The sequence below is a fragment of the Streptococcus suis genome, from assembly GCA_002831545.1.
Classification (GTDB): Bacteria; Bacillota; Bacilli; order Lactobacillales; family Streptococcaceae; genus Streptococcus; species Streptococcus suis_P.
This window is the reverse complement of the sequence record CP025095.1, coordinates 576,714-692,056: the sequence shown is the minus strand read 5'-3', so window position 1 is coordinate 692,056 and position 115,343 is coordinate 576,714. Positions and strand designations below refer to the sequence as shown.

Genomic DNA, 115,343 nt, shown 5'->3' with positions numbered 1-115,343 from the left:
TTACAAATACTGAATCAGTTGCTAATTTATTCCCCATTCGAACGATAGTGTGGCGATCATAGAATGGCAAGAGTTTAGACATATTTTCATAAGCAACCTTCCTATCTTCTCTACCATTGCGTAAGAGGTGATAAGCCACTTGCTGATGACTTGCTTGGTCCGAATTACCTGAAGCATCCTGAATCGGTTGCATAACCCTATCCAAGCCCCATGTAGAAAGAATCTGCTTAAGCTCTTCTGTTGATTTCTGCTGCGCCTTGTGACCATTATCCTCAACTCCTGTCGATACATTTTCTTGCACCAATACAGTAAGAGGTAGTGGTGTTCTGGTTCCGACCAAAAGCCCTGTTTCTGGCAATTTTAATGCGGAGGCAACATTGGAAATACTTGGCATATAACCAACTGCAACAAGCCCAGCTAGAGTATTGGTCTGCTCAGTATTAGTCACTTGTCCCTCTACAAAGACTGAATCAATAGTAGATAAAATAGCAGTTCCAACTAGTCCTCCCAACCTATCTTGCATAGAGATACGTGGTGTAAAGGTAGACGTCAAGTTCACATAGGCCTTGCGCAAGCTACTACCAGACATCAACCTACCAACCAAGCCACCAGAAGTAATTTGATTGCTAGTTCGGTGCTCATTCAAGACCAATTCTCCCTTGAAGGAAACCGAATCAAATTGACTACTATTCGACTCATAGACCAGACCTGCTGCACCTACATAAGATTGAATACGACCAGTCACATGAACATTTTGTATCTGACTAGTATTTGCAGTGATAGCTAAAGCAGCTGCTCGAGCATCCCCACTCTCCAATGCTACATTTTCAAGTAGGATATTTTCAACCCTTGCTCCTGTCATTGTTTGGAACAATGGCTTATTCAAATTGAGAATACGATAGACCTTACCATCCAAGCCTTCCAAACGACCACGGAAGTTTTCCACGTAAACCGTATCAGTAGTTGGACTAGCTACCAAATCAGCCGCTAATTTGAAGGTGCCGTCTGGTCGTGCCTTCATGGCTTGAATCAATTGCTGGAAGTCTACATAACTATCTTGAGCCAAAACAATCTTCGAAACTTGGAATTTATCCAGGCTCTCTAGTTGATTGGAATCTGCCTGATCTCTAGCCTGAACTAATTTTGGCAAACGAACCGCTATATCAAACTGATTGCCGTTTTCCGTAATCGTATCAACTGCCCATAAAAATTCCTTAGAATCTGGACTTATGTAACGAACAAAATAGTTGGATAGGTCACTCGGTGCCTGTAAAAGTCCAGTCACCTGCTGGAATTCTCCTGCTTGGTCACGATAGAACAATTCTCTCTTGCTAACTCTGTTAAATTCAATCGACTTAGGACTAATTTCAAATGGCAAAGTAGCAACCGTTTCATCTGCCTGACCGTCTTGGGTCCTATAACGATAGGACAGACGAGCCTGATAAGCTGCATAGTGCTGCAAATCTGTGACTTGAAGCGAACCATCTACCCCACCATCATAATTTTTTTCAACAGTTTTAACGAGTTCTTGGCCATTATAGATTTCTAGGCGAATGCTTTGCAAAGTATTGTCAGGATCAGTGACATGATAGTATAAATCAGCCTGTGATGTTTCTTCATTTACCACCAAGGCACCACCAGCACGTTCGCTAGCCAAACGGACCGTTGGTTTTTCGAGTGGTTTCGGTGGCACTTCTTCAACTTTTTTACCAACTCGAATAACTTGATTTTGAGCAGCAACCTCCACAATTTGTACCGACAATGTCTCTAGCTCTCCCGTCGCTTCATTCAAGCGATACGATGTCGTTCTGGTTATGCTACCATCTCGACCGGCTGGGCCTTCAACTTCCTCACCTTCTGGCAAGGTGAAATCATCCTGACGTATAACTTGATGAGGGACTTTTTCACTCACAACTGTCGATTTTGTACCAACCTCGATGATAGCTGCACGACCTTCAGATATCACAAAGGATTCTTCGGCTTGTGGAAGACGCTCCCCTGTCTGAGGATTAACCACATAGTTTGTACGATACCCAAGTCGGCGTTCTTGAGCAGTGACCACTTCTTTTCGATAAGGCGGTTCCATATCTTCTCTCGCCCTATATACGGTTGGAAGAGTCTGACTAACTTCACGAACTGTTGGTTGTGTACCAACTGTGATAACTGTTGATTGACCCTCATCTGTCACCTTACGAACTGATTCACTTGCAGTAACCTCTCCTGTGTTTGGATTAACGCTATAGGTGGTGGTAAGAGTTATCACCTTATCTCGACCTGCTTGGCGAACTGGATCACTAGTCGTCGGACGGGTTGTATCTGCCTGATAAACGACCGGCAAAGGCTCGCGAAGAGTTTCCACTTTCGGCTGGGTACCGACTCGAATGATTGGTGATTCACCTACTTCTCGGAGAGTGCCTTGGTCACGTTGACTGCTTACCTGACCAGTTTCTTCGTCTAATACATAAGTAGTCCGATATACGGTCACCTTCTCTCTTCCAGCGAAGAATGGGGTTTGTTGTCCGAGTGGAATGGTATCATCAGCCTCATAGATTGCTGGCAAGGCTTCTCTGACTTCTTCTTCGGTAGCCTGTGTACCGACTGTAATAACTGTTGATTGACCCTCATCTGTCACCTTACGAACTGGTTCACTTGCAGTAACCTCTCCTGTGTTTGGATTAACGCTATAGCTAGTAGTGATAATCGTTACTTTATCACGTCCTGCTTGGCGAACTGGCTCACTAGTCGTCGGACGGGTTGTATCTGCCTGATAAACGATCGGTAAAGGCTCGCGAAGAGTTTCCACTTTCGGCTGGGTACCGACTCGAATGACTGGTGATTCACCTGCTTCTCGTAGAGTACCTTGGTCACATTGACTGCTTACCTGACCAGTTTCTTCGTCTAATACATAAGTAGTCCGATATACGGTCACCTTCTCTCTTCCATCAGAGAACGGAGTTTTCTGACCGAGTGGAATGGTATCATCAGCCTCATAGATTGCTGGCAAGGCTTCTCTGACCTCTTCTTCGGTAGCCTGTGTACCTACTGTAATAACTGTTGATTGACCCTCATCTGTCACCTTACGAACTGGTTCACTTGCAGTAACCTCTCCTGTGTTTGGATTAACGCTATAGCTAGTAGTGATAGTCGTTACTTTATCACGTCCTGCTTGGCGAACTGGCTCACTAGTCGTCGGACGGGTTGTATCTGCCTGATAAACGACCGGTAAAGGCTCGCGAAGAGTTTCCACTTTCGGCTGGGTACCGACTCGAATGATTGGTGATTCACCTGCTTCTCGTAGAGTACCTTGGTCACGTTGACTGCTTACCTGACCAGTTTCTTCGTCTAATACATAAGTAGTCCGATATACGGTCACCTTCTCTCTTCCATCAGAGAACGGAGTTTTCTGACCGAGTGGAATGGTATCATCAGCCTCATAGATTGCTAGCAAGGCTTCTCTGACCTCTTCTTCGGTAGCCTGTGTACCAACTGTGATAACTTTATCAACGGGAGTTGTGTAAGAAATTCGTTTTCTTCTAATTTCTTCTGTTTTTTGACCTTTGATGGTACGATAGGTCACTTCAAAAACTTCTTGACCTGCCTGGCCCTCTGTTTCCTGCCTAACACCAAAAGCTAAGTTTGGATTAGCTTGATAGACAGTTCCGTAGTCTAATGTCTGAGAAAGATTTTCAACAACAGTTCCCTCAATCGGCTTGATGCCTATGTGAACAATTTTTTCTTGCCCTTCTTCAGTCTCTACTCGGATGACTTCCCCGTTGCGAGAAATAGTTTTTCTACGACCAGGATATCCTGCCTGCACTTCCAAAATATAATCTGTATATTGGTCTGCAAGTTCAACGATACGTTCAACAAGTGGAAGTTCCTCTTCAGTAACTTCATCCACAGCACTTCCTACATAGGTTATCTCTGGTTGAGCAGGTGTGATTTCCTCACTTTTCAAATGGGTGCGTACTCCATTCAACTCAGCATAAATTTCCCTAGAAAGACCTTCTTTCCCAGCCTCAACACGACTAGTACCTACTGCCATAGTTGGATCTGAACGTTGTTCTCTCTCAAATGGAATAGGCACTTCTTCACTAACAATAATTGCTTCTGGTATACTGTGGGTCAATGGTTCCACTTCTTTAGAGTCCACACGTGTGCCAACGTAAACCTTGCGGTTGATAGCTGGAGTTCCCGTACGACTGACTTCGTTACTTGCTATGACCTTACCGTCTACAATCACATCCTGATAGGTGATTTCCAAAAGACCTGTTTGACCTTCGACAGTCTCTGTCTCTCCTTGGGCTAAGCGATCTGTTTCAATACGCTCTTCTTGGATTGGCAAAACTTGTCGGTCCACTCGATCTTGCAATTCATACTCCAAGCGAACTGGAGGTTGAGCGGTGGGGGCATGGTCAGGAACCTGGGTTTCGATAGGTTGCTCGGGAAGCTCTTCAACCACACGTGTACCAACGTAAACCTTGCGGTTGATAGCTGGGGTTTCTGTACGGCTGACTTCGTTACTTGCTATGACCTTACCGTCTACAATCACATCCTGATAGGTGATTTCCAAAAGACCTGTTTGACCTTCGACAGTCTCTGTCTCTCCTTGGGCTAAGCGATCTGTTTCAATACGCTCTTCTAAAATAGGCAAGACTTGTTGGTCCACTCGCTCTTGCAATTCATACTCCAAGCGAACTGGAGGTTGAGCGGTGGGGGCGTGGTCGGGAACTTGAGTTTCAATTGGTTGCTCGGGAAGCTCTTCAACTTTTGTTCCACGATAGAGGATTTCGGGCTTACCTACCTCTTCAATGACTTCTATTAAGCGACTAGACTGGAGATTGTCGCCCAACCAACTTTCTTCATATCGGTGAAGATAGTAGCCAGCAACCCCAGCCTCTAGACGCTCCTGCCCAACAGCTAGTTCAGGATCATCTACTACCACTCTCTTCATTTCCATCGGAATCTGTTCTTCACGGTATTTGATAAGAATTTGTGGTAATGATGGTTCAGTAGAATTTGGAATTTCCTTATCAGTTAAGTTTGGCTCATCCAAACCAGTTGATTTTTGTGAGTTATCAAGATTTGGAAGAGTAATATTCGCATCACTGGTCTTCCCTTCTTCAACAATATAACCCACAAAATCATAGGAATCTAGTTTTAATTTACCATCAGGCAAGACATCCCCAGCTTTGACCGTCACCATCTGATTAAAACGAGCTAAGGCATGACTCTGCAGTGCCTCAATCTGTAAAACAGGTAGGACTGTCCCAGAAATAGTAATATAGAGCAAACTTGTAACTCTGGCTTTCTTTGAGCTAATTGCCCGTATTCCAATAAGCAAAAAACCTGCCGCTAACCAACCTGCTACCTGAGAGACAACCTCTCCTGTCACAGGTAGGACTTTGGAAGGATGCGGACGATAAACCACAAAATAGGTCGCCTCTTGACGCAATTCCTCTGGTAGATTCTGAACAATTCTGTTTTTCTCTTCTGGACTTAACTCCTCTTCTAAGAGGTACTGGAAATGAATTTCTTGATTGGACTTGGCAATCCTCTCACTCGCTTCTACCTGTAATCCAGATAGGCTTGATAAGAGAAGTCCACTACCAATGCAGAGTGAAACCACTCCGATAGATAATTTCCTTATTGAAAAGATGGAGTGTCGATATTGTTTCATTTTCTAAACCTTCTCCTTTATACAATATAGAATTAAGATATCGCTTTTATTATATCACGAATTCGCAAATTAACATTCATCAATCATGCAATCACACTAGCTCCGCTAAAAATTTCCTTTCTATATTTCTGTAAGATTTAATAGAATACCTTTCTGACAAAAAAGACAAGCAGTGAACATCCTGTCCACTGCTCATCTATCTGTGCATACCCCACTCTTTATGGAGTATCCTTGTAGATAGAGTCTCTAAAGTCATTTGTTGCACGGAGGTATCCGTTTAAGACGGCTGCTTTTAGGCTATAGACACGGGATTGTGTCCCTACGTTCTGACCATTCTGTGAGTAGTATTTGTGATGAGTAGCATCATACTCTACTGCCGCTTGCATCAATTGACGCAATTCTGCTACAGAATTTACCGTACGTGTGGAATCGTAGAAATAACCATCACCATTCAAAGGATTCTTAGTAATCAACTCTACTGGTTTCAAGTTTTCTAAATGCTGCTGCCGTTTCGCAAACATGGCTTTTCGGAATGTCGCACTATTTTCATACTCATTTTTCGAAATGAGCGAAATGAGTTCACTATCCTTCATACGACCATAGGCTTCTCGCTTGCCTAATGTATTCTTATATTGGTCAGACAGGTAAGGAACCATACCATTTTCGTAACCGTATTCTGCTAAGAGTTCAAAGGCAATCTTACGCACCTCATACTCGTTACGACTGGTTCCATCATTATTTAAAGAACCATATATCGGATCAAATGCTCTAACCTCCAAGTATGCATTCGAATGGCTATTTGAACCATAATTGCCATAGTTGTAATAGCTATCCTCATATGGACGTCTCGAAATCATCCCATTTTCAATCAGCTGGTCAAGACTTGTAAAGGTATTGGTAAACTGGTTGGCTACAGAGGTGTTTCCATTTTCCGTTACCATCTGATTAAACCAATTCTGTTTTGCTTGAGGATTAGACAATCCCAAAACAGCCTCAGCTTCCAAAAGATCCAAGGTATAGATAACATCTAAGTAGCCCTTCATATAGTCTTGTAAATCTTTAGTTGATTGGAAACGATCTGGAGTCTTATTGGTCAAGCGTCTTCCGTAATTATTTTTATCATACTTACTAAAATCATAGACATTATTGAAACCAAATCTATCTTGATTTCCCCAAGTAATAGACTCAAACAAACCACGCGCATAGACTTCAAAATCTAGACCTGTTCGCTTGCCATGACCTAAAAGAAGCGTATTGTCATCTCCGATATGGGTCATTTCATGGGTGTAAACTCGTGCCCCATCTTCCGTTATGGCATCATGATTGAAGAAATAAATCCCATCCATTCGGGTATCCGCATGAGCACCTTTCGATTCATTTGGATAGACATAGCCTAGTGGCAGGTAGAAGTGCTTCATACCAGAATAATTCATACTAGTCAACTTATCTAGTGCCTTCCAATCGTTACCAATACGTTTCGTATCCCAAGTAATGGTTCTACGGAACATTTTTTCTTTATGATTTTCTGGAAGAATGTTGTAGAGATAGTCTGCATGACCTGCCCACATCTTGGCAATTTCCTGCAAACGTTCTTCACTGACCCCTTTATTGTTATCATACATTCCAATCAAGGTATTGGCCATATCGGTCAAGATAAAGATATCCTTACTTGGCATGACTAGAAGAATCAAGGCCATTTCTTTGAACTTCCAATTTTCCCCTGCCAGTTTTTCGTAAAAACCATTGTGGTGAATATCCTTGGTCGGATTTGTTTGTTTTTCTAGCACTTCCTTGATGGTAGACGGAGTTTCAATGATGGTAGCCTTGGTAGAAGACTTAAACCAGTCATTATTGGTCATCTTCGGTACAAAAGCCTTCCGGTAGCCCTCTAGGTAATCAAACAAATCGCCACCGATTGACTCCTTGGCAATCACTTGACTTGCAAGAGCATAGTTGTTCTTCGGTTTCAACATCTCTGCTCCCATGCTACCGATACGGATGAGTTGGTCCAGAGAATTGACATTCTTACCAAAGAAATCTGCTTTCTTCATCATCAAATTCTTGGCATTGACATCGCCAAACTGAATATTGTACCAACGATTCATGTAGGCTAAACCAAGTAGAAGCTGCGCCTTGTTTTTACTGATATAGGATTTTAGGAAATGATTGGCAGTCGAACTATCCAATCCCACTAAATTGTAGTTTGAAATCAATTCGGACAAATGTGCCTGCAAGTTCGATTTGACATCCTCAAACGATTCCTGGAGGAAGAGCCATTCTTTGTCTCTTGAATTACCATTGAGACCGAGTGCTTCTTGTACAGCCGAAGAGGTAAAAGTAATCCCTTCAAATTCCGAAATCAAGCTACCTAGTAGTTTCCTATATTCAAAGTCATTTGCCATGACTTCAGGAGTGTAGCTGATATTTTTGTCTAATATCAGGTATTCCGTAACAGCGCCTCTACTCAAGTCTTTTTTCTTCACCAAGTATTGGTATTTGACTGTTCCGTCTGCAAAGTGTAGAAGCAATCCGTTTATCTTATCACGATTTGATATCTCTTGATTATTTTTTCCGACGCTAGTACCTAGTACATCCAAATATGGTACTTTATCCACCAATGGTACGACGTCTAGTAATTTCTTGGTCACCAATTCGTCATCTTTTTCCAGTCGATTTCCGTACTGGATAATCACATCTCTTGTGAAGAACGGAAGCAGTCTTTCCATGTTTTCATAGGCTTGCTTGCGCTCTGCCAAAGCAAATTGAGCCGTAGCATAATCAATGTCAAAGGCATTCTTCTGGCGTAATTTCCGCTCTGCTTCTTTTTCAGACGGACGGATAGCCCATAGGTTGAGTTCTTGAACAGCTCCTGCTACATCTATTTCTATGATAGATTCAGATGAATTGTTTTCACCAACTGCTTTACCCGTCACAATCCGTATATTACTAAATGGTCGTAAGGTTTCATCTAGCCTGCCATACACTTTATTTCCATTTACAACATTGACTGCTACAATATTATCTGTAAGCTGTATGCTATTATTAGTATCATTTCCTTTCAATATTGTACCAACAAGTCCGCCAACTTCCGTATCTTTTGTCTTCGTTGTAGTAATCCTACCTGTCACATAACTTGAAGTAATCCGAGCATTAGCATGTTCCAACTGACCAACCAAGCCACCAGCCTTCACATTCGAAGAGGCAGATGAAATGGTCGCATCTACATAGCCTTTTGTAATACTACCGCCACCGAGCCAGCCAGCAATACCGCCAACTTTATTATCGTCCTTACCAAGACTGATTAAAGAACCTGTAAAGCTAACTTTTGAGAGCGACGTTCTGTCCACTTCTCCTATCAGACCACCTAAGAAATTGTCTGCAACAACTCTTCCTTCAACATGGACATTGCTAACACTACCATTAGTAGACTGTTTGGCTAAAGCTCCTACCTCTTTTTCTTTCGGCAGATGAATATCTACTGCTTTCAGGTTCAAATCAGATACAGTTCCTCGTAAATCATCAAATAATGGTGCTTTCAAGTCATGAATAGTGAAACCATTACCTTTGAGGGTTCCATGGAATTGATTTTTCAGATAAGATTTGTCTGTATCCGACAGCACGACTTCTGATGCCGTCAAATCTTGTTGAAGTTCAAAAGTACCCGAAGAATTAGTCTTCATAGCATTTAATAGACTAGTGAATGTGCTGTACTTATTCCTTGTTTCATGATTTTCACGAACCTCTCTCGGTAAGTATACTATCACAGTATCATGATACTTATCTAGTTTTTGTCGTCTTTCCTCTGGATTGGTGAATTTAGCCTGCAATTTGAAATGACGTTTACCACTCAATGATTCTTCGTCAATGCTCACAACTGGTAAGAAAATATCCTTATGCTCATCTGATTGGAGCTTGATGAAATAATTATGGTCATCATTTGGTTCTACTTTAATTGCAACTTTTCTCACTAATCTACCGTTTTCATTCTTCCAAACCTCTGCCTCATCAATATTCTTGATTTCAAAATGACGTTCTTCAAAATCAATGTAGACTTCATCCATAAGACGCTCTGTGCGTTCAACATTCTTACTATCCATGTACACCAAATCCGTCTTAACGAAATAGTCAACGTTTGGTAGTAGGTTTCTAAAGCGAACTTCTAGCTTATTTTTATCTGTTAATTCTTCTTGGTGAATCTCAGTATCATTAACAAACAATCGAGCAATGGCTTTCCTAAAAGTATTATATTGGTCATCAAGCTTGTAAGTCACTTTAGAAGAACGAACATGCTTCATCAGATGATAGTGCGGTTCATTCTTCAAAACACGTAACAAAGGCTTATTCACATCCTCAACCGTTTCTTCAGTTGTTTCCTCTGGTTTTTTCGGAGAAACTGGTTCCGTCTCCATCTCTGTTGGATCCGGCGTGTCTGGAACAGTTGGTTGTGGTTGTTCTGGTACAGGTGTTGGTGTCACTGACGGTGTGTCTGGAACAGCTGGTTTTGGTTGCTCCGGCTCAGGAAGCGGAGTTGCTGGTTGCTCAGGTTTTGTAGTTTCTTCTGGCTGAGTTGTATCAGTAGAACCAGTCGAGTCAATCACTTCTGGCTGAACTGGCTCCTTGGTGCCTACTTCTTCTTCCCGAGCTTGTCCAGCTATTTCCTCTAGTAAAACTTCTGGCTGGGCTATAGTCGCTCCTGTATTCACATCTACAATATAGCTCTTTTGGAAACGCTTAATTGTCGGTCTACCTTCATGAATGACCTTCACTGTGCCTTTTTCCAGTTCGGAATTATCTCGTCTAATAGTCTCTAAGACAATCTCCTCAGTTCGTTCCGTCGGACGAGTACCGACTTGAATAATTTTATTTTGCCCTTGTCTTGTAAGTCGACCAGTTTCTGGCTGAGCCGTGACTTGACCTGTTTCAGAATTCATACTGTAGGTCTTAGTGTAGGTTATTTGCTGATTGACTCCTTCTTGTCTTGTATGACGAGTATCTAATTGACGACTACTGTCTGCTTCATACACTGTTTGGAACGGTGTCTCAACAATACGACTTTCAGGTTTAATACCGACCTTAACCCGTCTATTTTGTACTGGAGTGATAGTTAGTTTCTCTTGACTAGGTTGACCAACCTCCTGTCCTCGAATATAACGACTGGTAATAATCGTCCGATTCAAGCCATCTTTTCCTGGCGTGATTTCTTGAGTCTCTGGATAAGAAAGGTTTACATCACTCTCAAATTCAGTAGTAAACTTCACAACGGTATCTTGGATTACTTGCCGTGTTTCATCAACTGGCTTAGTACCAATACGGACTTTTTGTTCTTTAGCAGCCACCTCAGTAACAACTGGTTGTTCTGGTTGCGTTTCTCCTGTTTGCGTATTTAGTCGATAGCTAGTAGTTACAGTTCGTTCTCCGTCCACTCCATGAACTTCAATCACACGATCTCCAACATAAAGATTTCCATCAGCTATCTCTTTTTCGGTAAAGCGAATTGGTGTCTTAGTAACAGTTGGTTTGGTACCTACTTCGATTATTTCTTCGCGAGCTTGTCGAACATTCTCAGTCCGAATTGATAACCGCTCTCTTCTCTCACCATTGACAAGACGATAAGTTTCTATCACCTTCTCCTGCCCCACCTGACCAATTTGTTTGGTTCGTGTTTCCCCAAACTCTAATTGGTCGTTCGATTCATATCGTCTAATAAAGCTCACATCTTTTGTGCTCTCTACTTCTACTTGACTAACGATTTCTTTCTGTGGCTCTGATTCTACTCCACAGTTTTCCTCTGATTTTGGATCTATCGGACAGAACTCTTCTTCGGTTTCTGTTGATGGAGCCGTTGTAGAATCCGATGGTTTCGGAGTTGTTGAACCAGAAGAGTCTGGGATAGTCGATGTAGACGGATTAGTTTCTGAAGAATTAGTTTCTCCAGAAGAACCGCTAGTTGACGAGCCTTCACCTGATGGAGTTTCTTCTGTTGGAGAGGTTTCTGGACCACATGTATCCTCTGGTTTTGGATCTATCGGACAGAACCCTTCTTCGGTTTCTATTGATGGGGCGGTTGTAGAATCCGATGGTTTCGGAGTTGTTGAACCAGAAGAGTCTGGGGTAGTTGGAGTAAGCGGAGGTGTTACTGTCTCACTGGTGGATGTTGGAAGTTCGAAAATCAATTCCCCTTCTGTTTTCTGGCTTGCTCCGCTATTGGCATCTGTTTCAACAAGAAGGAAACGGAGGTCATCCTCTATCAAACTTGTCTGAATGAGCATATCAGCTAAATCTCTTGCTTCCAAAATGGCTCTGGAAGCCTCATAGACAGTATTGATATAGTCTGTCCATTCTTTACCTTTAAAGCGGGACTTATAAGTCTGAAGCTCTTCCATTTTTTCTCTGAGTTTTGCTGCTGCTTCCTCTATTTGTTGAGCTTGAACTTTAGGATCCACTTTCTCCTCTTTTTCTGGCCAGCAGGTTGACGAAGGGTCCAGAATACACTGGATTTCTGCCTCGGTTAGCTCCTGCGAAGTTGGATTCTCATTCGATTCACCATGCTGACTTGCACCACTAGTGGCATCTGTAGAACCTGTATTTGGAGTTGTTGGTACCTCTGTTTCTGGAACCATTTCTGGTTGTGGAGATACGGGCTCCTCTGTTTCTAGAACTACTTCTGGTTGTGGAGATACGGGCTCCTCTGTTTCTGGAGCTACTTCTGGTTGTGGAGATACGGGCTCCTCTGTTTCTGGAGCCACTTCTGGTTGTGGGGATACAGGCTCCTCTGTTTCTGGAACTACTTCTGGTTGTGGAGCCACGGACACCTCTGTTTCTGGAGCTACTTCTGGTTGTGGGGATACGGGCTCCTCTATTTCTGGAGCTAATTCTGGTTGTGGGGATACGGGTACCTCTGTTTCTGGAGTTGTTTCAGGCTGAGGTGGGGCTGGAACGTCGACCTCAGGCCTTACTTCTGGTTGAGGCGGAACAGGAAGGTCGACTGCTGAATCTGGGGTTGATGGTTTGGGTTGCTCTGTATGCTGACTTGCACTGCTATTCGCATCCGTTGAACCTGCATCTGAGATTTCCGATTCCACTTTTGGAGAAGAAGGAACTTCTGGCAGTGGAATAACTGGTGCTTCTACCTGCTTAGTACCTACATACATTATAGGTGCTACTGCGTTCTTCGTTATCTGTTCAGAAATCTTTTCACTCCGAAGAATCTTCTCTCCTTGAACAAAATCAGCATAAGTAATCTCTTTCTCTCCCTCTTGACCAGGAACAAGGCGAGACTTGCCAATTTCAAGTTGCGGATCCTCTTGTTTTACCAACTCCAAAGCAAACGTTTCTTTTTCCTTACGAAAGGCCACAAAAGGTAATGCTTGACCAACAGGTGCCACTTCTGTTACTGCATCTGTTCTATCCTTACGATTCAAGATAAGTAAGCCTGGAATCTGCAAAGTAGAATCAAGTCCGCTATTTTGGCTTTCTTCTGTATTAGGAGAGTCCTCTTTCCTATCAGCAACAGTTGATGTATTTGATGGAGAAGCTAAACCATCGCCTGTCTGCGAATTTGTTGTTTCTGAAGAGACTGTATTCTCCGTTTTTTCAACCGATGACTCCTTAAGAGGCAATTGTAGACTATCATCTCTGTTGGAAAGTTGGCTTTCAGAATTTTCCTGAAGAACACTTGGTTTCGCAAGTTCTTCTAAATCAGATTTCTTACCTTCTGATTGTACTGAACTAGCTTGTGTTTCCTTAGCTGTATCATTTTTTTCCGTTTCTGATGGAGGAAGACTGATCTTGACTGATGACTCCTGAACATAATAGCCCACAAACTCATAACCATCCAATCGCAACTTCCCATCCGGCAAGGAATCCCCTGGACGAATGGTGAGGGTCTGATTGTAAGCAGCCAGTGCTGAACTTTGAACTGCTCCTACTTCCAAAACAGGTAGAGCCAGACCACTAGTTGTCACATAAAGCATGGTCAAGACACGCGCCTTCTTAGACTTGGTCGCAGAAACAGCTAAAACCAAGAAACCTAGTCCTAGGACAGCCAAACCTGAACCAGCTAGCTCACCCGTTGCAGGAAGAACTTTCTTAGAGGGACGATAAACCACAAAATAGGTCGCTTCTTCCTTCAATTCAGCTGGTAGGCTAGACTGAATCAACTGTCGCTCCTCTGCCGATAATTCCGCCTCTAAAACATATTCGAAACGAATCTGGCTAGGACTTACTGTCGAAGCTGAAACTTCTTGGGACTGGATGCCAAATAGTAGGCTAGTACCCACACACAGGGAAACAAGACCGATGGTCAGCTTTCTAAAAGAAAACGCTTTCCTCTGTTCGTAAAAAAATTTGTGCATATGATCTCCTTTCATTTCTCTTGCATCAAATGCTACCTTCTCCTGTCATTATATCAAAAAACGAACAATTCTTCCATCATTTATCGGCGCTATTCATACAAATAAAAAAAAAGCAAAATACAAATATGTATTTGCTTTATCTTCTTTTGTCATCAATGTCCCAAATAATCTTCCCAAATCGCATCAAAATCAGACATGGAAAAGGCAAAACTGGCCGATTCCTCCAAAAAACGACTGACTTCATCGAAATTATCTGATTGCTTAGGAAAATCAACTTCCTCAAAAGCATAATCTGCCAAGATAGCTACTGGTTCATTACTTTTCGGGTTGCGCTGGGTCATCAACCAAGAATAAAAACTTCTTCTCACTACATCTACTTTCTATGATTTTTTTCGTAGAGCTCTATATAGCGCTCCATAGACATCTTACTAACCAATTCCCCAATCAATTCATAAGGAATATTCTTGGGATTTTTCATACGAACACAGGACTTGCCCATATCCAGTTTGGTAGGTACCTGTGCTTGATAAGCAGCAACGAACCAATCATTCAACTCTTGGTCCATATAAATTCCCATGTGGTAGAGGGCGATGTGTGCCTTTTGTGATGCCAAGGCAAGGAAAGGCAAGGGCTCTCCCGGTGTGCAATGATAACCATCAGGGTAGGCAGCAAGCGGCACATAATAGTTAATCATACCTCCCAAGATGCCTACTTCAAAACCAGCTGGTAACTGTTCCACAATCACTTGATGGAGTCGTTCAACTGCTTCCTTCCGATTCTCAGGCAAGGCAGCCATATATTCTTCAATCGTTTCCACTTCAATCAGCATGACTTTCTCCTATCTCAACCCCAGCATACTCTCTTTGGCATGAACCATGTCCGTTATCATTTGGCAATAGGGTGTAGGGATACCTGCACGTTTGCCCTTAAAAACAACCGCTCCATTCAGATAATCAATTTCTGTCTTTCGACCATGTTGGACCAAATCCTGGTGCATAGATGGATAGTGATTGGAAGCCTTCTTCGAAGCATCAATAACATATTTCCAAATAGCTTCTTCGTCAATTCCATCTGCCTCAGACTTAGCAACAGCAATAAATTCTTTGAAAATCCCCTGTACTAGATTCAGCCCAGCCTCCGTACCGAATAATTCACCAATTGTACAGTCTAAAATGGTACAAGTTGGATTCATCACACCATTGACACAGGCTTTCTGCCAAATAGCACTAACAACATGATTGTCATAGGTCACATTTAGCCCAGCTTCATTCAGCATTTCAATAATATCCGCAACTGATTGCTCATCACCAAGAATATGCTGAACGGACATAGAACCCGGACCTTCTAAGTGAGCATGTCCAGGACCCTTTAGTCCTGCCAACCACATGGTCACTCCAACCATAATACTTTCATCTGGCACGTACCGACGCATGGTCGTCGCATGCCCCAAACCATTCAAGAGACTCAAAACCTTGGTAGTTGGACCGATAATCGGTTTAATATCCCGCAACATCTTTGGCAACTGATCAGCCTTTGTCAGTAGAATGATAAAATCTGCTTCTCTCGTTGCTTCGGTCGGTTTCATGATGGGTAAGTATACAGTTTCCTCTACGTCTCCAGTCACTTTCAAGCCGTTTTCTCGAATTACCTCGATATGCTCTTCCCAATTATCCAGCAAAATCACTTCATGATTTGTCTTAGACAATTGATAACCAAAACGACACCCCATTGCCCCACTACCAGCAATATATACTAGCATAGACGCCCCCTAGACCAATTCTGTTCCAAAAGAATCCTGTTTAATTTTTCCAGCCTTCATCAAACCACCAAGAGCTTTTTTGAATTGCCCTTTGGAAATACCAAAGGTGGCCTTGATGTCTTCCGGAGCAGACTTATCGTTCAAGGTCATGAAACCTCCATTGCTTTCCAGATAAGTCAATATCATCTGGGCATCATTTTCCAGCATCTCAAATGAACGTGGCTTGAGAGACAAGTTCAAGGTACGATCAACTGCACGGTAGCCGATGACACGCGCCTCCAAAACCTGACCCAGACGCGGTTCCGCAAAGCGTTCGCTCGGGTGGATAAAACCAAGCATGTTGTTGTCTGGCAAATAAACAAAAGTACCATTCATTTTCAAACGATAGACAATCGCTCGCAGATTTTGGTTTTGCATATTGTCATAAGCAGGTCCAGCCATTTTCTGAAAATCTTCCTGAAAAGCTGGCAGAGCCCAAATGCGGTCCTTCTTATCGACGTCTAATTTGACGTACAACTGATCCCCTTTTTTCGGCCAGAGTTCCTTGATTTCAGGCAAAATGTCCAAGGAAACAACCACTTGCTTGTCTGGCAGACCTGTATCCACAAAGACACCCAAATCCTTACGTACCTCTGTGACAGCTCCCCAACCAAATCTGGTACGACTCGCCCCAACTTCCTTAGTTGTCAAACGGAGTTTCTGTTTCATATCGGTATAGGTAAATCCCTTAACAGATTGACCTAGACTATGTTCTCCTTCATCCTTAGAAAGAGCAAAGGTTCTACCCTCTTTTTGGACAAAGTAAAACTGATCGTTTTCGTCAGTCACTAAACCAACGATATACTGTGCTAATAAATCATTCATGATTTTCTACTTTCTGATTAAAAAAGGGGGAGTGGGAAAGAACTCGACTAGTCAAAAAATGAGTTCGTCTTCCCACCCCCGCAAAGTTGATTAGGTCAGATTTGGAGTGTAAAATACGAACAAATCTGCCAATCAACCACTGCGCTGAGATGTTGACACGAACTCCGAGAAGTGGCTATGGATTTGAGAATAGTTCCCCTCCATTAGATTTCTTATTGGTTCACCACTGGAAGTTAGACAGCCCAGTGATGATCTGTTTTTGTAGCCTAAAAACGTGTTGATTAAACTTCCAACAATTCTTTTTCTTTGTCGGCAGTCATTTTATCAATTGTCTTGATAGCATCATCTGTTACTTTTTGAATATCTTTTTCAAGCGTCTTCAACTCGTCTTCTGTGATTTCTTTTGCTTTTTCAGCTTTTTTAGCTTCATCCATGGCATCACGACGGATATTACGGATGGCAACTTTCGAATTTTCACCGACTTTTTTCACATCCTTCGCCAAGTTCTTACGAGTTTCCTCTGTAAGGGCAGGAATAACCAAACGGATAACAGTACCGTCAGATTGCGGTGTCAAACCAAGATCTGAAGCGTTCAAAGCACGCTCAATATCCTTCAAGATTGACTTATCAAACGGAGTAATCAATAGAACACGCGCTTCTGGCACTGTAATACCAGCCAACTGGTTCAATGGCGTTGGAGAACCGTAGTACTCAACTGAAATACGGTCCAACAAACTAGCATTGGCACGGCCAGCACGAATGTGGCTGAATTCACGTGCCAAACTCTGATGAGATTGGTTCATGCGCTCTTGCGCTTTAGCAATAATTTCTTTAGACATAAGACTTCCTTCTTTATATTTTTTTATAGTCTTTTAGTTTACTTTTAGCACTAGGCAACGAGCCACAGGTATAACCGAAGTTAGGCAAGGCGAATTAACGAAGTAATAAAAGAAAAACTAAATGACGATATGATTTATTTTTCTTCTGAAGAATTTGAAACGGTAGTACCGATTGGCTCACCGAAGACAACACGTTTAATATTTCCTGGTTCATTCATATTGAACACGACCAAATCAATATCATTGTCCATTGAGAGAGTTGATGCTGTCGCATCCATGATTTTCAAACCTCGACTAATCACTTCACGGTGGGTCAATTCATTGAATTTAACTGCATTAGCATCTTTCTTCGGATCAGCATTGTAGACGCCATCCACACCATTTTTAGCCATCAAAATCGCATCTGCTTCAATTTCTGCAGCACGAAGAGCTGCTGTCGTATCCGTTGAGAAGTACGGAGAACCAATACCAGCTCCAAAAATAACAATGCGACCTTTTTCAAGATGACGAAGAGCACGACCACGAATATAAGGCTCTGCAACTGACTGCATCGCAATCGCTGTCTGCACACGTGTATCCACACCAAGCTGTTTAAGGGAATCAGCCATTACAAGAGCATTCATAACAGTCCCCAACATGCCTGTATAGTCTGCTTGAACTCGATCCATACCCGCTTCAGCAGCAGGTTCTCCACGCCAAAGGTTACCACCACCAATAACAAGGGCAATCTGAATACCTGATTCTGCGACTTCCTGAATTTCCTTTGCCATTTCCTGAACAGTTTTAAGGTCAATACCGACACCACGTTCACCAGCCAAGGCTTCACCAGATAGTTTGATTAGAATACGTTCGTATTTAGGTTTCATCATCTCTCTCCTCTTTTTTATCCCTACTATTCTACCACAAAAACCGTTTTTTTTATACTGAAATCTCCAAGAAAAAAGGAAAATCCTCAACGAACTTTCCTTCTCACATTCTAAAACGCCTCTTTTTCCCAGCTTTTCAATAGTAGAAAATAGAGATTTTTAAAACAAACTAGCCTAGGCGCAATTTCCTCCGTAAACTCTGAGCCCGACTTCCAATTAAACGATCTAGCTGACGAGTCTTCAATGTCAGGATGACAAAGACAAGTATACCTGCTCCACCTGCAACAGCCAAGTGGATAAAGCTAGATACATAGCCATTTGCTGGAAGGATAAGATTCAGGACAAATTCAATCCCCCATACAACGAGTCCCATTACGATAGAAATCCAACTAATGGTCGCAATATCTTTTATCACTAGTCTTTCATCAATATGCAGAACCTTGTCAATTCGTCTATAGAAGAGATACAGCATAAGTCCCAACCCAAATATCGTTGAGATAAAGCTACCATATACCTTAAAGACATAGATCATTGGTACTTGTAAAACGATTTTCACTAGCATCCCAATCAAGAAATAATAAATGGCTCTTCTATTTTCAAATATCGCTTGAATGACCACACTAATGACAGAATATAGGCCCAGAGGTAAAATTAAAAATAAGTTCCAAATAAATAGAGTAATGGCGATAGGCTCTGACGGTCCGTAAAAAATCGTATAGAGTGGCCCAGCTAACAGGACTGTTCCAACAATTGCCGGTATAGTGAATATAAAGAGTAATTGTAGATTATCCGCCACTAAATGAGACGCCGCCTTCAAATCTTTCTTGACAAATTTCTCTGTAATCAATGGAATAGCAACACTTCCCAAACTCAGTGAAATCCCGATAATCATCATCGTAATCTTACTTGGATTGGCAGCCATATATGAATAAAGTTCCAAAAGTTCCGAATTACTGTAATCCGTAATTCTTTCCATAACACGAATAAACGTGACTTGGTCAATAAACTGCAATAATTGAATCGTTAGACCTAAAATGATAATTGGAATCGCATCTCGAACAGTTTCCTTAATAAGTTGACCTGTATCCAAAGAAATCTTTTGTTTCTTAGCATGAAGTAACTTACCAAGGTAACCTTGTTTCCATAAAGTATAAACTAAAATCCCAACACTAGCAATCATCCCGACAAAAGCTGCAAAGGTAGATTGGACAACTGCTTCAAGATAGTCACCGCTACCCAACTTCATAATCATAAATGTTGCCGCCAGTATCCAGATAACCCGTACCAGCTGCTCTGCAAGCTGGCTGATAGCATAGGGCTTCATATCGTGCCGACCTTGAAAAAAACCACGCAAGATACTCATGGCTGGGAAGATAAAGAGAGGCGGGACTAGACTATACATGACTGGAAGTAACTTTTCCTTCGACCCCGATGCGTCGGCCAACCACGGAGCACTTAGATACATGACCCCTGCAAAGACAGCTCCAAAGACCAACATGAGCTTGAAGAACTCTCTGACCAAGTAAAGCGACACCTCTTCTTTACCCAAGACATTGTATTTAGCTACTTGTTTGGCAATAGCTGTCGGAAGACCAGCTGTTGAAATCAATAAGAAGTTAGCATAGATTTGATACCCCATACTAAAGAGGGCATTGGCTTCAGCTCGATATTCCCCTAACCAAATATACCAGGGAATAACATAGGCAACACCAAGCAGGCGACTAAGAATATTTCCAGCAGTCAACCAAGCCAAGCCTCTAGCCATTGTCGCCTGTTCTTTGGACTGCTGCATTTCAACTTTTTCGGACATTTTTCTATTACTTTCTATGTAAATATAAGATAGGAAAAACTCATACTCTTCGAAAATCAAAATCAGACGTTGTTGACTTGATTTGATGAGTGAAAGGCTCCAGTGGAGCCTTTCAGCCTGTTACCTTGAAACAAAATAGTAACAGGGTTCTATCTGCGTAAGTAGTAACGAACTACGTTCGCCCTATCTCCAACCTCCAAAGGTTCCCCAAACCTTTGGAGCTAGTCTGATTTTGATTTTCATTGAGTATTAATTTCTATTTTTGGATTTTCACAAAGTCTAACTCTTTCATTATAAACTTTTATCATACCAAAGTAAAAGAAAAACCCACCCATAAGGTGGGCAAGTCAATCAATTATCAATTGAATGATATTTCACTGTCAACCCTCGTTGTACAGCTGGGCGCTGAGCTATTTTCTCTACCCAGGTCTTTAGATGCTTGTAAGAATCAACATCTAAAAATTCTGCCGAACCTGGATATAGTTCTCCTTGCACCAATCGTCCATACCAAGACCAGATAGCAATATCTGCGATGGTATAGGTATTTCCAGCTATATACTCTCTTGTCATCAATAGTTGATCCAAGAGATCCAGCTGACGCTTAGTTTCCATTGTATAGCGATTAATCGGATATTCTTGCGCTGTCGGAGCGTAATGGAAGAAATGTCCAAATCCTCCACCAACAAATGGAGCGGCGCCAGTTTGCCAGAAGAGCCAGTTAAGAACCTCCGTCCGCTCCGCCCAAGCTTTCGGTAGGAAGGCCTCAAACTTTTCTGCCAAGTAGTAGAGAATGTTGGCAGATTCAAAGACGCGAACTGGCTCCTTCTCCGAATAATCAACCATAGCTGGTATTTTGGAGTTAGGGTTGATGGCAACAAAATCGGAGCCAAATTGTCTCCTTGACCGATATTGATGAGAAAGAGGTCATAATCAGCTTCCGAAATACCTAACTCTTTCAACTCCTCCAACATAATAGCAACTTTAATACCGTTAGGTGTTCCCAAGGAATAAACTTGGAGGGGCTTGTCACCTTTTGGTAATTTATGTTCAAAGCGACTCCCTGCTGTTGGACGATTACCTGATCGGTTGTCATTTTCATCTTCCCACTTCCAAACGAGTGGTTTCGTGTATTCTGTCATTATTTTTCCTCTAAATCATCTATTCCTAGTACATAACGTCGATAGGTCACTTGTAATTCCTGGATATAGCGCCCCAATTCTACCAACTCCTTTGGCGCTCTCCAGGTCAAGCCGGTCAATTCAGCATTGACAAATACCGATAACTGATCGGCCAACAAGTAGAGATTGTCTGAATGGTCGAGTTTCTGGGCGAATTCAACAAGTTTCTCACGCAAAACGGGTGAAATAGTTTCTGGTGACAACTGATAAAGGGCTGATAAATGGGAATAAAATTCTTCACGATTGGCTTTTTTCATACGAAACTCCTATAAATTATCTAATCGGGCCATATACCGACTATGGCTAACCTGCAGTTCCTGGATATAAGAAGCTAAATCAAGCAACTCCTTTGGTGCTTTTCCAGCCTGCTCAAGTAATTCCCTATTCACATATGCAGAAAGCTGACTCGCCAACATATAGAGATTGTCTGAATGGTCAAGTTTCTGGGCAAATTCAACAAGTTTCTCACGCAAAACGGGCGAAATAACTTCTGGTGATAACTGATAAAGGGCTGATAAATGGGAGTAAAATTCTTTACGATTAGCTTTTTTCATAAAAAAACTCCTATATCCTTATTTTTAATATCAGTATATGGTATTTTCACAAGTCTGTCAATATATAGTGGTTTGAATTCACGCCGTACGCCTGAAGAAAATGCATGTAACTGTTTTCTAGCTACATGCATTTTTTCAAAAATACTTTGAAAAGTAAGCGCCCAATAACAAGTATATTGAAAAAGGGGCGGTTACCATAAAGAAAGAGAGGACGAATTTCGTCCTCTCTAGGTGTTAGCTGACATCAACCCACTACGGTTGACAAAGAGCCGGAAAGTATTGCCAAATTGCGGCTATACTTTCCTTGAGGTATTTTACCCTATTCTTATTTCAGTCGAGTCTCACCAGTATTTCAATTTGCATCGGAGAGATGAGAATTAGTTCTCATCTTCTCTTTTTGCTTTTCTAAACATAGCTACGCCCGCTAACAGAGCTAGACCAGATAGAACTAAGATAGGAGAACCATTTTCACCTGTTGCTGGCAATGGTTTCTTAGCTGCTCTTGTCGAAGAAGCAGATCCTGGCAATACTTTTGTAGTACCACTTGACTGACTTACGCCAGAGTCTGGATTAACTGTAGAATCTGTAGCAACTACTTTCGTAGCATCAATCTGATCCACGGAACCATCTGGGTAAGTAATGGTCACTGAACCATCATTGGCTACCTCAATCTGAGTACCTTCTGGAAGAATGTTATTCTTACGGATAGCAGTTTCTACCGCTTTCTTCTCAGCATCTGTCAATTTCGTCAAGTCTTTAACCTTAACTGCCAAGTCATTTGTTGGAGTGAGGCGTTCTGCAGAAGACTTGCCTGCAGGTACAGATTTAGCATCTGCTACATTTGAACCTTGCTTCAATTCTTCTTCGTTTGTAAAGCCGTCTTTATCCTCATCTGCTGTCAAGTCGTAAGCTGGCAAGCTATGGCTTACACCTTCACCATGTGTCGCATGAAGAACTGTCTGATCAGCAGGGAGTCGACCAATAGAACCATCTGGGTAGGTGATAGTCACTGAACCATCATTGGCTACCTCAATCTGAGTACCTTCTGGAAGATCCTTATCCTTACGGATAGCAGTTTCTACCGCTTTCTTCTCAGCATCTGACAATTTCGTCAAGTCTTTAACCTTAACTGCCAAGTCATTTGTTGGAGTGAGGCGTTCTGCAGAAGACTTGCCTGCAGGTACAGATTTAGCATCTGCTACATTTGAACCTTGCTTCAATTCTTCTTCGTTTGTAAAGCCATCTTTATCCTCATCTGCTGTCAAGTCGTAAGCTGGTAAGCTATGGCTTGTGCCTTTACCATTTTGAGCATCCATAACAGTCTTAGTTGGCAAGATTGTATCTGTTGACTTGTCTGGGTAGGTAACAGTAACTGTACCATCATCTGCTACGCTTACTTCTGTACCTTCTGGAAGAACATTGTCCTTACGAACAACATCTTCCAATTCTTTCTTCTCAGCATCTGTCAACTTAGATGCATCCTCAACAGCAATTGGTTTCTTCACTGTTGGAGCCAACTCTTCTGCAGTTTGTTTTGGTTGAACAAGTAATGTAGCCGCTTGACTAGATGGTACTCCCTCGTTCTTAGCAACAACTGATACTGCAGTGCCACCTTCCATTTCTGATGTAGAAATGCTGATTGTGCCATCTGGGTTAACAACAGCAATTGAAGTTTCTGGAAGAATCCAATTACCAGTTGCATCCTTGTTAGCTGTTACAGTGATTGGGGTTTCGCTACCAGCTGGTGTGAAGGTAATATCAAGGCTTGTAGCATTTTCCGCAGGAGGAGTTATAAGGACATTTCCGCTACCATCAAGGGCTAGTGATGGAGTCGCTGGAACTTCAACTACTGGTGTATCAGTGCTTGCTGGTTTAGCTGGTACATAAGTTGCAGAAGCTTCATCAGATGGAACTTGACCATTCTTAGTAACTACTGAAACTGCTGTGCCATCTGCTACCTTATCAGCTGGGATGGTAATAGTGCCATCTGGGTTGACAACAAGGCCTGAATCAGCTGGTGCTGTCCATGCGCCAGTTGCATCCTTACTTACAACTACAGTAACTGGTTGGCTTGCGCCTTCTGGAGTAAAGGTAATGTCAATGCCTGTAACATTTTCCACTGGTGGAACAATTGTTACGCTACCATTTTCATTGGTCTCTACGCTTGACTTAGCTGGAGTTTCCGGTACTTGAGGAGCTGGATCATTTGATGTCAAGTCGCCATTCTTAGCTACAAGACCTACTTGTCCTTCAGTACCATCTGCTAGCCTATCAGCTGGGATGGTAATAGTGCCATCTGGATTGACAACAAGACCTGAATCAGCTGGTGCTGTCCATGCGCCAGTTGCGTCCTTACCAAGCGTCACAGTAACTGGTTCTGTCGCACCTTCTGGTGTGAAGGTAATGTCAAGACCTGTAACATTTTCAACTGGTGGAACAATTGTTACGCTACCGTCTGCATTAGTAACTGATGTTGGCTTAGCTGGGATAGCTGGAAGTTCTGGAGTTGGAACAGGAACAACTGCTGAGCCTACTTCTGGTGAAGATACTGAACCATTCTCAGCCACTACCGTCACGGCTGTACCATCGGCTACGTTTTCAGCTGGGATGGTAATAGTGCCATCTGGATTGACAACAAGACCTGAATCAGCTGGTGCTGTCCATGTACCAGTTGCATCCTTACTTACAACTACAGTAACTGGTTGACTTGAACCTTCTGGTGTGAAGGTAATGTCAAGGTTGGTTACATTGTCAGTTGGTGGTGTAACAACTACAGCACCTGAATCTGTTGCTGTAACTTCTGGCTTGCTTGGTGCAACTGGTGTTTCTGGAGTTACTGCTGGAACAGGAACAACTGTTGAACCTACTTCTGGTGAAGATATTGAACCATTCTCAGCAACTACCGTCACGGCTGTGCCATCTGCTACTTTTTCAGCTGGGATGGTAATGGTGCCATCTGAGTTAATGACAAGGCCTGAATCAGCTGGGGCTGTCCATATGCCATTTTCATCCTTACTTACAACTACAGTAACTGGTTGGCTTGCGCCTTCTGGAGTGAAGGTAATGTCAAGGTTAGTTACATTGTCAGTTGGTGGTGTAACAACTACAGCACCTGAAGCTGTTGATGTAACTTCTGGCTTGCTTGGTGCAACTGGTGTTTCTGAAACAGGTTTAGCAGCTTTGACTGTGTCTGTTGGCTGGATAGTATCCGCTGACTTGTCTGGGTAGGTAACTGTAACTGTACCATTGTCTGAGACTGTAACCTCTGTTCCCTCTGGCAAGTCGTTTGAATCCTCAACAGCTTTCTTAACAGCTTCTTTCTCTGCATCAGTAAGCTTGTCTGGGTTCTTCACTTCTACTGGCTCAGTTAGACTTGGGGTTAATTGACCTGCGCTATCTTGACCTGCTGGAGTTGAAGATGGATCTGTGGCATTTGTACCTGCTTTCTCCTCTTCCGTATCAGTGAAGCCATCCTTGTCTGTGTCCTTAGCGACTTTGACTGTCTCTGCTGGCTGGATAGTATCTGTGGACTTGTCTGGGTAAGTAACTGTAACTGTACCATTGTCTGAGACTGAAACCTCTGTTCCCTCTGGCAAGTCGTTTGAATCCTCAACAGCTTTCTTAACAGATTCTTTCTCTGCATCAGTAAGCTTGTCTGGATTCTTCACTTCTACTGGCTCAGCTAGGCTTGGTGTTAATTGACCGGCGCTATCTTGACCTGCTGGAGTTGAAGCTGGGTTAGTTGCGTCTGTACCTGCCGTTGCCTCTTCTGTATCAGTGAAGCCATCCTTGTCTGTGTCCTTAGCGACTTTAACTGTCTCTGCTGGCTGGATAGTGTCTGTGGACTTGTCTGGGTAAGTAACTGTAACTGTACCATTGTCTGAGACTGTAACCTCTGTTCCCTCTGGCAAGTCGTTTGAATCCTCAACAGCTTTCTTAACAGCGTCTTTCTCTGCATCAGTAAGCTTGTCTGGGTTCTTCACTTCTACTGGCTCAGTTAGACCTGGGGTTAATTGACCTGCACTATCTTGACCTGCTGGAGTTGAAGATGGATCTGTGGCATTTGTACCTGCTTTCTCCTCTTCCGTATCAGTGAAGCCGTCCTTGTCTGTGTCCTTAGCGACTTTGACTGTCTCTGCTGGCTGGATAGTGTCTGTGGACTTGTCTGGGTAGGTTACTGTAACTGTACCATTGTCTGAGACTGAAACCTCTGTTCCCTCTGGCAAGTCGTTTGAATCCTCAACAGCTTTCTTAACAGATTCTTTCTCTGCATCAGTAAGCTTGTCTGGATTCTTCACTTCTACTGGCTCAGCTAGGCTTGGTGTTAATTGACCGGCGCTATCTTGACCTGCTGGAGTTGAAGATGGGTTAGTTGCGTCTGTACCTGCCGTTGCCTCTTCTGTATCAGTGAAGCCATCCTTGTCTGTGTCCTTAGCGACTTTAACTGTCTCTGCTGGCTGGATAGTGTCTGTGGACTTGTCTGGGTAGGTTACTGTAACCGTACCACTGTCTGAGACTGAAACTTCTGTTCCAGCTGGTAAGTCGTTAGTTTCCTCAACAGCTCTCTTAACAGATTCTTTCTCTGCATCAGTAAGCTTGTCTGGGTTCTTCACTTCTACTGGTTCAGTTAGACCTGGATTTAGACGATCTGCACTATCTTGACCTGCTGGAGTTGAAGATGGGTCTGTTGCGCTTGTACCTGCCGTTGCCTCTTCTGTATCAGTGAAGCCATCCTTGTCTGTGTCCTTAGCGACTTTAACTGTCTCTGCTGGTTGGATAGTGTCTGTGGACTTGTCTGGGTAGGTTACTGTAACTGTACCATTGTCTGAGACCGTAACCTCAGTTCCCTCTGGCAAGTCGTTTGAATCCTCAACAGCTTTCTTAACAGATTCTTTCTCTGCATCAGTAAGCTTGTCTGGATTCTTCACTTCTACTGGTTCAGCTAGGCTTGGTGTTAATTGACCGGCGCTATCTTGACCTGCTGGAGTTGAAGATGGGTCTGTTGCGCTTGTACCTGCCGTTGCCTCTTCTGTATCAGTGAAGCCATCCTTGTCTGTGTCCTTAGCGACTTTAACTGTCTCTGCTGGTTGGATAGTGTCTGTGGACTTGTCTGGGTAGGTTACTGTAACCGTACCATCGTTTGCAACTGAAACAGTCGTTCCAGCTGGCAAGTCGTTTGAATCCTCAACGGCTTTCTTAACAGCTTCTTTCTCTGCATCAGTAAGCTTGTCTGAATTCTTCACTTCTACTGGCTCAGTTAGACCTGGATTTAGACGTTCTGCACTATCTTGACCTTCTGGAGTTGAAGATGGGTTATTTGCATCTGTACCCGCCGCTGCTTCTTCTGTATCAGTGAAGCCATCGCCGTCTTTATCCACATTAGCTGGGGTTGAATCAGCCTTAGTTGGGTTGCTGCCGGCTGTGATTTCTTCCTGATCTGAGAAGCCATCGCCATCTGTGTCAGATTTGTTTGGATCTGTGCCACGTGTAGCTTCATCTTCATTGCTGATGCCGTCGCCGTCCGTGTCTGTCTCGCTTGAAGCTGGTTTAGAATCTGCCTTAGTAGGGTCTGTGCCACGTTCGACCTCTTCCTTGTCTGAGAAGCCGTCGTTGTCACTGTCAACCTTGCTTGGATCTGTACCATTTTCAGTTTCCTGGCGATCGCTGATACCATCACCATCTGTATCTACAAACTGAGTAACTGCATCTTTTGGCTGGATAGTGTCTGTTGAATTATCTGGGTAAGTAACTGTAACCGTACCATCGTTTGCAACTGAAACAGTCGTTCCAGCTGGCAAGTCGTTTGAAGCCTCAACGGCTTTCTTAACAGCTTCTTTCTCTGCATCAGTAAGCTTGTCTGGGTTCTTAACTTCTACTGGCTCAGTTAGACCTGGATTTAGACGTTCTGCACTATCTTGACCATCTGGAGTTGAAGCTGGATCGGTTGCGCTTGTACCTGCTTTTTCTTCTTCCTTGTTGCTGAAGCCATCCTTGTCTGTATCAGTGTCCACTGGAACGAAAATCTTATCTTTCGAACCATCTGGGTAGGTCACTGTTACTTCGACACCTGCTTGGCCATTCTTCTGAAGAACAACTGGATTTTCAATTGAAAGATCCACAGCTGGCTTGTCACCATCTGCTGTCAAGGCAGGAACGTCAACATTTGCCAAGATCTTAGCCTGATCAGCTTCTGGAACTGCTGTACCATTGTCAGTCGCTACAGAAACCAGAACAGGATCAGTAGACTTCAAGACAGGAGTGTAGGTCACATTGTCCGCTGTCTTAATCGGAACAAGAATAGTATCTGCCGTACCATCTGGGTAGGTTACTTTAACCGCAACAGCTGGCTGGTTGTTTGGACCTTCTACAATCGTAGGATCCTCAATGCTTGCTGTACCACCCTTGGTATCTACATTGTTCTTGATCGCTTCAAGATCTGCTGGCTCTTCTACTTGAGCACCTACCGCCGGAGCATCCATAACGCCAACTGGAGTTTGGCTCTTCAAGCTTGGCTCTTTGGCCACATTGTCCGCTTGTTTCACAGGAACCTTGATGATATCTTTCGAACCATCTGTATAGGTCACTGTCACAGGAAGAACTGGTTGGTCACCATCCATTTCCACTACAGCGTCATCAGCGATGCTTGCCTTGCCACCTTCTGGAACGACAACCTTGTCAAGGATAACATTCTGATCTGCTGGATCAGTGATGCTTGCACCTGCTGTAGGATTTTCTGTAATAACAGCTTGAGCTGGTTTGCCCGCTTCAGCTTCTTTCAGACTTGGTTCCTTGGTTGCACTTACTTTTTGTACAATCGGAACATCCACTGTATCTGTCGTACCATCTGCATAGGTCACAATAGCCTTGACAACTGGCTGACCGTTAACTTCTTCTACCCGTGGATTTTCTGGAAGGCTGACAACAGGAGCTTTCTCACCAGCAGCCACTTTCGGTACTGGTACCGCTGCAATAATCGCATCCTTGTCATCCTGGCTAGTAATAGCTGTACCTGGAGCCGTCGCAGCATCAACCTGAACAGGATCTGTCACTGGACTTGGTGTGTACTTGCTATTGTCTGCACGTTTGACTGGAACAGAAATTGTATCAGTCGTACCGTCTGGGTAGGTCACCGTTACTGGAACAACTGCCTGACCATCTTCACGGACAACAGTAGCGTCATCTGCGATTGTAGCTTCTGCACCTGCTGGAAGGTCAACCTTAGCAAGAATAGCTGGCTTGTCATCCGCAGGAACTGGCGTACCAGTTGTTGCAGCTGCCTGGATTGGTACTGGAATCTGGTCTGTCAAGCTTGGCTCATTCACAACGTTGTCTGCCTGCTTAACTGGCACTTCAATCGTATCTTGAGTACCGTCTGGGTAGGTCACAAGAACATTGACAACTGGTTGACCAGCATGTGGACCATCTTCCTTACCAGCAACAATGGTGTTATTCACCACTTCAGCCTTACCTGTCTTCGGATCTACCTTAGCAGCAATAGCATCCAAGTTTGCCTTATCTGACACCGTCAAACCAACAGTCGCTTCTGTCAGAATTGGAACTGGATTGGTGTCTTTCAGACTTGGATCCAGAGCCAAATTATCAGCCTGTTTCACAGGAACATTGATGATTTCAGAAGTACCATCTGGGTAAGTCACTGTCACAGGAACAACTGGTTTGTTGGTCAATGGATCGTTGGCAACAACTGCACCATCCGCAACCGCTGCTGTCGTGCCTACTGGCAACTTGCTCAAGTCAACCTTAGCCACTGCCGCATCCTTGTCCGCTTGGTTGGTGATTGCTACACCTGGAGTTGGATCGATAGCCACCAAAGCTTCAGCTGGCTTGCCAAGTTCTGGTTCTTTCAGGCTTGGAGTGTTTGTTTGGTTATCCGCTTGTTTAACAGGAACAGGGACAATATCCTTAGTGCCATCTGGATAGGTCACTTCTACATTGACCACAGGATTACCAGCTTGATCCATAACCACCTTAGCAGGTTCTGCTACTTTGACAGATTGAGGAGGGTTTGGAAGACCGGCTACATTGACCTTGTCTGTAATCAATTTCTTATCTGCATCTGACTCTACTGGAGTATTTTCAGCAACTGGAACACTGATTGGAGCTGGTTTTTCAGGAGCTGTAACCGTTGGGTTGTTGGCTTCATTGTCCTTCTGGTTGACTGGAACAGAGATCACTTCGCTGGTCTTATCTGGGTAAGTCACCGTTACTTCAACGAATGCCTTGCCATCAACCACCTTAACTGGTGATGTGATTTCCTTAGTAACCTCAGGAGCCTGACCACCATCTACAGCTGGAACCGTCACACTATTTAAGATAGCTGGCTTATCAGCTTCCGCAATCGGTGCATCTGGCGCATCTGAACCAGTAATGGCTACCGGTGCTTCTGCAGCTGGTGCTGTTGGTGTGTAGGTCTCGCTATCTTTCTGGTCAACTGGAACCTTGATGATTTCAGAAGTACCATCTGGGTAGCTTACAAGAACTGGAACAACTGGTTTGTCATCCACAAGCTCAACCTTAGCTCCATCTGGAACCTTAGCTGTGGTATTTTCTGGCAACTTGTTCAAGTCAACCTTCGCAGCAATAGCTTCCTTGTCTGCATCTTGTACAGGTGTTTCAGCCTTAGCTGGTGTATTGGTCAAGACAGGTTGATCCGCATCCGTCAAGCTTGGCGTGTGCTTCACGCTGTCTTTTTGAACTACAGGAACATAGACTGTATCTGTCGTATTGTCTGGATAAGTCACGGTCACTGGAACAACTGGCTTGCCATCCACAAGCTCAACCTTAGCATCTGGTGCAAGACTTACCTCACCACCTGAACCATCTGGGATTACTACAGCATCCTTGATGGCTTTCTTATCATCTTCTGACAAGGTGCCGTCTTGAACAGCTGGTGCATCCACTTGAACAGCCGTTTCTGGTGCTGTTGGGTTGTGGGTTTCGTTATCTTTCTGGTTAACAGGGACATTGACGGTTTCAGAAGTGCCGTCTGGGTAGCTTACTTTCACTGTCACATACGGACCATCTGGACCTTCTGTCACTGGTGAAGTGATTTCCTTAGTAACCTTAGGAGCCTGACCACCATCTACAGCAGGAACTATCACGCTATCAAGGATCGCTGCTTTATCAGTAGGATCAGTGATTTCTGTACCTGGAGTTTGTGGAGAAGTAATCGCTACAGCATTGTCCTTGTTCGGTGCTTCTGGGTTGTAAGTCAAGTCATCCTTCTGGTCAACCGGAACCTTGATGGTTTCAGAAGTACCGTCTGGGTAGCTTACAAGAACTGGAACAACTGGCTTGCCATTTTCAAGCTCAACCACAGCATCATCTGGCACCTTAGTCTCTGTACCTTGAGGAAGATTTGTCTTATCAACCTTGGCTGCAATAGCTGCCTTATCAGTCTCTTGAACTGGCTCATTTGCCTTAGCAGGTGTGTCGGTCAAGACTGGGCTGTTCGCCTCTGTCAAGACTGGGGTATGCTTGGTGCTGTCTTTTTGGACAACAGGGACATCCACTGTTTCAGTCGTGCCGTCTGGGTAGGTCACTGTCACTGGAACAACTGGTGTACCATTTCGGTCAACAACCTTGGCATCCTCTGGAAGACTTGCTACACCGCCTGAACCTTGTGGAATCGTCACAGCATCCTTGACAGCTTGCTTATCAGCATCGGACAAGCTAGTGTCGGTCGTTGCTGCTACGTCCAATTGAACTGGCCTAGTAGGAGCTTCTGGGTTGTGGACTTGGTTGTCAGCGTGTTTGACAGGAACTTCAATCTTCTCTTTAGACTTATCTGGGTAAGTAATTTCTACTTCGACAACTTTCTTACCTTGATTTGTACCTGTACCGTCTTTGACTGGCGAAGCAATCGTCTTAGTCACTTCTGGCTTAGTGCCATCTGGAGTAGCTGCTGGGACATCTACATTGGCAAGAATAGCTGCGTCATCTGGGCTGGCAATCTGAGTGTCATTTGTTGGCTCTACAGAGATAGGAACCTCTTTAGGATTTACCAAGTTTGGTGTGTAAACAGCTCTGTCATACTGGCGAACTGGTACCTGAACCTTATCAACTGTGCCATCTGGGTAGCGAACTTCTGCCTCAACGACAGGCTTATCGCCAACCAATTTAACAGCTGCATTGTCAGGGACATGAATCTCACCATTTGAACCTACTGGTACATTGACACCAAACTTCAAGGCTTCTTTTTCTTCAGCAGAAAGGGTTTGACCTGGCGTCACTGGACTATCCAATGGTACCGGTGTTTCTTTAGCAGTCGCATCGTACTTGGTACTATCTTTTTGGACAACTGGGACATCGACAAAATCATTAGTGCCATCTGGATAGGTCACCGTTGCTTTGACAACTGGATTGCCATTCACAAGCTCAACCTTAGCATCCTCTGGAAGACTTACTTGACCACCAGAGTTTGCTGGCACAGTCACTGCTGCCTTGATGGCATTCTTATCATCGTCTGATAGGGTGCTGTTGGCAGTAGCTGGTGCATCCAATTTGACAGCTTCAGCTGGTGCTGTTGGGTTGTGGGCTTCATTATCCTTCTGATCTACTGGGACATAGACAGTGTCTGTTGTCTGGTCTGGGTAGGTCACGGTTACCTTGACAACTTGCTTGCCACCTTGTTCCTCAACCACAGGATTTTGATCCAGACTTGGTGTGCCATTAGAACCTGTCGGAACAGAAACCTTGGCAAGGATAGCATCCTTATCAGCCTGGTCTGTGATTTGTGTACCGGTCTCATGGCTAGCCTTGATAGCTGCTGGAGCTTCTGGATTTGTCACAGTGGCTTCATACTTGGCATTATCTCTCTGGCGAACTGGTACTTCAACGTTTTCACTTGAACCGTCTGGGTACTCAACTGTCGCTACAACAACTGGCTTGCCTGTATTTCCTTCTGTACCATTTGTCACACGAGCGTCCGCTGGAACTGTGACGGTTGGCTGTCTGTCGCCAGTGAAGGTCGGAACAGTTACCGCTGCCTTGACTGCATTGCGCTCATCTTCTGTCAATTCTGTACCTGCCGTTGCAGCAGAGTTGATCGGTGTTTCAGCTACTACTGGTGTGTGCTGAGCACTGTCTTTCTGCTTGAATGGTACGTTCACTGTTTCAGATGAGTTGTCTGGGTAAGTGATAGTCACAGCACCATTTTCAGCAACATCAAATCTAGTATTTTCAGGGAATTTAGATGCGCCTTCTGGAGTTTTGTTGGCCTCTTTGAGGGCATCGATCAGAGCAGTCTTATCTGCCTCTGAAGTTGATCTTGCACCATCGATGAGAACTGGAGTTGTGTCAGCCGGTGCTGTCACCTCGATGTTATCAGCCTGAGTTGGCCATGTAGCACGAACCGTTACTGTCTTGTCTTGAGATACAAATGTTCGTTTGAACTCTTCTGACGCGCTTGCATGTGCTTTTGTGCGAATGATTACTGGAACTTCCACATTCTTACCGCTTGTCGGAGCATCTGCTGGAATAACCACATCAAAATCAATCAAATTATTTTGACCTGAACCAACATTGAAGTTGATCTTAGGTCTAACATCCTCAGGAGTCAGTGCTTGATCAAAGGCTTTTTCAATAGCTGTCTCTGGCTGGTTAACAGTGGCATCAACAATACGAACATAGAAGTCATTTGTCGCCGCACTTGCTTGGTCTAAGTTATCCAAGGCACGAAGCTTACGGGTATGTTTGCCGATAGCAGAATCTGTTTTACCAGAAATCAAGGCTGCCTTCGTATTGCTTCCCTTGTCTTTTTCACCAACCGTCAAGCCCATCTCATCCTTAGTGCTTCCATTGGTAGAGACAATTTGGACATCCTTAATTGATTCGTTGTCCGTAAAGCCTCCCAACTCCACTGGAGTGGTCATATCTGTATTCTTGAAGACTACCAAATCATTCGGCTGGGTAGTTACTGTTGGAAGACCTGATTTAAGCGGTACATTTACGTCTTCACGAGAGCCATCATTGTAGATAACCGTCACTACACCATTAGAAGCAACCTCGTAGCGTGTGTCATCAGACAATTTACCTGGGTTGGCTGCTTTAAGTGCATCGATGATGGTTTGTTTTTCATCCTCTGCTACAGTTGTCCCCTTGATTTGAACAGCCTCAGGCACTACCAATTCAGTACTATCCGCAAGGGTATCTCTCTGGCGAACTGGTACTTCCACCTGTTCAGTCGTACCATCTGGGTACTCGACGGTCGCAACAACAACTGGCTTGCCTGTGTTTCCATTTGTACCATTCGTCACACTAGCATTGTCTGGAACTGTGATAGTAGGCTGTTTGTCACCAGCTGGGAAGTTCGGAACAGTTACCGCTGCCTTAACGGCATTGCGCTCATCCTCTGTCAATGGTGTGCCAGTTGTAGCAGCAGAATTAATCGGTGTTTCAGTCACGCTTGGAGTGTGCTGAGCACTGTCTTTCTGCTTGAATGGTACTGTTACTTGCTCTGATGAGCGGTCTGGATAAGTGATGGTTACTGTACCATCCTCAGCAACATCAAATGTAGTATTTTCTGGGAATTTAGATGTGCCTTCTGGAGTTTTGTTGGCCTCTTTGAGGGCATTGATCAGAGCAGTCTTATCTGCGTCTGTCGTTGGAGCCGCACCATCAATGAGGGCCTGCTGAGTTGGAGCAATTGGTTCGATCACATCTTTTTGCTCATTGTAATCCACTGCAATGTTATTGACGATGGTTTGACCGTAAACGTTGGTTGTTTCCATCTTCACAGTGTAGTTGCCACTTGTTGGAAGTTCAGAAATATTTGTGATTGCTGTGAACTGGCCATTTTCAGGTGTGTAACCTGCTACCTTGTGGCTATGGTTATCCGCTGGGACAGTCATGCCTGAGCTTACAGCAACACGGAGTTTGTTGGTCAATTCATCCTGAGTGAGAGCTGTGCCATATACTTTTGCGATGGCTGTCTCATCTGTCTTCTCAACACGGTAAGCTTTGATACGGATAGTTGAGGTGATGGCTGACTTGGCAGGGTTGCCATTGTCTGTCGCCTTGATTCTATGGTGCCATACGCTGTTGATACCATTACGAACCAGGTTAGTAGACTGGTTTCTGTCAAATTCACCAAGCAACTTACCCTCTGGTGTAAAGGCAATACCTGTATTCGTTACCTTGTTTTCATTGTCAATACCAATCAATTCAACCTTGGCAATGCCAGTATTGTCTTGGACTGGGATACCGCCTGTTGCATTGTCAGGTACAAAGTCTGGAGCATATTCTACAACTTCGCTACCGTTAGTCTTAGCACCAAAGACAAAGATTGTCTTGTATGTTGAGCTTCCAACGGTTGTATTGACACCAAAGTCTCCGAAGGTTGGAGCTGGGTTGGTTTTTGATACTTGCTGAGCTGTAAGCGTATCTGTCTTGCCACCGTGTGGGTAGGTGACGGTTACTCGACCGTTTTCTGCAACATCAATCCGTACCTGCTTGTTTGTGTCACCGTTTGCTGCATTGTCAATCTCTGCGATGTGTGGGTTAGCAGTTCTGACAGCCTGCTTGATGGCATTCTTCTCATCTTCTGTCAAACGACTTGGGTTGTTGACAGAGACTTTGGCACTTTCTTCTGGAGCTGCCAAACGATCCACAACAGTGAAGGTGATGTCGGTGAAAGTCACTTTTTCACTAGTTCCACGTGGTGTGTTACCGTCTGCAACACGGAATTTATAAGTCGTGCGTTCCAAGGTTTGACTTGGGTTGGCAGTCAAGCTTACCGTTCCTGTACGTGACCGTTTGCCATAATTATGATTCTCGAATACAAATTCTGGAGAACTGTCTGGTATAGAAATTGTAAAGGCTTGAGGGGTATTTCCGTTTGTAAAGTTGAGGATAGCTGGCGTGAGTGGATCAGAAGTGTTGTTTTCTGGACGAATACTCATCGTTCCTGTTGACACACCGCCCTCAGTACCAAACATAGAGTTATCCTGAATCGGAATCGTAATGGTCGCTTCTTGACCTCTGATAAGGACATGCTCTGTTGGAGTCGCTGTTGGGGCAATGTCATCTTTCAGGATATAGCGGTACTCTAGTCTTGGCGAAACCACACCATGAGTATTGGCAACTGTGAAGTAGAATTTGGCAATGCCTGTACCAGTAAAGTTGACAACACCGTTTTCTTCGATGGTGGTGAAGTAACCTACTGCTCCATTATCCTGCTGTCTGTCATACTTGACAAACTTAAGACCAAGCAGTTGAAGGTGTCTTTGTGTTGCTTCATCGAATGTGACAGAGTCAATATTGATACCAGATTCTTGATCTGTCACGATTAACTCATTCAGTCGTGTAGAATTTTCACCATATTCTTCTACTGGTGTTGGTTGATTTGGTCTTGGTACCTTACGACCTACTGTACTGATTGCATGAGCAGCTACATCGCTATAGATTTCCATTCTATCACCACCCAAAACTGGCGGCGTTGTATCACGATCTGGTGCATGTCCATCTAGGGCGATTCTAGCTTCTTGGAGTTTAGCAAGGGCAGCGTCAACTTCAGCCTGAGTTGCGACTGGGTTAGCCTTGTCACGAACTGCTATTGCCTGTGTAAGGGCTGCTTCATAGGCCTGTTTCTTGTCGTCACTAGCATAGGTATATTCTGCATTGGCTGGGTCTTTCACCTGACTAGAGCGATCAATCTCAGCCCTGAGGTTGCCCTTGTCTACATCCTTGGTGACTGGTTGAGTTGTACCACCCAAGCCACGGATCGCATCGGTCAAGTTTGAAATCAACTGACCTACGGATGTTGTTGGCAATTCACCTGTTTGTGGTGATACTCTCTTGGCAGCATCCAAGGCAGTATTAAAGGTATTTTGCTTAGCTCTATCTGCTCTTGAATAATCACTTGACTGCTTGATCGTTTCTGCTTGCGCCACCAAATCCTTCAAGTGTTTCATTTCACCGTCCAAGGCACGGGCACTTGTCAGCATGTCTGCCACACCTTGTTGAGACTTATCTCTTTCCAAGCCTGCCAACAATTCTTCTTTTTGCTTATTGTTGATATTTGTCAGCTGGTTGATGGCATCCTTGGCCTGGATATAGTCGCTGTAAGCTCGTGCCTGGTCGACTGCATTGGTAATCTCTGATGGGGTTTGGGCACGGTCTACAATTCCAAGGAACTCATTTTTCTTCTCTTCTGGTAGGCCTGAGATGGCATTGATGTCACGTCTGGCCTGGTCTCTGAGAACTTCTGCCTTGGCTCTTTCTAGGATGGCTTCTATCCGTTCAGCTGGTTTTTTGCCATCTGAGCTGACAGTATTGAAATTAGTCTCTGTGATTTGAGCACGCAATTCATCCTTGTTGCTTGGAGCTGGATTCATGTTATCGAGCTGTTCCAAGGCACTGCGTTTCAGGTCTTCAAAGGCTGCTTCTTCGATGATGGCGTTGATTTGATCCTGTGTGGTTGCATTATCAATTCGGTTTCTGTAAGGTGTTTTTTCACCATCATTTAGTTTGCTGAGGGCGTTGATAGCCTCCTTGCCCTTGTTCCTCATATTGGTGGTGTTGAGGGCTTTGGCATCATTGAGTTTCTGGTCAACTACAGTAGTCGTCGTTGCGCTATTGATGGCATTGATGGCTGCCGTCTTCTCATTTTGAGAAAGGTGCGGAAGGGCATTGATTTCCTGGATAGCCGCTGCTTTCTTCTTATCGAGGGCATTCTTCTCATTGCGTGCTTCAGTGATGATCGCTTCAATAGCCTGCTGGTTTTGGGCCGCATCGATTCTGCTCTTCCAATCAGCAGCCTTACCATTGATGTTACCGATGCTATCGATGGTAGCCTTGGCTTCATCCTTGGTAGTCTTCAATGGATCTTCTTGGTAGAAGAGCATAGCAGGTGTCAAGAGACCGTAGACTTGGGTGTTTACTGGGCCACCAAAACGGCTATCTTTTGTAACCCCTTTAACTTCAATACCCTGAATTTGAGTTTGTCTACTATCTGTATACTTAATTGAAGCTGTAAGATGTTGAGCCTTCCAGTTATCTGGTCCAAATGTACGCGCCGAATTCTTGAATCCCCATTGATTATTCCAAGATTGAAGCTGTTTATTCAACTCAAGAAACTTATTCAACTGTTCTTGCCACTGGGTCAGATAGGTAGCTTTATTTCCAATAGTAGCGATGTTGGCAACTGCTTTTTTAGCTGGCAAGTTTAATTGATGGTCTTCACCTTGCAAACCAACCATATCGTTTCCAACTACTCCTCGTCCCTTAAGGACAAAATTAGTCGAAGTAGATGGAGCTGTTGGTGCAGCACCTGATGCAGTGTTGATTTTATAAACCAACTGCTTCATCGGGATGGTCTTTTCTGAACCATCCTTGAATCGGAGGACTGCATTGCCACCGATACCATCAGATGATACCGTCACATTTGTAACCAGTGGACCTGCACCATTGAAGAGGTCTGGGTTAGCTTCACGGATTTTTTGTGCGATGTTATTGCGTGTCTGTTGACTTAGGTCTTGCAGACTGTTAACTCCTATACGAGCAGGTGGGTTAATGGTAGACTTTTCAGCCAGCGTGCGGGTATCTGGCGTTGTGCCATACTGAGCCAAGAAGTTAGCATGACTTCCAGACTCTTCATTAAGACCTACGACGAAGTTCATCGGAGCATTGCCGTCTTTCACACGAGCACGGAACTTATAGACATGCTTATCGGTAGAGCCACTAAATCTGTTGATGTAGACAGTTCGGGAAGTGGCTTTAAAGTCACTAGCAGCTTTTGTTAGAGCTTCTTTACCACTACCAGCATTGTTAGGAACTGAGAACATCAGACGATCCCAGTCACCGTTCCATCTGCCTTCGCTTTGACCACCGATGGTATCTCCACCAGGATCAGTTGGAGATGTTACTTTTTTATGTCTTTCGCCCTGTAAAGAATCTGGACTACCTATGATATAGCGATGGTCCCAAAGGCGGTACCATGGCTCATCCGCAAATCTGTAATCACCCTGCCATGTTCTATACTCTGTGGTTTCACGAGGGGTTCTCTCACCTTGCCAGTAGAGTTCCCGAGTGATCTTTTCTGGCTCGTAAAGGGATTTCGGCATATTGAAATACAGAAAACGTCTCGCATAGCCGTCATGATCTTGGTTGAAGGTCAGTGTGACATCCACATACTGGACTCCATTTACCTCTACAAATGACTTTTCAATTTTGAAGTCCCCGTCACTGGCTAGAGCTTTTGGCGAACCGTTACGAACATAGCGAATTTCTACACCTGGATCATAGTCTGTACCAGCTTGAACTTGCTCGACGCCACTCAAGACCATTCCACTACCGATAACCAGTGAAACAACACCGATTGTCAACTTACGAATACCAAATTGACTGCGCTTTTCAAAGTTAAAGGCTTCTTGACGATTCAACTTATTTCGTTTAATTTTAAACAAATTCATTTCCTCCTATTTTTGGCATTGACGGAACAGGAACTAGACTGTAGACAATTAAATCTAGAACTAGTTCAGTTTACATATCTTACTAGGTATCCTCCTCTCTTTTCCAACTGACGCAACGACAAAAGGCGGAAACTTCTGTCCGAAGTCCGCCACAAAAAAACTATAGAAAATCAAAGAGACAGTCTACACCCGTCTGTCTGTCTGTCTGTCTGTCTGTCTGTCTGTCTGTCTGTCTGTCTGTCTGTCTGTCTGTCTGTCTGTCTGTCTAATGGTAAGACATTTCATAAGAACTGTCAACTCCTTATATCAATGCGTTGTAAGTAGTTTACCATACATTTTAAATTTTTTCAAGTATTTTTGCAATCGATTATAAGGTCGCAGACAAAACTTTCGAGCAAGCGTATGGTTTATAATGGTTTGAATTAGGAAATGGACATGTTTGAGTTATAGTATCAGTAGCCCACTTCCAAAATAACTTTAGAGTTCTCAAATTGATAAACTCAGATGTATACTGTTTCTAATTCATATTCCTTATAGAAAAAAAGATTGCCCTAAGACAATCTTTCTATTTATTAAAGTGAGTTAGGATCAACTTTGATACCAACACCTTGTGTTGTTGTAATTGATACTGAAGTCATGTAAGTACCTTTAGCTGTAGCTGGTTTAGCTTTAGCCATTACATCGTGGAAAGCTTTGAAGTTTTCAACGAGTTTGTCAGCGTCAAATGATACTTTACCGATAAGAGCTTGTACGATACCTGCTTTGTCAGCACGGTAAGTGATTTTACCACCTTTAGACTCTTCAACTGCTTTAGCAACATCCATTGTTACTGTACCAGTTTTAGGGTTTGGCATCAAGTTACGTGGACCAAGTACACGACCAAGACGTCCAACAACAGCCATCATATCTGGAGTTGCGATAACAACGTCGAAGTCCAACCAACCACCGTTGATTTTAGCAACGAGGTCATCTTCACCAACAAAGTCTGCACCAGCAGCTTTTGCTTCTTCTGCTTTAGCACCACGTGCGAAAACAAGAACGCGTGAAGTTTTACCAGTACCGTTTGGCAATACCATTGCACCACGGATTTGTTGGTCTGCTTTACGTACGTCGATGTTCAAGTTGTAAGCAACTTCAACTGACGCATCAAATTTAGCGAAGTTAGTTTCTTTTGCAAGAGCAACAGCTTCTTCTACGCTGTAAAGTTTTGTGCTGTCGATTTTTTCAAGAGCAGCACGCAAGTTTTTGCTTTTTTTAGCCATGTTATATGTCTCCTTGTAATCAGATAATCTTGGGTGCTACTTAGTCAGTAACAGTGAATCCCATAGAACGAGCAGTACCTTCGATCATACGCATTGCAGCTTCAAGAGATGCAGCGTTCAAGTCAGGCATTTTAGTTTCAGCAATTTCTTGTACTTGTGCACGAGTAACTGTTGCAACTTTAGTTTTGTTTGGTGTACCTGAACCTTTTTCAACACCTGCAGCTTTTTTCAAAAGAACAGCAGCTGGTGGTGTTTTAGTGATGAAAGTGAATGATTTATCTTCATACACAGAGATAACTACTGGGATGATCATACCAGCTTGGTCAGCTGTACGAGCGTTAAACTCTTTTGTGAATCCCATGATGTTGATACCTGCTTGACCAAGTGCTGGACCGACTGGTGGAGCTGGAGTAGCTTTACCTGCAGGAATTTGAAGTTTTACGAGTTTTTCGACTTTTTTAGCCATGATATAAAATCCTCCTATTGTGGTTTTGGCGGTAATTACAGATTTTTACCTCCCACAAATATGTGTTTTGCACATACCTTTTCATTATACATGATTTTCAAATAAATGCAAGCTTTATGTTTACTTTTTTTCACATTTTTTATAGAATGAAAGTATGAATGAAAGTATGTTTGAATCAATTCTTTTTACAAAAATTATTGCAGTCCTTTTTATCTTTCTAACCTTGGCAATTTCTATCATTGCGGTCAAGTTTTTTAGGTTGCAAAAATATGGTAGAAACTTTGCTGATATTGCCTTTCCGCTCTATGCCCTTGAATTTTATCTCATCTCAGACAGGATTTACTACAGTAGTTTGCTGCCTCATTTACTTCTAGCCCTCTCCCTTCTATCTATGGGATTATGTGCCTTCTTCCTCTTTAAGAAAAAGGAACTCTCCTATAAGCGTTTTTTCAAGGTCTTCTGGAGAGCTAGTTTTATCCTAACCTTCTTTATGTATTTAGCCCTAGTCATCGCTGTATTAACACTCAAATCCTAGAACAAAGCCCCTGTAGCCTCAAGGCTACAAGGGGCTTATTTTATTCATGAATTTCAAGTGGCAGACCATCTGGATCAAAGAAGAAAGCCATCTTCTTCCCATCAAAATCATCTGTACGCAGGGGCTCATGTCGAATGCCCAAACGGTCAAACTCTTCCAGGCAAGCCTCCACATCTGCAACCTGAAAGGCGAGATGACGTAGACCTGTATGTTCTGGATTGGGCATGGCTGGACGAATAGGCGCATCCGGCTTGATAAAAATTTCCAAGACCATATTTCCCTTTTTGACGTTGAAAAGAATGTCATTTTTTTCTGGTCGGATGTGTTCGTCCAACTGCTCAAAACCCAATTTGTCGACATAAAATTCTCTGGTTTGCTCATAATTGCTACCGATAATAGCAATATGGTGGACTGTTTCAAATTTCATTATTGTGTTTCCAATACCTTTCTGGGTTTGGTGCCTTCTGCGGGACCAATAACTCCTGCTGCTTCCAATTCTTCCATCAGTCTGGTTGCTCGGTTAAAACCGACAGATAGGCGGCGTTGAATCATGGATGCGCTAGCTTTTTGCGTTTCTACAACCAAGGCTCGTACTTCTTCAAAGAGTGGGTCGCCGCCCGCGTCTCCGAAACCAGTATCACTATCGCCTTCTGCCACTTCTCCAGGGTCAAAGGTTTCGTCATATTCTGCCTCGGCTTGCTCCTTGACAAAGTTAACAATTCGTTCAACATCGTCATCAGAAATAAAGGAGCCTTGTAGACGAACAGGGGCAGACTCTCCAATTGGATGGAAGAGCATGTCTCCACGACCCAGCAATTTCTCCGCACCATTTTCTCCCAAGATGGTCCTTGAATCGGTGCCAGACGCCACCGCAAAGGCAACACGAGACGGTACGTTGGCTTTGATCAGACCAGAGATAACATCAACAGACGGACGCTGAGTGGCAAGAATCATGTGAATACCTGCTGCACGAGCCTTCTGCCCCAATCGAATAATGGCATCTTCCACTTCCTTGCTGGCCACCATCATCAAGTCTGCCAACTCGTCCACAATGACAACAATGAGGGGAAGTGGAATTTGTTTTTCTTCTGAACGGCTATTAAATTCCTCGACCTTCGCATTATAACCTTCCAAGTTTCGGACACCAATTTGGCTAAACAACTCATAGCGTTTCTCCATTTCATCCACTACTTTTTGAAGAGCTCGAGCAGCCTTGCGTGGGTTGGTCACAACGGGAATCAATAGGTGGGGAATATCATTATAGACCGATAATTCGACCATTTTGGGGTCAATCATCATGAACTTAACTTGGTCTGGACCAGCTTTCATTAGAATTGAAGAGATGATACCGTTGACAGCAACAGACTTCCCTGAACCAGTTGAACCAGCCACCAATAGATGGGGCATACGTGCTAGGTTAAAGGAACGGACGGAACCATTGACAGCCTTACCGAGAGGAATTTCCAGAAGTTTGTCTGGGTCTGTTTTAGATTGTTCCCAGAGCTCACGGAAAGGTACTGTAGCCACTTCGGAGTTTGGAACTTCAATACCGACCAGTGATTTTCCCGGGATAGGAGCTTCAATACGGACATCTTTAGCCGCAAGGGCTAGAGCCAAATCATCAGCTAGGTTAGAAATCCGATTGACACGGACGCCGACTGCTGGTTTGACTTCATACTTGGTTACCGATGGTCCAATCTCAGCACGCTCAACTACTACCTTGATTCCAAAACTAGCAAAGGTGTCTTCTAAAACTTTAATATTCTGACGAACAATTCGTTTTTCATTGGACTGACTCTTAGCTTTTATAGGAGCAAATAAGTCTATGGACGGAAGTTTATATGCTAGTCTCTGCTTAGGCTTGAAATCAATCTCCACATCTGTCTCGTCCTTTTCAAACTCATTTGGTTCAGAAGCCTGGCTTGCCGAGTTTGATTGTGCTGGTTGGTCATCTTCTGCCAACATAATAGGAAATTCATCTTCTATGTCTAAGTGGTCATATTCTGAAATAATCGGTATTTGAACAGGCTCTTCTTCGAGGATTTCACCCGTTTCTAAATCGACATGTCTATCTACCAGTGCCAAAGCCCGAGCTGACTCTTCCTCTTCCTCTAGACGAAGGCGTTCCTCTTCTAGACGAGCTAATTCTTGCTGACGTTTTTCTTCTCGTTCTGCTTTTTTCTGTGTTCGAAGCTCTGCTCTTTTTACCTGCGTCTCCACCAACTTATCTTTGGCAACCGCCAAGCCATCGGCAACATCATAAACAGACCATGGGCTTACAAAAAAGATACCAAATACTATCACTAGAAGACCGATGAAGAAGGAACCGACATTTGCAAAGAGGAAGGAGACTGGCAGATAGAAGATACTTCCAATCATCCCTCCGCCTAGAAATGCTGTTACCTGAAACTTAGCTAGGTCTGACAAGGCCAATTTTAGAGTATGACCGAATAAGTCACTCCCTTGGTAGGTCCAATCTAAGTAAGCCTGAAATTCAATTAATAACCCGATAACAATCAGCCAGAAGCCCGATATGGCCCCTTCTCTTTCGCGTAAGACTTTGGGAATAAGAAGGTAGATAAATGCACCCGCCAATAATAGATAGGCCAGACTACCAAATAATAGCCGGAAAATATTGTAGCTGGTCACTCCAAACACACCTAGGCGACTGGCTGCAAAGGCAATGAATAAAAGCCCCAATACTCGAAGGGTGATATTTTTAACACGTTCTTGCTGTGCTAATTCTGCCTTGGTTGGTCGCCTCGTAGCCTTTCCTTTTTTACTCGTTTTTGCCATAAAATCCTCAACTTTCTCAATCTCTTTATTTTATCATAATTGAGAATATTTTTCATATCAGAAAAAGCCCTGCATTATACACAGGACTTCTCTTGGAGTGAAAGAATAATTTAGGGGGGCAATGTTATTTAATAGTACGCTCACCTTCTACGTAGAAAGTTGAGGTCAAGCTTTCTTGACCGTCGTTGACAAGGATTTCCACACAATTGGTGTCAACCAAGACCAGCAAGTCTGTCGCTTGAACAGTAACTGCTCGGCGAACCGTTGACCACTCCTCTTCACCAGCTTGCTGAATCTTAAGAGAACTACGGTCAATATAGACTTCTTGGCTTTCCTTATCGTAACCAAATTGCAGGTAATCTTGGTCGTTTCCAAGTTTTAGTTCCAAACTGTCTTCCAGTTTAAGAATGAGCTTGCTTGGACCTTGGATACTTTGTCCAATTTCAATATCCTTGAAGGCTTCCAAGACACTTGTTGGCAGCACTTGGTGCAATCCGTTTTCAGTCTTCTTGAGAATGCGTGGAAGGGTCATCTGACCGTACCACTTATGGCCTAGGTCATTGGTCACCAACTTGCGACCCCAGGTGTGCATCCAGGCTACCATGACACGTTCTCCTTCTGGACCTTGGGTTGTTTGAGCTGCGTAGAAGTCATGTCCGTGGTCAATTTCCTTAAATGAATCTGCCACAAAGACCTTTTTATCCCAGTCCACATGACCTGTCACAAAGATGTTGGAGTTGATATTGATAAAGTCATTTCCGTCTTTTTGGTAACGCATGGGAGAGATAATCAGGTACTCTTGACCGTCCACTTCAAAGTAGTCAGGACATTCCCAGACAAAGCCTTGATTGGCCTCACCTTTCAAGAAGATAGACTCAAATGTCCAATCTGTCAGGTTGGGGGAGCTGAGTAAGACGATACAGCCGACATTGTCCTTGTGCTTGGTTGCGACAACAGAGTAGTAGTGACCATCTTTCTCAAAAATCTTCGGATCGCGGAAGTCATTGGCAATCACTTCTTCTGGCAGTCCATCTGCTGTTGCGACTGGATTCTGCTCGATTTTTTCAAAGTGAATACCGTCAGTCGAGAAAGCCATGTTCTGAACTTGACTAACCGTCCCGTCTTCATTGACGATGTGACCTGTGTACATGAGCCAGAGGACATCATCTTTGACAATGGCAGAGCCCGAGAAACAGCCGTCTTTATCGTAAGCTTTATCAGGAGCTAGGGCAACTGGAAGTTGTTCCCAGTTGACCAAGTCCTTACTTTTCGCATGCCCCCAGTGCATCGGTCCCCAAACACTTTCGTAAGGGTTGAATTGGTAGAACAAATGGTATTCTCCACGGAAGTAGATAAATCCATTGGGGTCGTTCATCCAGCCTGTTTCTGGTGTCAGATGGGCTTGCGGTTTGAAAATCGGATTGACATTTCCTTTTTCTGTTTGAATAAATTGATTGGCTTCTACTACTGTTTTCACAGGCAGCCTCCTTTTAAATTACTGATTTTCTTTGTACTGATCGTAGTATTTTTGCTTGATAGCTAACCAGTCAGAAAGACCATAGTTTTCCAATTCTTTCAAGTAGCTATCCCACTCTTCTTCGATACCACCGTTTACAATCCATTCTGCACGTTTACGGTAGATGAAGTCGTTCATATCTGCTTCAACTTGGGCAATCTTATCCAAATCTTCTTGTTCCATGAAGACACGAGGGTAGATGTCATCGTTGGTCACATAATCAAGATAGGTTGCGTGCATCAAGTCCAAACGCCATTTCGCATCGTCTGGCATAGTTGTCACAGTTCCGTAGTACTCATCAAGAATAGCAAGCGGTCCACCAACTTCTGTCTTCTGACGCAATTCGCCTGGAGCTGTCCCCTCTAATGGCAAGTGTTTTAAGCTATTGGTTGCTTTGTCAAGTTCAAAAATATTTTGCTGTGTTTCATCCCCATAGGTACCCCAGTTGTTTTGGACAGATTGGAGCGGAGCGTATTGGGCATCAATCCACTTGGCTGTCAATTCCAAGTTTTTATTTGCCGAGGTGATAACCATGCGGTCACGCTGGAAGCCCATACCGTTTGTACGTGTGATGTGCTTGGTTCCGTCAGGCCCTGCCAACACAGGCAAGATATCATAAGTATCGTTCATACCTGTAATGTTAGCTTTATCCCAAGTGAAGTAAACACCATATAGATTTTCACTACCTTTGGCAATGTAAGTATTCCAATCTTGTTCAAACGCTTCCGGATCTAGAAGACCTTTTTCTTGAAGGGTACGCATGAACTCAACACCTTCTTTGTAGTCTTCATTGTCCGCTGTGAAGTCAACAGTTCCGTCATTGCTAACAACTAAGTGATCATCATTATCACCAACACCGAATGCCCCAAAAAGAATTTTGAAGTCTTCATTTCCTCCGCCATTGATGAATCCCATTGGGATTTCATCCGCCTTGCCATTTCCGTTTGGATCTTGGGTCTTGAAGGCTTCAAGGACCTTAATCAAGTCATCCGTTGTTTTTGGCATTTCAAGACCGAGTTTGTTCAACCATTCTTTGTTGATCCAAGCAATATCATTAACAGTGTGGATTGATTCCTTGCCTTCACCTAACTCTTCAATCCATGGGAATGAGTAGATATGTCCGTCTGGAGCTGTAATCATGGAACGGTACTCTGGATTTTCATCCAAAATTTTCTTGAGGTTTGGCATATGCTCATCAATCAAGTCTTCAACTGGTACGATAACCCCTTGTTTTGCCCAGTTCATCAATTCCACATCGGAAGCACCGTCATTATGGATGGCGTCTGGCAAATCACCTGAGGCAATATCCAAGTTCCGCTTTTCACCAAAGTCTGACTGGTAGTTTGTCCAATCAATATGAACGCCAGTTTCTTCCTCAAGACGTTGGAAAATCAACTTATCATTAGGATCAGCTGGAGCTAGGGGGGAGCTAGCTGTCATGAACTTAAGCGTAACTGATTTCTCCAGCGGGAATTGAACATTTTTCAATTCATAATCAGGGCTTGATGCAGTATTTTTTGAGCCACAAGCAGCCAACAACACGGTACTTGCTAGAAGCGTAACAACTGTTTTTCCAAATTTGTGTTTCATCAGAAACAACCTCCTGTATTTGTAAATTGATTTTTTAGAATATCTTTCAGTTTCCTTTTATTACTAGGCAACGAACTGAAGGCTGTACTGAGGTACGGCAAAGTGAGTTAACGACGTAAGAAAAGAGAAAATGAAAGATATTTATTAACCTTTTAATGAACCAGCCATAATACCCTTATCAAAGTATTTCTGGAAGAATGGATACATGACAATGAGTGGCAAGCTAGAGATGACAATGGTCGCATACTTAATCATTTCTGCGATTCGTTTCATTTCATTCATGGCTGCCTGGGCACCAATCATGTCCTTAGCAGGCTCGCTCTGAATGAGGATTTTACGAAGTACTAGTTGGAGTGGCTCCAAGTCTGGATTCTTGATGTAAATCATGGCATCAAAGTAAGAATTCCATTGACCGACAAAGGCATAGAGGAAGAGCACAAACATGATTGGCTTAGCTAGTGGAATCATGATTTTCCAGAAAATCTGAAATTCATTGGCACCGTCCATAACGGCTGCTTCTACCAACTCATCTGGCAAGCCTTGGAAATAGGTTCGTGCCAAGATGATATTCCAAACATTGACCGCACCAGGGATAATAATGGCCCAGACAGTGTTCAACATTCCCAAATCTTTAACCAAGAGATAAGTCGGAACAAGTCCACCACCGAAGAACATGGTGAATACTAGGAAAGCATTGATCCATTTTTTTCCCACTAAATCTTTTTTCGAGAGTGGATAGGCAGTCATGACTGAGATAGCCACTGTCACAAAGGCAAAGGAGAAGGAATAAAAGAGGGAGTTGAAAAATCCGCGTAGGATGGATTTATCTGAAAATACCCGTTGGTAACCTTCTACTGTCCAATCCTTTGGATCAAAGCTAATTCCCTTGCTGACCAAGGCCTGCGGATCCATAAAGGAAGCGACTAAGATATAGACCATAGGCACAACTGTTATGAGAACAAGAAATGCCAGCAAGATTTTATTGACAACCAGCATTCGCTTGTCAAATTTTGTGTACATTTGTGTATTCATACGAACCTCCTATAAGCCTTGTCCATCATTGATGCGTTTGACAATCTTATTAACTGCAATCAGCAGGATAATATTGATAAGTGCGTTAAATAAGCCAACCGCTGTTGAGTAAGAGTAGTCACCTGACACCAAACCGATTTTATAGACATAGGTTGAAATGATTTCAGAACTAGTTAGGTTGAGGGAGGTCTGCATCAGGAAGGCTTTTTCATAGCCAACGTTCATGATGCCCCCAGCTGCTAAGATAAACTGAATGACCATAACTGGTTTTAGTGCTGGCAAGTCAATATGCCAGATACGTTGGAAGATATTGGCACCATCCAGTTTCGCTGCTTCAATCAAGGCCGGATCGACATTGACTAAGGTAGCCGTGTAGAGTGTTGATGCCCAGCCCATTCCCTGCCAAATACCACTGAGAATATAGAGCGGTCTGAAGAAGTCTGGGTCTGTCAGGAAGTTTGCTTCAATGCCAAACATACCTAGAATAGAGTTGACCGGTCCTCCTACTGAGAAGAAGAGGAAAATCATACCGACAATGACTACGACCGAGATAAAGTTTGGAGCGTAGAGCACCAACTGAATCCGTTTTTTAGCCTTATCGCTCAATAGTTGGTTGAGCATGATGGCCAAAATAATGGGTGGGAGAAATCCTAGTAGTAGACCGTAGACACTCAATTTCAAGGTGTTGGCAAGCAAGGTGCCGAAATTTGGAGAAGAGAGAAACTTGGTAAACTCTTCAAACCCAATCCACTCGCTACCAAGCACCCCTTTTAAGGGATTGTAGTCTTTAAAGGCAATCAGTACTCCGTACATAGGAATGTAACGGAAGATGAAAGTCAAGACCAAGCCTGGTAGTAACATCAGTAACAAGAGTTTCTGTTGCTTGATTCTATCGAATAGACTAGCTTGTTGCAGTTTTGATGTTTTCATAAGAACTCCTTTTTGAAACGTTTCAAATTTATTGATTTTAGAAAGAGGTCTAACCCTCCGTTTTTTGAAACGTTTCATTTTTCTTGTAAAAATAAAACCAACTGTTTATTGATGATTTTATTTTACCATTGTAACCGTTTTCTGTCAACCCCTATTTTCAATTTTTTGTCGTTTTTCCTTCAACATAGGAAATCGGCAAGGTGATTTGTTGTGGTTGCCCTTTTCTATCAATGATATCAATCAAACAAGCCACTGCTTCTTGAGCCATTCTTTCTAACGGTTGACGAATGGTGGAAAGTTCTAGAGAGCGTTCACTTGCCAACTGAATACCATCATAGCCAATCACCTGCACATCTTCTGGAACCCGTCGTCCCAGTTTTTCCAAAACAGCAAGTGTGTCTAGGGCAGTAAAATCATTGATGGTGAAAATAGCGTCAACCTGTGGATTGTAAATTAGAAACTCTTCGACTTGACCGACAAAGTCATCATATGGCTCTTCCAAGTCCAAGACATGACAAGGAAAACCTGCCTCTAAAATTCGCTTTTCAAAATACAATCTACGCTTCTTGGTTTCGTTGATTGTTTTATTGTGCCCACCAATAAAGGCAAATTGGCTACCACCTTTTTCAATCAAGATGTCCGCTGCCAGCTCCGCACCAGCTTGGTTGTCCGAGCTGACACAGGCAATGGCCTTGTTTTCATAGGTGCGGTCGATACTGACAAAGGGGATATTGGACGATAGGTAATCATCAATTGGACTATAGGTGATGGCGATAATGCCGTCCACCTTATTTTGTTGTAGCATTGTTAGATAGTCTAGTTCCCGCTTAGGGCCTGAGATATTGCAAAGCAAGAGTTTGTAGTTCTTCTTGCTCAGGGCTACTTCGACATGGTAGGCAAATTCTCCAAAAAAAGGATGCCAAACTGTCGGAATAATCAAGGCAATGGTTTCTGTCTTGTTCTTCTTCATGCCACGAGCATAGACATCTGGGATGTAATTCAATTCCTTGATGGCTGCTTTGACTTTTTCAAGCGTACTTTCCTTAATACCTGGCTCATTGTTGATAACTCTTGATACAGTCCCAACGCTTACACCAGCAACCCGCGCAACATCTTTCATGGTGATTGATTTTTGCTCTTCCATGGTTTACCCCTTTCTTTTGAAACGTTTCAATAATTTACACTAGAATATCATTGATAGCGTTTTCTGTCAAGAAAAATTGACTTGTTAGCACATAAAAACACCCAAAAAGCTAGAATGATTCCAACTTTTGGGTGCCGTTCCAAAAGCTTTTCTATTTTACTTGTACATCTTCTTCATTGGGTGTTTTGCAAGCACTTCTGGGTGATTATCGAGTACAGCTCTGCCTTTTTCCGTCAGGGCATAGCCACGGACAGTAAAGTATGGAGCCAGCTTTTCTTCTGTCAAGTTGTCCTTGAGGGCAGTGTCGAGGTCTGCCGCCTTCATCTTAGACAGGCCTGTCACACCCTCTGCTTTGAGGATATTTTTCTTGGCAGTCGAGGTGATATGATCCAATGAATCAAAAGCGGTTTCGACGTAGGCATAACCGTCCGCGATCAACTGCTCCATGTGAGCAGGACCATTGATACCATACATGTACTCAAAGTACTTGGAGTAGGGTGTCGTCGTTTCAAAAGAACCCAGGCTAATCCGCCATAGCAAAATAATATCTCCCGGCAAAATTCCTTCTTCTAGCCGAACCATATTGCGTTTGGGAACAGGCTTGGCCTCCAAAAGCCAGGCTGCCAAGTCACGCTCGGGGGAAATATAGGGTTTGACCTCGTGGTCTTTATACATTTCTTCAACACGATTCTGGAGTGACATTTACTTTACCTCACGAATTGCGTAATAATTTCCATCATTGTCTGCAAAGCTAATTACCTTCATGAAACCAAGGTCCATGACTGGATTCGTTGTGACACCACGTTCAACAAGTTCTTCGTAAGTTTTGGCTACATCTACTGATGTCATTAAGATTGATGGTGTACCTAAGTTTAATTCTGGCTCCATTTCAGCAACCTCTGCCTTATCATGAAGTACAAATTGTACCTCACTGTCTGATTTAGGTGCAATAATGTAAGAAGTTTGGGGGCCTTGCACTTGTTTTTCTACACGTTCAAATCCCATTTTCTCTTTCCAAAATTGAGCTGAAGCCTCAATATCATTCACATATAACATAACTTGTCCGATTGATTGAATCATCTTAAATACCTCTTTTGCGTTGTACGAACATGTGTTCAAACCATTATATACTAGATAGGGATATTCTCCAAAGAAAAACGACTCTTAGAGCCGTTCAAAACCTAGGAAACGAGTCCCTTGAAAATGCAGGGTGCCTACATCTCCCTCTGCTAAAAGGGCATATTCATCTGAACGAAGGCGAAATTCCTGCCGTTTTCCCTCCCATTCAAACGTTACATAATAATTGGTTCGTGCTACTTCGTTACCAAAAACATGGGTTCGTTTAGAGACAAGCTTAGCCTTGCAAGATTCTTTGGGCGCCCGATTGTTGTGGTGCCATTCCATAAAATTTTTAATAATATGGAAACAAACCGTCGCTAATATGATCGCGGAAAAACTGTAGAAAAGGACCGTATGCCATACTAGGCTTCCATCTGGGGCAAACAAGTTCTCAAACATCATTATTCTCCTTTTGTATCTGTAAATATAGTATATCATATTATTGTTTTAGATACGCTTTTTATACTAGATAAAAATTGAAAAAATCCATATTTCATGGTAGAATGAGCATAATTTTCAACAAGACAAGAAAGGATTTTCAATGAAAAAAATACTAGCTCTTGCTCTAGCTTCGAGCATCTTGCTAACTGCCTGCACAAACAACTCGACAGCTAATAGCTCATCTTCTACAGCATCTAGTTCTAGTCCAAGCTCGACTACGACAGCTGATACAACTGCTTCTAGCCAATATGCCAAAGATTTGGCATACGCCATTAACAATCCCAAAGCTACATTCCCTCAACTTTCTAATGAAATTGGTGAAAATGAGGCTGCTGTTAAAATAAAAACAACCGAAGGCGATATCACTATAAAACTCTTCCCCGAGCAAGCACCACTAACTGTAGAAAACTTTCTGACTCATGCGAAGGAAGGATACTATAATGGAACGATCTTCCATCGTGTCATTAAGGATTTCATGATTCAAGGTGGCGATCCTCTTGGAAATGGTACTGGTGGAGAGTCTATCTGGGCCGGAAAAGATACTACTATCGATGCTGGGAATGGTTTTAAAGACGAGATTTCAGCTTTCCTTTATAACATTCGTGGCTCACTTTCTATGGCAAATGCTGGCGCGGGAACAAATGGAAGTCAGTTTTTCATCAATCAAAATACAACAGACATGTCTAGCCAACTCTCTAGTTCTAGCTATCCTGGTAAAATCATTGACGCTTATAAAAACGGAGGCAATCCAAACTTAGATGGCAAGCATACCGTATTTGGTCAAGTCATTGAAGGGATGGACATCGTGGATAAAATCGCTTCAGTCGAAACAGACAATAGCGATAAACCTAAAACAGATGTAAAAATTGAGTCTATTGAGATCATTAAAGACTACACTAACTAGGTCAGACCAATAAAAAATGAAAACTTGAGAATTTCCTCAAGTTTTCATTTTTTATTACAATTGCTTTCCTTGTTTTCCATTATATAAACCCTTGAATACTTGATAGAGGATTGGTACAGCAATGATGGTCGTAATTGCAGTGCCATAGGTTCCTAAGATTCTACCCAAAGCTGCGAGGAAGGAAGCTGAGAAGGTTAACCCTCCGACTAAACTACCCGTCAATGTATACTTCAATAGGTTCAAGATAATTTTTGTGAGGGCTGCAACTATCCCAACCAACATAATATTTGATAGACTATCGTTTGCCTGTAGGAATTTCTCATAAAATAGGTGGAGGACAAAACAGACAATGAGTGATTCTAGAATGGTAATCCAAGCAACAGAAGCATATCCCGACAGTAAATCGAAGATGCCTAGACCGAGTGAGGCTGCCAGCGCTCCTTTTTGGGCACCAAAGATCAATACTCCTACTACCACCAGAGCATTGCCTAGATGGACAAATTGACTCCCAAAAGGAATACGAATAAAGAAGACAACCACACAAATAAGGGCTGCAAATAGGCTAATTTCTGTTAATTGACGCAATTGACTCTGTTTCATAATTTCTCCTTTAATGTTTGAAATGCCTGCTGTAATTCTGCTAGAAAAGGTTCAAAGGAAATCCCAAATTTCAAGTCTCTATCCAAAGCAAGGGTACGCTCTAAACTCTTGTCGATAAAATCTAAAGCTAGAGGGATAGCTTGATGGAGATTGATTTGTTGGGTGGTTGCTACAGCCAACAAGGTAGATAGAATGTCACCTGTTCCAAAGAAATTTGCTGGATATTTTTTAGACATATAGGTAGTTATTTCCCCTGTTTCCTGCTGAAAATAGGCTACACCTATTTGGCTATCATCAAAGGAAATCCCTGTCAGTACAATATCTGCAGATACCTGCTCTGCTAAAGCTTCCAGTAAGTACTCAATAGCCGCCCTATCGTAGCAAGCTCCCAAATAATCCCTCCCTGTCAAAAAAGCTGCCTCTGTTACATTGGGAAGAATGAGCTTGGCCGACTGGATCAACTCTTTCATGGCTTCTACATAGGTAGGGGTGAAACCTGTATACAACTTGCCTCCATCCCCCATGACCGGATCAACAATCAATGGTGTCTCTGTTTGTTTAGCATACATAGCCAATTGACTTAGTTGCTGAGGATTTCTACAGTAGCCAGACAAGATGCCTGCCAACTCCAAATTCAAGTTCTTCCACTGTTCAAAATAGGCTCGATTCAAGTCAGTCATATCTTCAACGACAACATCTGGAAAACCACCCGTATGAGAAGAAAGTAGTACCGTTGGTAAAAGAATCGTTTCTACCTGACAGGCTGCTGCAATTGGGATGCTAGTGGCTAGGGCAACCTTACCCACACCAGGCAAATCATTTGCAAGCAATAATCGCTGAACCATAACAACCTCCTAAATTATTTTTCTTAAACAAAATTGTAAAGTATTTTCACGAGCTTTTCAATAACTCTTATCAGAAATTGTATGGGGACAGATGGCTGAAACCTTATAATATCGGGCTCAAATTACTGCATAAGAAAAACAGTAACAACTTTTTGCTACTGCCATCCTATTTCAATGTATTGTTGTCAAAATCTGCTTAATTTTTCTCCAGAAAGGCAATCAGGATCTGGGCAGAACGTTCTCCTGCTTGAATGATAAATTCATCAAAGGTGATATTGGCATCTCCCTGAGCTGTGTCACTCATGGCACGGATAACCAAGAATGGCTTACCTGTATTGACAGCTGCTTGAGCGATAGCTGCTCCTTCCATCTCTACGGCAAGGACTTCTGGAAAATGAGTTTTGATCGTAGCAATTCTCTCCTGACCTGCGATAAAACTGTCACCTGTCACAATCAGACCCACATGACCAATCATTTCCTGCTCTGCTAAAACGGTTCTTAGCTGTTCTAACAAGACTTGGTCGGCTGGATAATACAATTCCTGCCCTGCCATTTGCCCGTAAGAATAGCCGAAAGCCGTCACATCCACATCGTGGTAAGCCAATTGATTCGCTACAACCACATCACCGATGGCAATACCATCAGCAACAGCTCCTGCCGAACCTGTATTGACAATGACATCAACCGAAAAACGATCTGCCAAAACAGCCACGGACATAGCTGACATAACCTTACCGATACCTGACTGAACAAGAACGACTTCATGTTGACCGATTCGTCCCTGATAGTAAGTTCGACCCAAGACATCGGTTTCAGTTGCATCTTGTAGATGCTCAACCAAAATCTTTAATTCCTGAGGCATGGCTGCGATAATTCCAAATTTCATCTCTTCTCCTAAATAAATAATACTGCAATGATAAACATTATCAGTAAGATGATGACCCAAAAAAGGATTTTGTTTACCTTACTGCGGAAAGCTTCTCGCTTGATGGTTTCGATACGGCGACTTTTTACTACAGTAGGTTTGACCGGGATTCGGATCGTTTGTCCCTCTTCATATCCCTGATAATCTTCTTCTAGATATGGATCGAATAGAGCATCATCCATTGATATATCCTGGTTTGGACGATAGTGTCCAAACTGGCTAGATTGGTCGGAATACTGTTTCTTTTTCGCTTTCTCTAAAATTTCATCCGTCAACAAGGGCTTGCCCATTGCTAGTTTCCTACTTTCTCATGAGTTGTAAATATTGGATAGCCATGATGGTCTTTGCATCACAAATATCGCCAGTAGCCACCAAGTTCAAAGCCTCTTCCAAGGTTACCTCATGTAATTCGATCACCTCATCTTCATCCATTGGACGAGGATTTTCAACCTTGATAAGGTTATCTGCTAAATAAAGGCGAATTCGTTCATTACAGAAACCGATGGCTGAATAGAAGTCTGCCAACAAGGTCAGTTTGTCACTAGTATAGCCTGTTTCTTCTTCTAATTCACGCAACGCAGCATCTTCAAGCGTATCTTCTTCGCCTAGCTCCAATTTCCCCGCCGGAATTTCATAAATAGTACGTTCAATGGCCTTGCGGTATTGTTTGACCAAAATCATTTTACCTTCTGGGGTAACGGCTAAAACGCAAACTGCTCCCTTGTGGAAAATGAGTTCGCGCTTACCAGTTCCACCATTTGGCAAGGCAACATCATCTACTACTACATCAAAAATATGCCCTTTAAAAATTTCTGTCCGCTCAATGGTTTTTTCTTCAAAATTCATATGATTACCTATTTTTGACTTGGATGGAAGGGAAAGCGGGTCGCATAACCTTCTTTGTTTTCTTGACGACCACGACCAATACCGATGGCATCCTCTGGAATGTCTTTTGTAATGACAGAACCTGCAGCCAACAAGGCGTTGTCCCCAATAGTTACTGGTGCGATGATGGTTGAGTTAGAGCCAACAAAGGCATTATCTCCAACGGTTGTTTTAAATTTATTTTTACCGTCGTAGTTGACCGTGATGGTACCAGCACCAACGTTAACATTATTGCCAATCGTTGCATTTCCTAGATAGGTCAAATGACCAGACTTCGTTCCTTGACCAAGCGTAGAGGCCTTGATTTCCACAAAGTTTCCAACGTGAACATCTTTTTTCAGGAGACTGCCTGGACGAATATGGGCGTATGGTCCTACCGTCACACCTTCTTCAATAACAGATTCTTCAATATCTGAGTTGCTGATAACTACATCTGCTGCAATTTTCGCATCACGTACACGAGTACCATTGGTTAAAACAGTACGTTCACCAATCACAGTTTGCCCTTTCAAGACAACGTTGGCTTCTATGACCGCTTCTGCTCCGATTTCCACATCAATGTCGATATAAGTTGCTTCTGGATTGACAAAGGTTACGCCGTTAATCATGTGTTTTTCATTGATTCGTTTGCGCATAACAGCTTCTGCAGTCGCAAGAGCGACGCGGTCATTGACACCGAGACTTTCATCAAAGTCTTTAAGAACATAAGCACCGACCTTCTCGCCTGCCTGACGGAAAATCGAAATAACATCTGTCAGATAGTATTCACCTTGGGCATTGTCCGTATTAATATCTTTAAGCGCTTCAAAAAGACGTTTATTATCAAACAAGTAGGTTCCTGTATTGATTTCTTTCACTTGTTTTTCAAAATCGTTGGCATCTTTTTGCTCAACAATTTTTTGCACTTCCCCATCAGCATTTCGAATAATCCGACCATATCCGAATGGGTTATCAGCCTGAGCTGTCAAGATAGTCGCAACATTCTTATGGCTGACATGAAAGTTAATGAGGTTCTTCAAGCTTTCTCCTGTAATCAGCGGTGTATCTCCTGCGATAACAAGGGTCTGACCTTCTAGGCCTGCCAATGCAGGCTCAGCCATCATAACGGCATGCCCTGTTCCCAACTGTTCAGATTGAAGGGCAAACTCTGACTGGCCTTCGAGAACTGCCTGCACCAATTCTGCCTTATGCCCGACAATGGTTACAGTCTTAGCAGGTTCCATGGCATCAACAGCACGCTTCACATGCTCCAACATGGTAATTCCTGCCACTTTGTGTAAGACCTTTGGCAAGTCAGACTTCATGCGAGTTCCCTTACCCGCCGCTAGGATAATTGCATAGTTATTGCTCATAGTTTTCTCTCTTTTCAATGATATACTCCTATTATAGCAAATTTTAGTTTTTTTGGAAAATAGCGGAAGTGTGCCAAGTTTTAAGTCAAGCAAAAAGGAGCCTGAGCTCCTTAGAATATTAAATGAAGACCTCGTTTACCATCTTCTCTTGCTTGCTCCGTCAGAGCTTTAAACTCTTCCCAAACAGGGCGTTCTTGGTCTGTAAAACGGAGATTACTGCCTGGCAAGCTGGCATTGGATACCGCTTGAACAAAGCCTGACAAAATGGTTGCCAAAGCCACACCGTCCTTACTGGCCACATCTTCCTTGGTCACAAGCAAGGCTGACTGCAATTTCTCCGTCAGTTCTTTGCCGATTGTTTCCTCTTTTCCAGCCAGAATGGGAGAAAGTTGGTCCAACAAATTAATAACACGCTGTTTATCCATAGGATTCTCCTTGGTTTTGTTTTTATATTATTATATTACAAAACCAAGGTGCAAACAAGAAAAAACTTATATTTTAGGGTAAACCAATTCAAATTCTTCACAGACAACCAGCATGTCTTCTGAGAAGGACAGGCCTGCTTCTGCCAGCCAGATAGTGAAAAGCTCTTCATGGATCTGTCGCCAGTGGATCAGACTTTTCGCTTTTATGTCAGACAAGTTACCTCCCTGACGGAACTCGCCCTCCTTATAGGCATGTTCTTCCGTCACTTGGGAAAAGGGCGTCACATAGATCTTGGTGGTCTGGATAATGCAAACAGCCTGACCTTGTCCGTCCAGAATGATGTCATAGCCACCAGCTCTTGGAATTTCTTCTCCCTCTACTTCATAGAGGGCATGGGCAGAGCTGGTTGAGGTTTTGATGCCTCTAGCCACCAAATCAGCCAGTCGATCAGCTTCCGCCCCAAAAGCCCAGGCCTCAGGCTCAGGACCTGCTTGGGGATTGATAGTAAGAAATTCTTGCCATAATTCTGTTGGGGTCATGGGTGTTCCTTTCTAGAAATTTGCCAATTCTTCGCTTGATCAAGTAAAGCCTCAAATCCATAAGGAATTTGATTTAGAAGTGTTTCGGTTATCCCAAACTGGAGTATCTCAACTAAAGCAATTAATTGAACATCTGCAATGTCATGAATATCTCCACAAAGAAATTGCCACATCCCATCTTCCAAGTCGTGACTGATGTAGGTTATCGGTTTATTCGCTTCACTTATGTGTTTACAGATCACTACTGCTACATGAGGATTATCATCAAAAATCAACATCACTTTCCTCCTACTTCAAACTCCAGCCGCCGTCGATGGTGATAATCTGGCCTTGCATGGAAGCGAGTTTTCCAGTAGCCAGCATGAAGGTCAGCTCTGCTATTTCGCTGGGCTGGGTCCAACGTCCAATCGGAGTCTGGTCTGCCACCCAGTCCGCTAGGCCACCAGGCTCAAAGTCCTTCTGGGTCATGCCTGTCTGAACGGCACCTGGGGCAATGCCGAAGACCTGGACCTTGTCCTTGGCATAGTCCAGTGCCAGCTGCTTGGTAAAACCTGCCAAAGCATGCTTGGAGGCGGTGTAGGCTGAGCCCCCTCCTCCTGCTAGACTGGAGGCAATGGAGCACATATTGATAATGATGCCCGACTGTCTGTCCACCATTTGCTGCAGATAGGGGCGAGTTAGTCTAGTCACCGCAAAAAAATTGACCGCGAAGATGCGAGCTAATTCATCCTCCTCGATATCCAGATGGGGACGGTAATCGTCTAGAATGCCTGCGGTGTTACAGAGGACATCGACTGACTGACACCAGGAAAAGACGGGCGATAAATCGCCTGTCAGGTCCAGCTGTAGAAAGTGGAAATCGCCTGCCAAATCAGGCTTGCTGGCCTGATCAATCCCGTACACACGCCAGCCATTTTCCAAAAAAATCCCTGCCTGTGCTAGACCAATGCCGCTGGAAACGCCGGTGATGAGGGCTGTCTTAGTCATGGACTTCTACCCAGTCGGTGGCAAGGACGTCGCAAGGGGTCGGGCTCCACATGGAGAAGCCCTCGCCCTCTCCGGTTACGTTGATGAGGAAATAGGGCGTCGCCTCCAGCTTTTGCCCGTGAACCTCGATGGTGTCAAAGAGCTGGACGTAGTTCTCCGCCCCACCCCAGCCTGTGCGAACGTACTTTTTCTTGGCTTTCAAGCCTGGTAAAATCTCTTCAAATGTCATTTGAAACTCCTTTATTCTTCTATCTTTCAATCATTATACCAAAAAATCAGACTACTCTAAAGCATAGTCTGATCCTGTTTCTAAGTCATATTCTCCTTTTTCAATAGGAAAAATGTGCCTGCAAGCGTTGAGAAAAAGGCAAGAACCATAAAGATAAGAGGCAACCAACCTGTCCAATCCTGCGGTCCGTAGCCAAACTGACTGGCCAGCAGCTGACTAAAGCCGCTGAGCACCGTTAGCACATAGGCTGGAATCAAGGTATCTACAATTGCTGACTTACTGCGATAGTAGAAGAGACCAACTGCGATTCCTAGAATCACCAAAAGACTGGCCCACAAGGGCAGGGAAAGACCCTCATAAAACTGACGACTAATCCAAAAACGCAAGACAATCAGCCCCACAAAACTAACCCCCCACGTCCCCATCAGCAGATAGGACTTGATTTTTGACCGTTCATAGACTAGGTTCTTTAGGATGAAAAAAGCAGAGCTGGGCAGAATGAGCGCCAGAAGCAAATCGCACAGCAAGCCCCGCCATTCTAGGACCATTTCACCAGTCACTCCAAACAAACCTAAGAAAAACCAGCTAATATAGACCAAGGAAATAATTCCTGTTAACCGCAGACCATAGTACCAGCGAATGGGCGGTAGGTCAGACAAGAGTTCATCCGCCATCTGCTTGCTGTCTTTGCCTAAAAAATCCTCTGCCGACTGACCATCTGCTTGAGCATCCAAGACATCTTGATAAATAGATAGCAAGAGTTCGGTCGCCCTCTCCTCCTGCTCATGAAAGGCTGACGCCAGTATCAAGTAAGCATGGAGCTTGCGCATATAGGCCTTGTTTTCCTTGGTCAACTTCCCCTGTAAGCTGCTAATAGCATTCAAATGTTCCTGTTGCTTGTTCATCTTACTTCTCCTTTTTCCATACCAACAACCAAACACCTAGCCAACTAGAAATTGCAGGAATGAGCAACAATAGTAAGTTTAGCCAAACTGGGACGGTCATGACCATATGCAATACACCGCCAACAATCAGAAAGAGATAGGTCGGTAAAAAGACATAGCGGACCAACTTTTCCTTTTGGAAAAATAGCAGAGCTAAACCGAGAACGGTAAGTGGCACTGCAAGCCCCCAGCCAGTCAAGACTAGGTCAGGTTCCTTGGGCATTGCCCAAAGACGAAGTCCGCAAATCAGGAGAAAAAGAAGGGGGATACAGAGAACGCTTGCCCAAACCTTGATTTTGCTGGTCTGGTAAATCAAACCGCGAATGAGGAGGAAAATCCCTGCTGGCAGGAGGTAGCTGAGAACCATGTCACACACCAATCCCAGCCAGTTGAGGGAAATGGTGCCTGTCCCTGCAAAGTCCATCAGCCATTGGCTGCCGAGGTAAATGATGAGCATGAGGCAACTCAGGTTTGCGACTTCCATGAAACCAATCGGAGGGAGGTAGCTGAGTAGGTCGTCTGCCATTTGCTTGCTGTCTTTGCCCAGAAAATCCTCCGCCGAAAGCCCATCTTTTTGGGCTTCCAGAACATCTTGGTAAATGGATAAAAGCTGGGCAGTCACTGCTTCTTCCTGCCTGTGAAAGACAGAGGCAATCATCATATAGCCATTGATACGGCCCATATACTCCTTGTTTTCCTTGGTCAGCTGGTTTTCAATCACTTCAATCTGCTTGCGGTATTCCATTTGTTTGCTCATCTTATTCTCCTTTCAATCGCTGAACCTTTTGGACCAATTCCGTCCACTGCCTCCAAAAATCTTCTAGATAAGCCTTGCCCTGGTCTGTAAGATAAAAATACTTCCTGTCGGGTCCGTCTGGCGAGGGCTTGTTTTGGCTGTAAATCAAGCTATTTTTTTCTAACTTCTGGAGGAGGGGATAGACTGTCCCCCCGACCATGTTTTCAAAGCCCTGTTTTCTCAACTCCTGAACCAACTCATAACCATAAATCTCCTTCTGACTGATAATTTGTAATACACAGCCATCCAGGACCCCCTTGAGCATCTGGGTTTCTTTCATAAGTCTTCCTCTTCCTCTACAAAAAATCCAAACAGTAAGCCTGATACTAACAGGATGCCTAAGATCACAATAGAATCCAAAGCCCAGCCAGTTATAATGGCCGTCATAAGCGTGATGCCTGCTAGTTTCCAATTTTCTCGTCTCATCTTGTCCAATTTCATACTGCCTCCCCATCTAGTTTGTAATACACACTAGTCAGATAAAAATAAAAGTGATTTTCTTTGTTTTCTATCACTAGTTTGTTTTACCTATTAGTCTTGTATCTATAGTGTAACACAAGGCAGCTAGTATGTAAAGCAAAATAGTGAAAACTGAGTAAAAAAAATCAACACTACTACTCAAAGTTAGTGTCAACATCTCACCGCAGTGGTTGATTGGCAGATTTGTTCGTGTCTTACACTCCAAATCTGACCTAATCAACTGTGCGGGGGTGGGAAGACGAACTCTTTTTACTAGTCGAGTTCTTTCCCACTCCCAAAAACTTGGGTTGCCCCAAGTTTAGGAAATAATCTGTTTATAAGACCGTGTTGTGATGGCATAGACCACTAGGTAGAGGAGGAGATAGCCACCACAGATGCCTGCTGTCACCTGCAGCATAAGCCCTGCATTGACCACGCCGATAGACAACAAGATAGACGAGAGCATCTTGTAGGCAAAGGCTAGATGAACAAAGGCAAGTAGGATAGGCAGGAAGAAAACTGTCAGCAATTGCTTGCGAATGGACTGTCTGGTCTGGTCCTCATCCAGACCAACCTTGGTCATAATGACGAAGCGGTCTCTGTCTTCATAGCCTTCTGAAATCTGTTTGAAGTAAATCACCAGCACCACCGCCATCAAAAAGATGAGTGAAAGCAAGAGGCCGATGAAGAAAAGTGAACCTGCAAAACTGAAGAAACTACGCATCGCATAGGCACGGTAGGCGAGACTAATCGAGTTGGTCCCATCTGGAAGAATATTAGAGCTCCACAGTTCGCTTTCAAAAGTACTGGATAAGAAGATCTCCTGGCTATCTACCTGCTCTTCTTCTGGTAGACTACTTTCAAAGCCCATATAATAGCGATTTTCGGCTTGATTTTCAAATATTGTCAAGTCTTGAACAACAATGACCAGATATTGGCTGAGAAGGAAGGAACCATGGTCTGGTAGATGTCCTAAAGTCACATTCTTGGGCAAGACTTGGGCAACTTCCATCTCCTTTTCATCAAAGGTGAGGGTTTGACCAGCTTGATACTGGACTCCCTTACTATAAATGGCCACTTGGTCAGATGCCAACTGGAGTTTTTCTCCCGTCATCTTTTCATAGCTGGCTTGTTCAAGGACAAAACCGATCCCAACTCGGTCAGAGAAATCCATACCAGCGGCTTCTTCATTCGTCAAAAATCTTACTTGCTGGTTTGTCACCTCAGAAAAATAGGCTTGCTGGTAAGGATAGCCCACCTTACTTTCAATAGGAATATCCTTCTCTTCTAAGATAGCTTCCGCCCACTCCTCCCACTTCTCCGTTTGAGCTTTTGAAGTGGTTGGCTGCATTCCAACATCAATCGAAAAGTCATTTGGATTTTGATTGGCAATATAATCCTTGCCACCGATGTAAATATTGAGCCCTCCAACCATGGTCACCAAGAACATACTGGAGAGGATGGTAATGGTCGCAAGACCCAGAGCATTTTTCCGCATACGGAAAATCAAGTTGGATACAGAAATGAAATTCTCTGGCTTGTAGTAATAGGTCTGACGCTGTTTTAGCCAGTTTAAGAGACTGATAACACCTGCGTGGAAGAGCAGGTAGGTCCCAAGGATAACCAGAAGAGTTGCTCCAAAGAAACTTGGAATAGCCTGCATCGGACTGGTCACTAGTTGAGCAATAGCATAGCCTGCCCCCAATAGGATAAGGGCTAAGAGGGTCTGTAGCCAGAGTAAGCCTGATTTCTTATCCCCACGCTTCTTACCTTGGACCAGTTTGAGTGAGTCGGTCAAGCCCAGTTTTCCAATATTAAAGAGGCTGACCAAGGCAAAAATCCCAAAGAGATAGATAAGTACAGTGACTAGACTTTTCAACTGGAAGGTTGAAGCCAGGACCACAGGCATCTGCATGGCTTTCAGCAAGAGCGCATAGAAGAGTTTATCTAGAGCCAGTCCCAAGAGCAAGCCAGCTAGAATGGTACCGACTGAAAAGACCAGGTTTTCTAGAAAAGTCATCAGGAGGAGGTGTTTTTTCTCCAAGCCTAGAATACTATAAACACCGAACTCTTTTGACCGTTGCTTCATGACAAAACTATTGGCATAGAAGACCATGATGGCAACCGCCAACATGACCACAATCATACCGAAGCCCAATACCATGGTTACCCCATCGGCTCCCTTGACCCGACCTAAATCAGGATGAAAGGCAAGCGAGGCAAAAATATAGGCAATGGCTGTTGAAACTATAGTCATTAGGGCATAGGGAAAATAGAGCCTGCGGTTCTTTTTGAGATTGGTCAGAGCCAATCGAACAGTTAGTCCAAACATACTACTCACCTCGATTCGCCATCAGTGTCAAGGTATCTGAAATCAACTGATACATTTCCTGACTGGTTCTCTCACCTCGGTAGATTTGATTGTATAGAATACCGTCCTTGATGAAGAGGACCCGTTTGGCACGACTAGCCGCTGCAGTTGAGTGGGTCACCATCAGAATGGTCTGCCCCTGCTGGTTTATCTGCTCAAAGATATCCAACAAGGTTGCAGAGGACTTGGAATCTAAGGCCCCAGTCGGCTCATCTGCCAAAAGAATTTCAGGTCGTGTGATGATGGCACGCGCCACCGCAACTCGCTGCTGCTGACCACCCGAAATCTCATAGGGCATCTTGTCTTGCAAGGTCGCAATTCCCAGGCTATTAAGCGTATGAATGAGTCGCTTGTTCATCTCATCAATTGGATAGCGGGATAAAACCAGAGGCAAAAGCACATTGTCCTTAACAGAGAGGGTATCCAAGAGGTTAAAGTCCTGAAAGACAAAGCCCAATTTCTCCCGACGAAAGGCTGCCGCTTCCTTGCTCTTGATAGACTGGGTATCCAATCCGTTAAGCAAGACCTGGCCCTGCGTTGGCTTATCAAGGGTTGCCAAAATATTGAGCAAGGTGGATTTTCCAGAACCAGACTCACCCATAATGGCGACATATTCACCCTTTTCCACTGTAAAATGAATATCCTTCAAAGCCTCAACCTGTCCCACCTTAAAGAGAGAACTGTATATCTTTTGAACGTGTTGAACATCTAAAACTGACATAACTTGACTCCTTTTCTTTTTCTACCTTCATTCTACACGGTCCCAAGATAAACTACCATAGCCTTAGCTTTCATTTACGTGACAGTTTTGTAAGATTAATCAAAAATCAACTCCACTTCTTTGATACCGATTCGCACCTCTGTTCCCTGACCCACTTTTGATTTTAGCTTTAGGGAATAGCCCAGCTCCGCAGCAATTTTCCGTGAGAGATAGAGCCCCAGACCCGAAGATTGCTGGGTTCTGCGGCCATTGAAACCTGAAAAACCACGTTCAAAGACCCGTTCCAAGTCGCTCTCAGCAATCCCAATTCCCGTATCACGAATGACCAAATCATCTCCGTCCAAAACAATCGAAACGCTTCCCCCCTGACAATACTTGAGGGCATTGGATAAAATTTGCTCTATCAACAGGCCCAGCCAGCGTTTGTCGGTCTTTACTATCCTATCCAACTGCCCCAAGTCCAAGCTAGTATTAGCCTGAATGAAAAAGAGGGAATATTTCTTGACCAGACTTCTGACCAACTCTTCCAAATTGACGGATTCGATAACCAAATCATCATGGAAAGATTGTAGACGGAGATAATTCAAGACCAAGCCTGTGTATTGCTCAATCTTGAAGAGTTCTGTTTCTAGCTGATGACGGACTGGACTACTATCTACTTCCTTGACCAAAAGTTGACTGGCTGCAATAGGTGTTTTCATCTGGTGGGCCCAGAGGGTGTAGTAGTCATCTAATTCTGTCTGTTCCTGACGCTGTTTTTCAATCAAGAGCTTGTTCTGGACTTCTAGTCGCTCCACTTTTTCCTGCAACAAACGCTCACTGGCTGTCCCAGTAGTCACTTTCTGACCACGCCAGATTTTTCCAAAGCGGGAAAATTCCCTGAAAAAATCCCAGAGGAGGGCGAGGAGCCAGCAGATAGTGAGTAGGGTGAGGGCGTAGAAAATCAAGTTTCTTTGGATGTCAAAGAGGCTACTATAAGCCAGAATAGCCACAGCAAAAACGGCGTAGGCTATCAGAAAAATCAAGCGATGACCAAGCCATGAGGTCAAAAATCCTGGTACTAATGAGCCAAAATCATCCTTATTCATGTGTCCACACCAGGCCGTAGCCTACTCCTTTCTTGGTCGCAATCACATCTGGCAGATTCAGTTCTGCCAACTTTTTACGCAGGCGAGCAATGTTAACCGACAAAGTATTGTCATCCACAAAAATATCACTGTTCCAGAGTTCTCTCATCAGCTCCTCACGGCTGACGACTTCCTTGCCATGTTCAAAAAGCACCCGTAAAATCTGAAATTCATTTCGGGTCAATTCCTCTACATCCTGTTTATAGGACACCTGCATGGTCTTCAAGTCCAAGGAAACTTCTTCAAACCAGAGTAAACTTTGTTCGCCGACAAAGTCATAGGTTCTTCTGAGAAGCCCCTGTATTTTAGCCAAAAGCACCGTCATTTCAAAAGGCTTGGTCACATAGTCATCCGCCCCCATATTGATCGCCATAACAATATCCATTGGCTGGTCATGGGAAGACAGAAACATAATAGGCACACGGGATGTCTTGCGAATTTCCTGACACCAGTAATAGCCATTGAAAAACGGCAGACCAATATCCAGCAAAATCAAATGGGGCTGAAACTCTTCCATCTGTTCCAAAACCATCTGAAAATCTTGGACCTCTTGAACCTGATAACCCCAGTTTATCAAGTTTTTAGCAACTAGTTGACTAATCGTTTTATCATCCTCGATAACTAAAATCTTTTGCATCGCTCTCTCCCTTTTTCATATATACTATATATTATAGCCTATAAATCACAAAATGGTCCGATTTTTCTAACAAACAATCTCAAACTAAGATTTGTCAGACCAAGCATATTTCGTTATACTAGATAAAAAAGGAAAGGACTGCTATGCCGAATTTATTGACCTATCTTGAAGAAACTCAATACGATAATTTTTATGATAAACCTATCAATAAGCTAGATATTCTGGCTCTGACCGAACTTTCCTACCTCCCTTTTGATAATCTGGTTCCCTACTCTTTTACAGAAAATGGTGTACGACTTGATCGGTTGGCAGCGACCTTTGAAGAGACCTACAAAAATAATTTCCCTCCCTTTTCTATGGTGACCAAAAACCGCCTAGCCTTACTAGGACTTCTAGCCAAATCCAAACGCTTCAAATCTATCAAGGCATTTGGCTTCGTTGACGATTATCAGTTGGAACAGGAAAAGCAGTTTTCAGCAATTAGTTATCGCATTGACCGAAAAACGATTGTGACTTGCTTCAGAGGGACTGACGACACTATTATCGGTTGGAAGGAAGATTTCCACATGACCTATATGGATGAAATTCCTGCCCAACGTTCTGCAAATGCCTATCTAGAAAAGCTGATGGCTAGTCAAAATGGAAATTTCTATATCGCTGGGCATTCAAAAGGTGGAAATTTAGCCCTTTATGCTGCCAGCCAGCAAGCTCCTGAGTTGCAAGAACGCATCCTTGCTATTTATCCTTTTGATGCACCTGGACTTCATAAAAAACATTTAGATGCCCCTGGCTACAAAAACATCCAAGACCGTATCCACCCTATCATTCCTCAAAATTCTATTGTAGGAATGATGTTGGAAACACCAGAAAATGCTCAGATTGTTCAGAGTAATACCCTCGGCATTCTACAACATATCAGTTTTTCTTGGGAGGTTGACGGAAGCGACTTCAAACTAGCCCCTGCCCTGACCAGCGATAGCCTACAAACAAACCAAGCCTTAAAAACTTGGACGGCTAGTCTAACAGACGATGAATTACGAGACTTCTTCGATTTGTTTTTCGGCATCTTCATCAAAGCAGGAATTGAACGTTTTAGCGACATCACGGTAAAGCCCCTACAGAAATTACAAGAAATTGACCGACTGAGAAAAGAAATAGCTCCAGAAGAAGCTGAAATGGTAGACAAACTCATTCGGCTCCTCTTTGATACCCGTTATCAAATCTGGAGGGACAATATTAGCACTTCCATTCCAAGCCCTGAAATCTCTCTACCAGATTGGCGGAAACTTTTCCAAAGAAATACAACTGAAAATAAAGAAAACTAGCTCAACCACCTGAGCTAGTTTTTGTTATCAAATCTTCTTAAAAATTGAGATAATTTTTCTAATCCTTTGATTAGAGTTTCTTGTTCACAGGCATAGCCCAGGCGGACATAGCCGTCACGTTCAAATCGATTGCCAGGCACTAGAAGAACACCGTATTCCTGCAGTAGTTGCAAGCAAAATTCCTCCATAGGCATATCCACAGCAATCTTGACAAAGCTGGTGGAAACAACCGCTGGACGGATATAGGAAACGAGGGGTTCTTCCTCAATCCATTGGTCCAAAATAGCTAAATTTTCTTCTAAAATGCGCCGATTTCTTTTCAAAATCTCTTTGCGAGATGCCAGAGCAAGTTGGGCCACCATGTCATCAAAGACACCTGCACAAATCATAGTGTAATCCCGATAATCTCTCAGAATATCGGTTACTTCAAGATTAGCAGCCACCCAGCCGACACGAATACCTGGCAGAGAATAGGTCTTAGAAAGACTGTTGACTGCAATACCCTTGTCATTGACTTCAATGATTGATGGAATATCCAAGTCGGAGAAGGAACGATAGACTTCATCCGATAGAATGTAAGCCCCAACTTCACTAGCAATTTCCGCCAATTCTTCCAAATAAGCCCTATCCATGACAGCGCCAGTTGGATTATTGGCATTGTTGATGCAAATCATCTTAGTGTTAGGACGAATGAGCTGACGCAGTTTTTCCAAGTCTGGCAACCAGCCATGCTCTTCCTCAATCTGCCACAAATCCACTTCCGCTCCTAAGGACTTTGGAATATCGTAGAGTTGTTGGTAGGTTGGGTAGAGAGAAATGACATGGTCCCCTGGCTCAATCAAGCTATAGAGAACCAGTAAGTTGGCCCCTGTTGCCCCATTGGTTTGGAGAATTTGTTCGGGACTGACCTGTTCGTAGAGCTGACTGACAGCTTCTTTAAATGCTGGCGAACCTTCTATCCAGCCATAGTTGAGCTTGGTGCCCTGCAATTTCTCATAAAAATCCTCAGGATTGGTGCCCGACAAAGCAAATAGTTCCTCCAAAGTCAATGAAGAAATGGACACCCCTGCTATATCATAAATCGCGCTGTTTTCATGGACATTCAGCCATTCCTCAACGCCAAAACGTGGTAATTTCATAAGACTTCCTACTTTTATTTATCCTGCTCTTATTGTACCATATTCTTTCAACAATTGTATAAATATGCGGTATATCATAAAAGGAATATTTTTAAAATTGAAAAAGCAGACTTTCTCAAACGAGACTGCCTGCTCTGCTTTTTTCCCTTAAAACTTCCCAAGATTTGTCAAGTCTTTTTTCTCTGGCATGACTTCCTTGTTGTCCCAGTGCTCGACAATCTTTCCGTCTTTGAGGCGGTAGATGTCAAAGTGGGCGTAGTCCTGACCTGCAATCCAGACTTTCGAATAAGCCACCACATAGTCACCCTGTCCCATCACCTTGAAGACAAAGTCGTAGTTAACAGCCTTATCGACCAGATAGTTTTTATAGGCCGCACCGCCTTGGGCAATCTCTTGGTTGTGCTGAATCAGGTCTGCCGCCACATAGTCGTTAAACTTCTCGATTTCCCCATTTTGAAGGACATCAACCAAGAAACGACGGACGATTTTCTTGTTGTCCTCAGTCTTGTCTAGGTCTGTCAACTCAAAGTCGGCATAAATCGGGTCTGTTTGGCCAATGGTTTTTGGATAGGCATCGATGACATCCCAATGCTCGACGATACAACCATTTTCATCTGAACGGAAAATGTCCGCCGTCACCCACTCAGCCTCACCGTCATTGAGTTTCTGGTGGACATGGACGAAGACAAAATTTCCGTCTTCAATGGCACGAACAATGGTGATTTCCCGCTTGGGATTGCGTTTGAAAAAATCCTCAAAGAAAGTCGCAAAGCCCTCTTTCTCATCAGGTACACCCGTACTGTGTTGGGTGTAAGTAGAACCCATGTAGTGCTCATGGACTTCCTTGATTTCCCCATCGCGAATGCCACGGAGATAGAGATTTTTAGCATTTTCTAGTTGATTAGTCATGATTTTCTCCTATTTTAGTAGATTTTCTTTCTTGAGGTATTCCCCCGCCACTTGCTCTGCCGACTTGCCTTCCACATCGACCGCATAGTTCATCTGAGTCATTTCCTCGGTCGATATTTTGCCCGCCAAAGCCCCAAAGACTTGCTCCAACTCGGGATATTTGTCTAAGGTTTCTTTGGTCAATAGCGGAGCAGCCTGGTAGGGAGGGAAGAGCTCTTTGTCGTCTTCCAGGATTTTCAGCTTGTAAGAAACAATCTTGCTATCCGTTGAGTAGGCATCAACTAGCTGCACATCTCCATTTTTAATAGCTTCGTAGCGAAGGGCAGGCTCCATGGTTTTGACATTGAGATTGAGCCCATAAAGATTGGTCAGACCGATATTCCCGTCCTCACGGTCATTAAACTCCAAAGAGAAGCCTGCAACAGCTGTCTGCTGCACTTTTGCCAAATCCGAAATCTTTTCAATACCATTTTTCTGAGCATAATCTTCCGTTACAGCCAAAGCATAGGTATTCTGGAAAGCCATTGGTGCTAAATACATCAGACCATCCTGCTCCAAAATCGCTTCTTTTGCGTAGGTATAAACCTCCTCAGGATTGTTGGACAGGTCAGACGGCGGACTAGTCAAAAGAGTGGTCGTAATGGTACCAGTGTACTCAGGGTAAATATCAATCGAGCCTGACTTGAGGGCTTCATAGAGGAAGCTGGTCTTGCCAAAGTTTGGCTCCAGCTCCACCTCGATATCCGTCTGGTCTTCAATCAAAAGCTTGTACATATTGATAAGAATTTCAGGCTCTGCCCCCAATTTCCCAGCGATGACTAGCTTTTTCGATGACGATTGGTTGAGCGGAACATAGCTAGCTCCGACTGCCAAAAGTGTCACTAAGAGAGCCGCTAGAATGGTACGAGGCTTCTTGTCCTGCAAGAACTTGATGACTGAGCCAAAGAGGACTGCCAAGACTGCCGACGACACCGCCCCAATCAAAATCAGGGCCGAGTCATTGCGGTCAATTCCCAAAAGGATAAAGGAGCCTAGACCGCCTGCACCGACCAAGGCAGCAAGCGTTGCCGTTCCAATAATCATAATGGACGCCGTCCGAATACCAGACATGAGAATAGGCATGGCCAGAGCCAACTGAAACTTACGCAATTTTTCTAGCTTGGTCATTCCAAAAGCCGTCGCAGCCTCTTCCAGCGAGGGATCAATTTCCGAAAGCCCCGTCAAAGTCCCCTGTAAAATGGGGAAGATGGCATAAATAACCAGGGCCACCACCGCAGGCAGCGTTCCGATACCCATAAAGGGAATGAAGAGCCCCAGAAGTGCCAAGGAGGGAATGGTCTGGAAAACGCCTGTCACCTGCAAACTCCACTCAGTCAGCTTTTTCTTGTTAGACAAGACCAAGCCCAGTGGCACCGCAATGGCAATAGCAATAATCAAGGCCAGAAGGGAAATCCGCAGGTGCTCAAAGAGGGCTGTCAGCCAGTCCGCCTTGCGTTCCAGAAAGGTTGTTACCAACTGATCCATTAGGCACCTCCCCGATTTTTCATAAATTCAACAACAAAGTCATTAGCAGGCTGGTTGCGGAGCTCATCAGGCGTGCCCAACTGGACCACTTCTCCTACCTTCATCAAGCAGATACGGTCTGCCAACTTAACCGCTTCGTCCATATCATGCGTGACGAAAACCGTTGTCATCTTGAACTCTTCATGCAAGCCTTTGATTAAGTCCTGCAACTGCCCCTTACTAATAGGGTCTAGGGCTGAGAAAGGCTCATCCATCAGCAAAACCTTGGGATTGGCAATGATCGCTCGCAGAATCCCAATCCGCTGTTTTTCTCCGCCAGACAAGTCCTTGGGCAAACGGTCCAAATAGCTGTCTGGATCCAGACCTACCTTGGTCAAGAGTTGTCTGGATTTTTTCAAGGTTTCTTCCTTGTTCAAGCCCTTCATCTCAGGAATAAGAGCGATATTTTCAGCCACTGTCATATTTGGAAATAAAGCAATCTGTTGCAGGACGTAGCCAGTTTCCAAGCGTAGCTCACGTAGGTCAAAGTCTTTCAGCCGCTTGCCCTGAATCCGAATATCTCCGTCTGTCTGCTCAATCAGGCGGTTGATCAACTTCAGCGTCGTTGTTTTTCCGCTCCCGCTTGGCCCAATCAGGACAAAGAATTCTCCCTCTTGAATGTCAAAGGTCAAATTTTTCAAGATTGGCCCGTTGACCTGACAGGTCAAGGACACATTTTGGTAATCAATCATTCGTTTCTCCTCCTAAGATTTCCGTCAGGGCCTGGCCATAGCGACCAAAGAGGTCCAGTAACTGCTCCTGTTCTTCCAAGTTGAACTGGGACAGGGCTGTTTTTTCCGCCTCTTCTAAGGGGTCCAAAATCCGACTGGCATAGACACGGCCAGCCTCGGTCAATTTGACCTTCTTATGCCGTTTGTCTGCTGGATTTTCCTCAAAAAAGACATAGCCCTTATCCAGAAATTTCTTAATAGTGGCATTGACCACTTGCTTACTAGAGTAAGTCTTCTTACTGACCAAATTCTGTGTCAAACCTCCGAGATTATAATAAAGCCACATAAGGATCGATAGGCACTTGCCGTTGAGGCTCTGCCGCCGTGCATAACCCTCGTAGAGCCCGACCTGCTGGTCAAAGATACGGGCCAAGTCCTTACTCCGCTGTCTCAATTCTGTCATCATCTTCCTCCCTATTCAGCACAATCACCTTGCCAAAAGCCTCTGGTCTACTAGTGTTCAAAACAACAACAATTTTCACAACGACTTCCTCCTGTAATCATGTTAGTCAATATTTTTTACTATTTTACCAAAAAAAGAAAAATAGTCAATCATTTTGACTATTTTGAAACGTCAACTACCTTATTATAGATTCCCGTCTTCATCCATTCAAACATATTAAATCCCTAAAATTATCTGCTTTTAATTTACACAAAACAAATGATAATCAGATAACAAAACTAGCCTAGAAAATTCTAAGCTAGTTTCATTTTATCCTTCAACTGTTTCTGAGGCAGTTTCGCTTGCTACTTCTGAAACGGTTTCTGATACCACTTCAGTTTGAACATCTTCGATATCAATTTCAATATCTTCAGACACAACTACAGCATCCTCAATATCTTCTTCTGTCAAATCCACTGTCGGAGCTTTAGCAGTTTTTGCCTTGATAGCTTCCAAAATGTCAGCCGTTGACAAGTTTTGTTCCGCAATTTTTTCCTTGATTTGCTCAAAGGTTTCCAAGGATTTTTCCTTACCAGACTTGACCAAATCTTCTACTGTCAATTCACCAGTTTCAAGTTGAGTTTTTACTTCAGTAAATCGTTCAGTCGCTTGTTTGCCTAAATCTTGTGCCTTAGTGACAAAATCAGCATTGATTTCTTCATGGTTTTCTTTATAGTCATTAGCAAAGTTTACAACTTTTTCTTTGACTGTTTTACCAGTTTTACTTGCTAGAAAGGCAGCTGCAGCAGCTCCTCCTGCTGCCCCTAACAAAAGGCTAGTCCACACGCTACTAGATTTTTTTACCATTTTTTTCTCCTTTCTTACCTAAGAGAGATGAGAGAGTTGACAGAGCTGAAAGAGCTCCGCCGGCTTTTACAGTACTTGCTCCAGCAGACTTAGCTTTAACTGTCAAATCACGCGCTGAAGCATTCAAATCAGATACAGAAGTTGACAAGTCAGCTACTGCTACAAAAAGAGGATCAAGGGTCGAAACCTTGCCATTTACATCTTCGACTAAAACATTGGTTTTAGCCAAAAGCTCGTTGGTCTGATAGAGAGTCACATTGACATCGCTGGTCAAGACCTTAAGCGTTTGCTGGGCTTCATCCGTCACCGTACCCAATTTTTTCAACAACAAAACAATATATACTGCCACCGCCGCGATCGACAAGGCAATAATCAAGACAGAAATTTCAATAATCATATCTTCTCCTTTAGGGTTGATAGAATGGAATAGAAGACTTTCTTCTCCGCAAAACAACCATGATAATACCAACGAGGATTAACACCCCAGATAGCCATTGTGAAACACGTATTCCCAAGAACATGAGGCTGTCCGTCCGCAAACCTTCTATCAAAAGGCGACCACAGCCATACCAGACTAGGTAGAAAGCCGTTATTTCTCCCTGTTTAAGGAATTTTGGCCGTCTACGTAACACACAAACCAAGCCAAAGCCTAGCAAATTCCAGAGAGACTCAAACAAGAAGGTTGGTTGACGGTAGGCACCATCAATATACATCTGGTCTCGGATAAAGGCTGGCAGGTAGTTCAAACTTTCTACTGCTTTACCATAGGCCTCTTGGTTAAAGAAATTTCCCCAACGACCAATTGCCTGAGCAATCATGACCGATGGCGCTACAATATCCAAAAAATCCAGGGTATTAATAAAGCGATACTGGGTAAAGAAATAAAGGACGATTGCACCTGTAATCAAACCACCATAGATGGCAATACCACCGTTCCAGATAGCAAAGATAGATAAAATATTATCCTTGTATTCACTCCATGAAAAGGCGACGTAGTAAATCCGTGCCCCTATGATAGAAAGCGGAAATGCGATTAGAATAAAATCTAAAATATCATCCTGACGAATTTTCTTTCGCGGACCCTCTTTTGTCGCCAGATAAACACCTAGAATCAGACCAAGCAAAATGCAGATTGCATACCAACGAATTTCTAAGGGCCCTAATTTAATTGCAATAGGATCCATATTAAGCCTCTTCTCTATTGTGTTCAATTAAATTAGACAAGCGTTCTTCGAAGATCTTCGTTGCATCAAACCCCATCTGTTTGGCACGGTAGTTCATGGCTGCTGCTTCAATTACGACAGAAATATTTCGACCGGTTTTTACAGGAATACGTATTTGTGGAATAGCAATTCCTGCTACTTCGATAGTATCGCCAGAGTTTCCCAAACGGTCAAATACCTTACCTGTTTCAAAATTTTCAAGATAGACAGCTAATTGCACTTCTGATGAATCTTTCACGGCACTAGCACCGTATAGACTCATGATGTCGATAATGCCGACTCCTCGAATCTCTAATAAGTGGCGCAGAATTTCCGCAGGTTCACCCCAGAGAGTGACATCGTCTTTTGCATAGACATCAACACGGTCATCAGCCACCAATCGGTGTCCTCGTTTAACCAACTCAAGACCAGTCTCACTCTTACCGATACCAGAATCACCCTGGATAAGCACTCCCATACCGTAAATGTCCATCAAGACACCGTGTACACTCGTCCGCTGAGCCAGGCGACTATCCAAGTAAGAAGACAATTCTCCCGATAGACGACTGGTTGCTGTCTTGCTTCGGCAGATAGCAATTTGTTGTTCTTTTGCAGCCTTGTACATCTCCTCAGGGATTTCCAAGCCACGTGCCACTATGACAACAGGGGTTTCTGGCTGGAACATCTGAGAAAGAACCTGATAGCGGTTATGGGCAGTCATGGCCATCAAATAAGACCACTCCTTCATCCCCATCAACTGGATGCGCTCTGGAGCATAGTAATCAAAATAGCCAGTCATTTCCAATCCTGGTCGGGTAATATCTGCCGTCGTAATTTGCTTTTGCAGGAGCTCTTCCGTACTGTAAGCACATTCAATCCGCAGATTATCGACCAAATCTTTCACATAAACGGTCATTTCTTCCCTCACTTTCAGTTTTATTATATTATACCATAAGCAAGGGGTTGGTGGAAAAACAAGTGGCTGATTTGGTAAAAAGAATGAGTTTCTTCCTTTTTCTCACAAAATTAGCAAAACTTCCACAGATTAAATGCACTTCTCTTCCATTGCTACATATTTTTGACAAATCTGTTATACTATATATAGATTAATACTTACTATTAAGGAGAACATCATGGAACCATTATTTCTCACACCTGTTATGCACGAAAAAATTTGGGGGGGCAATCGCTTAAGGACCAACTACCACTACGACATTCCTAGTGATAAGACTGGTGAATGCTGGGCTATTTCTGCCCATCCAAATGGCGTAACTACTGTCTCAAACGGTCAATTTAAAGGAAGAGGACTAGATGACCTCTATAAGAATGAAAAACATTTATTTGGCAATCCAACAGATGATGTCTTTCCATTATTAACAAAAATCCTTGATGCAGACGATTGGCTTAGCGTCCAAGTTCATCCCGATGATAGCTATGGCTTGGCTCACGAAGGGGAACTGGGCAAGACAGAATGTTGGTACATTTTGGAAGCCGAAGACGGATCTGAAATCATTTATGGTCACAATGCCCAATCCAAAGAAGAACTCCGTCAGCAAATCGAAGCTGGAGATTGGGACAAGCTGTTGACCCATGTACCCGTCAAAAAGGGTGATTTCTTCTTTGTACCAAGCGGCACCATGCACGCCATCGGTAAGGGAATCCTGATTTTAGAAACTCAACAATCCAGTGATACAACCTACCGTGTCTATGACTTTGACCGCCGTGACGATGCAGGCAACCTCCGTGAACTACACATTGAGAAATCGATTGATGTACTGACCATCGGACCTGTTGCTAACTCAACACCTGCCCACCTCAAAGCGGGCAATCTTGACTCGACACTTCTGGTTGCCAATCCCTTCTTTACCGTATATAAATGGAATATCCAGCAAGAAATTAAAATGGAACAGACAGTTCCTTACCTGCTTGTCAGTGTCATTGAAGGGGAAGGTGCCATCCAAGTCGGTGAAACCAGCTACCCACTTCAAAAAGGAAGCCACTTTATCTTACCAGCCAATGTGACAGACTGGACCTTTACAGGCCAAATGAACATCATCGCCAGTCATGCGAACTAATACTCTTCGAAAATCAAAATTATCCGTTGTCAACTTGCCTTGATGAGTGAAAAGCTCCAGTGGAGGTTTTCAGCCTGTTACCTTGAAATAAGATAGTAACAGAGTTCTATCTTCGACTTCGTTTCCTAGGCTACTTTTGATTTTCATTGAGTATAAGCATACAAAAAAACTTGAGCCTTTAAACTCAAGTTTTTTTGCATTATTCAAATCAAGACTTATTTATCTTTTCCGCTTCTTTTATCTTACGTGGACCTGTTCCATAGCGTTCCGCGTCTCTATCTTCCTTATAAGGTAAAAAATAAGCTGCTGCAATATAGAGAGCAATCAGAAGGAGGAAGGATTTGCCTAAGAGGAGACCTGCAATAAATATCGCGCGTGTTACCCAGGATTCCCAGCCCAATTTATGCGCTATGCCGGCAAGAACCCCTGATACTATCTTCCCCTGCCTTACTTTATACAATTCAATTGACATCTTTTATTCCTTTCACGTAAAAGCCTCCTTGACCTGTTTGTACCTTCAAGAAAAGTAAATCATTGCCAGATTTTTCAAACTGGTAGGGACTGGCTTTCTTTTTTCGGTTGACCAAAACCTGACCAGATGGTGACTCAATCTGCCCCCGAATTCCCTGGCCTTTGCCAGTTTGTAAAGTCAAGGGAGCCTGAGCTAGTTGCACATACAAGTGTTGGGGATAACCACCGCAAGTCGTCAAGCGAATATCCTGTTGTTTTTTATCCCTTGAACTGCGGATAGAAATATCTTCAAATGGTAAGTAATCCAAGCGAGCATCTGCCTGACCAAGTTCCAAATCCAGCACCGACATCCATTCCTGAGGCAAGTTGATTGTCAAACGACAGGCCAAGCTACTGTGAAAATAAAGCCCCTTTTTTTCAACATAAAGACGAGGAAGCTTATCTTCTGGTGCATCTTGATTGTAGCAAATCTCCACACTAATCTGATTATTTTTAGACTTAGCCAAAGTTAGACGTCCCTCAGATAATTTTAAAAAGAGTGATTCAATCCCTTCAAAACTATAGGATTGTTTCAATTTGGAGGAAGCAAAGACCTTAAAACTTGGCAAGGTAAAATTCAATTTTACTTTTTCTTCCACGAAAAGAAAGTCTGGTTCTTGGTTCATTTCCTTAAAACAGGCACGCGCCTCTTCCTTGGTCAAGACACCTTTTTCATATAACTCAATTAAGCGTTCTTCTCTCTTTTGCGTCATAGACTCACCTCAATTCTACTCTAGTATATCACATTTCTCCACAAAAAAATCAGCCCGAAGACTGATTCTCTATTCTTTCAAAGTAAGTTTGCCCCTACACTTCCCACATCGGTATTTTTTTAGGTCAATGCGGCGCTTGCGCTGATAGGCTTGTCCACAGGATTGACAGGTATACAGCAAGCTTGGCTTGGCAGCTTGTTCCAGTTTGGGAGCATAGCGCAGGCCGTCCACCGCAGCCAGCAATTCTTTAAAATCCCTGTCTCCATGCCGATAGCCTTTCTTCTCAAAGTAGAGATGGTAATGGCAGAGCTCGTGGCGGACAATCTTCCGAAAGACTTCTAAACCTTGCTCCTCCAAGTGCTTGGGATTGAAATCTAGGTGGCCATCTTTTGGAAAAAAGCGACCACCCGTTGACCGTAGTCGCCTATTCCAGATTGCTACATGCCGAAATTCCTTACCGAAGTCTTGCAAGGAGACTTCTTGCACATACTTATTCAGATCCATTTGGTTTCAAAAGGCTAAGACCGATTCGGTTGCGTTTGATATCCACTTCAACCACCCATACAGTAACGATTTCCCCAACGGCGAGGACTTCGCTTGGATGTGGCAAGGCTTGTTGGCGTCCATTCTTATCCCGTTTGCGTTTGACCATGCGTGAAATGTGAACCAAGCCATCTTCGTGGACACCGATATCCACAAAGGCTCCAAAGTCCACAATATTGCGGACCGTACCTTGCAATTCCTGTCCAACTACTAGGTCCTTAACATCCAAGACATCTTGACGAAGGACTGGTGCTTCAAAGTCATCCCGTAAATCACGACCTGGCTTGAGCAAGTCTGCGACGATGTCCTTCAAGGTTTCCTGACCGACACCGATTTTTTCTGCCGTATCTGCGATAGCAAGCTGCTTCAATTTTTCCTGCGCAGCCTCATCTAAGTGGTCAATCGCTAGAAGTTCTAACAGTTTTTCCACAGCCTTGTAAGACTCGGGGTGCACGCCAGTATTGTCCAAAAAGTTAATCGCATCTGGGATGCGTAAGAAACCAGCTGCCTGCTCAAAGGCCTTGTCACCCAGACGAGGCACCTTTTTGAGTTGCTGACGAGAGGTCAGGGCACCATTTTCCTCGCGGTACTTGACGATGTTCTCCGAAATTGTCTTGTTAAGACCAGCAACGTGAGCCAAAAGGGCAGGACTGGCCGTATTGACATTGACCCCGACCTGGTTGACCACCGTATCGACCACAAAATCCAGACTTTCAGACAGAGACTTCTGGTTGACATCGTGCTGGTACTGGCCGACACCGATAGACTTGGGATCGATTTTGACCAACTCAGCCAAAGGGTCTTGCAGACGGCGGGCGATGGAAATGGCAGAGCGTTTTTCCACAGGTAGGTCTGGAAACTCGTATCGCGCCAGTTCAGAAGCTGAGTAAACAGAAGCTCCGCTTTCATTGACGATGACGTAAGAAACATCAGGGAAGTCCTTGAGTAAATCAGCGACGAAAGCTTCAGACTCACGGCTGGCCGTTCCATTTCCGATAGCAATGATTTCCACCTGATATTGCCCAATCAGGTCTGCCAAGTCTTTCTTGGCCTGAGCAATTTGTCGCTGACCAGCCGGCTCCACAGGATAGATGACTTGCGTAGTCAAGAGTTTTCCAGTCTGATCTACCACTGCTAGCTTGGCCCCTGTTCGAAAGGCAGGGTCAAAACCAAGGACAACCTTGCCTTTAAGGGGAGATACAAGGAGCAGATTTCGTAGGTTTTTAGAGAAGAGTTGGATAGCCCCTTCTTCTGCTTCTTCCGTCAATTCTGTTCGAATCCGACGCTCCATAGCAGGCAAAATTTTCTTCTTGATGGCCTGCTGAATGACATCCTTAATGTAGCTATTAGACTGTGGAAAACGTAGCTCAAAGAAACGGATCATTTTATCCACATTGTGTTCAAAAGAAACCTTGAGAATGCCTAATTTCTCCCCACGATTGATGGCCAGGGTCTTATAACCCTGCATTTTTGCCACTTTCTCTGAAAAATCATAGTAGATCTGAAAGACTTCTTTCTCATCTGCTTCTTGATCTTTTAGCTCTGAAGTAAGGCTTGAATTGGTCTGCACTTCATGGTAGACCCAGGCCCGAAGTTTATTGTCTTCTGAGATCGCTTCGACCAAAATATCCACAGCCCCAGCCAAACAAGCCTGGGCAGTGTCAAAGCCCTCGCAGATAAAACCTGCAGCCTGCTCTTCCAAGTCAGCCACATTCTGTAAAATCAAGCGAGCCAGTGGGAAAAGTCCTGCCTCACGCGCCACTGTTGCCTTGGTCCGACGTTTTTCCTTATAAGGCAGGTAGAGTTCTTCCACATCTGCCAACTTTTCTGCTTCCTCGATAGCCTGACGGAGCTGGTCCGTCAATTTACCTTGTTCTTCAATCTTGGCAAGGACGGTAGCCTTACGGTCAGCAAGAGCAGTCAAAGCCTTATCCCGATCGATGATAGACTTGATGACCACCTCGTCCAAATTCCCCGTCACGTCCTTCCGATAGCGAGCAATAAAGGGAATGGTATTGCCTTCAGCTGTCAAAGAGAGAACCGTATCAATCTGTCTTAAACTAACGCCCAATTCCTGAGCAATTTTCAAATATTTTTCTTCCATAGCTACTATTATAACATGAAAGCGGTAGGTTGGAGATGACAAAAGAGTATGCTGCAGTGACAACATACTCTTTTATATTAAAATTCTGCCAAATCAGGATCCAACTGACCTTTTACTCCTTCTAGTTTATCCAACTTTGCAACTGCTGTCGGACTAATAGCCAAGCCATCAATTTCCAAATTCGCCTTAATATTTTCTGGACTAGTTGATTTCGGGAGAGGGAGAAAGCCTTTATCTAAAGACCAAGCCAATGCTAACTGGGCAACACTACAACCAGCTTCTTTAGCCAAATCGGCTGCTTCTTGGCTTTGGAAAAGGCTTCCTGTACCAAATGGGCTATAGGCCTCCAAGAGAATCCCTTTGGCTTTGCAGTAAGCAACTAATTCTGACTGAAGAGTTCCTGGAGCTAACATAATCTGATTAGCCATCGGGATAATCTCAGCTGTTTCCAGCAAAGCTTCTAGATGGTGTTCCATAAAGTTAGAAACTCCAATTACTTTCACTTTTCCAGCACGATAGAGCTCTTCTAATGCCTTCCAAACCTGGGCATTTCGTTTTTTCCAGCCAATGCTGTCGCGAATAGCCTTGGGATTTGGCCAATGGATCAGTAACAAATCCAGATAATCCACCTGAAGTTTTTGCATGGATTCTTCTACTGAAGCAAGGGTATCTTCATAGCCAATCTTATCATTCCAAACCTTAGTTGTTAAAAAAATGTCCTCACGAGCTAGGCCACTATCAGCTATAGCTCGACCAACACTAGCTTCATTGCCATAGATTTGAGCAGTATCAATATGGCGATAACCAGCTTCCAATGCATAAGAAACCGCACCGTACGCCACTTCACCATCGGGTATCTGCCAAGTTCCAAAACCAATTTTAGGAACAGTTACACCATTTGAAAACGTATATCTTGTCATAAAAGACCTCCTATTTCTTCTATCCCCAGTATAAACTAAATTGTCAATCAATACAAAATAATGCGACCTAAAAATAAAAGACACCCGAAAGTGTCTGCTCACATTTATTGTATACTTACTTTTCAAAATTTATTTTCTTGGATAGTTTATCGATAACAACAGCTCCAACTAATAGAGAAAGCAATTCTCCTGCTGCTGTTGTCAACCAAGTTAGAAAGAATGGTAAATCATATAAGACTTTTAATTCTAAAGCAATGGTAAACATAGTTGCCGCAAAAAAGAATGAGAAATAAAAGAAAGCCTTGTTAAATAATCCACTGAATAGATAGTCCTTCTTGTATTTTTCAAACAGAATAACTCCCAACGTAACGAAGATTAATGTCGAGAATCCACCCACAAAGAGGTCAATCACACCAAAACCAATCAAGTTGGAAATCATGCAGCCAATGGTCACAGCGATAATATACTTACGATTATAAAAAGCCAAGAAATTGAGCATTTCAGACAAACGAAACTGAACAGCCCCGAAGGAAATAGCATTCAATGGCGGCGTCAAGGTAAGCGCGACATAAATCGCCGCGACAAGAGCAATTTCTGCCATATCTCTGGCAGTCCATTTATTAGATGTATTCATAAAATTCTCCTTTAGCGAAAAAGCTTAAAATATGCTTGGGTAAAGTGAGCAAGCCCCAAGGGTCATTGAAAATTCAACAACGTTGATTAGTATAGCATATTTTTTCTAAAAATGATAGACTAGTCCTATGAAAAAACTATTTTATCAACTCATCAATAACGAAGTTATTCTCTATTTGATTGCAGGTGTGGCAGCAACCCTTGTTTATATGATTACCCGTATGGGACTCTTTCTGTTCATCCCATCCATTCTGCTAGTAACTCTTTTAGCCAATGCAGTAGCTATCCTCTTTGCCTTTTGGACCAACGACCGTTTCGTTTTCAAACAAGCCAGAGAGGGTTGGCCTCAGCGATTGGTCAAGTTTGTATCTGCCCGCATCGCGACCTTGGTCATGGATATGGCTCTAGCCTATTTATTAGTACAAGCCTACCCACAATTGATTGGGCAGTTTGTCAACCATGATTTGACACTTGTCAACGCCATTTCCACTCTCTTCTCTCAAGTCTTGGTCATTGTGGTCAACTATTTCTTGAGCAAACTCTTTATCTTTAAAAATACGAAATGAGGCTCCAACGGAACCTCATTTTTATATATAGCTTGATTTTCCTGCTTCATTCTTTATCTATCGCTGTAAATCTTGCCTTTAGCCTATTCAAGATAGAAACAATATCCCCATCTCTAGCATGAAACTCTTCTACCTGCATACTTTGAACCGTAGCATTAATCATTGCACCAATGATGAGTACTTGAGCCATAAAAATGAACCAAAGCATAAAAACAAGAAAGACGACAGCTGTTACTATTCTAAAATCCAGCAACTTATTAGCATAATTATCAACATAAATCGAAAATAACTTTCCAATAGAAGTCATCGTCAACAGAACAAACAAGGTTCCTGGAAAAACATATCGAACTTTTTTTATCCGAACATTTGGCAAAAAGAAATAAAGCATAACCAAGGCGGCAAACAGAGCCATTAAACCTACTAACTGTGTTTGACTAAGAAGCCCCTTCAGCCAGGCGTCTTCAATAGGAACCAGCTTATTAATATAAGAAAAAACTGCCTGCCCGAAAGTCAAAAGCGTAATACTTAAGAGGATAATTACCTGCAGACCAATTCCTAAAAATATGCCAATCAAGTGCCCAATAATAAAATCACGGTGTTCATTGATGCCATAAGCCTTATTAAAGGCCTTCTGCAAAATAGTCATACTACGTGACAGGGTCCAAAGAGTTGTCAGAATTGAAATCCCTAACCATGATGACGACGGCTTTGTTAATACAGAAGTGATAAAAGATGAAACCGAAGGATAGAGCTTGTCTGGCACAAATTCAGCTACAACCGATAAAATCATATCCACATCAAATGGATAATATGGCAGTAAATTCGCAAGAGTTAGAAGAATAGGGAAAATAGAAATTAACAAATAGTAAGCTACTGCAACACTTGTTACATCGCTATCAGCAGAACGATAAAAAGAAAAGAAGGTTGAGCAGAATGTTTTCAAACCTTCAACTATTCTGGTTTTCTTCATTCTCTCCTCCTTCCTCATTCATCTATTATTCACGACCTCGCCGAGAATTAATAGGTCCCTTCTTCACCTTGACTGGTCAAAATAACCGGTCCATCTTTGGTGATGACAAATTGGTGTTCGTATTGACAAGACAAACCACCATCAAGTGTTTTGTGAGCCCAACCAGTCTTCATATCCGTATCAATTTCCCAAGTCCCTGTATTAATCATAGGCTCGATAGTCAAAACCATGCCTTCACGCAAGCGAAGACCTCGACCTTTAGTTCCATAATGAGGAACCATCGGCTCTTCGTGGAAGGTTGGTCCAACGCCGTGCCCTACCAAGTCACGAACAACACCGTAGCCAAGACCTTCCGCATATTCTTGAATAGCAGCACCGATATCGCCGATACGATTGCCAACAACTGCTTGCTCGATACCGCGGTACAAACATTCCTTAGTCACGTCCATCAAGTTTTGAACTTCCTCAGAGACCTGACCAACCGCATAAGCCCAGCAGGAATCCGCACAACCACCACGATAGGTTTGAGTGATTTTCTTCATAGCCTTGACATCATTGAAGTTTAGCTTAGAAACATCAACTACCGCTTTATCCAAAGGCTCGCTCAAAACCATATCGACCTTCAGTAAATCACCTTCTTTAAGTTTGTAATGACGCGGAAAAGCATGAGCGACCTCATCATTCAATCCACAACAAGTCGCATAAGGATAATCCATCAATTCTCCATCAACACCAATTTGGAGTGGCAAAACATTCTTTTCCTTACACGTTTTACGGACATATTCCTCTACTTCCCACATGTCCACACCTGGCTTGATAATCTCTCGCAAACCAATATGAATACCAGCCAGAACATCTCCAGCACGTTTCATTGCATCAATTTCTCGTTGTGATTTAATAGTAATCATTCATTCTCCTCATATATTTCTAAACTAAATTCAGCTCTCTTCAAGCTAAATTTTAGATAATTTCTTGTTTTATGGCTATAGCGGTCACTTCCGCGATACTGCGCAACCTGTACCAAACCAGCTTTTTTCGCCACCATCTGACTGGCCACATTTTCCTCATGAGTGACAATAACTAGCTCCCTCAGACCAAACTCATAAAAAGCTAGATAGACTAAAGTCCTCACTGCTTCCGTCATCAAGCCTCTTCTCCAGTAGTCTTTTTTTAGGAAATAGCTGAGCTCCGCAGAAAGTTGACGTTCATCTACCTTTTCAAAGCAAAGCGCACCAATCATCCTCTCCGAATACTTATCAACTAAGGCCCAGTTTCCCAATGGTGAACGCATAAATTTTTCAACCATTGTCGAAAAAGCAATATTTCTGTCCTCCAAAGCTGGAAAGATAAACGGAAGATTTTCGGGATTTGATACAATTTCATAGAAACTTTCTCCATCTTCAAAAGAAAATGGTCGTAAATACAAACGGTCCGTTTCAAAGTAAGCAAACTTCGCTAGTCTTGTCCAAAGTGTCATAGTGTACCCAAGGGGCTGAGAATTACTCCCAGCCCCAGATTGTTTTGTTTTTAAATCGATTACGTTTTGAGAAAGTAGTTCTCAATTAGACTCTCTAATCCTCAATCAATTGAATATCTGCACCTAATTCTGTCAGCTTATCAACAATATTTGAGTAACCACGTAGAATAAACTCAATGTTTGTAATTTCTGTACGCCCTTGAGCCATTAAACCAGCAATAACCATTGCGGCTCCCGCACGCAAATCAGTAGCTTTAACAGATGTACCAGTCAGTTGATTTGGACCTTCAAAGGCAATATGGTTGTTACGAGTAGAGATTTTTGCTCCAAGATTTGCAAGCTCCTGCACATGACCAACACGTTTTTCATAAATCGTATCAACAATCGTACCAGTCCCTTCTGCCTTAAGCAGTAAAGGTGTAATGGGTTGCTGCAAGTCTGTCGCAAAACCTGGATAAGGTGAAGTTTTGATATTCACTGCCTTTAATGTTTCTTGCTTTTCAACAAAAATACTATCTTCAGAAATGGTCATGCGAACACCCATTTCTTCCAACTTAGCGATGTAACTCTCTAAGTGTTCATAAAGGACATTATCGATACGAATACCTTCACCAACAGCAGCAGCAAGAGCAATATAAGTCCCTGCTTCAATACGGTCTGGAATCACTTGATGACGTGTTCCTTTTAGACTGTCTACGCCTTCAATGGTGATAATATCTGTACCCGCACCACGGATACGTGCCCCCATATTATTAAGCAAAGTTGCCACGTCAATAATTTCAGGTTCACGCGCCGCATTTTCAATAACTGTACGGCCTTCTGCTTTGACAGCTGCTAAGATAGTATTAATTGTCGCACCGACGCTGACAACATCCATGAAGATATGTGCCCCTTGAATACGCTGACCATTAGTTGCCAAGCGCATATATTCACCTTCATAGGTTGTTTTCGCACCCATGGCTGCGAATGCTTTCAAGTGCAAATCAATTGGACGCGGACCCAAATCACAACCACCTGGCAAGCCAACAACAGCTTGACCAAAGCGACCAAGGAGGGAACCGTAAAAATAGTAGGATGCACGCAAGCTATTAATTTTACCAAATGGCATAGGCATGTCTTTTACACCACGAGGGTCAATCTCCAAGCTTTCACCATCACGCTTGACCGTCGCGCCCATTGTTTCCATAATATCAACTAAGCTATCTACATCCGAGATTGCAGGCACTCCGTCCAGAGTAACAATCCCATCTGCAAGAATAATGGCCGGAATAAGAGCAACAACTGAGTTTTTGGCACCACTAACGGTAACCGACCCTTTCAGTGTTTTTCCACCATTAATTACAATTTTTCTCATACTAGCATTCACTTTCTTAATTTGCCTAAAAAGGCATACGTTTCATTTTACCACAATGGGTGGTAAAATGCTAGTTATTTGATATATAAAAAAACAGGAGGCAAGTCTGTCTCCTGTTTTGAAAATATTCCTAGTTGATCTTTTGTAGTACTGCTTGTAAAGCATCTACTTTGTCCAAGCGTTCCCATGGCAAGTCAATATCCGTACGTCCCATGTGACCATAGGCTGCAGTTTGCTTGTAAATCGGACGTTTGAGGTCCAACATTTGAATAATACCAGCTGGGCGTAAATCGAAAATCTGACGAACAGCTGCTTCTAATTTGCTTTCCGCTACTGTGCTCGTACCAAAGGTATCGATGCGAACTGAAACTGGTTGAGCAACACCGATAGCATAGGCCAATTGAACTTCCGCCTTTTTAGCCAAACCAGCTGCTACGATATTTTTAGCGATGTAACGTGCCGCATAAGATGCAGAACGGTCCACTTTGGTCGCATCCTTACCAGAGAAAGCACCGCCACCATGACGAGAATAACCACCATAGGTATCCACAATAATCTTACGACCTGTCAAACCAGAGTCCCCTTGAGGTCCACCAATGACAAAGCGACCAGTTGGGTTGATAAAGTAGTTGGTTTGGTCATCCAGATAATGAGCTGGAATGATTTCCTTGATCACACGTTCAATGACATCCTGACGAATTTGCTCCTGGCTAACTTCTGGATCATGCTGGGTCGAAATAACGACTGTATCCACACGAACAGGTCGGTTGTCTTCATCGTATTCAACTGTTACCTGTGACTTAGCATCTGGACGGAGATAAGCAATTTCACCTGATTTTCTCAACTCGGCCAAACGACGCACCAATTTGTGACTAAGTGAAATTGGCAAGGGCATAAGTTCAGGCGTTTCATCTACTGCAAAACCAAACATGAGCCCCTGGTCACCTGCACCAATCAAATCCAATGGATCTTGACTAGCATCTTGACGAGTTTCCAAAGCTTCATTGACACCTTGGGCAATATCTGGCGATTGCTCTACAAGTGACGGATGAACCCCAACCAACTCAGCTGAAAAACCATACTCACCTTTTGTATAGCCAATCTCCGCAATCGTATCACGTACCACACGGTTAATATCCACATAGGCAGTGGTTGAAATCTCTCCAAACACATGAACACTACCTGTATAAACAGCCGTCTCTGCTGCTACGTGCGCATCTGGATCCTCTGCTAAAATAGCATCCAAAATGGCATCTGAAATCTGGTCAGCAATCTTATCCGGATGTCCTTCCGATACTGACTCAGACGTAAACAACTTACGTTCTGACATAAAAATGTCCCCCTTATAATAGAATATATGCTAGAAACCTAGCGGGTTACTAAGGTTACAAAGAACTAGTCGAAGACTAGTTCTTTGCGAAAGACTTTTGTCTTGAGCAAAGGGAAATCCTATTTGCGAAAGACACCTGTCTTGAGCAAAGGAAAATTTCCAGATACTCAACGAGAAAGACAATACCAGACTGTATGAAATCAGCCCTATTTGAAGAAAATAGTGACTGAAGTGTAGTAAAGTTTTTACGCTTACTATTCAATGTTACCAGCTTCTTTAATTGTGTTTCAAGTGTTTTTGCAAATATTAACTAGTCTATAAACTACCTTTTCGGGACTTAATAACGTTTCTAGTATAGCATAGATTGACCGACTATCCTAGCATTTTCTTAAAAATAAAGAGGAGGCTGGGTAAAAAGCCCAGGACCACTACTCAGAGTTCGTGTCAACATCTCAGCGCAGTGGTTGATTGGGTTTAACAGTCCAGTGGACTGTTAAAGGTTGGAGATAAGATTTGCGAAGCAAATCTCAGCAATTCGTGTTTTACACTCCAAATCTGACCATTACGACTGATGCGAACAGAGTTCGCTTCATTTCCAACCTCCAACAGTCACTACTCTGACTGTTGGAGCTATGCGGGGGTGGGAGTGAAACAGTCTGGGGATAGACTGTTTCAACTCAACAACTTAAAACGAAAAATTGTTGACGAACTCTTCTATGAATGGTCGAGTTCTTTCCCACTCCCACTCTTCTACAAAATCATTAGATAAATTCGGCATCTGCAATTGCCTGTTTAACCACCTCTAGAGGCAAATGAACCAACTCACAGCCCTTTTCTTTATACAAGTACTGAGCATAGTCATCCATGCGGTATTCATTGATATAGACAACCCGCTTACAACCAACCTGTAACAATTGCTTAGAGCAGTTGAGACATGGGAAATGGGTCACATAGGCAGTAAAACCTTTTGGAATTCCCCGCTCCGCTCCTTGTAAAATGGCATTGACTTCCGCATGCAAGGTTCTAGCGCAATGACCATCAATCATAAGGCGTTCCTGATCCAAACAATGTTCGGTTCCTGAAACAGAACCATTGTAGCCTGTTGCGATAACCTTATTGTCCTTAACCAAAACCGCACCGACCTTTGCTCTCTTACAGGTCGCCCGATTGGCAATCAAAAGCGCCTGAGCCGCAAAATACTCATCCCAAGCTAAACGATTTGTTGACATGATTTCTCCTTTCTCCACTCAATCCACCATCCCATAAATCTCTGCCAAGTCCTGGGCTGTGACAATACCAACAAGATCCTCTGGCGAATGAAGCTTCCCACTCGCCTGACGACTGACTAGGATAGTTGTGCGCTTACGCCCCTCAAAATGATTAATTACCTGATAAAGATGGGCTATTATTGGTAGAACAATTACCTGAATACTATCTTCCTCACAAGCTAGTACGTCTTCAAGACTAGCCTCCACCAATTTTTCACGTATAGAGCCCGTTTCCTTGCTTGCCTTGGCCAACCAATTTGTCAATCCCTTGTCAGAAACCAGACCTTGATAAACCTTGTCAGAAAAAATAGGAAACTTAGAAAAATGCTCTTGCTCCACAATTTCTAAAGCCTTTATCAATTTGTCCTTGGCCTCAAAAATAACCGGCTTAATTTTCTGGGTCTTTTGCAAATAGTCGGCAATGGTAATCGGTTCTTGGTACTGGGCTATCACTTTTTCCAAAACAGTGATCAATTCCTGCGAAGGTTGGGCTACTTCCTTCAAACCTGTTCGTTTCTCATGAACCATGAGATTACGCAACTGACGAGCCACATAGAGTTTATCCCAGTTCGCCTCAACGGGATTATGTCGCGTCAATTCCTTTGCCTTGGTCAACATAGAGCCTACATCTGCATATTCCCCATCCGCAACACCGCACACCTTACGCAAGACCTTATCCAAGTCATTGAATAACTCTAAAAAACGGGTTTCATTCATCTTAATCTACCATTGCTGATTTCAAATAGGCATCTACCATCCGCTCAGTCGCAACTACAGAATCCAAATGCGTCCGCTCGTAGGAATGGCTAGACTCAATACCAGCCCCCAATAGGGCATGCTTAACATCTGCACCTGCTCGCATAGCTGCCGAAGCATCGGAACCATAGTACGGATAAATATCCAGCTTGTAAGGAATTCCATCTCTTTCAGCCAAGGCTACCAAGTGCTGACGAAGTTCATAATGGTAGGGACCTGATCCGTCCTTGACACAGATAGAAACTGTGTACTCGTCAGTCTGCTGGTCATCTCCCATTGCCCCCATATCAACTGCCAAATATTCAACCACCTGAGCAGGAATGTTGGAGTTGGCACCGTAGCCAATCTCTTCATTGTTTGAAAAATAGAAATGTGTCGTATAAGGCAGAGTAATCCCCTCTTCTTTATATACCTTCAATAGATGAAGTAAGATAGCTGCGGATACCTTATCATCCAAGTGACGACTCTTGATAAAGCCAGTTTCTGTCACGACGGTACGAGGATCAAAGGAGATAAAATCTCCGACTTCAATACCCAAGGCCCGCGTCTCGTCCGCATTGGTCACTTTTTCGTCCAAACGAATTTCCATATTGGTCTGGTTCCGCTCGGCTGTGCTGGCATCTCGGTAGACATGGACAGAGGTCTGGTGCATGAGAATAGTACCTGTGAAAGTCTTGCCATTTTTAGCGCAATGAATCAAACAATTTTCTCCCTCAATAGAAGGGTATCCAAATCCTCCCACCAAATCCATTTTGAGTCGGCCATCCGGTTTCACTGCACGAACCATGGCCCCCAGTGTGTCCAGGTGAGCAGTCACCATGCGGTGTTCCTGGTCATTTTCCCCCGGAACTGTCACCAAAACACCACCTTTAGCGGTCTTACTAGCAACATAGCCGAAACTTTCAACCTCTGCCTTGATGTAATTCATAATATCCGTCGTAAAACCAGTTGGTGACGGAGTGCTGGTCAATGTAACAATGTAATCAAGTGTCTTCATGAAAACCTCCTTATTTGAAACTATTATATCACGTTTTAGGTGAATTTTTTGCTATAATGAAGACATGAAAACCTACCAGAAGATTTATTTACTATTAAAAGAAAAAGACGACTACATGAGCGGAGAAGATTTGGCTCAGGAATTGGGTATTTCTCGGACTTCAGTTTGGAAAGCCATTCGCCAGTTAGAAACGCATGGTTTAACTATTGAGGCTGCCCGTAATCGTGGTTACAAATTGGCCGATGGGGATTTGCTACTGCCAGACTTGATTGCAGAGGAACTCCAACTGCCTGTCTACCTGAAAGCTGACAGCGACTCCACCCAACTAGATGCCAAACAAGGTATTGAATCAGGTCATACTAGTCCTGCCCTATATCTAGCTCCCTATCAGAATAAAGCCAAGGGACGATTTGGGAGACCCTTTTATGCCTCCAAGTCCGGTGGCATTTATATGTCGCTTCGTCTCTCTCCCAATGTTCCATTTCTAGAATTTAAGCCCTACACCATTTTAGCTGCAGCTGCTGTTGTCAAGGCCATTCAATCCCTTTGCGACTTGGACGTCCAAATCAAGTGGGTCAATGACATCTATCTCGGACACAAAAAGGTCGCTGGCATCCTCACTGAGGCTATCTCTTCTATGGAAAACCAACGGGTAACCGATGTCATTATCGGTGTCGGCATCAATGTCCGCATAGACGATTTCCCTAAGGAATTACAACAATCTGCAGGAAATCTTTTCGAGGAACAACCACCATTTACCCGCAATCAACTCATTACTGCCATCTGGAAAGCCTTCTTAGAAACCGATGAGAAGGAACTAATTGCCCTTTACAAAGAAAAATCACTTGTCGTTGGCCAACAAGTGAGCTTTGTAGAAAATCAAGTTGAATTTAAGGGTACAGCCATCGCTGTTACTGATACAGGAAATCTGGTCATCCAGTTAGACAATGGCAAAGCAAAAATTATCTCCAGCGGAGAAATCAGCCTTACTTCTTGGTCTGCTTCTCCACCAAACGAATAAATTTAGTCACCTTGTAAGCAAAATGAAGATTCCGATAGGCGATAAAGGCGTAGATACCTGCAATCAAGAAATCTCCTGTCAAAATCGATGCATTCATAAAATAAACAGCTAAAATAGTTGTAATGGCTAAAAAAAGAAATTGTGGAAGTTTCATAAAATAGATTATACCAAAAATTCAGTCAACTGGCTGAATTTTTATATGCTTTCTTGATAGGTTTCGATTCTTTTCTAAACAAGAAAACACCAATCTAATTGGTGCTTTCTTAAGGAGATATGAAAAATATTTAGGATTGAATATAGTATAAAATATCTATCAAAACTATTCGAGGCTGGGCAAAAAGCCCAGGCTCACTTCTCAGAGTTCGCGTCAACATCTCAGCGCAGTGGTTGATTGGCAGATTTGTTCGTGTTTTGCACTCCCATTTTCTAATCATTTCTAATCTCAACTGTATCTGCGAGAAAGCCAAATTCTTCTGGGACTGGACTGGCTTCTTTTTCGATTTCCTGTGTCTTTTGCCCTTTTGCTTTCGCCGAAAATTCAGCACGAATACTTACCCAATCTTCCTGAGCAATAGCTAAAATCTGTGGGGAAAAACCAGCTGCCTTGCTGAGAATATTTCCAAACATGGTATTGAGATTGTCACGCTTCATCGTCTGTTCAGCATTAAGCGGAGAATCAAAGGCTAGAATCGCATGATTTTCATTGGCAGCAACTGGTTGAGAACCAACCAACAAGGCTCGCTCTGCTCCTGACAGACTCTCGATAATTTCTCCCCAAGCATTCTGCAAGCGAGTCAAATTTTCACGCGCCAAGGTTGGATTTTCCATAGCTTCCTGCAAAATTGCATGAACCTTGCTGGTATCCAATCGGTACTTCTTCGGAGCCTGTGGCTTGCGTGAAACTGGCTTAACAGCAATTTGTTGACTAGATAATTGACCTAGTTGTTTCTGTAAATCCGCAACTTGTTGTTGCAGACTGGCTAGTTGACCCAGTAAATCAGCTGGCAGCTCTGCCATTGCCCCCGAAGGAGAACTATCTTCAGCCAAACGAATGGTCATCATTTCAGCGTAAATCTTCGGCTGAGGACTGGACTTGATGTCCGCCAACCCCCTGGTCACCATCTCTATCATGGTAAAAATCCGTGCCTGCTCAAGAGCTAGATTTTCTGAAAAACCTGTTGTTAAATGCGTATCCTCACCACCCGTCTGCACGATAAGGACATCTCTCAAATAGTGCAAAAGATCTGTCGCAAAACGGCTCATACTCTTTCCTTGGTCAAACAAGGTTTGTAGATGCTGGAGAGCTGTGACACTATCCCCTTGACGCAAACTTGCCACATAGTCATCCAAGGCACGCAAGCTGATAGACCCCGTAATTTCCTCAGCAATTTCTAAGGTCACTTGCTGGTCCTGACTAAGGCTGAGAGCCTGATCCAAAATGGATAGGGCATCCCGCATCCCCCCTTCTGCCCGACGCGCAATGATCGTCAGAGCCTGCTCGTCAAAGATTAGCCCTTCCTTGGTCAAAATTGCAGCCAAGTGCTCCTGAATGTCCGTCACCTTAATGGACTTAAATTCAAATCGTTGCACCCTTGACAGAATGGTAGCAGGAATCTTGTGCAATTCCGTCGTTGCTAGAATAAAGACCACATTTTCAGTCGGCTCTTCCAAGGTCTTCAAGAGGGCGTTGAAGGCACCAGTAGACAGCATGTGGACCTCGTCGATGATATAGACCTTATAGGTCGCAAGACTAGGTGCATAGGTCGATTTATCACGAATGTCACGGATTTCATCCACACCATTGTTGGAAGCAGCATCAATCTCAATCACATCTTCCAGGCTACCTTCCGTAATAGCTTGACAGATATAACAATCGTTACAAGGCTCGCCTCCAACCTGATTAGGACAGTTCATGGCCTTGGCAAAAATCTTAGCTGCCGATGTCTTACCCGTACCACGAGGACCTGAAAAGAGATAGGCATGACTGATTTTCCCCTGTTCAATGGCCTGTTTGAGTGTGGTCGCAACCACCTCCTGCCCCACCATCTCCCCAAAGGTCTGGCTTCGGTACTTCCTATATAAAGCTTGGTACATTAGCGTTTTTCTCCAAACATAGCAAAATTCCAGTCCGTCTTCTCAATCAAGAGAGTAACGAACTTTTCTAGATAGTCTTGGTCAATCGTATCATAATCAGCTACTAATCTCGAATCCAAGTCCAAAACGCCCAAAAGCTGGTCGTTTTTCACCATGGGCACCACGATTTCTGACAGGGCTGTCGCATCGCAGGAAATATAGTTATCATGTAGACGAACATCGTCTACGAGAATAGTCTGGCGCTTAGCTGCAGCCTCACCGCAGATACCTTTTCCAAGTGCAATATGAACACAGGAAACGCCACCCTGAAAAGGCCCCAAAATCAATTCACTACCATCATACAAGTAAAATCCTGTAAAGACAGAGTTTGGTAGAGCTTGATTGAGCAAAGCAGAAGCATTTGATAGATTGGCTAAAGCATTGGTTTCACCTTCTAAAAGAGCCTCCAATTGGGCTAATAATAATTGATAAGTTGAGATTTTTTCTTGTTTCATCATAGAAACATTATAGCATAGAAAGACGGAGCATGACAGTAGGTATTGTTAGAAACCAGCAAAAAACGAGATCTTTCAATCTCGTTTAAAGGATTCTTGCTTAAAATGACTTGCGTTGGCGTCTTTTCACGGCCAGACCTGCTAGTCCCAGTAAGCCCAGACCTGTCAAGCGTAGGACGGAGCTGACTTCACCAGTAGCTGGTAAAGTTTTTGCCTGTGACTGACTAGCTGGTGCAGGTTTGTCAGTTGACTGTTTGCTTTGGCTTGCTGGTGCCGCAGGCTCCTTATCTCCCTGTTTGGTTGCTTGTTTTTCTGATGCTGACTGACCAGTTGGACTTGCAGTTGGTCTTTCAACCAACTTCTCAACTGGTTGTTCAGTTGGTTTTTCAACTAACTGTTCGGCCGGTTTTTCAGTTGGAGTTTCAGCCGGAGTTTCAATTGGTTTCTCTGTTGGTGTTGTACCCTCTTCTATGTAATAGAAGTAGTATTCCTTGTTAGGTCTTGCCTTAGCTCCTTCGTAAGTAACTGTTTGTCTTTCGTGAGCTACTCTTGATGTCCAACCTTCAAATGTGAGGGGTTCTAGAACAACACTCTCCCCTGGTTTGAGTGTATACTCAATTTCTTTTAACACATCAACTTTTTGACCAGGCTCAATTTGTTCCTCAGTATAGACAGCCTTAATCGTGATCGATTGATCTACTGGAACTGTCGGAATTGCCTTTGATGCAGCAATGTTAGCCATTGCTTTTTCAAGTTTTTGAGTAATTTCTTTATGGTAAGCGATTTGATGATCCCAGTATTCAGGAGTCCAACCAATAGCATTGATAATATCTTGATCTGTCAATACTCGACCTACTGGTTCGTTAAATAAATTTTCAACTAAAATTAACTCTAATTGTAAAGTAGTTAAATCCTCTGATTGAGTAATCTGATTAAACTTAGCTTCATCCTCTGTCAGGCGGATAATATGGTCTACTCCCAACTCTTTCTTATAGACTTCAAAAGCTTTCAAGACAGTGGTATGGAAGGTATCAAAAACTTTCTGATACTCCACACGTTGTTCAGGTCTAATTAATGAGTCAATAGAAGGAGCTTTGTCATAGTATACCTTAACAGTCTTATTGGCAACTAGTCTGAAAGTACCACCTTTCCCATACGTCCATGAGTCAAAGCCCTCAGTCTTACCTACTCTATAACCTGATATTACCGGAAAGTCAAAGCTTACCTCAGTTCCTTCAACTCCACTCTGCTGAATGGTTTGGAGAACTTGACCGTCTTGATCTACTAATTGGATAGTATAGTTTACTGTATTCGTATCAGTAGAGTTAGTATCACCCGCAGGTTCTGGCTGTTCCACTGGGTTTTCAGCTGGTTTGTCTGTCGGAGTTTCAACCGATTCTGATACCGGGACTAAATCTGCCATTGCTTGCTTCAAGACTGGGATAGAATTCTCAACATAAATATATCCAAACATATAGGTTGCATTTAACTCATTTAATGTTTGGTGACTATCAACCCCATCTAAGCTCAATGAAGAAAAGGTTAAATCATCATTGTAAGCAGTAGCAATACTTTGTGCTCCAAGATAAATCCGAACATCGCCATCATAGTTCTTATTCCACGATTCTTCCGTATAGTCCGCTGGATTAAGAGCTTTTATCTGACCGACTAGATCACGGTAACTCTGGATCATGGTCTTGATTTCAATCTTTCTGGCTTCCAAAGCTGGATCTGCCTGTTCTGTTGCATAAACCTTGGTCAAACCAAAATCTGCCAACCCCACCGGCTCAACCAACCCTCCCAAAACAGTGACCGCTGCTAATCCAACTCCTAGCTTGGTCCACTTATGAAGTTGTTTCTTGCTAGAACTTCTTTTGATTTTCATACTAAAAACCTCCATTTATATAAAACTTTTATGCCAAAAGGCACGCTTACCAGTATACTAAAAAAAAAAAAAAAAACAAGCTGTCAAGCAATTATGCGCTTAATATTCAAATATTCGGTTCTTTCATGGTTTTCAGTCGATTTTTCATATTTTCGGAAAAAGAAAAAGGCTTTCGCCTATTTCCACATCCAGTACATAATCACTGCATCAATCAATACCCCTATAGTCCAGGCTAGTTGAAAATACTTTTTCTGTGTCTTATGCCGAAAATGGGTTCCACCTGCCCAGGCCCCCAACCCGCCACCAAAATAGGACATGAGTAATAAGGTCTTTTCTGAAATCCGATAGGCGTTCTTTCTTGCCTTCCCTTTATCCATACCATAGGTAATGAAGACAAGTAAATTCCACACTACTAGCGCCATACTAACCATCTGTTTGATTGACATACATTCCTCCAATTTAGTCACATTTCTTCTTACTCTAACATAATCCAAAACAGGACACAAGAAAAAACGATTCGGAAATCCGAATCGTTACATTTCTGCCAGTGTATCCTCTAACCATTTGAGCTGGGCACGGTTGCGTTCAATAGACCGTGTCAAAATCAAATAGTGTCCATAATTGTCTTGGATACTTTCCTTGGTTGAGAACAGCTCAACTTTACGACTGTCTAGGTGTTTTAAGTGCTTGGTGACTAGTTCAATTTGACTCTGCAACAAACCAGGAATCCGTGGGTCATCCTTTTCACGGATAAAAAACATCTTGATTGAAAACAAGTCTTTTTGCTGAGGCGTTTCTTCATTTGGAATGGATAGCCATTCGTCTAAAATCTGACGACCAGTAGCCGTCATCGCATACTGCTTTTCCTTTTCATTTCCAGGTACTGCATGACAAGTAATCAATTCTTCCTTGGTCATACGTTTTAATTCTGGATAGACTTGGCTATGGGCAACCTGCCAAAATTCGCCTAAATCACGTTGAACATATTCGGTAATCTGTTTGCCAGTTACCATTTGACCGCTAGCACCCATAATCCCTAATATAATATGAGGTAATATTCTTTGCTTCGGCATCTTAACCACGCTCTCTTAATATACTCTCCACCTTGGTGTTAATCAAGTCGATGGCTACAACGTTGCTGACGCCTTCAGGAATGACGATATCTGCATAGCGCTTGGTTGGCTCGATAAACTGGTGATACATTGGTTTCACCACCGAGGTGTACTGCTCAATGATACTATCTAAGCTACGGCCACGCTCTTCCATGTCTCTCTTAATGCGGCGAATGATACGAATATCGTCATCAGTATCGACGAATATCTTAATATCCATTAAATCCCGCAACCGTTTGTCTTCCAATACTAAAATACCTTCCACAATAAATACATCTTGTGGTTCCTGACGATAGGTCTTCTCTGAACGTGTGTGCTGAGTGTAATCATAAATCGGAATATCCACTGAACGTCCTGCTAATAGCTCACTGATATGATAAATCATCAAATCCGTATCAAAAGCCAGTGGATGGTCATAATTGGTCAATATCCGTTCTTCAAAGGTTAGGTGTGACTGATTCTTATAGTAAGAATCGTGTTCAATCATTGATATGCGAGCATTTGGGAAATTATCCAGAATGGCACGCGACACACTTGTCTTGCCACCCCCAGATCCGCCGGTTACGCCAATAATAATGGGTTTCTGAGTCATCATCATCTCCTTCTATTTTCAATACTATTTTACCATGAAACATGGTATAATGGAAAGGATAACACATAAAGAAATGAGAATTTATGCTAAATTTTGGTATTATTGGTACCTCAGACATCAGTCACAAGTTCATTTCCTCCGCTCATTTGAGTAAATATCTTCAATTATCAGCGATATTTTCAAGAAAACTGGAAACAGCTATGTCATTTTCAACAAATTACGAAAATGTAAAATTATACACAGAATGGATAAAATTCCTTTCTGCACCGATTGACTTGGTCTATATTGCCAGTCCAAATGCCCTGCATTTTGAACATGCAAAAGCTGTTCTCAAGGCCGGCAAACACGCTATCGTTGAAAAGCCTATGGTGTCCACACCTCAAGAATTGGCCCAACTTCGTCAGATTGCCAAGGAAAATGGTGTCTTCCTATTTGAAGCTGCCCGCAATTACCACGAGGAAGCCATCGCTATTATTAGGGACTTCTTGAAGGATAAGACTGTTTTTGGGGCCAACTTCTCCTATGCCAAATACTCTTCCAAAATGCCTGACCTCTTGGCAGGACAGACCCCAAATATCTTTTCAACTGATTTTTCAGGCGGAGCCTTAATGGATCTGGGTATCTATACCCTCTATACTGCCATTGGCCTCTTTGGCAGACCAAATGCAGCCCGATACACTGCTCAACAACTCCCTTCATCCATTGATTTGAATGGGACTGGGCAACTGACTTATAATGATTTTCTAGTAAGTATTCAGGCTGGAAAAAATATCACTAGCAATCTACCAAGCGAAATATATACCAGTGAGGGAACTCTCACCCTCAACGCCTGCCAGCATATCAGCTCTGCTATTTTCACAAAACATGATGGTAGCCAAGTAGTCCTACCTATCCGAGCTCAGGAAGATGCTATGCTGGAAGAGGTACAAGCCATTGCCCAAGCTATACAGACAGGCAATCACGACCTAGCCAATGAATGGCTGGATGTGGCAGAAAGCGTCCATCAAACACTTTACACCATGCGTCAAGACGCAGGAATAATCTTTAAGGCGGATAACAATGAAATCTAAATTTCCCTCCAGCTGGACGGACCAGCTTACCCTACTTGGCTTTGAGGACTTTACTCCTATCCAAGTCCAGGCCTTTGAGCCTATTGCAAACGGCAAGTCCCTTCTAGCTATCAGCCCAACAGGTACAGGAAAAACCCTTGCCTACCTCTGGCCTAGTCTATTAGCCCTAACTCCTAAAAAAGCTCAACAATTGCTCATCCTCGCACCAAATACAGAGCTGGCTGGTCAAATATTTGATGTTTGTAAGACTTGGTCGGAAACAATTGGGCTGACTGCTCAACTATTCTTGTCTGGTTCCAGTCAAAAACGCCAGATTGAGCGACTAAAAAAAGGACCAGAAATCCTGATTGGAACACCTGGTCGTATTTTCGAGTTGATTAAATTGAAAAAAATCAAGATGATGAATGTCAATACCATCGTCCTAGATGAGTTTGATCAGCTATTCTCCGATTCTCAATATCAGTTTGTTGAAAAGATTATCAACTATGTACCTCGTGACCACCAGTTAATCTACATGAGTGCAACAGCTAAATTTGACCGTCAAAAAATTGCTGAGGACATTGAAAGCATTGATTTATCTGAGCAGAAATTGGATAATATCCAACATTGCTATATGATGGTAGATAAGCGTGACCGTTTGGAAACTCTACGTAAGTTCGCCAATATCCCTGATTTTCGTGCTCTTGCATTTTTTAACAGCCTATCAGACCTTGGTGCAAGCGAAGATAAACTACTCTATAATGGTGTGAATGCAGTTTCATTGGCTTCTGATGTCAACGTAAAATTCCGCAAGGTCATCATCGAACGTTTCAAGAATCACGAACTCAATCTTCTACTTGCTACAGATATGGTCGCACGCGGTATTGATATTGATAACTTAGAATGTGTCCTCAACTTTGAAGTTCCTTTTGACCAAGAAGCCTACACTCATCGTTCTGGACGTACTGGACGCATGGGCAAGGAAGGTCTTGTCATCACCCTAGTATCTAGTCCTAGCGAACTAAAACAATTGAAAAAGTATGCCTCCGTCCAAGAAGTCATTCTCAAGAATCAAGAGCTCTACAAAATATAATGAACAATATGCAAAAGGCTTAGAACCAGTGTTTCTACTAACATGATTCTAAGCCTTTTATCATTCTTACTGGGCTGGACCAGATAATTCTTGTGAATAATAGATTAATTGAGGATTGAGAGGACTGGCGAGTAAGTCTGTTACAGTGACCATATTGTAGCCCTCGCCTGTTAAATATTGCAATACAGACTCGAGGCTATCAACTGTTGTCTGATGAATATCATGCATTAGGATAATACTTCCTGGACAAGTCTGTTCTTTTATTTCTTTCAAAATGGCTTGTGGATCGCGACTCTTCCAATCTTTAGAATCGACCGACCAATAAATCGATGGAAGTCCCATCTGATTGACAACAGCCTGGTTAACCGAACCATAAGGAGGGCGAACCATTGTTGGTACAATACCTGTAGCTTCAGTAATAGCTGCCTGTGTATCTTGAATTTCTCTCTGTACTTGCTCCCCAGAAATAGTGACTAGATTGGGATGATTCCACGTATGATTGGCGATGACGTGCCCTTCCGCTACCATTCTACGGAGAATAGCTTCATTCCCAGCTACAGCCTTACCAACAACAAAGAAAGTTGCTTTGGCATTATATTTTTTCAGTAAATCTAAAACTACCGGTGTTGTGTTCGGATTTGGTCCATCATCAAAGGTTAGAGCGACCTGTCTCAAATGTTTCTTATCCACAACTTGTGCAGCCATATACTCATCATAGCCAACCTTATCAGCATCTACTAGATAATCACTCTTCACTACTGGGTACAAATCTGAAATTGGTAGAACCAACTGGTTGATGCCGTAACCATCTGGTAATTGTAAGGTTAATTGGCTGTCTCCATAACTAAAGGAAATCGCATTTAAGTCTAGTGTTTCAAATTTTTTGACAATCGCTTCTACATCAGTCTCTTTCATTCCTTGAGCAAGTAAGGCTTCTCTTAGATGATCAACAATGATACTTGCTGCAGAGGATAAATTAGGTAATAAATCTTCCAGGGTAAACAATTCATTGTCCTGCGTCAACAACACACGCTCAGACGGGAGTTTATCCTGCTTTTTAATTTGCAAGTTGTCTACTTTATAGTGCTCCGCTTGAATTTCACGAGCTGTTACATTTTTAAAATTTGTTTTTCCCTCTATTGATGAAACAAAGACCAGTTTTTGAATTTTTCCTGCTGGTTTTTTATGACCAAAGCGTCTTTGAACATAGGAAATCATTCGACTTTCTACAGGTCCTAAGACATGACCTGCATCATCTGTAGGTAAGGCAGCCACAACATGGGTCGTATCAATATTTCCCTCTTGAATTTTGCCCTTGCCTTTAGCGAGGATGGTTTGTTGTTTTTCCTCGATAAACTGACTAACCTGTCTTTCTTGAAGTCCTGCAAATAACCATACAGCCAAACTTACCATTATGCCGAGCAAGGCGATGTTGATTCCCAACCAAAAACTAACTTTTTTCATCTCCAGCCTCCCATTCAAAACATATATAAACTATGCTAAATCATTTAAAGGCTCTTGTCAAGACAGTTCTATAAAAACTCATAAAAAGATTAGGTAATACTCTTCAAAAATCAAAATTATCCATTGTCAAGAGCCTTGATGAACTCCAGTTCTATCTTCGGCTTCGTTTCCTGGGCTACTTTTGATTTTCATTGAGTATAAATAATTGATTTGCTTTCTAATTCCCTCCCTTCTGCCATTTCTGATTTTTTTTGAAAAGAAAAAGACTGCCTAGGCAATCTTTTCTAAATTAATCTGCACGAATGACTTCCACACGGTAGCCATCTGGATCTGTCACAAAATAATAACGACCTGGACTTCCTGGCAAGCCCTTGATGTCTGTCGTTGGATAGCCCAGCTCCTTATGCTTAGCATTATCACCTTCTAAATCATCTGAAGAAAGAGCTAGATGCGAGAAACCGTCGCCTACGATATAGGGACCATGATCATAATTGTAGGTCAATTCAATCTCAAAGTCATCTCCTTCAAGTGCTAAGTAAACCAAGGTAAACTTGTGCTCTGGATAGTCCTTGCGACGGGTTTCTTTAAAGCCAAACCCTTCTTCATAGAACTTTTGCGATGCTTCTAAATTCTCAACACGCAAACAAGCGTGCAACATTTTTTTACTTGCCATAATAAATTCCTCCTACCATTTAATACCACCAGTATACCATACTCTCTATGAAAAATCCGATATTCAAAACTAAAAAAGCCTGAGCGAACTCAGGCCTTAAATGAATTATGCTTCCAAGTAGTACTCTTTCACAATGTTCAAGTTTTCATCCAATTCGAATACAAGTGGTGGGAAGTTTGGAATTTCCACATCCATGATTTCGTCATCAGACAATTGTTTGATGTGTTTTACAAGGGCACGGATTGAGTTACCGTGTGCACCTACGAATACATTTTTACCGTCTTTCAATGCTGGAGCAATTTTATCTTCCCAGAATGGAAGGGCACGCTCAAGCGTTACTTTCAAGTTTTCTGCATCTGGAATAACTGAATCATCAAGGTGTGCATAGCGACGGTCAGTGTGTGCTGAATACTTATGATCTTTAGCCATTTCTGGTGGCAAAGTATCATAAGAACGACGCCAGATGTGAACTTGCTCATCACCAAATTCAGCAGCTGCTTCAGCTTTGTTCAAGCCAGTCAAACCACCGTAGTGACGTTCGTTCAAACGCCATGATTTTTCAACTGGTACCCACAATTGATCTGCAGCTTCAAGAGCCAAGTTTGTAGTCTTGATAGCACGTTTCAATACAGATGTGAAAGCAAGGTCAAATTCGATACCTGCTTCTTTGATCAATTTACCTGCATCGATTGCTTGTTGTGTACCTTTTTCAGACAAATCAACATCAGCCCAACCAGTGAAAAGGTTAGCTTTGTTCCATTCAGACTCACCATGGCGAGCAAAAACCAATTTTACCATTTATGGATTCTCCTTTAAATTTTGAGGTTTCCCTCTTATACTTCTCTATTTTACACGAAAAGGTAAAAAAATGCCAGCCTTTCCACAATCTGTGTACGCTTTCATTACTCTTTCATGTAAATTCAGTCTCTAGACCTATCTTTCTTCTTAGAAAAAATACAAAATAATGGTATAATAGTAAGGCTGAACACGACAGTTCAAAACGATACCACTATAGGAGTTATCATGAAAAAAGTAGCTATCGTGTCTGCCTATCGTTCTGCTATCGGCAGCTTCGGAGGCAGTCTGAAAGATATTGAAATCGCTGATTTAGGGGCGCAAGTCCTCGAAACAGCCTTAGCTAATAAAAACATCCCTGCAGACAGCGTTGATGAAGTTATCTTCGGAAATGTTCTTTCAGCAGGACAAGGACAAAATATTGCACGTCAAATTGCTATTCGTGCAGGCATTCCTCAGACAGCCTCTGCCTATGTAGTCAATAAAGTCTGTGGTTCCGGTCTCAAATCAGTCCTTCTTGCCACACAATCAATCCTTCTCGGTGACAATGATGTAGTTGTGGCTGGGGGCATTGAAATCATGAGCCAGGCACCTTATCTATCTAAAACTAGCCGGTTTGGTAGTAAATTTGGTCATATTACTCTAGAAGATTCTATGCTGACAGACGGTCTAACAGATGCTTTCAACAACTATCACATGGGCATTACTGCAGAAAATGTTGCTGAACACTATCAAGTCAGTCGCGCAGAGCAAGATGCTTTTACATACAGTAGCCAAGAGAAGGCTGCGAAAGCTATTGCTGAGGGAAGATTTGTTGACGAAATTGTTCCTATTAGATTAAAAAATCGGAAAGGCGAAACTATTTTTGCCACAGATGAGTACCCTCGTCTGACGCCAATTGAAAAATTGTCAACACTTCGGCCATCTTTTAAAAAGGATGGAACCGTCACCGCAGCCAATGCTTCTGGCATCAACGACGGCTGTGCTGTCTTGGTACTCATGTCTGATGAAAAAGCCAGTGAGCTAAATATCCAGCCACTCGCCTATATTGAGGCATACGCAACAAGCGGTTTAGATCCCGCATTGATGGGGCTTGGACCTATTACTGCTAGCCAAAAAGCGCTACAAAAACTGAATAAAACAGTCGAGGATATCGATCTATTCGAACTCAACGAGGCATTTGCAGCCCAATCAATTCCAGTTGTCAAACAACTCGGCATTGATCCTGCAAAAGTCAATGTCAATGGTGGTGCTATCGCCCTTGGACATCCAATCGGAGCTAGTGGTAGTCGAATCCTAGTCACTCTGATTCACGAATTAATCAAGCAAGAAAAAGAGCTTGGTCTTTGCTCACTTTGTATCGGAGGCGGTCAAGGCATCTCCCTAATCGTTTCCAATGCGCAAACAAGTTAACCTATCATTTGTACACAAAGGATATATTATGAACATCGGTATTGATAAAATCGGATTTGCGGCACCCGATTATGTTTTAGATTTGGCTGATTTAGCCCAAGCCCGCAATGTGGACCCAAATAAATTTAAGATTGGTCTTCTTCAGTCTGAAATGGCTGTAGCTCCTGTCACTCAAGATATTATCAGTCTTGGGGCAAAGGCTGCCGAAGCCATTCTGACAGAAGAAGATAAACAAACCATTGACATGGTTATTGTCGGCACAGAATCTAGCGTAGATCAAAGTAAGGCTGCTGCCGTAACCATTCATGGATTACTCGGTATTCAGCCCTTCGCTCGCTCCATCGAGATGAAGGAGGCTTGTTACGGTGCAACGGCTGGACTAAGTCTTGCCAAAAGCCATATCGCTCAATTCCCAGAATCAAAAGTCCTAGTCATTGCTAGTGATATTGCAAAATATGGAGTCGCTTCTGGCGGTGAACCTACCCAAGGTGCTGGTGCAGTTGCCATGTTAGTAACCGCAAACCCACGAATTTTGGTCCTCAACAATGATAATGTCTGCCAGACACGTGACATCTACGACTTCTGGCGTCCCAACTACGACAAATATCCACGTGTTGATGGTAAATTTTCAACTGAACAGTACACCGATTGCTTGACGACAACTTTCGACTACTATCAACAAAAAACAGGCAAAACCCTCAACGATTTTGCTGCCATGTGCTTGCATATCCCTTTCTCCAAACAAGGTCTTAAAGGACTGCAAGCTATTGCTCAGGATGAAGAAACTCTTAGTCGCTTGACAGAACGTTTCCAGGAAGCTATCGTCTATAATAAAGTCGTCGGCAACATCTACACTGGCTCTATCTTCCTCTCTCTTCTTTCCCTTTTGGAAAATAGCAGAGCGTTAGAGACAGGGGATCAAATCCTCTTTTATAGCTATGGTAGCGGCGCTGTCTGTGAAATTTTCAGCGGTCAACTCGTTGAAGGTTATCGCGACCACTTACAAGAAAATCGTTTAGAACAACTCAATCAGCGTACAAAACTCAGCGTTAAGGAATACGAACAAGTCTTCTTTGAAGAAATTACACTTGATGAAACTTGTTCATCCCTTGACCTACCAGAAGACCAAAGTCCCTTTGCCCTTATCAAAGTGGATAATCACAAACGTATCTATCGTAAATAAAAGCCAAAACGGCGCCCTTTGGCTCTCACCAAGGGGCGCTTTCCTATAGAAAGAGGAACCTATGTCAACTTTTTCCGGATTTTATAAAAAATCACGCCAAGAGCGCATTGATATTCTCCGTCAGAATCGTTCCCTATCCGAAGATAGCTTAGACATTCTATACAAAGACGAAAACCTGCCAGAAGCAATTGCGGGAAAGATGGCAGAAAATCATCTAGGAACGTTTTCCTTACCTTTTTCTGTACTTCCAGAACTTCTAGTGGATGGACAAACTTACTCTGTACCGATGGTTACTGAAGAACCTTCTGTGGTTGCAGCTGCATCTTTCGGAGCCAAAATCATCGCTAAATCTGGCGGTTTTACAACGACTATTCACAACCGTATCATGATTGGACAAGTTGCTCTCTACGATATTTCGGACCATAGCAGAGCGACCCAGGCGATTCTTGACCAGAAGGAGAGTATTTTAGAAACTGCCAATCAAGCGCACCCTTCCATTGTCAAACGAGGGGGCGGTGCAAGAGAATTGACTGTTGAGAGTAAGGATGAGTTTTTGATTGTCTATCTTCAGGTTGATGTACAAGAAGCCATGGGAGCCAATATCCTCAATAACATGTTAGAAGCTGTTAAGGATGACTTAGAAGAGCTCAGCAAGGGACAGGCTTTGATGGGAATCCTCTCCAACTATGCAACAGAGTCACTGATCACCGCCCAATGCCATATTGCCATCTCTAGTCTGGCTACCAGCTCTGCCATTGCTCAAGAAACTGCTCAAAAAATAGCCCTGGCAAGCAAACTGGCGCAAGTGGACCCTTATCGTGCTGCGACACATAACAAAGGGATTTTTAATGGTATAGATGCTGTCGTTATCGCTACAGGAAATGACTGGCGGGCAGTCGAAGCCGGAGCCCATGCTTATGCCAGCCGTGATGGGCAATACAAGGGGCTTTCTACTTGGTCCATTGATGGCGAGCACTTGGTCGGCTCCATCACCCTACCTCTTCCGATTGCCTCCGTCGGTGGCTCTATCGGCCTCAATCCAAAGGTAACAGTCGCTTTTGACCTTCTCCAACAACCAAAGGCACGCCAATTAGCTTCTATCATCGCTTCTGTCGGTCTCTGTCAGAACTTTGCTGCCCTGCGTGCTCTTGTTACTTCAGGGATTCAGGCTGGTCACATGAAGCTCCACGCAAAATCCCTAGCGCTACTTGCTGGCGCCGAGGAGCATGAAGTAGATCAACTAGCCCAACTCCTGCGGAAAGAAAAGCACAGCAACCTAGAAACTGCTCAAAACTTATTAGCAAAAATGAGAGAACATTGGGAGTGGGAAAGAACTCGACCAAGATAAAAAGAGTTCGTCTTCCCACCCCCGCACAGTTGATTAGGCCAGATTTGGAGTGCAAAACACGAACAAATCTGCCAATCAACCACTGCGCTGAGATGTTGACACGAACTCTGAGTAGTGGTCCTGGGCTTTTTGCCCAGCCTCACTCTATTATTTGCTCCATACGGAACTTTTGTGGTTTCATTCCTTGGCGTTCATAAAAACGGACAGCTCCTGCATTGTCAGCCCATACATCCAAGGTAAGATTGTGGCAACCCTGCTCCTTAGCATAGGAAAGAGCAAATTCATAAAGCTGCTCGCCAATTCTTTGACCACGCGCAGAATTGGCTACACACAAATCATCAATAAACAAGGTTTTAACTGGTTCTAAAACATCGCCTGTTGCGGTAGATAATTCACAAAAAAGATGCCCAACCACTTGTCCCTCTAACTCAAAGACAAAAATAGGCTTATCTGGATTTTCCAAAAGTGCTACTAATTCAGCCTCAGAAAATTTTTGACCTGCGCTTTTAAAAATATCTGGTCGTGCCTGGTGGTGCACCTGTAAAATATCTTGAAGCAATTCATTTAATATCGGAATGTCAGATTGTCTAGCTTTACGGATTGTCATAAAAAATCTCCCCTTTTTTATTTTTTCTATTATAGCACATGTTTATTTTTTAACAAAATAGGTCTACAGACCGATGAAGAATCTGAAAATTCGAGTATACTATAGGTGTATCCTAAAATTTTTCATAAATCTCCTAAAAAATCAGCTGCCCAAGGCTGGTTTTTTGTTGTCTTAAAACGAGAATGTGTAGTGTAGAAAATTACTAATACTCTTCGAAAATCAAAATTATCCGTTGTCAACTTGCCTTGATAAACTCCAGTTCTATCTTCGGCTTCGTTTCCTAGGCTACTTTTGATTTTCATTGAGTATAAAGTTTTGCCCCTTATTTGCCGCTTAAACAAGAAAAAAGCCTACTGCACGACGTAGAAACGTTGATACAATAGGCTTTTTAATGCTTAGCCTCGCTCTTTTGTTTTTAAGCGAGGGATAAAACAGTCTATCCCCAGTTTTGCTCTCCCGTTTTCAAGCAAAAGATAAAAAGGTCCACTGGACCTTTTTATTATTTAACAGCGTCTTTAAGAGCTTTACCAGCTTTGAATGCTGGAACTTTTGAAGCTGCGATTTTGATTTCTGCACCTGTTTGAGGGTTGCGACCTGTACGTGCTGAACGCTCACGAACTTCAAAGTTACCGAAACCGATCAATTGTACTTTTTCACCAGCTGCAAGGTAGTCTGCTACTGCTCCGAATACTGCTTCAACAGCTGCTGCTGAGTCTTTTTTAGTCAATGAAGTCGCTTCTGCAACTTTTGCAATCAAATCTTGTTTATTAGCCATTTGCTAAGTCCTCCAATAATTTTCTGAGTTATTACTCACTTCTATATAGTACCTAATTTTAGGCGTTTGGTCAAGTTTTTAATGCTATTTCACTGTCTTTTTCTGTAGATATCAACAATGAATTGGTCGTTGTACAAATCAATCGTATTCGCCTTTCCATACAGACCAAATTTGTTCTTCAGTTCTGTCAGTTGAACCTGTACTTGCGCTTGTTCGGAGTCTATTTTTACAAAGGCAGGTAGTTTATAATTTTTTTGTAAATAAGCTAATACCTCTGTTTTCGGCAAGGATAAACTTCCAACTGATATTTCTGTTATCCGTAACAAAATACTGCCATCTTCCATTTTGCTAGGTTGAAAATAAATGTAGAGTGGGATAGTCACACCAAAAATCTGATAGCTGCCTTCAAAAACTACTTGTTGACTCGTTATGAATAATTGATAGGAAAACTCTTCCGTCTGATACTCTTTTAGATAGTTAGTGAGGGTTTGGTTGAGCTGTTCCCTGTTAGTGGAGAAGGTCCCAACCTTGGTATCTTCTGTACTAGTCTGAACGAGCTTTGTTAAATCCTCTCTATCTGTTTGAATCCGTGTATAGAGGACTATTCCGCAACCAATCAATAAAGCCAACTGGGCTAAAAATAGCCATTTCCAAATATTAAGGTTCCCAGCTTTCCGTGGTCTCATTCATTCTCTCCAATATCGCTTTTTTCATAATCTCATATCCAGTATTATTGGGATGGAAACTGTCTTCCTCATACAGTAAATTATTGGTAACTTGGCTACCATTTTGACTAATACCAGCCTCGCCTTCCAATCCTTTATAGAGCAAATCATTGATTGGAACAAAGTAGACATGCTGATATTTTTCCGTTATCTGTTCTGTCATCGTATTCCAATTATCAACAATTGTCTGCATTTCTGTCAATTCAGGAAAATTGAGGTAAAGTGGATTGTAAATCCCGACAACATAGATGGGAAGATTTGGATTATTCTTACGCGCTGTCTTAATAATTGTATCCAATCGTTTTCCGTAATCTTTTGCGGGCTTATCAAAAGTTGAAACTTTGAGATTGGCGATGTTTTTAATAATAGCCTTGCGCAAATCGTTGCCACCAACTGTCAGAGTTAACAGATCTGCTGTTTTTAAGTAACTTATCAGCTCGCCATCTTCCTTCATTCGCTTAAGAATCTGATTACTGGTATTCCCAGAAACTCCGAAATTTTTATAATCTACTTCATAACCATAATCGTTAGTTAGAGATTGAGCCAACAAGGGAACAAAGCCCCCCTGTCCAGTTGTATCTCCAACACCTTCTGTCAAAGAATCACCAAGTGCCACATATCGAAAACTGATTTTTTCTGATACGGTAAGCTCTTGCCTGGAGATTCGAGATGAGGCAACAGGAATGAGTTGATGAAATAGAAAAATCGACCCTAGAATTGCCAGAAAAAAGAAAACAAAGCCTTGAATCAACTTCCTGTTATTCATAACGAATCAAAATAGCCCAGGCATCCTCACCGGTATGAGTTTGAATGATGGAACCTGTCTCTAAAACAGAAATTTCTTTTGAGACGTACTCTTGTAATTGACTCTTCATTTCATTTGCAAAATCAGCCGTTCCTGAATAGGAAATACCAATCTCGGCTACTTTTTTATCTGCTAGAGTTGCCGTGAACTCTTCCAGCCATTTTTTAAAGGTCTTATTGCCTCGTCCTTTGACAATCGGAGTCAACTGATGGTCTTTCATTTCCATGATGACACGGATATTGAGTAGGCTACTCAGCATCCCTTGAACACGTCCAATACGACCACCCTTGACTAGATTTTCTAGGGTTGATACACCGATGTATAATTCCGTTTTTTCTTTGACTGTTTCAATAGCTGCAAGGATTTCTTCTTTGCTGGCACCAGCTTGTGCCATGCGTGCTGCTTCTACAACTTGGAATTTTTCAGCCTGATCTGTAAAGCTTGAATCGAGTATTGTCACATCAGCACCAGAAAGGGTTGCTCCTTGTCTAGCAGCTTCTACTGTCCCTGACAAGGCATGCGACAAGAGAATGGCAATAATCTGACTGCCATCTTTAGCCAAATCAGCAAAAGTTTCCGCAAAGAGTCCTACTGGGGGCTGGCTTGTTTTTGGCAAGTTTTTCGACCCACGCATGAGCTCTAAGAATTCTCCTTCTTTTAAATCGTTGTCAGAGTATACGACTCCGTCAACCATTACAGATAATGGAACAACTGTTATATTCAATTCTTCGACCAAACTGGGTTCGATAGTCGTACTTGAATCCGTAACAATCTTAATCTTTGACATATTTCATCCTACAATTCTCTTCAATTTTGCCATCTATTATAACAAATTTTAACTAAAAAATAAACTTTGGACATAAGCAAAAAGGCTAGTCGCCTAACCTTTTTCTACTAATTCTTTTGCTTGATTACGGGCTGCATCTGTGATTTTGTCACCGGCTAACATCTTGGCAATTTCCTCAATACGCTCTTCTTTGGTCAAGAGACGGACACGAGAAACAGTCGAATGTTCGTCGGATATTTTCTCAATAAAGAACTGATAATCTGCAATAGCAATGACTTGTGGTAGATGAGAAATCGCCAATACTTGACCATATTGTCCGATTTTATAAATTTTCTGGGCAATGGCCTGGGCAACACGTCCAGACACCCCTGTATCCACCTCATCAAAGACAATAGAAGTTTTACCTTCTTTACGGGCAAAGGCTGACTTAATGGCCAACATCAAGCGAGACAATTCTCCTCCAGAAGCTACCTTAACCAATGGTTTGAAGTCTTCGCCAGGATTGGTGGAGATGTAAAATTCTACTGTTTCATTTCCTTCTCGATTAAATTTTCCTTTAGTAAATCGAACTTGGAAACGAGCTTTCTCCATATACAAGTCTTGCAATTCTTGGCGGATAATATCTTCTAAAACAAGAGCCAATTCATGGCGTGATTGGCTGAGCTGACCTGCTCGTTCAACCAATTCTTTCTCTAAGTTCTTAAGCTGAACTTCCAAATCATCACCAGATAAATCATTGCCTGTCAATAGATTGTATTCTTCACTGATTTTACTAAAATAGTCCAAAACATCATCGACAGTTCCGCCATATTTCTTCGTAATGGTATTGAGCAAATCCAGACGACTTTCCAATTGCATGAGACGATTGCCGTCAAAGTCTAGATTGTCCACCACATCGCTGAGACGCTTGGTCACATCTTCAACGACATAATAAGCTTCTGTCAGGCTAGAAGAGAGCTGTTTGTAGTCTGGATCAAATTCTTCCAGACTTTGCAAGTCACTCATAGCTGAGCGTAGGTTGTTCAAGCTTGAAAAATCTTCATTGTCTAACAGTGCATAGGCATTGGTCAGTGTATCTGCAATTTGTTTGTGGTTGAGCAGTTTATCGCGTTCCTGATTGAGTTGAATATCTTCGCCAGCCTTCAAATCTGCTGCTTCGATTTCAGCAATTTGGTATTCCAACATCTCAATCCGCGCCTTGTGTTCCTGCTCATTTTTTTGCTTTTCAAGAACTCGTTTTCGGAGGTCGCGATAGGCATCAAAGGTTGTCTGATAACGGTCTTTAAGACTCCAAAACTCATCTTCTCCGAAACTGTCCAAAAGACGGATATGGTGCTGGGATTTCATCAATTCTTCCTGGTCATGTTGACCATGAATATCTACTAAATATTGCCCAATCTGTTTCAAGACTGATAAATTGACCATTTGCCCATTGACACGGCTGACCGAACGGCCATTTTGTAGGATTTCACGACGGATAATAAGTTCGTCTGCTACTTCAATCCCCTGTTCAAGCAAAATCTGCTCAAGAGCTCTGCCATTTTCAAAGGAAAAAAGCCCTTCAATTTCAGCCTTGGCGGCCCCATGTCTGATAACATCTGTCGTCGCACGCGCCCCTAGCATCAGGTTCATGGCGTCGATGATAATGGATTTACCTGCACCTGTTTCACCAGATAAGATGGTCATCCCGTTTTCAAAATTCAGTGATACCTGCTCAATAATGGCGAAGTTTTTAATGGACACTTCTAGTAACATGGCTACCACCCTCTAACCGTCTGTTCAATTTGCGAAATAATGCCTTCGTTTATAACAATGAGCAGAATACTGTCATCATCAGCAATCACTGAAAAAATATGTTCTTGAAATTGTTCCAAAATCCGGCGTTTGACCACAGCAGAGCTTCCAGGTACCAGACGGAGATTAATCATTTTATCCATCACTGAGACTTCAAAAACATTCTGCGATTTTACCTTAACAAGACCTGCCTTTGGTAAACCATAAATATATCCCTTATCCGCTGATGGAACCTTAATAATGCCAAGTTCCTTGATATCACGTGAAACCGTTGCTTGTGTCGCATTGACACCCATTGCTTCTAGACGTTCAACAATTTCTTCCTGTGTATCAATAGGAAATCGGACTACCAAATCTTTAATGACTTCTAATCGTTCTCGTTTATTCATCCTTTTTAAATTCCTCATGTGCTTGATAGACTGTAGTTGTTATGACCTCTTTATCAATCTGGTTTGGTTGTGTTGATTTTTCTAAGTGCGCTAAAAATTCGATATTGCCATGACCGCCTTGAACGGGAGAAAAGCTAAGGGCTTTGACTGAGAAGCCTGTTTCCACGGCCATTTTTGTCACATCTTCCAAGACTTTCAAGTGAACGGATTTATCCTTGACAATGCCATTTTTCCCAATCTGTTCACGTCCAGCCTCGAATTGGGGTTTGACCAAGGCTACAACCTGGCCGCCCTCCGCTAAAATACGATGGAGTGCTGGCAAAATCAGACTCAATGAGATAAAGCTGACGTCAATGGACGCAAAACTTGGTTGACCAAGTTCGAAATCTCCCAACTCAGCATAGCGGAAATTGTACTGTTCCATGCTGATTACACGCTCATCCTGACGTAATTTCCAAGCCAATTGATTGGTCCCTACATCCACAGCATAGACCTGCTTGGCACCAGCCTGCAACATAACATCCGTAAATCCGCCTGTAGAAGCCCCAATATCAATCGTTGTTTGACCCTCAACTGATAATTGGAAAACCTGCAAGGCTTTCTCCAATTTGAGACCACCACGGCTGACATACTTGAGTTTTTCCCCCTTGAGCTTGAGTTCAATTCCCTCGTCAATCTTCTCACCTGGTTTGTCGTAGCGTTCCCCGTTGATGACGGATATAACTAAGCCAGCCATAACACCGCGTTTGGCCTGCTCCCGCGTCTCGAAAAGCCCCTGTTTAAAAGCTAGTACATCTACTCTTTCCTTAGCCATTGATTCGTAAACTTTCTATCAATTGATACACTTCTTGCCCCTTAAAGCCATTGTGTTCTTCTAATTCCTTAAAAATGGCCACGGCCTTATTCAATGAATCCTGAACAATGAATTTGGACTCTTCTAACCCTAACAAGCTTGGATATGTTGCTTTTTCAGCCGCCAAATCTTTCCGAGGCGTTTTCCCCAATTCATCAAAATCTGCCGTTACATCTAAAATATCATCTCGAACCTGGAAGGCATGACCAATCAACATCCCAGCTTGCCACAAGGAACCGACAACGGAACTAGGCTGTTGCGTAATAATCCCTGCTGCATGAAATGGGAATGTCAATAATCGACCTGTCTTGTTGCTATGGATATTTATCAGGTCAAAAATTTCCAATTTTTTTCCTTCACCTAGCATGTCCAGCATTTGACCACCGACCATCCCAAAGGTTCCAGATGCTAATGACATAAGCTGTACCAATTCAAGTAAAACCTGGTTTGGCAAATCAGCCAGAGACAGGAGGCCAAAAGCGTCCAAAAAGAGGCTATCGCCTGCTAAAATAGCTGTCGCTTCGTCAAATTTCTTATGATTGGTGAGTCGACCTCTACGGTAATCATCATCATCCATGGCAGGAAGATCATCGTGAATCAGGCTTCCCGTATGAATCATCTCTAAGGCAGCGGCCACTTGGTAGTGGGCTTGCTGTAATTCGACCCCAAATCCTTCCACGATTTGAAGCAATAAGACCGGTCGAATCCGCTTTCCACCACCATCAATCGAATACAAAATCGCATCAATTAATTCTTCCGAAACAATTGTTCCACGGTTGTAATAAAAATCGCGAATTTCCTGATTAATCCGTTTCACATCAACCATTAATCCATCTCCGCTTCACTGCCATCCGTCTGCATGACCTTGACCAAGGTCTTTTCAGCTTCTGCTAGTGTCTTTTGTAGGTCTTTCGATAGGACCATTCCTTTTTGAAACTCGGCAAGTGCTTCTTCCAAGGCAACATCACCACGCTCCAATTTGGTTACAATTCCTTCTAATTCAGCTAAATTTTCTTCAAATGTTTTTGTCTTTTTGGACATGATTTACCTCCACATCAAGTTGACCATCCCTCATCTGAATGGTTAGGTGTTCACCCTTTTGTATCGTTTCTACACTGTCTAAAACTCGACCATCTTGTAAAAGCAT

General features: G+C 43.0%; 102 protein-coding genes, 2 pseudogenes and 1 riboswitch (2 of these 105 cut by a window edge). Of the genes and pseudogenes, 13 read left to right on the top strand and 91 right to left on the bottom strand.

Annotated features, from left to right (window positions below; translation table 11 throughout):
* From CWM22_03455 to rplK, 15 genes and pseudogenes are all read right to left on the bottom strand, one after another.
* Positions 1 to 5,680: the 5' portion of a hypothetical protein gene (locus CWM22_03455; GenBank protein AUC91033.1), read on the bottom strand. It extends 2,426 nt beyond the left edge of the window; only the first 5,680 of its 8,106 coding nucleotides appear in the window; it begins with the start codon at positions 5,678 to 5,680; its stop codon lies beyond the left edge, outside the window.
* Positions 5,681 to 5,898: 218 nt separating this feature from the next.
* Positions 5,899 to 14,049 (bottom strand): hypothetical protein, encoded by an 8,151-nt coding sequence (locus CWM22_03450; protein ID AUC91032.1) that lies wholly within the window; start codon positions 14,047 to 14,049, stop codon positions 5,899 to 5,901.
* A gap of 137 nt (positions 14,050 to 14,186) precedes the next feature.
* The gene (locus CWM22_03445) at positions 14,187 to 14,402 is read right to left on the bottom strand and encodes a YozE family protein (GenBank protein AUC91031.1); all 216 of its coding nucleotides are present in this window, start codon (positions 14,400 to 14,402) and stop codon (positions 14,187 to 14,189) included.
* Positions 14,403 to 14,407: 5 nt separating this feature from the next.
* Positions 14,408 to 14,863: a DUF1801 domain-containing protein gene (locus tag CWM22_03440; protein ID AUC91030.1), complete on the bottom strand. Its 456-nt coding sequence runs from the start codon at positions 14,861 to 14,863 to the stop codon at positions 14,408 to 14,410.
* A gap of 9 nt (positions 14,864 to 14,872) precedes the next feature.
* The gene (locus CWM22_03435; protein ID AUC91029.1) at positions 14,873 to 15,793 is read right to left on the bottom strand and encodes a 2-dehydropantoate 2-reductase; all 921 of its coding nucleotides are present in this window, start codon (positions 15,791 to 15,793) and stop codon (positions 14,873 to 14,875) included.
* Between the two features lie 9 nt (positions 15,794 to 15,802).
* Positions 15,803 to 16,657, bottom strand: coding sequence for an RNA-binding protein (locus tag CWM22_03430; protein AUC91028.1), 855 nt, complete (start codon positions 16,655 to 16,657; stop codon positions 15,803 to 15,805).
* A 281-nt stretch (positions 16,658 to 16,938) separates the two neighbouring features.
* A complete protein-coding gene (locus CWM22_03425) occupies positions 16,939 to 17,496 on the bottom strand; it encodes a ribosome-recycling factor (GenBank protein AUC91027.1) in 558 nt (185 codons plus the stop codon).
* A 134-nt stretch (positions 17,497 to 17,630) separates the two neighbouring features.
* Positions 17,631 to 18,362, bottom strand: coding sequence for a UMP kinase (locus CWM22_03420; protein AUC91026.1), 732 nt, complete (start codon positions 18,360 to 18,362; stop codon positions 17,631 to 17,633).
* A 169-nt stretch (positions 18,363 to 18,531) separates the two neighbouring features.
* On the bottom strand, positions 18,532 to 20,172 hold the full coding sequence (locus CWM22_03415) for a polysaccharide biosynthesis protein (GenBank protein AUC91025.1): 1,641 nt from the start codon (positions 20,170 to 20,172) through the stop codon (positions 18,532 to 18,534).
* A gap of 351 nt (positions 20,173 to 20,523) precedes the next feature.
* Positions 20,524 to 21,311, bottom strand: a pseudogene (locus CWM22_03410) (glutathione-dependent disulfide-bond oxidoreductase).
* The gene (locus CWM22_03405) at positions 21,311 to 21,607 is read right to left on the bottom strand and encodes a hypothetical protein (protein ID AUC91024.1); all 297 of its coding nucleotides are present in this window, start codon (positions 21,605 to 21,607) and stop codon (positions 21,311 to 21,313) included. The pseudogene CWM22_03410 and the gene CWM22_03405 overlap by 1 nt, the downstream one beginning before the upstream one ends.
* Positions 21,608 to 21,616: 9 nt before the next feature.
* A complete protein-coding gene (locus CWM22_03400; protein ID AUC91023.1) occupies positions 21,617 to 21,904 on the bottom strand; it encodes a hypothetical protein in 288 nt (95 codons plus the stop codon).
* A 377-nt stretch (positions 21,905 to 22,281) separates the two neighbouring features.
* Positions 22,282 to 39,333 (bottom strand): hypothetical protein, encoded by a 17,052-nt coding sequence (locus tag CWM22_03395; GenBank protein ID AUC91022.1) that lies wholly within the window; start codon positions 39,331 to 39,333, stop codon positions 22,282 to 22,284.
* A gap of 572 nt (positions 39,334 to 39,905) precedes the next feature.
* Positions 39,906 to 40,595 carry a 50S ribosomal protein L1 gene (locus CWM22_03390; GenBank protein ID AUC91021.1) on the bottom strand — a complete coding sequence of 230 codons (690 nt, stop codon included), beginning with the start codon at positions 40,593 to 40,595 and terminating at the stop codon, positions 39,906 to 39,908.
* A gap of 40 nt (positions 40,596 to 40,635) precedes the next feature.
* On the bottom strand, positions 40,636 to 41,061 hold the full coding sequence (gene rplK / locus CWM22_03385) for a 50S ribosomal protein L11 (protein ID AUC91020.1): 426 nt from the start codon (positions 41,059 to 41,061) through the stop codon (positions 40,636 to 40,638).
* Positions 41,062 to 41,227: 166 nt separating this feature from the next.
* Here rplK and CWM22_03380 point away from each other — a divergent pair, with 166 nt between their 5' ends.
* Positions 41,228 to 41,596 (top strand): DUF3397 domain-containing protein, encoded by a 369-nt coding sequence (locus tag CWM22_03380; protein AUC92832.1) that lies wholly within the window; start codon positions 41,228 to 41,230, stop codon positions 41,594 to 41,596.
* A 40-nt stretch (positions 41,597 to 41,636) separates the two neighbouring features.
* On the opposite strand, the gene CWM22_03375 is transcribed toward CWM22_03380, so the two are convergent.
* From CWM22_03375 to CWM22_03330, 10 genes are all read right to left on the bottom strand, one after another.
* On the bottom strand, positions 41,637 to 42,023 hold the full coding sequence (locus CWM22_03375; protein AUC91019.1) for a VOC family protein: 387 nt from the start codon (positions 42,021 to 42,023) through the stop codon (positions 41,637 to 41,639).
* Complete coding sequence (locus tag CWM22_03370; protein AUC91018.1) at positions 42,023 to 44,392, bottom strand: cell division protein FtsK; 2,370 nt, start codon at positions 44,390 to 44,392, stop codon at positions 42,023 to 42,025. Before CWM22_03370 ends, CWM22_03375 begins: the two co-directional genes overlap by 1 nt.
* 124 nt (positions 44,393 to 44,516) lie before the next feature.
* Positions 44,517 to 45,869, bottom strand: coding sequence for a beta-fructofuranosidase (locus tag CWM22_03365; protein AUC91017.1), 1,353 nt, complete (start codon positions 45,867 to 45,869; stop codon positions 44,517 to 44,519).
* Between the two features lie 18 nt (positions 45,870 to 45,887).
* A complete protein-coding gene (locus CWM22_03360; GenBank protein ID AUC91016.1) occupies positions 45,888 to 47,498 on the bottom strand; it encodes an ABC transporter substrate-binding protein in 1,611 nt (536 codons plus the stop codon).
* A gap of 144 nt (positions 47,499 to 47,642) precedes the next feature.
* Positions 47,643 to 48,530, bottom strand: coding sequence for a carbohydrate ABC transporter permease (locus CWM22_03355; protein ID AUC91015.1), 888 nt, complete (start codon positions 48,528 to 48,530; stop codon positions 47,643 to 47,645).
* 9 nt (positions 48,531 to 48,539) lie between these two features.
* Positions 48,540 to 49,460: a sugar ABC transporter permease gene (locus CWM22_03350; protein ID AUC91014.1), complete on the bottom strand. Its 921-nt coding sequence runs from the start codon at positions 49,458 to 49,460 to the stop codon at positions 48,540 to 48,542.
* A gap of 157 nt (positions 49,461 to 49,617) precedes the next feature.
* Positions 49,618 to 50,604, bottom strand: coding sequence for a LacI family transcriptional regulator (locus tag CWM22_03345; GenBank protein AUC91013.1), 987 nt, complete (start codon positions 50,602 to 50,604; stop codon positions 49,618 to 49,620).
* A gap of 156 nt (positions 50,605 to 50,760) precedes the next feature.
* The gene (locus CWM22_03340) at positions 50,761 to 51,306 is read right to left on the bottom strand and encodes a hypothetical protein (GenBank protein ID AUC91012.1); all 546 of its coding nucleotides are present in this window, start codon (positions 51,304 to 51,306) and stop codon (positions 50,761 to 50,763) included.
* A complete protein-coding gene (locus tag CWM22_03335; protein ID AUC91011.1) occupies positions 51,307 to 51,684 on the bottom strand; it encodes a glyoxalase/bleomycin resistance/extradiol dioxygenase family protein in 378 nt (125 codons plus the stop codon).
* Between the two features lie 84 nt (positions 51,685 to 51,768).
* Positions 51,769 to 52,122, bottom strand: a complete 354-nt coding sequence (locus CWM22_03330) for a DUF2500 domain-containing protein (protein ID AUC91010.1) — start codon at positions 52,120 to 52,122, stop codon at positions 51,769 to 51,771.
* 142 nt (positions 52,123 to 52,264) lie between these two features.
* Here CWM22_03330 and CWM22_03325 point away from each other — a divergent pair, with 142 nt between their 5' ends.
* Entirely contained in the window at positions 52,265 to 53,068 is an 804-nt protein-coding gene (locus CWM22_03325) for a peptidylprolyl isomerase (GenBank protein ID AUC91009.1), read from the top strand.
* A gap of 54 nt (positions 53,069 to 53,122) precedes the next feature.
* Here CWM22_03325 and CWM22_03320 read toward each other — a convergent pair whose 3' ends face one another.
* From CWM22_03320 to CWM22_03225, 20 genes are all read right to left on the bottom strand, one after another.
* On the bottom strand, positions 53,123 to 53,668 hold the full coding sequence (locus tag CWM22_03320; protein AUC91008.1) for a hypothetical protein: 546 nt from the start codon (positions 53,666 to 53,668) through the stop codon (positions 53,123 to 53,125).
* Entirely contained in the window at positions 53,665 to 54,513 is an 849-nt protein-coding gene (locus CWM22_03315) for a phosphomethylpyrimidine kinase (protein AUC91007.1), read from the bottom strand. Before CWM22_03315 ends, CWM22_03320 begins: the two co-directional genes overlap by 4 nt.
* A gap of 196 nt (positions 54,514 to 54,709) precedes the next feature.
* Positions 54,710 to 55,399 carry a 5'-methylthioadenosine/S-adenosylhomocysteine nucleosidase gene (locus tag CWM22_03310; protein AUC91006.1) on the bottom strand — a complete coding sequence of 230 codons (690 nt, stop codon included), beginning with the start codon at positions 55,397 to 55,399 and terminating at the stop codon, positions 54,710 to 54,712.
* Positions 55,400 to 55,407: 8 nt separating this feature from the next.
* A complete protein-coding gene (locus tag CWM22_03305) occupies positions 55,408 to 55,728 on the bottom strand; it encodes a hypothetical protein (GenBank protein ID AUC91005.1) in 321 nt (106 codons plus the stop codon).
* Positions 55,729 to 55,738: 10 nt separating this feature from the next.
* Positions 55,739 to 56,284: an NUDIX hydrolase gene (locus CWM22_03300; protein AUC91004.1), complete on the bottom strand. Its 546-nt coding sequence runs from the start codon at positions 56,282 to 56,284 to the stop codon at positions 55,739 to 55,741.
* 8 nt (positions 56,285 to 56,292) lie between these two features.
* Positions 56,293 to 57,675, bottom strand: a complete 1,383-nt coding sequence (glmU, locus tag CWM22_03295; protein AUC91003.1) for a bifunctional UDP-N-acetylglucosamine diphosphorylase/glucosamine-1-phosphate N-acetyltransferase GlmU — start codon at positions 57,673 to 57,675, stop codon at positions 56,293 to 56,295.
* Between the two features lie 110 nt (positions 57,676 to 57,785).
* Positions 57,786 to 58,100 carry a hypothetical protein gene (locus CWM22_03290; GenBank protein AUC91002.1) on the bottom strand — a complete coding sequence of 105 codons (315 nt, stop codon included), beginning with the start codon at positions 58,098 to 58,100 and terminating at the stop codon, positions 57,786 to 57,788.
* Positions 58,101 to 58,166: 66 nt separating this feature from the next.
* On the bottom strand, positions 58,167 to 58,640 hold the full coding sequence (locus tag CWM22_03285; protein ID AUC91001.1) for an ASCH domain-containing protein: 474 nt from the start codon (positions 58,638 to 58,640) through the stop codon (positions 58,167 to 58,169).
* The gene (locus tag CWM22_03280; protein AUC92831.1) at positions 58,637 to 58,813 is read right to left on the bottom strand and encodes a hypothetical protein; all 177 of its coding nucleotides are present in this window, start codon (positions 58,811 to 58,813) and stop codon (positions 58,637 to 58,639) included. Before CWM22_03280 ends, CWM22_03285 begins: the two co-directional genes overlap by 4 nt.
* A 115-nt stretch (positions 58,814 to 58,928) precedes the next feature.
* Positions 58,929 to 59,627 (bottom strand): 3-oxoacyl-ACP reductase, encoded by a 699-nt coding sequence (locus tag CWM22_03275; GenBank protein AUC91000.1) that lies wholly within the window; start codon positions 59,625 to 59,627, stop codon positions 58,929 to 58,931.
* The gene (locus CWM22_03270; protein ID AUC90999.1) at positions 59,620 to 59,856 is read right to left on the bottom strand and encodes a DUF2829 domain-containing protein; all 237 of its coding nucleotides are present in this window, start codon (positions 59,854 to 59,856) and stop codon (positions 59,620 to 59,622) included. Before CWM22_03270 ends, CWM22_03275 begins: the two co-directional genes overlap by 8 nt.
* 80 nt (positions 59,857 to 59,936) lie before the next feature.
* Positions 59,937 to 60,686 carry a hypothetical protein gene (locus CWM22_03265; GenBank protein ID AUC92830.1) on the bottom strand — a complete coding sequence of 250 codons (750 nt, stop codon included), beginning with the start codon at positions 60,684 to 60,686 and terminating at the stop codon, positions 59,937 to 59,939.
* Between the two features lie 76 nt (positions 60,687 to 60,762).
* On the bottom strand, positions 60,763 to 61,557 hold the full coding sequence (locus tag CWM22_03260) for a hypothetical protein (protein ID AUC90998.1): 795 nt from the start codon (positions 61,555 to 61,557) through the stop codon (positions 60,763 to 60,765).
* Position 61,558: 1 nt separating this feature from the next.
* Positions 61,559 to 61,876, bottom strand: coding sequence for a PadR family transcriptional regulator (locus CWM22_03255; GenBank protein ID AUC90997.1), 318 nt, complete (start codon positions 61,874 to 61,876; stop codon positions 61,559 to 61,561).
* Positions 61,873 to 62,037: a hypothetical protein gene (locus CWM22_03250; GenBank protein AUC90996.1), complete on the bottom strand. Its 165-nt coding sequence runs from the start codon at positions 62,035 to 62,037 to the stop codon at positions 61,873 to 61,875. Before CWM22_03250 ends, CWM22_03255 begins: the two co-directional genes overlap by 4 nt.
* A 73-nt stretch (positions 62,038 to 62,110) precedes the next feature.
* Entirely contained in the window at positions 62,111 to 62,296 is a 186-nt protein-coding gene (locus tag CWM22_03245; GenBank protein AUC90995.1) for a hypothetical protein, read from the bottom strand.
* 78 nt (positions 62,297 to 62,374) lie between these two features.
* The gene (locus tag CWM22_03240; GenBank protein AUC90994.1) at positions 62,375 to 64,387 is read right to left on the bottom strand and encodes an ABC transporter permease; all 2,013 of its coding nucleotides are present in this window, start codon (positions 64,385 to 64,387) and stop codon (positions 62,375 to 62,377) included.
* 1 nt (position 64,388) lies between these two features.
* On the bottom strand, positions 64,389 to 65,147 hold the full coding sequence (locus CWM22_03235; GenBank protein ID AUC90993.1) for an ABC transporter ATP-binding protein: 759 nt from the start codon (positions 65,145 to 65,147) through the stop codon (positions 64,389 to 64,391).
* A gap of 95 nt (positions 65,148 to 65,242) precedes the next feature.
* Positions 65,243 to 66,235, bottom strand: coding sequence for a sensor histidine kinase (locus CWM22_03230; GenBank protein AUC90992.1), 993 nt, complete (start codon positions 66,233 to 66,235; stop codon positions 65,243 to 65,245).
* On the bottom strand, positions 66,228 to 66,911 hold the full coding sequence (locus CWM22_03225; GenBank protein AUC90991.1) for a DNA-binding response regulator: 684 nt from the start codon (positions 66,909 to 66,911) through the stop codon (positions 66,228 to 66,230). Before CWM22_03225 ends, CWM22_03230 begins: the two co-directional genes overlap by 8 nt.
* Before the next feature lie 143 nt (positions 66,912 to 67,054).
* Here CWM22_03225 and CWM22_03220 point away from each other — a divergent pair, with 143 nt between their 5' ends.
* A complete protein-coding gene (locus CWM22_03220) occupies positions 67,055 to 68,236 on the top strand; it encodes a DUF2974 domain-containing protein (protein ID AUC90990.1) in 1,182 nt (393 codons plus the stop codon).
* A 14-nt stretch (positions 68,237 to 68,250) separates the two neighbouring features.
* On the opposite strand, the gene CWM22_03215 is transcribed toward CWM22_03220, so the two are convergent.
* From CWM22_03215 to CWM22_03175, 9 genes are all read right to left on the bottom strand, one after another.
* Positions 68,251 to 69,375, bottom strand: a complete 1,125-nt coding sequence (locus CWM22_03215; GenBank protein ID AUC90989.1) for an aminotransferase — start codon at positions 69,373 to 69,375, stop codon at positions 68,251 to 68,253.
* Between the two features lie 147 nt (positions 69,376 to 69,522).
* Complete coding sequence (locus tag CWM22_03210; protein AUC90988.1) at positions 69,523 to 70,284, bottom strand: polyketide cyclase; 762 nt, start codon at positions 70,282 to 70,284, stop codon at positions 69,523 to 69,525.
* Positions 70,285 to 70,293: 9 nt separating this feature from the next.
* Complete coding sequence (locus CWM22_03205; GenBank protein AUC90987.1) at positions 70,294 to 71,808, bottom strand: glycine/betaine ABC transporter permease; 1,515 nt, start codon at positions 71,806 to 71,808, stop codon at positions 70,294 to 70,296.
* Complete coding sequence (locus CWM22_03200; GenBank protein AUC90986.1) at positions 71,808 to 72,539, bottom strand: glycine/betaine ABC transporter ATP-binding protein; 732 nt, start codon at positions 72,537 to 72,539, stop codon at positions 71,808 to 71,810. The genes CWM22_03205 and CWM22_03200 overlap by 1 nt, the downstream gene beginning before the upstream one ends.
* Complete coding sequence (locus tag CWM22_03195) at positions 72,532 to 72,981, bottom strand: MarR family transcriptional regulator (GenBank protein ID AUC90985.1); 450 nt, start codon at positions 72,979 to 72,981, stop codon at positions 72,532 to 72,534. Before CWM22_03195 ends, CWM22_03200 begins: the two co-directional genes overlap by 8 nt.
* 309 nt (positions 72,982 to 73,290) lie before the next feature.
* The gene (locus tag CWM22_03190) at positions 73,291 to 73,827 is read right to left on the bottom strand and encodes a hypothetical protein (protein AUC90984.1); all 537 of its coding nucleotides are present in this window, start codon (positions 73,825 to 73,827) and stop codon (positions 73,291 to 73,293) included.
* Entirely contained in the window at positions 73,811 to 74,224 is a 414-nt protein-coding gene (locus tag CWM22_03185; protein AUC90983.1) for a DUF948 domain-containing protein, read from the bottom strand. Before CWM22_03185 ends, CWM22_03190 begins: the two co-directional genes overlap by 17 nt.
* A gap of 10 nt (positions 74,225 to 74,234) precedes the next feature.
* Positions 74,235 to 75,038 (bottom strand): prolipoprotein diacylglyceryl transferase, encoded by an 804-nt coding sequence (locus CWM22_03180; protein ID AUC90982.1) that lies wholly within the window; start codon positions 75,036 to 75,038, stop codon positions 74,235 to 74,237.
* Entirely contained in the window at positions 75,013 to 75,945 is a 933-nt protein-coding gene (locus CWM22_03175) for an HPr kinase/phosphorylase (GenBank protein AUC90981.1), read from the bottom strand. Before CWM22_03175 ends, CWM22_03180 begins: the two co-directional genes overlap by 26 nt.
* A gap of 217 nt (positions 75,946 to 76,162) precedes the next feature.
* Here CWM22_03175 and manA point away from each other — a divergent pair, with 217 nt between their 5' ends.
* Positions 76,163 to 77,104, top strand: coding sequence for a mannose-6-phosphate isomerase, class I (manA, locus tag CWM22_03170; protein ID AUC90980.1), 942 nt, complete (start codon positions 76,163 to 76,165; stop codon positions 77,102 to 77,104).
* Here manA and CWM22_03165 read toward each other — a convergent pair.
* The 7 genes and pseudogenes from CWM22_03165 to CWM22_03135 form a co-directional block, all read right to left on the bottom strand.
* Positions 77,036 to 77,251 (bottom strand): annotated as a pseudogene (locus CWM22_03165) (hypothetical protein). The gene manA and the pseudogene CWM22_03165 overlap by 69 nt on opposite strands.
* A 61-nt stretch (positions 77,252 to 77,312) precedes the next feature.
* Positions 77,313 to 77,576, bottom strand: a complete 264-nt coding sequence (locus CWM22_03160) for a hypothetical protein (GenBank protein ID AUC90979.1) — start codon at positions 77,574 to 77,576, stop codon at positions 77,313 to 77,315.
* Positions 77,566 to 78,327, bottom strand: coding sequence for a hypothetical protein (locus CWM22_03155; protein AUC90978.1), 762 nt, complete (start codon positions 78,325 to 78,327; stop codon positions 77,566 to 77,568). The genes CWM22_03160 and CWM22_03155 overlap by 11 nt, the downstream gene beginning before the upstream one ends.
* Before the next feature lie 69 nt (positions 78,328 to 78,396).
* On the bottom strand, positions 78,397 to 78,831 hold the full coding sequence (locus CWM22_03150) for a SprT family protein (GenBank protein AUC90977.1): 435 nt from the start codon (positions 78,829 to 78,831) through the stop codon (positions 78,397 to 78,399).
* Positions 78,818 to 80,974: an RNA-binding transcriptional accessory protein gene (locus tag CWM22_03145; protein ID AUC92829.1), complete on the bottom strand. Its 2,157-nt coding sequence runs from the start codon at positions 80,972 to 80,974 to the stop codon at positions 78,818 to 78,820. Before CWM22_03145 ends, CWM22_03150 begins: the two co-directional genes overlap by 14 nt.
* Positions 80,975 to 81,051: 77 nt before the next feature.
* Positions 81,052 to 81,894: an aldo/keto reductase gene (locus CWM22_03140; protein AUC90976.1), complete on the bottom strand. Its 843-nt coding sequence runs from the start codon at positions 81,892 to 81,894 to the stop codon at positions 81,052 to 81,054.
* A 115-nt stretch (positions 81,895 to 82,009) separates the two neighbouring features.
* A complete protein-coding gene (locus CWM22_03135; GenBank protein AUC90975.1) occupies positions 82,010 to 82,528 on the bottom strand; it encodes a queuosine transporter QueT in 519 nt (172 codons plus the stop codon).
* A riboswitch (PreQ1 riboswitch) is annotated at positions 82,526 to 82,627 on the bottom strand. It overlaps the preceding gene by 3 nt.
* Before the next feature lie 28 nt (positions 82,628 to 82,655).
* Between CWM22_03135 and CWM22_03130 the strand changes: the two genes are divergently transcribed.
* Positions 82,656 to 83,093 carry a GtrA family protein gene (locus CWM22_03130; protein ID AUC90974.1) on the top strand — a complete coding sequence of 146 codons (438 nt, stop codon included), beginning with the start codon at positions 82,656 to 82,658 and terminating at the stop codon, positions 83,091 to 83,093.
* Positions 83,094 to 83,139: 46 nt separating this feature from the next.
* On the opposite strand, the gene CWM22_03125 is transcribed toward CWM22_03130, so the two are convergent.
* From CWM22_03125 to CWM22_03105, 5 genes are all read right to left on the bottom strand, one after another.
* A complete protein-coding gene (locus tag CWM22_03125) occupies positions 83,140 to 84,063 on the bottom strand; it encodes a YihY/virulence factor BrkB family protein (GenBank protein ID AUC90973.1) in 924 nt (307 codons plus the stop codon).
* Positions 84,064 to 84,110: 47 nt separating this feature from the next.
* The gene (gene map / locus CWM22_03120) at positions 84,111 to 84,971 is read right to left on the bottom strand and encodes a methionine aminopeptidase (GenBank protein AUC90972.1); all 861 of its coding nucleotides are present in this window, start codon (positions 84,969 to 84,971) and stop codon (positions 84,111 to 84,113) included.
* Positions 84,968 to 85,540 carry an N-acetyltransferase gene (locus CWM22_03115; protein ID AUC90971.1) on the bottom strand — a complete coding sequence of 191 codons (573 nt, stop codon included), beginning with the start codon at positions 85,538 to 85,540 and terminating at the stop codon, positions 84,968 to 84,970. Before CWM22_03115 ends, map begins: the two co-directional genes overlap by 4 nt.
* Before the next feature lie 94 nt (positions 85,541 to 85,634).
* The gene (locus tag CWM22_03110) at positions 85,635 to 86,894 is read right to left on the bottom strand and encodes a UDP-N-acetylglucosamine 1-carboxyvinyltransferase (protein AUC90970.1); all 1,260 of its coding nucleotides are present in this window, start codon (positions 86,892 to 86,894) and stop codon (positions 85,635 to 85,637) included.
* Positions 86,895 to 87,024: 130 nt separating this feature from the next.
* Complete coding sequence (locus CWM22_03105; protein AUC90969.1) at positions 87,025 to 88,224, bottom strand: methionine adenosyltransferase; 1,200 nt, start codon at positions 88,222 to 88,224, stop codon at positions 87,025 to 87,027.
* 513 nt (positions 88,225 to 88,737) lie between these two features.
* On the opposite strand from CWM22_03105, the gene CWM22_03100 reads away from it, so the two are divergent.
* The gene (locus tag CWM22_03100) at positions 88,738 to 88,845 is read left to right on the top strand and encodes a hypothetical protein (GenBank protein ID AUC90968.1); all 108 of its coding nucleotides are present in this window, start codon (positions 88,738 to 88,740) and stop codon (positions 88,843 to 88,845) included.
* Between the two features lie 140 nt (positions 88,846 to 88,985).
* On the opposite strand, the gene CWM22_03095 is transcribed toward CWM22_03100, so the two are convergent.
* Genes CWM22_03095 through CWM22_03085 form a run of 3 tightly spaced genes read right to left on the bottom strand, consistent with a single transcriptional unit; the run spans position 88,986 to position 91,245 of the window.
* Positions 88,986 to 89,453, bottom strand: coding sequence for a deoxycytidylate deaminase (locus CWM22_03095; protein ID AUC90967.1), 468 nt, complete (start codon positions 89,451 to 89,453; stop codon positions 88,986 to 88,988).
* Positions 89,454 to 89,471: 18 nt separating this feature from the next.
* A complete protein-coding gene (locus CWM22_03090; GenBank protein AUC92828.1) occupies positions 89,472 to 90,152 on the bottom strand; it encodes a hypothetical protein in 681 nt (226 codons plus the stop codon).
* A 58-nt stretch (positions 90,153 to 90,210) separates the two neighbouring features.
* Positions 90,211 to 91,245, bottom strand: coding sequence for a peptidase M42 (locus CWM22_03085; GenBank protein AUC90966.1), 1,035 nt, complete (start codon positions 91,243 to 91,245; stop codon positions 90,211 to 90,213).
* A gap of 64 nt (positions 91,246 to 91,309) precedes the next feature.
* On the opposite strand from CWM22_03085, the gene CWM22_03080 reads away from it, so the two are divergent.
* On the top strand, positions 91,310 to 92,266 hold the full coding sequence (locus tag CWM22_03080) for a bifunctional biotin--[acetyl-CoA-carboxylase] synthetase/biotin operon repressor (GenBank protein ID AUC90965.1): 957 nt from the start codon (positions 91,310 to 91,312) through the stop codon (positions 92,264 to 92,266).
* Here the strand turns inward: CWM22_03080 and CWM22_03075 are convergent.
* From CWM22_03075 to CWM22_03045, 7 genes are all read right to left on the bottom strand, one after another.
* Positions 92,232 to 92,420 (bottom strand): DUF3272 domain-containing protein, encoded by a 189-nt coding sequence (locus tag CWM22_03075; protein ID AUC90964.1) that lies wholly within the window; start codon positions 92,418 to 92,420, stop codon positions 92,232 to 92,234. The genes CWM22_03080 and CWM22_03075 overlap by 35 nt on opposite strands.
* 272 nt (positions 92,421 to 92,692) lie before the next feature.
* Entirely contained in the window at positions 92,693 to 94,360 is a 1,668-nt protein-coding gene (locus CWM22_03070; protein ID AUC90963.1) for a DNA polymerase III subunit gamma/tau, read from the bottom strand.
* Positions 94,360 to 94,857 (bottom strand): GAF domain-containing protein, encoded by a 498-nt coding sequence (locus CWM22_03065; GenBank protein AUC90962.1) that lies wholly within the window; start codon positions 94,855 to 94,857, stop codon positions 94,360 to 94,362. Before CWM22_03065 ends, CWM22_03070 begins: the two co-directional genes overlap by 1 nt.
* A 97-nt stretch (positions 94,858 to 94,954) precedes the next feature.
* The gene (locus CWM22_03060) at positions 94,955 to 96,739 is read right to left on the bottom strand and encodes a hypothetical protein (GenBank protein AUC90961.1); all 1,785 of its coding nucleotides are present in this window, start codon (positions 96,737 to 96,739) and stop codon (positions 94,955 to 94,957) included.
* A 176-nt stretch (positions 96,740 to 96,915) separates the two neighbouring features.
* A complete protein-coding gene (locus CWM22_03055) occupies positions 96,916 to 97,185 on the bottom strand; it encodes a DUF1294 domain-containing protein (protein AUC90960.1) in 270 nt (89 codons plus the stop codon).
* Positions 97,186 to 97,272: 87 nt separating this feature from the next.
* Positions 97,273 to 97,812, bottom strand: coding sequence for a PadR family transcriptional regulator (locus tag CWM22_03050; GenBank protein AUC90959.1), 540 nt, complete (start codon positions 97,810 to 97,812; stop codon positions 97,273 to 97,275).
* Between the two features lies 1 nt (position 97,813).
* On the bottom strand, positions 97,814 to 98,443 hold the full coding sequence (locus tag CWM22_03045) for a uridine kinase (GenBank protein AUC90958.1): 630 nt from the start codon (positions 98,441 to 98,443) through the stop codon (positions 97,814 to 97,816).
* Positions 98,444 to 98,526: 83 nt separating this feature from the next.
* Between CWM22_03045 and CWM22_03040 the strand changes: the two genes are divergently transcribed.
* Together CWM22_03040 and CWM22_03035 are read left to right on the top strand one after the other, a co-directional pair.
* Complete coding sequence (locus CWM22_03040; GenBank protein ID AUC90957.1) at positions 98,527 to 99,513, top strand: gfo/Idh/MocA family oxidoreductase; 987 nt, start codon at positions 98,527 to 98,529, stop codon at positions 99,511 to 99,513.
* Positions 99,503 to 100,585 (top strand): ATP-dependent helicase, encoded by a 1,083-nt coding sequence (locus CWM22_03035; GenBank protein ID AUC90956.1) that lies wholly within the window; start codon positions 99,503 to 99,505, stop codon positions 100,583 to 100,585. The genes CWM22_03040 and CWM22_03035 overlap by 11 nt, the downstream gene beginning before the upstream one ends.
* Positions 100,586 to 100,651: 66 nt before the next feature.
* Here CWM22_03035 and CWM22_03030 read toward each other — a convergent pair whose 3' ends face one another.
* From CWM22_03030 to CWM22_03020, 3 genes are all read right to left on the bottom strand, one after another.
* Positions 100,652 to 102,049: a peptidoglycan GlcNAc deacetylase gene (locus CWM22_03030; protein AUC90955.1), complete on the bottom strand. Its 1,398-nt coding sequence runs from the start codon at positions 102,047 to 102,049 to the stop codon at positions 100,652 to 100,654.
* Positions 102,050 to 102,338: 289 nt separating this feature from the next.
* Positions 102,339 to 102,722: a lactoylglutathione lyase gene (locus tag CWM22_03025; GenBank protein AUC90954.1), complete on the bottom strand. Its 384-nt coding sequence runs from the start codon at positions 102,720 to 102,722 to the stop codon at positions 102,339 to 102,341.
* A gap of 105 nt (positions 102,723 to 102,827) precedes the next feature.
* Positions 102,828 to 103,520 carry a phosphoglycerate mutase gene (locus CWM22_03020; GenBank protein ID AUC90953.1) on the bottom strand — a complete coding sequence of 231 codons (693 nt, stop codon included), beginning with the start codon at positions 103,518 to 103,520 and terminating at the stop codon, positions 102,828 to 102,830.
* Between the two features lie 225 nt (positions 103,521 to 103,745).
* On the opposite strand from CWM22_03020, the gene CWM22_03015 reads away from it, so the two are divergent.
* The 4 genes from CWM22_03015 to CWM22_03000 all read left to right on the top strand — a co-directional run bounded on the left by CWM22_03015 (position 103,746) and on the right by CWM22_03000 (position 107,658).
* The gene (locus CWM22_03015) at positions 103,746 to 104,930 is read left to right on the top strand and encodes an acetyl-CoA C-acyltransferase (GenBank protein ID AUC90952.1); all 1,185 of its coding nucleotides are present in this window, start codon (positions 103,746 to 103,748) and stop codon (positions 104,928 to 104,930) included.
* A gap of 28 nt (positions 104,931 to 104,958) precedes the next feature.
* Positions 104,959 to 106,113, top strand: a complete 1,155-nt coding sequence (locus tag CWM22_03010) for a hydroxymethylglutaryl-CoA synthase (GenBank protein AUC90951.1) — start codon at positions 104,959 to 104,961, stop codon at positions 106,111 to 106,113.
* Between the two features lie 61 nt (positions 106,114 to 106,174).
* Positions 106,175 to 107,461, top strand: coding sequence for a hydroxymethylglutaryl-CoA reductase, degradative (locus CWM22_03005; protein AUC90950.1), 1,287 nt, complete (start codon positions 106,175 to 106,177; stop codon positions 107,459 to 107,461).
* Positions 107,431 to 107,658, top strand: coding sequence for a hypothetical protein (locus tag CWM22_03000; protein ID AUC90949.1), 228 nt, complete (start codon positions 107,431 to 107,433; stop codon positions 107,656 to 107,658). The genes CWM22_03005 and CWM22_03000 overlap by 31 nt, the downstream gene beginning before the upstream one ends.
* On the opposite strand, the gene CWM22_02995 is transcribed toward CWM22_03000, so the two are convergent.
* The 12 genes from CWM22_02995 to CWM22_02940 all read right to left on the bottom strand — a co-directional run.
* Positions 107,601 to 108,068: an N-acetyltransferase gene (locus CWM22_02995; protein ID AUC90948.1), complete on the bottom strand. Its 468-nt coding sequence runs from the start codon at positions 108,066 to 108,068 to the stop codon at positions 107,601 to 107,603. The genes CWM22_03000 and CWM22_02995 overlap by 58 nt on opposite strands.
* A gap of 122 nt (positions 108,069 to 108,190) precedes the next feature.
* Entirely contained in the window at positions 108,191 to 108,370 is a 180-nt protein-coding gene (locus CWM22_02990) for a hypothetical protein (protein ID AUC90947.1), read from the bottom strand.
* A gap of 197 nt (positions 108,371 to 108,567) precedes the next feature.
* Positions 108,568 to 108,843: an HU family DNA-binding protein gene (locus CWM22_02985; protein ID AUC90946.1), complete on the bottom strand. Its 276-nt coding sequence runs from the start codon at positions 108,841 to 108,843 to the stop codon at positions 108,568 to 108,570.
* Between the two features lie 89 nt (positions 108,844 to 108,932).
* Positions 108,933 to 109,529, bottom strand: a complete 597-nt coding sequence (locus CWM22_02980) for a DUF2140 domain-containing protein (protein ID AUC90945.1) — start codon at positions 109,527 to 109,529, stop codon at positions 108,933 to 108,935.
* Complete coding sequence (locus CWM22_02975) at positions 109,501 to 110,334, bottom strand: GDSL family lipase (protein AUC90944.1); 834 nt, start codon at positions 110,332 to 110,334, stop codon at positions 109,501 to 109,503. The genes CWM22_02980 and CWM22_02975 overlap by 29 nt, the downstream gene beginning before the upstream one ends.
* Positions 110,327 to 111,160, bottom strand: a complete 834-nt coding sequence (locus CWM22_02970) for a DegV family protein (GenBank protein AUC90943.1) — start codon at positions 111,158 to 111,160, stop codon at positions 110,327 to 110,329. Before CWM22_02970 ends, CWM22_02975 begins: the two co-directional genes overlap by 8 nt.
* Positions 111,161 to 111,253: 93 nt before the next feature.
* On the bottom strand, positions 111,254 to 112,915 hold the full coding sequence (recN, locus tag CWM22_02965; GenBank protein AUC90942.1) for a DNA repair protein RecN: 1,662 nt from the start codon (positions 112,913 to 112,915) through the stop codon (positions 111,254 to 111,256).
* Between the two features lie 2 nt (positions 112,916 to 112,917).
* Positions 112,918 to 113,343 (bottom strand): arginine repressor, encoded by a 426-nt coding sequence (locus CWM22_02960; protein AUC90941.1) that lies wholly within the window; start codon positions 113,341 to 113,343, stop codon positions 112,918 to 112,920.
* Positions 113,336 to 114,157 carry a TlyA family rRNA (cytidine-2'-O)-methyltransferase gene (locus tag CWM22_02955; GenBank protein AUC90940.1) on the bottom strand — a complete coding sequence of 274 codons (822 nt, stop codon included), beginning with the start codon at positions 114,155 to 114,157 and terminating at the stop codon, positions 113,336 to 113,338. The genes CWM22_02960 and CWM22_02955 overlap by 8 nt, the downstream gene beginning before the upstream one ends.
* Positions 114,150 to 115,022, bottom strand: a complete 873-nt coding sequence (locus CWM22_02950) for a polyprenyl synthetase family protein (protein AUC90939.1) — start codon at positions 115,020 to 115,022, stop codon at positions 114,150 to 114,152. The genes CWM22_02955 and CWM22_02950 overlap by 8 nt, the downstream gene beginning before the upstream one ends.
* Positions 115,022 to 115,237 carry an exodeoxyribonuclease VII small subunit gene (locus CWM22_02945; protein AUC90938.1) on the bottom strand — a complete coding sequence of 72 codons (216 nt, stop codon included), beginning with the start codon at positions 115,235 to 115,237 and terminating at the stop codon, positions 115,022 to 115,024. The genes CWM22_02950 and CWM22_02945 overlap by 1 nt, the downstream gene beginning before the upstream one ends.
* Positions 115,212 to 115,343: the final stretch of an exodeoxyribonuclease VII large subunit gene (locus tag CWM22_02940; GenBank protein AUC90937.1), read on the bottom strand. It continues 1,212 nt past the right edge of the window; only the last 132 of its 1,344 coding nucleotides appear in the window; its start codon lies beyond the right edge, outside the window — the gene reads right to left on this strand; it ends in the stop codon at positions 115,212 to 115,214. Before CWM22_02940 ends, CWM22_02945 begins: the two co-directional genes overlap by 26 nt.

Excerpts from the sequence above, each read along its gene's own strand:
- CWM22_03265 (AUC92830.1), bottom strand. The coding sequence starts at position 60,686 with ATGCGCAAGCTCCATGCTTACTTGATACTGGCGTCAGCCTTTCATGAG.
- CWM22_03035 (AUC90956.1), top strand. The coding sequence starts at position 99,503 with ATGAAATCTAAATTTCCCTCCAGCTGGACGGACCAGCTTACCCTACTT.
- CWM22_03130 (AUC90974.1), top strand. The coding sequence starts at position 82,656 with ATGAAAAAACTATTTTATCAACTCATCAATAACGAAGTTATTCTCTAT.
- CWM22_02985 (AUC90946.1), bottom strand. The coding sequence starts at position 108,843 with ATGGCTAATAAACAAGATTTGATTGCAAAAGTTGCAGAAGCGACTTCA.
- CWM22_03220 (AUC90990.1), top strand. The coding sequence starts at position 67,055 with ATGCCGAATTTATTGACCTATCTTGAAGAAACTCAATACGATAATTTT.
- CWM22_03355 (AUC91015.1), bottom strand. The coding sequence starts at position 48,530 with ATGAATACACAAATGTACACAAAATTTGACAAGCGAATGCTGGTTGTC.
- CWM22_03200 (AUC90986.1), bottom strand. The coding sequence starts at position 72,539 with ATGATTGATTACCAAAATGTGTCCTTGACCTGTCAGGTCAACGGGCCA.
- map (AUC90972.1), bottom strand. The coding sequence starts at position 84,971 with ATGATTACTATTAAATCACAACGAGAAATTGATGCAATGAAACGTGCT.
- rplK (AUC91020.1), bottom strand. The coding sequence starts at position 41,061 with ATGGCTAAAAAAGTCGAAAAACTCGTAAAACTTCAAATTCCTGCAGGT.
- CWM22_02990 (AUC90947.1), bottom strand. The coding sequence starts at position 108,370 with ATGAAAATCAAAAGTAGCCTAGGAAACGAAGCCGAAGATAGAACTGGA.
- CWM22_03425 (AUC91027.1), bottom strand. The coding sequence starts at position 17,496 with ATGTCTAAAGAAATTATTGCTAAAGCGCAAGAGCGCATGAACCAATCT.
- CWM22_03015 (AUC90952.1), top strand. The coding sequence starts at position 103,746 with ATGAAAAAAGTAGCTATCGTGTCTGCCTATCGTTCTGCTATCGGCAGC.
- CWM22_03435 (AUC91029.1), bottom strand. The coding sequence starts at position 15,793 with ATGCTAGTATATATTGCTGGTAGTGGGGCAATGGGGTGTCGTTTTGGT.
- CWM22_02980 (AUC90945.1), bottom strand. The coding sequence starts at position 109,529 with ATGAGACCACGGAAAGCTGGGAACCTTAATATTTGGAAATGGCTATTT.
- CWM22_02950 (AUC90939.1), bottom strand. The coding sequence starts at position 115,022 with ATGGTTGATGTGAAACGGATTAATCAGGAAATTCGCGATTTTTATTAC.
- CWM22_03115 (AUC90971.1), bottom strand. The coding sequence starts at position 85,540 with ATGACACTTTGGACAAGACTAGCGAAGTTTGCTTACTTTGAAACGGAC.
- CWM22_03045 (AUC90958.1), bottom strand. The coding sequence starts at position 98,443 with ATGACTCAGAAACCCATTATTATTGGCGTAACCGGCGGATCTGGGGGT.
- CWM22_03370 (AUC91018.1), bottom strand. The coding sequence starts at position 44,392 with ATGGCAAAAACGAGTAAAAAAGGAAAGGCTACGAGGCGACCAACCAAG.
- CWM22_03325 (AUC91009.1), top strand. The coding sequence starts at position 52,265 with ATGAAAAAAATACTAGCTCTTGCTCTAGCTTCGAGCATCTTGCTAACT.
- CWM22_03300 (AUC91004.1), bottom strand. The coding sequence starts at position 56,284 with ATGAATTTTGAAGAAAAAACCATTGAGCGGACAGAAATTTTTAAAGGG.
- CWM22_03125 (AUC90973.1), bottom strand. The coding sequence starts at position 84,063 with ATGAAGAAAACCAGAATAGTTGAAGGTTTGAAAACATTCTGCTCAACC.
- CWM22_03345 (AUC91013.1), bottom strand. The coding sequence starts at position 50,604 with ATGGAAGAGCAAAAATCAATCACCATGAAAGATGTTGCGCGGGTTGCT.
- CWM22_03050 (AUC90959.1), bottom strand. The coding sequence starts at position 97,812 with ATGCCGAAGCAAAGAATATTACCTCATATTATATTAGGGATTATGGGT.
- CWM22_03210 (AUC90988.1), bottom strand. The coding sequence starts at position 70,284 with ATGACTAATCAACTAGAAAATGCTAAAAATCTCTATCTCCGTGGCATT.
- CWM22_03360 (AUC91016.1), bottom strand. The coding sequence starts at position 47,498 with ATGAAACACAAATTTGGAAAAACAGTTGTTACGCTTCTAGCAAGTACC.
- CWM22_03105 (AUC90969.1), bottom strand. The coding sequence starts at position 88,224 with ATGTCAGAACGTAAGTTGTTTACGTCTGAGTCAGTATCGGAAGGACAT.
- CWM22_03420 (AUC91026.1), bottom strand. The coding sequence starts at position 18,362 with ATGAAACCTAAATACGAACGTATTCTAATCAAACTATCTGGTGAAGCC.
- CWM22_03255 (AUC90997.1), bottom strand. The coding sequence starts at position 61,876 with ATGAAAGAAACCCAGATGCTCAAGGGGGTCCTGGATGGCTGTGTATTA.
- CWM22_03450 (AUC91032.1), bottom strand. The coding sequence starts at position 14,049 with ATGAAAGGAGATCATATGCACAAATTTTTTTACGAACAGAGGAAAGCG.
- CWM22_03195 (AUC90985.1), bottom strand. The coding sequence starts at position 72,981 with ATGACAGAATTGAGACAGCGGAGTAAGGACTTGGCCCGTATCTTTGAC.
- CWM22_03085 (AUC90966.1), bottom strand. The coding sequence starts at position 91,245 with ATGAAGACACTTGATTACATTGTTACATTGACCAGCACTCCGTCACCA.
- CWM22_03030 (AUC90955.1), bottom strand. The coding sequence starts at position 102,049 with ATGAAAAAAGTTAGTTTTTGGTTGGGAATCAACATCGCCTTGCTCGGC.
- CWM22_03320 (AUC91008.1), bottom strand. The coding sequence starts at position 53,668 with ATGAAACAGAGTCAATTGCGTCAATTAACAGAAATTAGCCTATTTGCA.
- manA (AUC90980.1), top strand. The coding sequence starts at position 76,163 with ATGGAACCATTATTTCTCACACCTGTTATGCACGAAAAAATTTGGGGG.
- CWM22_02975 (AUC90944.1), bottom strand. The coding sequence starts at position 110,334 with ATGAATAACAGGAAGTTGATTCAAGGCTTTGTTTTCTTTTTTCTGGCA.
- recN (AUC90942.1), bottom strand. The coding sequence starts at position 112,915 with ATGTTACTAGAAGTGTCCATTAAAAACTTCGCCATTATTGAGCAGGTA.
- CWM22_03060 (AUC90961.1), bottom strand. The coding sequence starts at position 96,739 with ATGAAAATCAAAAGAAGTTCTAGCAAGAAACAACTTCATAAGTGGACC.
- CWM22_03110 (AUC90970.1), bottom strand. The coding sequence starts at position 86,894 with ATGAGAAAAATTGTAATTAATGGTGGAAAAACACTGAAAGGGTCGGTT.
- CWM22_03335 (AUC91011.1), bottom strand. The coding sequence starts at position 51,684 with ATGATTCAATCAATCGGACAAGTTATGTTATATGTGAATGATATTGAG.
- CWM22_02955 (AUC90940.1), bottom strand. The coding sequence starts at position 114,157 with ATGGCTAAGGAAAGAGTAGATGTACTAGCTTTTAAACAGGGGCTTTTC.
- CWM22_03305 (AUC91005.1), bottom strand. The coding sequence starts at position 55,728 with ATGGGCAAGCCCTTGTTGACGGATGAAATTTTAGAGAAAGCGAAAAAG.
- CWM22_03010 (AUC90951.1), top strand. The coding sequence starts at position 104,959 with ATGAACATCGGTATTGATAAAATCGGATTTGCGGCACCCGATTATGTT.
- CWM22_03095 (AUC90967.1), bottom strand. The coding sequence starts at position 89,453 with ATGTCAACAAATCGTTTAGCTTGGGATGAGTATTTTGCGGCTCAGGCG.
- CWM22_03040 (AUC90957.1), top strand. The coding sequence starts at position 98,527 with ATGCTAAATTTTGGTATTATTGGTACCTCAGACATCAGTCACAAGTTC.
- CWM22_03270 (AUC90999.1), bottom strand. The coding sequence starts at position 59,856 with ATGACATTTGAAGAGATTTTACCAGGCTTGAAAGCCAAGAAAAAGTAC.
- CWM22_03330 (AUC91010.1), bottom strand. The coding sequence starts at position 52,122 with ATGTTTGAGAACTTGTTTGCCCCAGATGGAAGCCTAGTATGGCATACG.
- CWM22_03375 (AUC91019.1), bottom strand. The coding sequence starts at position 42,023 with ATGAAATTTGAAACAGTCCACCATATTGCTATTATCGGTAGCAATTAT.
- CWM22_03140 (AUC90976.1), bottom strand. The coding sequence starts at position 81,894 with ATGACAAGATATACGTTTTCAAATGGTGTAACTGTTCCTAAAATTGGT.
- CWM22_03225 (AUC90991.1), bottom strand. The coding sequence starts at position 66,911 with ATGCAAAAGATTTTAGTTATCGAGGATGATAAAACGATTAGTCAACTA.
- CWM22_03230 (AUC90992.1), bottom strand. The coding sequence starts at position 66,235 with ATGAATAAGGATGATTTTGGCTCATTAGTACCAGGATTTTTGACCTCA.
- CWM22_03235 (AUC90993.1), bottom strand. The coding sequence starts at position 65,147 with ATGTCAGTTTTAGATGTTCAACACGTTCAAAAGATATACAGTTCTCTC.
- CWM22_03310 (AUC91006.1), bottom strand. The coding sequence starts at position 55,399 with ATGAAATTTGGAATTATCGCAGCCATGCCTCAGGAATTAAAGATTTTG.
- CWM22_03315 (AUC91007.1), bottom strand. The coding sequence starts at position 54,513 with ATGGTTCAGCGATTATTGCTTGCAAATGATTTGCCTGGTGTGGGTAAG.
- CWM22_03285 (AUC91001.1), bottom strand. The coding sequence starts at position 58,640 with ATGACCCCAACAGAATTATGGCAAGAATTTCTTACTATCAATCCCCAA.
- CWM22_03380 (AUC92832.1), top strand. The coding sequence starts at position 41,228 with ATGTTTGAATCAATTCTTTTTACAAAAATTATTGCAGTCCTTTTTATC.
- CWM22_03415 (AUC91025.1), bottom strand. The coding sequence starts at position 20,172 with ATGTCCGAAAAAGTTGAAATGCAGCAGTCCAAAGAACAGGCGACAATG.
- CWM22_03080 (AUC90965.1), top strand. The coding sequence starts at position 91,310 with ATGAAAACCTACCAGAAGATTTATTTACTATTAAAAGAAAAAGACGAC.
- CWM22_03025 (AUC90954.1), bottom strand. The coding sequence starts at position 102,722 with ATGGCAAGTAAAAAAATGTTGCACGCTTGTTTGCGTGTTGAGAATTTA.
- CWM22_03205 (AUC90987.1), bottom strand. The coding sequence starts at position 71,808 with ATGGATCAGTTGGTAACAACCTTTCTGGAACGCAAGGCGGACTGGCTG.
- CWM22_03175 (AUC90981.1), bottom strand. The coding sequence starts at position 75,945 with ATGACCGTTTATGTGAAAGATTTGGTCGATAATCTGCGGATTGAATGT.
- CWM22_03055 (AUC90960.1), bottom strand. The coding sequence starts at position 97,185 with ATGTCAATCAAACAGATGGTTAGTATGGCGCTAGTAGTGTGGAATTTA.
- CWM22_03070 (AUC90963.1), bottom strand. The coding sequence starts at position 94,360 with ATGTACCAAGCTTTATATAGGAAGTACCGAAGCCAGACCTTTGGGGAG.
- CWM22_03215 (AUC90989.1), bottom strand. The coding sequence starts at position 69,375 with ATGAAATTACCACGTTTTGGCGTTGAGGAATGGCTGAATGTCCATGAA.
- CWM22_03260 (AUC90998.1), bottom strand. The coding sequence starts at position 61,557 with ATGAGCAAACAAATGGAATACCGCAAGCAGATTGAAGTGATTGAAAAC.
- CWM22_03065 (AUC90962.1), bottom strand. The coding sequence starts at position 94,857 with ATGATGAAACAAGAAAAAATCTCAACTTATCAATTATTATTAGCCCAA.
- CWM22_02945 (AUC90938.1), bottom strand. The coding sequence starts at position 115,237 with ATGTCCAAAAAGACAAAAACATTTGAAGAAAATTTAGCTGAATTAGAA.
- CWM22_03005 (AUC90950.1), top strand. The coding sequence starts at position 106,175 with ATGTCAACTTTTTCCGGATTTTATAAAAAATCACGCCAAGAGCGCATT.
- CWM22_03390 (AUC91021.1), bottom strand. The coding sequence starts at position 40,595 with ATGGCTAAAAAAAGCAAAAACTTGCGTGCTGCTCTTGAAAAAATCGAC.
- CWM22_03190 (AUC90984.1), bottom strand. The coding sequence starts at position 73,827 with ATGGTAAAAAAATCTAGTAGCGTGTGGACTAGCCTTTTGTTAGGGGCA.
- CWM22_03160 (AUC90979.1), bottom strand. The coding sequence starts at position 77,576 with ATGTCAATTGAATTGTATAAAGTAAGGCAGGGGAAGATAGTATCAGGG.
- CWM22_03440 (AUC91030.1), bottom strand. The coding sequence starts at position 14,863 with ATGCTGATTGAAGTGGAAACGATTGAAGAATATATGGCTGCCTTGCCT.
- CWM22_02960 (AUC90941.1), bottom strand. The coding sequence starts at position 113,343 with ATGAATAAACGAGAACGATTAGAAGTCATTAAAGATTTGGTAGTCCGA.
- CWM22_03340 (AUC91012.1), bottom strand. The coding sequence starts at position 51,306 with ATGTCACTCCAGAATCGTGTTGAAGAAATGTATAAAGACCACGAGGTC.
- CWM22_03405 (AUC91024.1), bottom strand. The coding sequence starts at position 21,607 with ATGAAAAAAGCCAATCGTGAAGAATTTTATTCCCATTTATCAGCCCTT.
- CWM22_03250 (AUC90996.1), bottom strand. The coding sequence starts at position 62,037 with ATGAAATTGGACAAGATGAGACGAGAAAATTGGAAACTAGCAGGCATC.
- CWM22_03400 (AUC91023.1), bottom strand. The coding sequence starts at position 21,904 with ATGAAAAAAGCTAATCGTAAAGAATTTTACTCCCATTTATCAGCCCTT.
- CWM22_03145 (AUC92829.1), bottom strand. The coding sequence starts at position 80,974 with ATGGAAGAAAAATATTTGAAAATTGCTCAGGAATTGGGCGTTAGTTTA.
- CWM22_03395 (AUC91022.1), bottom strand. The coding sequence starts at position 39,333 with ATGAATTTGTTTAAAATTAAACGAAATAAGTTGAATCGTCAAGAAGCC.
- CWM22_03150 (AUC90977.1), bottom strand. The coding sequence starts at position 78,831 with ATGGATCTGAATAAGTATGTGCAAGAAGTCTCCTTGCAAGACTTCGGT.
- CWM22_03430 (AUC91028.1), bottom strand. The coding sequence starts at position 16,657 with ATGAATGATTTATTAGCACAGTATATCGTTGGTTTAGTGACTGACGAA.
- CWM22_03185 (AUC90983.1), bottom strand. The coding sequence starts at position 74,224 with ATGATTATTGAAATTTCTGTCTTGATTATTGCCTTGTCGATCGCGGCG.
- CWM22_03280 (AUC92831.1), bottom strand. The coding sequence starts at position 58,813 with ATGTGGCAATTTCTTTGTGGAGATATTCATGACATTGCAGATGTTCAA.
- CWM22_03075 (AUC90964.1), bottom strand. The coding sequence starts at position 92,420 with ATGAAACTTCCACAATTTCTTTTTTTAGCCATTACAACTATTTTAGCT.
- CWM22_02995 (AUC90948.1), bottom strand. The coding sequence starts at position 108,068 with ATGACAATCCGTAAAGCTAGACAATCTGACATTCCGATATTAAATGAA.
- CWM22_03350 (AUC91014.1), bottom strand. The coding sequence starts at position 49,460 with ATGAAAACATCAAAACTGCAACAAGCTAGTCTATTCGATAGAATCAAG.
- CWM22_03290 (AUC91002.1), bottom strand. The coding sequence starts at position 58,100 with ATGGATAAACAGCGTGTTATTAATTTGTTGGACCAACTTTCTCCCATT.
- CWM22_03020 (AUC90953.1), bottom strand. The coding sequence starts at position 103,520 with ATGGTAAAATTGGTTTTTGCTCGCCATGGTGAGTCTGAATGGAACAAA.
- glmU (AUC91003.1), bottom strand. The coding sequence starts at position 57,675 with ATGAGCAATAACTATGCAATTATCCTAGCGGCGGGTAAGGGAACTCGC.
- CWM22_03275 (AUC91000.1), bottom strand. The coding sequence starts at position 59,627 with ATGACTAAGACAGCCCTCATCACCGGCGTTTCCAGCGGCATTGGTCTA.
- CWM22_03155 (AUC90978.1), bottom strand. The coding sequence starts at position 78,327 with ATGACGCAAAAGAGAGAAGAACGCTTAATTGAGTTATATGAAAAAGGT.
- CWM22_02970 (AUC90943.1), bottom strand. The coding sequence starts at position 111,160 with ATGTCAAAGATTAAGATTGTTACGGATTCAAGTACGACTATCGAACCC.
- CWM22_03135 (AUC90975.1), bottom strand. The coding sequence starts at position 82,528 with ATGAATACATCTAATAAATGGACTGCCAGAGATATGGCAGAAATTGCT.
- CWM22_03240 (AUC90994.1), bottom strand. The coding sequence starts at position 64,387 with ATGTTTGGACTAACTGTTCGATTGGCTCTGACCAATCTCAAAAAGAAC.